This is a genomic window from Corallococcus sp. AB038B (genome assembly GCF_003668955.1).
Classification (GTDB): domain Bacteria; phylum Myxococcota; class Myxococcia; order Myxococcales; family Myxococcaceae; genus Corallococcus; species Corallococcus exiguus.
Map to the genome: position 1 here is coordinate 56,731 of NZ_RAWO01000014.1, position 114,184 is coordinate 170,914.

General features: G+C 70.3%; 95 protein-coding genes and 1 pseudogene (2 of these 96 running past the window's edge). 41 read left to right on the forward strand and 55 right to left on the reverse strand.

Annotated features, from left to right (window positions below):
• The 7 genes from D7Y04_RS35860 to D7Y04_RS35890 all read right to left on the reverse strand — a co-directional run.
• Positions 1 to 1,862, reverse strand: the 5' portion of a protein-coding gene (locus D7Y04_RS35860; RefSeq protein ID WP_158627646.1) for a sodium:proton antiporter. Its footprint begins 43 nt before the window's first position; the window shows 1,862 of its 1,905 coding nt (coding positions 1-1,862); it begins with the start codon at positions 1,860 to 1,862; its stop codon lies beyond the left edge, outside the window.
• A gap of 124 nt (positions 1,863 to 1,986) precedes the next feature.
• Complete coding sequence (locus tag D7Y04_RS35865; RefSeq protein WP_121762244.1) at positions 1,987 to 3,990, reverse strand: PAS domain-containing hybrid sensor histidine kinase/response regulator; 2,004 nt, start codon at positions 3,988 to 3,990, stop codon at positions 1,987 to 1,989.
• Positions 3,991 to 3,999: 9 nt separating this feature from the next.
• Positions 4,000 to 4,794: an alpha/beta fold hydrolase gene (locus tag D7Y04_RS35870; RefSeq protein ID WP_121762245.1), complete on the reverse strand. Its 795-nt coding sequence runs from the start codon at positions 4,792 to 4,794 to the stop codon at positions 4,000 to 4,002.
• A gap of 164 nt (positions 4,795 to 4,958) precedes the next feature.
• The gene (locus tag D7Y04_RS35875) at positions 4,959 to 6,335 is read right to left on the reverse strand and encodes a bifunctional lysylphosphatidylglycerol flippase/synthetase MprF (protein ID WP_171812738.1); all 1,377 of its coding nucleotides are present in this window, start codon (positions 6,333 to 6,335) and stop codon (positions 4,959 to 4,961) included.
• A 263-nt stretch (positions 6,336 to 6,598) separates the two neighbouring features.
• Positions 6,599 to 7,381, reverse strand: a complete 783-nt coding sequence (locus D7Y04_RS35880) for a biosynthetic peptidoglycan transglycosylase (RefSeq protein ID WP_199749788.1) — start codon at positions 7,379 to 7,381, stop codon at positions 6,599 to 6,601.
• A 121-nt stretch (positions 7,382 to 7,502) separates the two neighbouring features.
• A complete protein-coding gene (locus D7Y04_RS35885; RefSeq protein WP_147477269.1) occupies positions 7,503 to 8,213 on the reverse strand; it encodes a CHAP domain-containing protein in 711 nt (236 codons plus the stop codon).
• 131 nt (positions 8,214 to 8,344) lie between these two features.
• Complete coding sequence (locus D7Y04_RS35890; protein ID WP_121762247.1) at positions 8,345 to 9,433, reverse strand: hypothetical protein; 1,089 nt, start codon at positions 9,431 to 9,433, stop codon at positions 8,345 to 8,347.
• 137 nt (positions 9,434 to 9,570) lie between these two features.
• Here D7Y04_RS35890 and D7Y04_RS35895 point away from each other — a divergent pair, with 137 nt between their 5' ends.
• The 3 genes from D7Y04_RS35895 to D7Y04_RS35910 all read left to right on the forward strand — a co-directional run bounded on the left by D7Y04_RS35895 (position 9,571) and on the right by D7Y04_RS35910 (position 14,783).
• On the forward strand, positions 9,571 to 10,134 hold the full coding sequence (locus D7Y04_RS35895; protein ID WP_121762248.1) for a hypothetical protein: 564 nt from the start codon (positions 9,571 to 9,573) through the stop codon (positions 10,132 to 10,134).
• A gap of 12 nt (positions 10,135 to 10,146) precedes the next feature.
• Positions 10,147 to 12,702 carry a M1 family metallopeptidase gene (locus tag D7Y04_RS35900; protein ID WP_120598129.1) on the forward strand — a complete coding sequence of 852 codons (2,556 nt, stop codon included), beginning with the start codon at positions 10,147 to 10,149 and terminating at the stop codon, positions 12,700 to 12,702.
• A 728-nt stretch (positions 12,703 to 13,430) separates the two neighbouring features.
• Entirely contained in the window at positions 13,431 to 14,783 is a 1,353-nt protein-coding gene (locus D7Y04_RS35910; RefSeq protein WP_121762249.1) for a phosphoenolpyruvate kinase, read from the forward strand.
• On the opposite strand, the gene D7Y04_RS35915 is transcribed toward D7Y04_RS35910, so the two are convergent.
• From D7Y04_RS35915 to D7Y04_RS35935, 5 genes are all read right to left on the reverse strand, one after another.
• On the reverse strand, positions 14,775 to 15,839 hold the full coding sequence (locus D7Y04_RS35915) for a zinc ribbon domain-containing protein (RefSeq protein WP_147477270.1): 1,065 nt from the start codon (positions 15,837 to 15,839) through the stop codon (positions 14,775 to 14,777). The two genes, D7Y04_RS35910 and D7Y04_RS35915, sit on opposite strands and share 9 nt — an antisense overlap.
• A gap of 117 nt (positions 15,840 to 15,956) precedes the next feature.
• Positions 15,957 to 17,030, reverse strand: a complete 1,074-nt coding sequence (locus D7Y04_RS35920; protein ID WP_120578491.1) for a DUF2804 domain-containing protein — start codon at positions 17,028 to 17,030, stop codon at positions 15,957 to 15,959.
• Between the two features lie 94 nt (positions 17,031 to 17,124).
• Entirely contained in the window at positions 17,125 to 18,297 is a 1,173-nt protein-coding gene (locus tag D7Y04_RS35925) for an ABC transporter permease (RefSeq protein WP_121762251.1), read from the reverse strand.
• The gene (locus D7Y04_RS35930; RefSeq protein ID WP_120578489.1) at positions 18,294 to 19,028 is read right to left on the reverse strand and encodes an ATP-binding cassette domain-containing protein; all 735 of its coding nucleotides are present in this window, start codon (positions 19,026 to 19,028) and stop codon (positions 18,294 to 18,296) included. Before D7Y04_RS35930 ends, D7Y04_RS35925 begins: the two co-directional genes overlap by 4 nt.
• Positions 19,029 to 19,041: 13 nt before the next feature.
• Complete coding sequence (locus D7Y04_RS35935; protein WP_233601737.1) at positions 19,042 to 20,574, reverse strand: alpha/beta hydrolase; 1,533 nt, start codon at positions 20,572 to 20,574, stop codon at positions 19,042 to 19,044.
• An 85-nt stretch (positions 20,575 to 20,659) separates the two neighbouring features.
• On the opposite strand from D7Y04_RS35935, the gene D7Y04_RS35940 reads away from it, so the two are divergent.
• The 5 genes from D7Y04_RS35940 (at position 20,660) to D7Y04_RS35960 (ending at position 23,920) form a co-directional block, all read left to right on the forward strand.
• The gene (locus D7Y04_RS35940) at positions 20,660 to 21,502 is read left to right on the forward strand and encodes an LEA type 2 family protein (protein WP_120578487.1); all 843 of its coding nucleotides are present in this window, start codon (positions 20,660 to 20,662) and stop codon (positions 21,500 to 21,502) included.
• A 101-nt stretch (positions 21,503 to 21,603) separates the two neighbouring features.
• A complete protein-coding gene (gene panD / locus D7Y04_RS35945; RefSeq protein ID WP_120578486.1) occupies positions 21,604 to 21,996 on the forward strand; it encodes an aspartate 1-decarboxylase in 393 nt (130 codons plus the stop codon).
• Between the two features lie 118 nt (positions 21,997 to 22,114).
• On the forward strand, positions 22,115 to 22,555 hold the full coding sequence (locus D7Y04_RS35950) for a hypothetical protein (protein WP_120598122.1): 441 nt from the start codon (positions 22,115 to 22,117) through the stop codon (positions 22,553 to 22,555).
• Between the two features lie 39 nt (positions 22,556 to 22,594).
• Positions 22,595 to 23,230: an EcsC family protein gene (locus tag D7Y04_RS35955; RefSeq protein WP_121762253.1), complete on the forward strand. Its 636-nt coding sequence runs from the start codon at positions 22,595 to 22,597 to the stop codon at positions 23,228 to 23,230.
• Positions 23,231 to 23,380: 150 nt separating this feature from the next.
• On the forward strand, positions 23,381 to 23,920 hold the full coding sequence (locus D7Y04_RS35960; protein ID WP_121762254.1) for a MarR family transcriptional regulator: 540 nt from the start codon (positions 23,381 to 23,383) through the stop codon (positions 23,918 to 23,920).
• Positions 23,921 to 23,925: 5 nt separating this feature from the next.
• Here the strand turns inward: D7Y04_RS35960 and D7Y04_RS35965 are convergent, their stop codons facing one another.
• Both D7Y04_RS35965 and D7Y04_RS35970 read right to left on the reverse strand, forming a co-directional pair.
• Positions 23,926 to 25,632: a carboxypeptidase regulatory-like domain-containing protein gene (locus D7Y04_RS35965; protein WP_233601738.1), complete on the reverse strand. Its 1,707-nt coding sequence runs from the start codon at positions 25,630 to 25,632 to the stop codon at positions 23,926 to 23,928.
• 5 nt (positions 25,633 to 25,637) lie between these two features.
• Positions 25,638 to 26,501, reverse strand: a complete 864-nt coding sequence (locus tag D7Y04_RS35970) for a deoxyribonuclease I (RefSeq protein ID WP_120598118.1) — start codon at positions 26,499 to 26,501, stop codon at positions 25,638 to 25,640.
• Between the two features lie 237 nt (positions 26,502 to 26,738).
• On the opposite strand from D7Y04_RS35970, the gene D7Y04_RS35975 reads away from it, so the two are divergent.
• From D7Y04_RS35975 to D7Y04_RS36000, 6 genes are all read left to right on the forward strand, one after another.
• Positions 26,739 to 27,434 carry a hypothetical protein gene (locus D7Y04_RS35975; RefSeq protein WP_121762255.1) on the forward strand — a complete coding sequence of 232 codons (696 nt, stop codon included), beginning with the start codon at positions 26,739 to 26,741 and terminating at the stop codon, positions 27,432 to 27,434.
• A gap of 44 nt (positions 27,435 to 27,478) precedes the next feature.
• Positions 27,479 to 28,069: a hypothetical protein gene (locus D7Y04_RS35980; RefSeq protein WP_121762256.1), complete on the forward strand. Its 591-nt coding sequence runs from the start codon at positions 27,479 to 27,481 to the stop codon at positions 28,067 to 28,069.
• A 113-nt stretch (positions 28,070 to 28,182) separates the two neighbouring features.
• Positions 28,183 to 28,824, forward strand: coding sequence for a hypothetical protein (locus D7Y04_RS35985; RefSeq protein ID WP_121762257.1), 642 nt, complete (start codon positions 28,183 to 28,185; stop codon positions 28,822 to 28,824).
• Between the two features lie 129 nt (positions 28,825 to 28,953).
• Positions 28,954 to 29,703, forward strand: coding sequence for a putative metal-binding motif-containing protein (locus tag D7Y04_RS35990; protein WP_121762258.1), 750 nt, complete (start codon positions 28,954 to 28,956; stop codon positions 29,701 to 29,703).
• Positions 29,704 to 29,815: 112 nt separating this feature from the next.
• Positions 29,816 to 30,784, forward strand: coding sequence for an Ig-like domain-containing protein (locus D7Y04_RS35995; RefSeq protein ID WP_121762259.1), 969 nt, complete (start codon positions 29,816 to 29,818; stop codon positions 30,782 to 30,784).
• 128 nt (positions 30,785 to 30,912) lie between these two features.
• Positions 30,913 to 31,449 carry a Uma2 family endonuclease gene (locus tag D7Y04_RS36000; protein ID WP_120580398.1) on the forward strand — a complete coding sequence of 179 codons (537 nt, stop codon included), beginning with the start codon at positions 30,913 to 30,915 and terminating at the stop codon, positions 31,447 to 31,449.
• Between the two features lies 1 nt (position 31,450).
• Here the strand turns inward: D7Y04_RS36000 and D7Y04_RS36005 are convergent, their stop codons facing one another.
• Together D7Y04_RS36005 and D7Y04_RS36010 are read right to left on the reverse strand one after the other, a co-directional pair.
• Entirely contained in the window at positions 31,451 to 32,263 is an 813-nt protein-coding gene (locus tag D7Y04_RS36005) for a hypothetical protein (protein WP_121762260.1), read from the reverse strand.
• Positions 32,260 to 34,719, reverse strand: a complete 2,460-nt coding sequence (locus D7Y04_RS36010; RefSeq protein ID WP_199749789.1) for a TonB-dependent receptor domain-containing protein — start codon at positions 34,717 to 34,719, stop codon at positions 32,260 to 32,262. The genes D7Y04_RS36005 and D7Y04_RS36010 overlap by 4 nt, the downstream gene beginning before the upstream one ends.
• 117 nt (positions 34,720 to 34,836) lie before the next feature.
• Here D7Y04_RS36010 and D7Y04_RS36015 point away from each other — a divergent pair, with 117 nt between their 5' ends.
• Positions 34,837 to 35,724: a hypothetical protein gene (locus D7Y04_RS36015; RefSeq protein WP_120595920.1), complete on the forward strand. Its 888-nt coding sequence runs from the start codon at positions 34,837 to 34,839 to the stop codon at positions 35,722 to 35,724.
• Between the two features lie 36 nt (positions 35,725 to 35,760).
• On the opposite strand, the gene trxA is transcribed toward D7Y04_RS36015, so the two are convergent.
• The 5 genes from trxA to D7Y04_RS36040 form a co-directional block, all read right to left on the reverse strand.
• Positions 35,761 to 36,144, reverse strand: a complete 384-nt coding sequence (trxA, locus tag D7Y04_RS36020) for a thioredoxin (RefSeq protein WP_120595921.1) — start codon at positions 36,142 to 36,144, stop codon at positions 35,761 to 35,763.
• 9 nt (positions 36,145 to 36,153) lie between these two features.
• The gene (locus D7Y04_RS36025; protein ID WP_120595922.1) at positions 36,154 to 36,477 is read right to left on the reverse strand and encodes an FKBP-type peptidyl-prolyl cis-trans isomerase; all 324 of its coding nucleotides are present in this window, start codon (positions 36,475 to 36,477) and stop codon (positions 36,154 to 36,156) included.
• Between the two features lie 167 nt (positions 36,478 to 36,644).
• Entirely contained in the window at positions 36,645 to 37,778 is a 1,134-nt protein-coding gene (locus tag D7Y04_RS36030) for a hypothetical protein (RefSeq protein ID WP_171813166.1), read from the reverse strand.
• Between the two features lie 201 nt (positions 37,779 to 37,979).
• Positions 37,980 to 39,872: an NAD(+) synthase gene (gene nadE, locus D7Y04_RS36035; protein ID WP_120595924.1), complete on the reverse strand. Its 1,893-nt coding sequence runs from the start codon at positions 39,870 to 39,872 to the stop codon at positions 37,980 to 37,982.
• A gap of 126 nt (positions 39,873 to 39,998) precedes the next feature.
• Positions 39,999 to 40,655 carry an LON peptidase substrate-binding domain-containing protein gene (locus tag D7Y04_RS36040; protein WP_120595925.1) on the reverse strand — a complete coding sequence of 219 codons (657 nt, stop codon included), beginning with the start codon at positions 40,653 to 40,655 and terminating at the stop codon, positions 39,999 to 40,001.
• A gap of 117 nt (positions 40,656 to 40,772) precedes the next feature.
• On the opposite strand from D7Y04_RS36040, the gene D7Y04_RS36045 reads away from it, so the two are divergent.
• The gene (locus D7Y04_RS36045; protein WP_121762262.1) at positions 40,773 to 41,363 is read left to right on the forward strand and encodes a YqaA family protein; all 591 of its coding nucleotides are present in this window, start codon (positions 40,773 to 40,775) and stop codon (positions 41,361 to 41,363) included.
• A 6-nt stretch (positions 41,364 to 41,369) separates the two neighbouring features.
• On the opposite strand, the gene D7Y04_RS36050 is transcribed toward D7Y04_RS36045, so the two are convergent.
• Complete coding sequence (locus D7Y04_RS36050; RefSeq protein ID WP_368666431.1) at positions 41,370 to 43,838, reverse strand: ATP-binding protein; 2,469 nt, start codon at positions 43,836 to 43,838, stop codon at positions 41,370 to 41,372.
• 211 nt (positions 43,839 to 44,049) lie between these two features.
• Between D7Y04_RS36050 and D7Y04_RS36055 the strand changes: the two genes are divergently transcribed.
• Complete coding sequence (locus D7Y04_RS36055) at positions 44,050 to 44,271, forward strand: hypothetical protein (protein WP_120560975.1); 222 nt, start codon at positions 44,050 to 44,052, stop codon at positions 44,269 to 44,271.
• Between the two features lie 129 nt (positions 44,272 to 44,400).
• On the opposite strand, the gene D7Y04_RS36060 is transcribed toward D7Y04_RS36055, so the two are convergent.
• Positions 44,401 to 44,592 carry a hypothetical protein gene (locus D7Y04_RS36060; RefSeq protein WP_120595928.1) on the reverse strand — a complete coding sequence of 64 codons (192 nt, stop codon included), beginning with the start codon at positions 44,590 to 44,592 and terminating at the stop codon, positions 44,401 to 44,403.
• Between the two features lie 92 nt (positions 44,593 to 44,684).
• Positions 44,685 to 44,891 (reverse strand): cold-shock protein, encoded by a 207-nt coding sequence (locus D7Y04_RS36065; protein WP_120547587.1) that lies wholly within the window; start codon positions 44,889 to 44,891, stop codon positions 44,685 to 44,687.
• 357 nt (positions 44,892 to 45,248) lie between these two features.
• Between D7Y04_RS36065 and D7Y04_RS36070 the strand changes: the two genes are divergently transcribed.
• Positions 45,249 to 46,382, forward strand: a complete 1,134-nt coding sequence (locus D7Y04_RS36070) for an acyl-CoA desaturase (protein ID WP_120595929.1) — start codon at positions 45,249 to 45,251, stop codon at positions 46,380 to 46,382.
• A gap of 70 nt (positions 46,383 to 46,452) precedes the next feature.
• Here D7Y04_RS36070 and D7Y04_RS36075 read toward each other — a convergent pair whose 3' ends face one another.
• The 4 genes from D7Y04_RS36075 to D7Y04_RS36090 form a co-directional block, all read right to left on the reverse strand.
• Positions 46,453 to 47,112 (reverse strand): HAD family hydrolase, encoded by a 660-nt coding sequence (locus D7Y04_RS36075; RefSeq protein ID WP_120595930.1) that lies wholly within the window; start codon positions 47,110 to 47,112, stop codon positions 46,453 to 46,455.
• Positions 47,113 to 47,225: 113 nt separating this feature from the next.
• Positions 47,226 to 47,804: a biopolymer transporter ExbD gene (locus D7Y04_RS36080; protein ID WP_120574843.1), complete on the reverse strand. Its 579-nt coding sequence runs from the start codon at positions 47,802 to 47,804 to the stop codon at positions 47,226 to 47,228.
• An 18-nt stretch (positions 47,805 to 47,822) separates the two neighbouring features.
• Positions 47,823 to 48,311, reverse strand: coding sequence for a biopolymer transporter ExbD (locus tag D7Y04_RS36085; RefSeq protein ID WP_120574842.1), 489 nt, complete (start codon positions 48,309 to 48,311; stop codon positions 47,823 to 47,825).
• 154 nt (positions 48,312 to 48,465) lie between these two features.
• Positions 48,466 to 49,209: a MotA/TolQ/ExbB proton channel family protein gene (locus D7Y04_RS36090; protein WP_120574841.1), complete on the reverse strand. Its 744-nt coding sequence runs from the start codon at positions 49,207 to 49,209 to the stop codon at positions 48,466 to 48,468.
• A 314-nt stretch (positions 49,210 to 49,523) separates the two neighbouring features.
• On the opposite strand from D7Y04_RS36090, the gene D7Y04_RS36095 reads away from it, so the two are divergent.
• On the forward strand, positions 49,524 to 50,378 hold the full coding sequence (locus D7Y04_RS36095) for a general secretion pathway protein GspE (RefSeq protein WP_121762264.1): 855 nt from the start codon (positions 49,524 to 49,526) through the stop codon (positions 50,376 to 50,378).
• Between the two features lie 21 nt (positions 50,379 to 50,399).
• Here the strand turns inward: D7Y04_RS36095 and D7Y04_RS36100 are convergent, their stop codons facing one another.
• From D7Y04_RS36100 to D7Y04_RS36120, 5 genes are all read right to left on the reverse strand, one after another.
• Complete coding sequence (locus D7Y04_RS36100) at positions 50,400 to 52,322, reverse strand: ATP-binding protein (RefSeq protein WP_120595932.1); 1,923 nt, start codon at positions 52,320 to 52,322, stop codon at positions 50,400 to 50,402.
• The gene (locus D7Y04_RS36105; RefSeq protein WP_171807013.1) at positions 52,312 to 54,270 is read right to left on the reverse strand and encodes a PAS domain S-box protein; all 1,959 of its coding nucleotides are present in this window, start codon (positions 54,268 to 54,270) and stop codon (positions 52,312 to 52,314) included. The genes D7Y04_RS36100 and D7Y04_RS36105 overlap by 11 nt, the downstream gene beginning before the upstream one ends.
• Before the next feature lie 52 nt (positions 54,271 to 54,322).
• Positions 54,323 to 56,005, reverse strand: coding sequence for a nitrous oxide reductase family maturation protein NosD (locus D7Y04_RS36110; protein ID WP_121762265.1), 1,683 nt, complete (start codon positions 56,003 to 56,005; stop codon positions 54,323 to 54,325).
• Positions 56,006 to 56,380: 375 nt separating this feature from the next.
• Positions 56,381 to 56,659 (reverse strand): glutaredoxin 3, encoded by a 279-nt coding sequence (grxC, locus tag D7Y04_RS36115; protein ID WP_120574855.1) that lies wholly within the window; start codon positions 56,657 to 56,659, stop codon positions 56,381 to 56,383.
• A gap of 84 nt (positions 56,660 to 56,743) precedes the next feature.
• Positions 56,744 to 57,889 (reverse strand): heparan-alpha-glucosaminide N-acetyltransferase domain-containing protein, encoded by a 1,146-nt coding sequence (locus tag D7Y04_RS36120; protein WP_158620655.1) that lies wholly within the window; start codon positions 57,887 to 57,889, stop codon positions 56,744 to 56,746.
• Positions 57,890 to 58,174: 285 nt separating this feature from the next.
• Here D7Y04_RS36120 and D7Y04_RS36125 point away from each other — a divergent pair, with 285 nt between their 5' ends.
• The gene (locus D7Y04_RS36125; RefSeq protein WP_121762266.1) at positions 58,175 to 60,784 is read left to right on the forward strand and encodes a U32 family peptidase; all 2,610 of its coding nucleotides are present in this window, start codon (positions 58,175 to 58,177) and stop codon (positions 60,782 to 60,784) included.
• A gap of 49 nt (positions 60,785 to 60,833) precedes the next feature.
• Here the strand turns inward: D7Y04_RS36125 and D7Y04_RS44190 are convergent, their stop codons facing one another.
• The 5 genes from D7Y04_RS44190 to D7Y04_RS36145 form a co-directional block, all read right to left on the reverse strand.
• A complete protein-coding gene (locus D7Y04_RS44190; RefSeq protein WP_147477271.1) occupies positions 60,834 to 61,250 on the reverse strand; it encodes a hypothetical protein in 417 nt (138 codons plus the stop codon).
• 83 nt (positions 61,251 to 61,333) lie between these two features.
• Complete coding sequence (locus tag D7Y04_RS36130) at positions 61,334 to 62,080, reverse strand: queuosine precursor transporter (protein WP_121762267.1); 747 nt, start codon at positions 62,078 to 62,080, stop codon at positions 61,334 to 61,336.
• Positions 62,081 to 62,157: 77 nt separating this feature from the next.
• Positions 62,158 to 62,949: a dihydroneopterin aldolase gene (locus tag D7Y04_RS36135; RefSeq protein WP_233601739.1), complete on the reverse strand. Its 792-nt coding sequence runs from the start codon at positions 62,947 to 62,949 to the stop codon at positions 62,158 to 62,160.
• Entirely contained in the window at positions 62,946 to 63,671 is a 726-nt protein-coding gene (locus D7Y04_RS36140) for an SDR family oxidoreductase (RefSeq protein ID WP_121762269.1), read from the reverse strand. The genes D7Y04_RS36135 and D7Y04_RS36140 overlap by 4 nt, the downstream gene beginning before the upstream one ends.
• Before the next feature lie 139 nt (positions 63,672 to 63,810).
• Entirely contained in the window at positions 63,811 to 64,302 is a 492-nt protein-coding gene (locus D7Y04_RS36145; protein WP_167548269.1) for a hypothetical protein, read from the reverse strand.
• Positions 64,303 to 64,428: 126 nt separating this feature from the next.
• Between D7Y04_RS36145 and D7Y04_RS36150 the strand changes: the two genes are divergently transcribed.
• On the forward strand, positions 64,429 to 65,145 hold the full coding sequence (locus tag D7Y04_RS36150; protein WP_121762270.1) for a class I SAM-dependent methyltransferase: 717 nt from the start codon (positions 64,429 to 64,431) through the stop codon (positions 65,143 to 65,145).
• 1 nt (position 65,146) lies between these two features.
• Here D7Y04_RS36150 and D7Y04_RS36155 read toward each other — a convergent pair whose 3' ends face one another.
• Positions 65,147 to 65,668 (reverse strand): GreA/GreB family elongation factor, encoded by a 522-nt coding sequence (locus D7Y04_RS36155; protein WP_121762271.1) that lies wholly within the window; start codon positions 65,666 to 65,668, stop codon positions 65,147 to 65,149.
• A 127-nt stretch (positions 65,669 to 65,795) separates the two neighbouring features.
• On the opposite strand from D7Y04_RS36155, the gene D7Y04_RS36160 reads away from it, so the two are divergent.
• Complete coding sequence (locus D7Y04_RS36160) at positions 65,796 to 66,131, forward strand: PilZ domain-containing protein (protein WP_139919482.1); 336 nt, start codon at positions 65,796 to 65,798, stop codon at positions 66,129 to 66,131.
• A 10-nt stretch (positions 66,132 to 66,141) separates the two neighbouring features.
• Here D7Y04_RS36160 and D7Y04_RS36165 read toward each other — a convergent pair whose 3' ends face one another.
• From D7Y04_RS36165 to D7Y04_RS36185, 5 genes are all read right to left on the reverse strand, one after another.
• Positions 66,142 to 66,621, reverse strand: a complete 480-nt coding sequence (locus tag D7Y04_RS36165; RefSeq protein WP_120574829.1) for a hypothetical protein — start codon at positions 66,619 to 66,621, stop codon at positions 66,142 to 66,144.
• A 746-nt stretch (positions 66,622 to 67,367) separates the two neighbouring features.
• Positions 67,368 to 70,253: a DUF4105 domain-containing protein gene (locus tag D7Y04_RS36170; RefSeq protein WP_121762272.1), complete on the reverse strand. Its 2,886-nt coding sequence runs from the start codon at positions 70,251 to 70,253 to the stop codon at positions 67,368 to 67,370.
• On the reverse strand, positions 70,250 to 71,215 hold the full coding sequence (locus tag D7Y04_RS46005) for a hypothetical protein (RefSeq protein WP_233601740.1): 966 nt from the start codon (positions 71,213 to 71,215) through the stop codon (positions 70,250 to 70,252). Before D7Y04_RS46005 ends, D7Y04_RS36170 begins: the two co-directional genes overlap by 4 nt.
• A gap of 159 nt (positions 71,216 to 71,374) precedes the next feature.
• Positions 71,375 to 72,736: a D-arabinono-1,4-lactone oxidase gene (locus D7Y04_RS36180; protein ID WP_120597391.1), complete on the reverse strand. Its 1,362-nt coding sequence runs from the start codon at positions 72,734 to 72,736 to the stop codon at positions 71,375 to 71,377.
• A gap of 4 nt (positions 72,737 to 72,740) precedes the next feature.
• Complete coding sequence (locus D7Y04_RS36185) at positions 72,741 to 73,916, reverse strand: amino acid deaminase/aldolase (protein ID WP_121762273.1); 1,176 nt, start codon at positions 73,914 to 73,916, stop codon at positions 72,741 to 72,743.
• 375 nt (positions 73,917 to 74,291) lie between these two features.
• Here D7Y04_RS36185 and D7Y04_RS36190 point away from each other — a divergent pair, with 375 nt between their 5' ends.
• Together D7Y04_RS36190 and D7Y04_RS36195 are read left to right on the forward strand one after the other, a co-directional pair.
• A complete protein-coding gene (locus tag D7Y04_RS36190; RefSeq protein ID WP_120597393.1) occupies positions 74,292 to 75,419 on the forward strand; it encodes a LuxR family transcriptional regulator in 1,128 nt (375 codons plus the stop codon).
• Between the two features lie 42 nt (positions 75,420 to 75,461).
• Entirely contained in the window at positions 75,462 to 76,610 is a 1,149-nt protein-coding gene (locus D7Y04_RS36195; protein WP_121762274.1) for a metallophosphoesterase, read from the forward strand.
• A 152-nt stretch (positions 76,611 to 76,762) separates the two neighbouring features.
• Here the strand turns inward: D7Y04_RS36195 and D7Y04_RS36200 are convergent, their stop codons facing one another.
• Positions 76,763 to 78,142, reverse strand: coding sequence for a thioredoxin family protein (locus tag D7Y04_RS36200; RefSeq protein ID WP_120597395.1), 1,380 nt, complete (start codon positions 78,140 to 78,142; stop codon positions 76,763 to 76,765).
• 110 nt (positions 78,143 to 78,252) lie between these two features.
• On the opposite strand from D7Y04_RS36200, the gene D7Y04_RS36205 reads away from it, so the two are divergent.
• The 4 genes from D7Y04_RS36205 (at position 78,253) to traB (ending at position 85,028) form a co-directional block, all read left to right on the forward strand.
• The gene (locus D7Y04_RS36205; protein ID WP_121762326.1) at positions 78,253 to 79,998 is read left to right on the forward strand and encodes a GTPase; all 1,746 of its coding nucleotides are present in this window, start codon (positions 78,253 to 78,255) and stop codon (positions 79,996 to 79,998) included.
• A gap of 87 nt (positions 79,999 to 80,085) precedes the next feature.
• Entirely contained in the window at positions 80,086 to 81,150 is a 1,065-nt protein-coding gene (locus D7Y04_RS36210) for a hypothetical protein (protein ID WP_121762275.1), read from the forward strand.
• Between the two features lie 219 nt (positions 81,151 to 81,369).
• The gene (traA, locus tag D7Y04_RS36215) at positions 81,370 to 83,403 is read left to right on the forward strand and encodes an outer membrane exchange protein TraA (RefSeq protein ID WP_233601741.1); all 2,034 of its coding nucleotides are present in this window, start codon (positions 81,370 to 81,372) and stop codon (positions 83,401 to 83,403) included.
• Positions 83,400 to 85,028 carry an outer membrane exchange protein TraB gene (gene traB, locus D7Y04_RS36220; protein ID WP_121762276.1) on the forward strand — a complete coding sequence of 543 codons (1,629 nt, stop codon included), beginning with the start codon at positions 83,400 to 83,402 and terminating at the stop codon, positions 85,026 to 85,028. Before traA ends, traB begins: the two co-directional genes overlap by 4 nt.
• A 60-nt stretch (positions 85,029 to 85,088) precedes the next feature.
• Here traB and D7Y04_RS36225 read toward each other — a convergent pair whose 3' ends face one another.
• The 3 genes from D7Y04_RS36225 to D7Y04_RS36235 form a co-directional block, all read right to left on the reverse strand.
• Positions 85,089 to 85,928 carry an Ig-like domain-containing protein gene (locus tag D7Y04_RS36225; protein ID WP_121762328.1) on the reverse strand — a complete coding sequence of 280 codons (840 nt, stop codon included), beginning with the start codon at positions 85,926 to 85,928 and terminating at the stop codon, positions 85,089 to 85,091.
• Between the two features lie 116 nt (positions 85,929 to 86,044).
• A complete protein-coding gene (locus tag D7Y04_RS36230) occupies positions 86,045 to 90,025 on the reverse strand; it encodes a protein kinase (protein WP_304988649.1) in 3,981 nt (1,326 codons plus the stop codon).
• A gap of 109 nt (positions 90,026 to 90,134) precedes the next feature.
• A complete protein-coding gene (locus D7Y04_RS36235) occupies positions 90,135 to 92,006 on the reverse strand; it encodes a lipase maturation factor family protein (RefSeq protein WP_121762278.1) in 1,872 nt (623 codons plus the stop codon).
• Positions 92,007 to 92,127: 121 nt separating this feature from the next.
• Here D7Y04_RS36235 and D7Y04_RS36240 point away from each other — a divergent pair, with 121 nt between their 5' ends.
• On the forward strand, positions 92,128 to 92,799 hold the full coding sequence (locus tag D7Y04_RS36240) for an MBL fold metallo-hydrolase (protein WP_121762329.1): 672 nt from the start codon (positions 92,128 to 92,130) through the stop codon (positions 92,797 to 92,799).
• 3 nt (positions 92,800 to 92,802) lie between these two features.
• On the opposite strand, the gene D7Y04_RS36245 is transcribed toward D7Y04_RS36240, so the two are convergent.
• Positions 92,803 to 93,597, reverse strand: a complete 795-nt coding sequence (locus D7Y04_RS36245; protein ID WP_121762279.1) for a hypothetical protein — start codon at positions 93,595 to 93,597, stop codon at positions 92,803 to 92,805.
• A complete protein-coding gene (locus tag D7Y04_RS36250; protein WP_233601742.1) occupies positions 93,587 to 94,489 on the reverse strand; it encodes a dimethylarginine dimethylaminohydrolase family protein in 903 nt (300 codons plus the stop codon). Before D7Y04_RS36250 ends, D7Y04_RS36245 begins: the two co-directional genes overlap by 11 nt.
• A 182-nt stretch (positions 94,490 to 94,671) precedes the next feature.
• On the opposite strand from D7Y04_RS36250, the gene D7Y04_RS36255 reads away from it, so the two are divergent.
• Positions 94,672 to 96,282 carry a Na+/H+ antiporter gene (locus tag D7Y04_RS36255; RefSeq protein WP_120599024.1) on the forward strand — a complete coding sequence of 537 codons (1,611 nt, stop codon included), beginning with the start codon at positions 94,672 to 94,674 and terminating at the stop codon, positions 96,280 to 96,282.
• A 22-nt stretch (positions 96,283 to 96,304) separates the two neighbouring features.
• On the opposite strand, the gene D7Y04_RS36260 is transcribed toward D7Y04_RS36255, so the two are convergent.
• On the reverse strand, positions 96,305 to 96,967 hold the full coding sequence (locus D7Y04_RS36260; protein ID WP_120599023.1) for an SRPBCC domain-containing protein: 663 nt from the start codon (positions 96,965 to 96,967) through the stop codon (positions 96,305 to 96,307).
• Positions 96,964 to 97,614 carry a 2OG-Fe(II) oxygenase gene (locus D7Y04_RS36265; RefSeq protein ID WP_121762281.1) on the reverse strand — a complete coding sequence of 217 codons (651 nt, stop codon included), beginning with the start codon at positions 97,612 to 97,614 and terminating at the stop codon, positions 96,964 to 96,966. Before D7Y04_RS36265 ends, D7Y04_RS36260 begins: the two co-directional genes overlap by 4 nt.
• Positions 97,615 to 97,902: 288 nt before the next feature.
• Here D7Y04_RS36265 and D7Y04_RS36270 point away from each other — a divergent pair, with 288 nt between their 5' ends.
• Positions 97,903 to 100,173 carry a di-heme oxidoredictase family protein gene (locus tag D7Y04_RS36270; protein ID WP_121762282.1) on the forward strand — a complete coding sequence of 757 codons (2,271 nt, stop codon included), beginning with the start codon at positions 97,903 to 97,905 and terminating at the stop codon, positions 100,171 to 100,173.
• A 77-nt stretch (positions 100,174 to 100,250) separates the two neighbouring features.
• Here the strand turns inward: D7Y04_RS36270 and D7Y04_RS44650 are convergent, their stop codons facing one another.
• Positions 100,251 to 101,012 carry an energy transducer TonB gene (locus tag D7Y04_RS44650; protein WP_158627647.1) on the reverse strand — a complete coding sequence of 254 codons (762 nt, stop codon included), beginning with the start codon at positions 101,010 to 101,012 and terminating at the stop codon, positions 100,251 to 100,253.
• Between the two features lie 195 nt (positions 101,013 to 101,207).
• On the opposite strand from D7Y04_RS44650, the gene D7Y04_RS44655 reads away from it, so the two are divergent.
• Positions 101,208 to 101,915: a hypothetical protein gene (locus D7Y04_RS44655; RefSeq protein ID WP_158627648.1), complete on the forward strand. Its 708-nt coding sequence runs from the start codon at positions 101,208 to 101,210 to the stop codon at positions 101,913 to 101,915.
• On the opposite strand, the gene D7Y04_RS36285 is transcribed toward D7Y04_RS44655, so the two are convergent.
• Positions 101,912 to 104,869 (reverse strand): hypothetical protein, encoded by a 2,958-nt coding sequence (locus tag D7Y04_RS36285; protein WP_147477273.1) that lies wholly within the window; start codon positions 104,867 to 104,869, stop codon positions 101,912 to 101,914. The genes D7Y04_RS44655 and D7Y04_RS36285 overlap by 4 nt on opposite strands.
• A 145-nt stretch (positions 104,870 to 105,014) precedes the next feature.
• Between D7Y04_RS36285 and D7Y04_RS36290 the strand changes: the two genes are divergently transcribed.
• Positions 105,015 to 106,724 carry a GTPase gene (locus D7Y04_RS36290; RefSeq protein ID WP_121762330.1) on the forward strand — a complete coding sequence of 570 codons (1,710 nt, stop codon included), beginning with the start codon at positions 105,015 to 105,017 and terminating at the stop codon, positions 106,722 to 106,724.
• 222 nt (positions 106,725 to 106,946) lie between these two features.
• Here the strand turns inward: D7Y04_RS36290 and D7Y04_RS46460 are convergent.
• Positions 106,947 to 107,351 (reverse strand): annotated as a pseudogene (locus tag D7Y04_RS46460) (M23 family metallopeptidase); the annotation flags it as partial.
• A gap of 380 nt (positions 107,352 to 107,731) precedes the next feature.
• On the opposite strand from D7Y04_RS46460, the gene D7Y04_RS36300 reads away from it, so the two are divergent.
• From D7Y04_RS36300 to D7Y04_RS36335, 8 genes are all read left to right on the forward strand, one after another.
• Positions 107,732 to 108,370 (forward strand): TetR/AcrR family transcriptional regulator, encoded by a 639-nt coding sequence (locus tag D7Y04_RS36300; RefSeq protein ID WP_120598327.1) that lies wholly within the window; start codon positions 107,732 to 107,734, stop codon positions 108,368 to 108,370.
• A gap of 20 nt (positions 108,371 to 108,390) precedes the next feature.
• Positions 108,391 to 109,290, forward strand: coding sequence for a sterol desaturase family protein (locus tag D7Y04_RS36305; RefSeq protein ID WP_121762286.1), 900 nt, complete (start codon positions 108,391 to 108,393; stop codon positions 109,288 to 109,290).
• A 181-nt stretch (positions 109,291 to 109,471) separates the two neighbouring features.
• Positions 109,472 to 111,061, forward strand: coding sequence for a glucose-6-phosphate isomerase (locus D7Y04_RS36310; protein WP_121762287.1), 1,590 nt, complete (start codon positions 109,472 to 109,474; stop codon positions 111,059 to 111,061).
• A 61-nt stretch (positions 111,062 to 111,122) separates the two neighbouring features.
• Complete coding sequence (locus D7Y04_RS36315; RefSeq protein WP_121762288.1) at positions 111,123 to 111,344, forward strand: hypothetical protein; 222 nt, start codon at positions 111,123 to 111,125, stop codon at positions 111,342 to 111,344.
• Entirely contained in the window at positions 111,341 to 112,237 is an 897-nt protein-coding gene (locus tag D7Y04_RS36320) for a hypothetical protein (protein WP_120598323.1), read from the forward strand. The genes D7Y04_RS36315 and D7Y04_RS36320 overlap by 4 nt, the downstream gene beginning before the upstream one ends.
• A 120-nt stretch (positions 112,238 to 112,357) precedes the next feature.
• Entirely contained in the window at positions 112,358 to 112,939 is a 582-nt protein-coding gene (locus D7Y04_RS36325) for an SAM-dependent methyltransferase (RefSeq protein WP_120598322.1), read from the forward strand.
• A 57-nt stretch (positions 112,940 to 112,996) separates the two neighbouring features.
• On the forward strand, positions 112,997 to 113,767 hold the full coding sequence (locus D7Y04_RS36330; protein WP_120598321.1) for an SDR family NAD(P)-dependent oxidoreductase: 771 nt from the start codon (positions 112,997 to 112,999) through the stop codon (positions 113,765 to 113,767).
• 42 nt (positions 113,768 to 113,809) lie between these two features.
• Positions 113,810 to 114,184: the 5' portion of a hypothetical protein gene (locus D7Y04_RS36335; protein ID WP_169820748.1), read on the forward strand. 153 nt of this gene lie beyond the right edge of the window; only the first 375 of its 528 coding nucleotides appear in the window; it begins with the start codon at positions 113,810 to 113,812; the stop codon falls past the right edge of the window.

A 114,184-nucleotide genomic window follows, 5' to 3' on the forward strand; every position in this document is an offset into this window, starting at 1 on the left:
GGAACGTCAGACGTCACGGGCCGCCAGCCATGGGAGGAAAGCCACGCGTGGGCTTCATCTTTCCGTCCGTGCGCGACAAGGAAGTCCACGCGGTCACCGGCGACGGGGACGGCGGACTCGTCGAAGAGGACGGTGCCCGTGGGACGCTCCAGCACGAGCGGGACAAGCGCCTCCTCCAGGGTGCCGGTGGCGGGAGGCAGGATGGCCGCCACCTGTGGGGCCTCCAGGCGCCAGGACTCACGGGACACGGAGTTCTGTTCACAGCGGGCCACCCAGGCATCCAGGTCGCGCTCCGCGCCGAAGAGGATGTGGCCGCCCGTGGCGCTCACGGTGTCCGTAGACACGCCGACGTGGCCCCGGTGCAGGGCCGTATAGCTGCGAGCGGTGCGCAGGAGGGCACGCACGCGCTCGGCGAAGAGCAGGTTGACGCCCTCGTTGTGGGTGAGCCCCACGAAGCCCTGGCGGCCTTCGGGCTCCGAGCGCAGGAGCGTGCGTTCGTCCAGCCCGTTGCCGAAGAGGACACGGAAGCCCTCCTGCTGCGCGCGCTTCAGCGTGGCGTCACTGGAGTCCACGAGCAGCACGGCCTCCTCCCTCGCCTGGAGTGCGTGCGCCACCTGCCGCGCGAGCGCGTTGGCGCCCAGGAGGACGTAGCCCCGGGGCACCACGCGGCGCACGCCCAGCAGCCCCGCCACGAGCCCGCCGGACAGACCCTGCACCACCACGGTCACGCCGATGACCAGGAACACCAGCGCGCGCAGGGCCTGGCCCTCCTGCACGCCCTGGGCGCCCAGGCGCGTGGCGAACAGCGACGCCACGGCGGCGGCGACGATGCCTCGCGGGCCCAGCCACGCGATGAAGGCCTTCTCGTTGCGGGACAGGCCGGAGCCGGCGGTGGACACGGCGACGGCCACGGGCCGCACCACCAGCATCAGCACGAGCACGGTGCAGAGGCCCCGCCAGCCCAGCGCCGTCACCTGGGACAGCCGCATGTCCGCGGCCAGCAGGATGAAGAGCATGCCCAGGAGCATCAGGGTCAGCTGCTCCTTGAAGGCGAGCACCTCGCGGCGGGCGGGCACCTTGCCGTTGCCCACGACGAGGCCCGCGGCGATGGCGGCCAGCACGCCGCTCTCCGGCGAGAGCGCGTTGCTCACCTGGAAGGCGCCCAGCACCAGGGCCAGTGCGAAGACGTTGGTCATGTCCTCCGGCACCCAGGAGGACTTGCGCAGGCCCACCGTGATGAGGAGGCCCGTGACGCCGCCCACCGCGAGCCCCACGCCCCAGCGCGAACCCAGCGCGCTCACCAGGAGCCACGGCCCCTCTTCCGCGTGCAGCGCCATGTCCAGCGCGACCACGGCGATGATGGCGCCCACGGCGTCCACGAAGATGCCCTCGGCCTCCAGCACGGTGGCGACGCGGTGGGTGACGCGCACGCGGCGCAGCAGGGGGGTGATGACCGTGGGGCCGGTCACCATGACCAGGGTGCCGAAGAGGGCGGACACCTTCCAGTCCCAGCCCATGAGGGCGCGGGCGGCCAGCGTGCCGCCCACGGCGGTGACGCCAGCGCCGAGCGTGACGAGCCTCTGGATGGAGCGGGCCTCGCGGCGCAGCTTGCGCACGTCCAGGCTCATCGCGCCCTCGAAGAGGATGACGGACACGGAGAAGCCCACCACGGCCTGGAGCGCGGGGCCCAGGGACGCCGGGTGGATGAGCCCCACGCCTTCCGGCCCCAGGAGCACGCCCGCGGACAGCAGCACGACGATGCCGGGCACGCTCAGGTGCCGGGCCAACAGCTGCGCAAGGATGCCGGCCACCAGGGACAGGCCGAGCGTCAGGGAGGGATTGGCGAGGGACGGAGAGGCCATGGATGCGGCGGCGCACCGTAGCCGCTCGTCCATGGCGCGCGATGCCGTCTCCCAGGCGAGGGTTGGCCGGGAGACGGAGCCACGGAGCTTCCATGTGCCAGCCGGGCGCTCCTGCTCCGGCGGATCAGGCGCCGGCTTCGCTCGCGATGGCGACGAGTGCTCCGGCGAGGTTCTCCACCTCCCAGTCGATGGCGAACACCGCGGCCTGCATCCGCGTGGAGTCCGGGGCGTTGCCGGTGAGCAATGCCCGGGCACGGCGGAGGGCTGCCGCGAGCCCGTGCGCTTCGAGGAGGTGCAGGGTCCCCGTGATGCCCTCGCACGCGCGCTCGTACTCGTCGCGGGCGCCCTGCTTGAGCGCCGCCGTGAGCGCCGGCCGGGCCTGCTCCAGCGTCTGGATGGAGGAGCGGGCCAGCGCCGCGCTCGCCTGAGCATCTCCCGCCGCCCACTGCCGGAGCTTCGTGAAGCTGAAGTCAGGCGCCAGGACCAGGGAGTCCGCGGCGGCCCCGGGGGCGCGGGGGGCCGCTTCCGGCGGCTGCGCGGGCGCCGCTGGAGCCTCGCGCGAAGTGCACCGCGCCATCTTGCTGAACAGGACGCCCTCGTCGAATGGCTTGCCGATGAAGTCCGTGAACCCCGAGGCCAGGACCTTGCTCTCCTGCCAGGCTCGCGTGGAGGCCGAGATGGCGATGATGGGAATCTGGCGGAGCCGTTCGTCCGGGAGCTGCCGGATGACCTTCAACGCGTCGTAGCCATCCAGCACCGGCATGTGCAGGTCCATGAGGACGAGCTCGTAGCCCCCCTGGTGGAGGCGCTCCACCGCCTCGCGCCCGTTCTTGACGGCGTCGAACGAAATCCCCCAGTGCTCGAACCAACGGGCAAGCACGTAGGTGTTGACCTCGTTGTCCTCCACCACGAGCACCTTCAGGCCCCGCAGGGCCCGCGGAGACGACTCGCTGCTGGGAGCCGCGCCGGCGGCGGTCCCCCCCGCCCCGGACTTCAAGCGCAGGTCGAAGGAGAAGCATGTTCCCCTTCCCACCTCGCTCTCCACGACCATCTTGCTGCCGTGCAACGCCACCAGCTTCCGGCTGATGGAGAGGCCCAGCCCCGTCCCGCCGTACTTCATCCCGATGTCGTAGTTCGCCTGGGCGTATTCCTCGAAGATGACGGACAGGCGGTCCGGTGGAATGCCGATCCCCGTATCGCTCACCTGGAAGGACAGGTCACACGCATCGCCGTCCCGGGAACGGAGGGCCACGCTGACCTTGACCCCACCCTTCTCCGTGAACTTGAGGGCGTTGCTCACCAGGTTCGTGAGGATCTGCCCGAGCTTGACGGGGTCCCCCAGCAGACGGGCCGGGAGCCGCTCGTCGATCTCCATCTGGAGCAGCAGCCGCTTCTCCTCGGCCCGGGCGGCCTGGCCGTTCAGGATGTCGCCGAGCAGTTCGCGCAGGGAGAACTCGCGCTGCTCCAGCGAGAGCTTGCCTGCCTCGATCTTGCTCCAGTCCAGGATGTCGTTGACCAGCGCGAGCAGGTTTCCGGACGCGGAGCCGAGGATGCGCAGGTACTTCGACTGCTTGTCGGAGAGCGGCGTCATCCCCAGCAGCCGCGTGGCGGCGGTGATGGCGTTGAGGGGGTTGCGGATCTCATGGCTGAGGGTCGCGAGCAGCGCCGCCTTGGCCTGGGCCAGCTGTTCCGCCTTCCGGCGGGACAGCAGCAGCTCGCGCTCATAGCGCTTGCGATCCGTCATGTTGAAGAGCGTCGTCCGGACGGAGCGGGGCCTTCCGGACGCATCTCTCTTCTGCACGGAGTTGATCAACGCAGGCAGCTGCCGGCCGTCTGCGCAGACGAGGTCCAGCGAGAGCTCATGGATGAAGCCCTGCATCTGGAGCAGGGGGGCGTAGTGGGTTTCGTGGAAGATGCGGCCCGCGACCGTGAGCAGCTCCCAGAACCGCTTGCCTCCGAGCAAAGCCTCCCTGGAGTAGCCCGTCCAGGTCAGGAAGGTCTGGTTGACCTTGATGATGCGCCCCTCCGGGCTCGTGGAGAGGTAGCCACATGGAGCGTTCTCGTAGAGTTCCTCCGCCGAGTCCTCGGAAGCCTCCTTCCCCTGCTCCGTGTCAGCGCTCCCTTGCATCGTCCCCTTTCAGTAGCCCAGGAAGGGCTTCATCGCAGCGACCGTTTCTTCTGGGGCACTCAGGTTCGGGCAGTGTCCGGTCGCCTTGAGGTTGACCAGCTGTCCACGAGGCAGCTGCCGGCACACGTACTCGCCCACTGCTTCCGCCGCGATGACGTCGTTCGAGCACTGGAGCACGAGGGAAGGCGTCTTGACCTTCGGAAGCTCCGCCCTGTGGTCGGAAAGGAAGGTCACCTTCGCGAACTGCTTCGCGATGTCGGGATCCATGCGGCAGAAGCTGTTGGTGAGCTCCGTGCCAAGCTCGGGCCGGTCCGGGTTGCCCATGATGACGGGCGCCATCGTGCTGGACCAGCCCAGGTAGTTGTCGTCGAGCGACTCCAACAACTGCAGGATGTCCTCGCGCGAGAAGCCTCCGACATACTCGCCGTCGTTGATGTAGCAGGGCGAGGGACCGATGAGCACGAGCTTGTCGAAGCGCTCCGGCTCCTTGATGGCCGCCAGCACGCCCACCATCGCGCTCACCGAGTGACCGACGAAGACCGCCCGCTCGAGACGCAGTTCGTGGCAAATCTCCAGGACGTCATCGGCGTATCCCTGCAACGTCGCGTACCGGTTGCGGTCATAGGCCGCGATATCCGAGCCGCCAGCCCCTACGTGGTCGAAGAGCACGGTGCGGGAGTTCCGCTCGAACGCGGGCGCGACGAACCGCCACATGTTCTGGTCGCAGCCGAAGCCATGGGAGAACACCATGGCCTGCGCGCCCTGCCCCTTCACCTTCACGTTGTTCCTGGTGAGAACGCCCATGGGTTGCTCCGATGAAGAAGGAAGACTCCAGGACAGCCCTGGGTTCACGGGAGCGGGCCGTCCACCCCAGGTAAGAGTGAAGGAGTCCCCATGCTCCGGATCAATTTCCTTCCTCAAGGAAGAGTCCATCCCTGACAGCATCCATCACCAGGGCCAGGAGCGCCTCAAGGCTCGGGGACGCGCAGGTCGCGTGAGCGCAGCAGCATGGCGGACGCCGTGGCAGGGGCGAGCACCGACGCGATGATGATGCTCCAGTCCCACGGCCCCCTCGCCCGGGCGGCGTTGAAAGCCAACGCCTGCACCAATGTCAGACAGGCATCCGCGGTGGTGAGCCGCCCCAGCAGCGTGGCCAGCCCGTCACGCCAGCGGCGCAGGAGCAGCAGCAGTCCCGCGATGAGCCCCACGTCGAACACCACCCAGCCGTGCTGCACCCACTGCGAGGGGAACCAGTGCGCGCTCATGGGCAGCGCGAGCAGCACCGTCCACGGCACCAGCAGCGCCGTCAGCGCACGCACGAAGAAGCGTGGCCGGCGCAGCAGCGTGACGAGCCCGAACTTCACCAGGCTTCCCCGCGCGAAGGCCCGGAGCGCGTCGTAGATGGCCCACGGCGCTGGCTCGTCCTTCGGGTGGGACAGATAGAGCGTCACCCACGCGTCGGGGCGGAACTTCGCCTTGAAGGAACGCAGGCCCTCGAAGTCGAACAGCGGGCGCCCGGCGCTGCGCGCGAACCGCAGCCACGGCCGCACCGGCCCCGCGAGCGGCGCCAGGCCCAGCGTCACGTACTGACGCCCGTTCAATGCGGCGGCGCGCATCGCGGCGTCCACCAGCGTCTCCGCCGTGCCGTTGGGCGCGGTGGGCTCGCGCAGCAGGTCCTGGAGGAACCAGCCGTCGCGCGCGTACACGGGCGTCACCGACAGGAAGCCCACCACGCGGCCCTCCACCTCCGCCACGAAGGCGCGGCGCTCCCGGGCGAAGGCTCCGGGGGCCAGCCCCACCAGGAAGCCCATGGTCGCCATGCGGCGCGACGCGAGCCAGTGCTCGGCCAGCACCTCCACCGCCGCTCGCAGCGGGTGGCCTTCCGTCTCCATCACCTCCGCGGGCACCTCGCGCACGCGCACGCCGTGGGAGCGCGCGCGGCGGAGCTGTTCGCGCAGGCTGCGGCTGCCCTTCACCACCGCCTCCCATTTCGTCGGGTCCCACACCGGCTGCTCGCCGATGGGCAGCTCCTCGAATGGGACGAGCCGGGAGAAGCGCGACTCCGTGGCGAAGAAGCTCACGCGCTTGCCCGCGCTCCGGGCCGCCTGGTGGAAGGCCTCCACCACGTCGTGCACGCGCTCATGCGAGGCGATGGGACCGCCTCCCGCCACCCACGCGCCGCCCGTGTCCACGTAGGCGATGCACCCGTCCCCCTCCGGAGAGAACCAGTACTGGAAGCCCGGCTGCAGCACCTGGAAGGACGTCGCGTTCCAGCCGTGGTGCTTGAGCAGCGCCAGCACCCGCTCGCGCGGGTCGCCTGCGGGGTCCTGGTGGGGGTCGGCCATGGTGTTTGCGTTCAAACTACGTCCCAGGGGGCACCCCCGCCAGCCAAAGCCGCCCGAGGAGACAGGGTCCCTCCTGGAGGGACGGGCCGTGAGGAAGTGCACCGCCCCCGGGTGGAAGTGCACGGGGAATGGATCCAAACCGGCCGCTCCCACGCACTACAGGAGGACGTCCTTGACGGGGAAATCAGGGCCGGAGCCGGGCCCCCATGGGGCGGCCCTCCCATGGAGGGGCCCGGCTGTAGTACCGCGGCGACGGTCCCTCCTCAGGAACCGTCATCCTCCGCGTCGTCCCCGCCGCTGTCCGCGGGAGCCCGGCCGAGCAACTGGTCCACCTCCGCGTGCGCGCTCTCCGCCTGCGCCGCGCTGATGCGCTTGTAGGTCTTGAGCGCGTCCACCACGTGGTGCGCGTGCTTCCACAGCGCTCGGGAACCACTGGCCGGCGAGCGCTTGCGCGGGGACGGCAGCATCGCGGCCAGCACCGCTCCCTGCGCCACGGAGAGTTGGGACGCGGACACGCCGAAGTGCTCCCGCGCCCCTGCCTCAATTCCATACACGCCGTTCCCCCACTCCACCACGTTGAGGTACAGCGTCAGGATGCGCTGCTTCGTCAGCGCGTCCTCCAATCGGTGCGCGAGCACCAGCTCCTTCAGCTTGCGCACCAGGCTGCGGTCCGTGGACAGCCAGAGGTTCTTCGCCAGTTGCTGCGTGAGCGTGGACGCCCCCCGCCCCAGCTCCCCCTTCTCCACCGCCTGCCCCACCGCGCGCGCCAGCTCCACCGTGTCCACGCCGTCGTGCAGGTAGAAGCTCGCGTCCTCGGAGATGAGCACCGCGTCCACCGCGGGCTTGGACACCGCCGACAACGGCACCCACTGCTGCCTCCGGCGCGGCTTGCGTCCGGCCTCGCGCGCCTCGCCCGCCCGCTGCTCGATGAGCGCCGTCGTCTTCGGATTCTCCTTCGCCAGGGGACTCGCGTCCGGCAGTCCTGCGAACGTGAGCGCCGCGGTCCCCGCGCCCAGCACCAACACGCCCACGAGTATCCAGCGCACCCAGCGCCTCTTTCGCGGCGGCGCGGGCTGCACCTCCGGCGGTGTCGGCGGGATGGGGCCGGCGGGTTCGGGGCTCGGGGACTCGGATGGACCTTCGACGGTGGACATCTTCCGGCCGTGTCTAGCGCCGTGCCGTCCGGGCGTCACCCTTCACGGTGAGCTTCGCGGAGGCCAGGCGCGGCTGCTCGGGCGAACGCCAGCGCTCGTCCACCGACGCGAAGCCCGCGACCAGCTCTCCCGCCAGGTAGCCGCGCGTCTTCTTCCCCTGGCGGCGCAGCCAGTCGTTGATGACGTGCCCCTTCGCGTCCTTGCGCGCCTCCGGCTGCGCGAGGTTGAAGCGCGAGCGCTTCACCAGCCCGCCGGACTTGTGCACGAACGTCACCGTGCCGTCCGTCCCCACCCGCTCCACGATGCCGATGTGCGTGAGGCCGTCGTTGATGAGGCCGTCGCGGTTGCGGTCGAACGTGTTCTTGAAGAACACCAGCGCACCCGGCTTCGGCGTCTCACTCAGCATCCCCAGCGCGCGCGCCTTGCGGTGGATGGCCGTGACGCCGTTCTCCTCCGGCAGCACATCGTCTGGCAGCAAATCCAACCGCCGCTGCTGGAACGCCAGACGCGTCATGCCCGAGCAGTCATCGCTCACCGTCGAGCTCATCTTCACCAGCGTCGTCATCCCCACCCAGGACTTCGCCCGCCACAGCGCCCGGTCCGACAACTCGACCACCGGCCGGGCCTTCTTCGCCGCCGTGGCCTTGTCCGATGCCTGAGCCGCCCCGCCCCACACCAGCGCGCTCACCAACGCGCCCACCCACACGCCTCGTCCCATGCGCACGCGACAGAGCAACCGCCGTGCCCGGTCTTCGTGGCATTGCGCATGTCCACCTCACGACGGAGCGCGCTCACCCTTCGGCATGCACTGGGCAAGGAAGTTCCCACCCATGGCAACCGCGCACCCTGAATCCCTCAGGGCGCGACGCTGTTCGAGCTGCGTCCGGTCGCGCCCGCGGGCAGCGGCGCGTCACCCGACGCGGGGTTGTTCCACCGGCGCGTGGGCGACGGCATCCGCTTCTGCTCCTCGCGGAACAACGTGCGCAGGTGCTCGTCATGGAGGACGGGCGCCGGACGGGGCCTGGGTTCAGTGACGATCCCTGCGGCAGGAGGCGGCGACGTGGGGAGACCCACGTTCCTACAGACGATGCCCACGCATCCGGGGCTGAGGACCTCGCCGGGCGTGCCAGGCCGCTCGGTTCCCCAGGTCCGCGCGGGCCTGGGCTGAATCAGGGTCGGGGACTCAAGGGGCGGAAACTCCAGCGGCGCCGGGCTCTTCTCCCGGGCCTCCAGCGCGACCATCAGCGGCAGCGCCAGCCCCAGCACCGCGAACTGCCCCAGGGCGCCGGGCATCCGCGAACCGGCCGCGGGCAGCACCTGGGTGCGCAGGCTCGACAGGATGAACGCACCGCCAATGGCCGTGCACAACGCGAGCGCCCCCCACGTCATGGCCTGGGCCGTGATGACAATGGAGGACAGGCGCCAGGTCGCGCCCACGTCCACCGCCGCCCTCCAGGCGTTGTCCCTCCAGTCCGCCGCCGGCCCGGCCATGCCGTAGCCCACCGCGCACGCCGCCATCCATACGGCGGCGCCATGCACCTCGCGACGCAGGAGCCAGCCCTGCGTGAGGCCCACCGCCACCCCCATCCCGATGAACGCCGTCCCGGGCGACAGCCCCAGCGCCACGGCCAGGGCCCGCGAGCCCACCAGGCCCACCGCCACCGCCATCGCCGTCAACCCCGCCCAGCCAGCCACCTGGAGCCCCGCCCGGCGCAGCGCGAACGCCTGCGCGTTCCCGAGCATCGCCCCCGCGACCGCGAAGACACCCAGCTCCGCGAGCCGGTGCACCACGCCCTGCTCCACCGTGGACAGCCGCCAGATGGCCGCCGAGCCCAGCACCGTCTCCAGCAGGCGGGCCCAGTCGTCCGCCTGCGCCCACGGGAGGAGCAGCCCCAGCACGGTGACCACGGAGATGAGGAGGACGTGGACGAGACGAGAGCCCATGGCCCGGCAGTCTGCGCGAGTCCCCCGCTCCAATGCCATGCACCGAGGCACCTTCCTGCCCGACGGCCAACGAAGGTGTCGCCCGGTGGAGGTGGATGTACGGCGCGACAGGACCTCACGGGTTAGACTGAACCCCGGTGCGTTTCGCCTACTACCAGCGCCTGTCGCCCGCCGAGCAGCGCATCTACCGGCAGAGCGACGCCGCCACGGAGGTGCCCCTGCGGACGCCCGCGACGCTGCGGTCCCGGGTGGACGCGGTGCGCGAGGCGCTGCTCCAGGAGGACCGGACGGCGATCCAGGCCGCGACGCAGTCCCTGGCCCGCGCGTTGACGGAGCGGCTGGAGGTGGCCGGGGTGGAGGTGGAGGTGCTGGAGACGCGGCCCTCGAATGACGAGGGCGAGTTGCATGGGCTCTACACGTGGGCGCCCGGACAGCGTCCCCGCATCCAGGTGTGGATGCGCACCGCGAAGCGCGGCCGGGTCGTGGCCTTCCGCACGTACCTTCGCACCTTCCTGCACGAGCTCTGTCACCACCTGGACTTCCTCTGGCTGGAGCTCGGCGCCTCCTTCCACACGGAGGGCTTCTTCCAGCGCGAGTCGAGCCTCTTCGGGCAGTTGGTGCCCCCGTCAGCGGGGTTGGAACGCCGTGAAGCGGCGGACACTGGGAAATGGAGCACGAGCACAAGGCGCGGCCGGCGCTAGATTGCCGCCCCTATGGCGCATCCCACCGACGACAAGAACTTCCGCCTGCCCACCACCCTCCGCCCGCGCCGCCATCAGGCGACGGTGACCCTGGACCTGGAGGGGCGCACCTTCGCGGGTGAGCAGCACGTGGAGCTGGAGCTGTCCCAGCCCACGACGGAGATCATCCTCCACGCCAACGCACTGGAGCTGGGCGAGGTCACCTTCCGCGCCGGCAACGACGTGCGCAAGCCCTCGTCCAAGCGCGTGGCTCCGGTGAGCGAGACGGTGGTGCTCACGTTCGATGCGCCCCTGCCCGCGGGCAGCGCCACGCTGGACGTGCTGTGGACGGGGCACTTCAGCGACGGTCTGCGAGGCCTGTACGCGGCGGGCAAGGTGGCCGCGACGCAGTTCGAGGCCGCGGACGCGCGCCGGCTGTTCCCCTGCTTCGACGAGCCGGCCTTCAAGGCGCGCTGGGCGCTCACGGTGCGCGTGCCAGAGGGCCACGCGGTGCTGGGCAACGGCCGCGTGGTGAAGGACGAGAAGGACGGGGCGCTGCGCAAGGTGACGTTCGAGGAGACGGAGCTGCTCAGCTCGTACCTCATCGCGCTGGTGGTGGGCCCGCTGGTGGGCACGCCGGAGGAGAAGGCGGAGGGCATCCCGGTGCGCACGTGGGCGCTGCCGGAGAAGGCGCACCTGGCGAAGTTCGGGCAGGACGCGGCGCTGCAAGTGCTGCCCCGGCTGCAGGACTACTTCGGGCTGCCGTATGCCTTTGGCAAGGTGGACCAGGTGGGCATCCCGGACTTCGAGGCGGGCGCGATGGAGAACGCCGGCCTCATCACCTACCGGGAGGTGGCGCTGCTGTTGGACCCTGCCACCGCGCCGCTGTCCGTGCAGAAGCGCGTGGCGGAGGTGGTGACGCACGAGCTGGCGCACCAGTGGTTCGGCAACTGGGTGACGATGGTGTGGTGGGACGACCTCTGGCTCAACGAGGCGTTCGCGACGTGGATGGCTTTCAAGATTGTCGACCAGTGGCGGCCGGACTGGCGCATGTGGCTGGACTTCGACGCGCACCGGGCGAGCGCGCTGGCGCTGGACGCGCTCAAGTCCACGCACCCCATCCACGGGGAGGTGCGCAACGCGGGCGAGGCCGGTGAGAGCTTCGACGCGATTACGTATGAGAAGGGCGGCGCGGTGCTGCGGATGATTGAAGGGTTCCTGGGAGAGGGGCCCTTCCGCGAAGGCATCCGGCTGTACATGCGCAAGCACGCGCGCGCGAACGCGGTGAAGGAAGACCTGTGGAACGCGCTGGGTGAAGCGGCGAAGCAGCCGGTGAACGAGCTGGCGACGAAGTGGATTGGCCAGAGCGGCTTCCCGCTGGTGTCGGTGAAGGTGGAGGGGCGGAAGGTGACGCTGTCGCAGCAGCGCCTCTATTCGGAGCCGGGGGTGAAGAGCTCGGAGACGTGGCCGGTGCCCATGGTGCTGCGCTTCGAGGACGCAAGCGGCGTGAAGGAGCAGCGGGTGCTCTTCCGCGACGCGGAGACGACGGTGACGCTGGAGGGCGGCTCGGGCGACGTGAAGTGGCTGTGCGCCAACGGCGGCTCCACGGGCTTCTACCGGGTGGCGTACGAGAAGCAGGCGATGGACGCGCTGGCGGCGAACCTGGGGACGCTGGCGCCGTCGGAGCGCATCTCGTTGCTGGCGGACACGTGGGCGCTGGTGCGCTCGGCGCAGGCGCCGGTGGCGGACCTGCTGGACCTGGCGGCGCGCTTCGGGGACGAGGAGGACGAGGCGGTGCTGGACGAGCTCGTCGGGCGGCTCGGGTACATCGAGAACCGGCTGACGGAGGGCGAGGACCAGGAGCGCTTCCGCCGCTGGGTGGAGCAGCTGTTGGGCGGCGGCCTGAAGAAGCTGGGCTGGCAGGCGGCGCAGGGCGAGCCGGACCGGGTGCGGCTGCGTCGCGCGGCGCTGGTGCGCGCGGTGGGCGGCCTGGCGCGCAGTCCGCAGGTGCTGGCGGAGGCGCGTCCGCTGGTGGCGCGGATGCTCCAGGGAGACAAGTCCGCGCTGGACGCGAACCTGCTGGACACGGCGGTGGGCATGGTGGCGCGCGCGGGCGACGCGGCGCTGTTCGATGATTTGTTGCAGCGGATGCCGAAGGAGCCGGACCCCGCGACGCAGCGGCGCTACCTGATGGCGCTCACGTCCTTCGAGGACGCGAAGCTGGCGGAGCGGGCGCAGGGCCTGTTGTTCACGGAGACGGTGAAGACGCAGGACGTGGCGAGCTTCGCGACGGGCCTGTTGGGCAACCGCACCGGGCGCGACGCGTGGTGGGCGCAGTTGCAGAAGCGCTGGAAGGACCTGGTGGGACGCACGGGAGCGGCGCCCATGCTGCTGCGCCGGGTGGTGGAAGGCCTGGGCCTGCTGCGCACGCGCGAGCAATTGGAGCAGATGAAGGCCCTGCTCCAGGCGAATCCCATTCCGGAGGCCCAGCAGGCCACGGCGCAGACCCTGGAGCGGCTGACCCAGGACGTGGCCCTGCGCGAGCGCGTGCCCCCGGAGGTGTCCGCGTGGCTGAAGCGCCGGCCGTGAAGTGAGCGCCAGCCGGGAGGGGTGATGTGGAGGTCACTTCTGTTCTGCATGACCTGGGGGCTCGGGTGCGCGGCATCCAGCCCCCGGGGCAGGCAGAACGGCAGTAGGGGCCGCATCCTCATGCGCAAGCGCACACTCTTCATCGTGTCCGGATTGATGCTCGGTGGCTGCATGAAGGCCCATCGGCCCTCGCTGGCGGAGTCAGAGCCTTCACTCGTCTTTCCCTCCTTCTCCAGCCCTGGGGAGGCCGTGGGAAGCCCTGGAAGAACGTATGCGTTGGACGGTTCCGTTCTGCGCGCGCTCTCCCTCGCGGTCGCGGACTTCCTTCCGCCCCCGACGCCGTCAACGCCGTGCTGGGACCGGCCCGAGTCACATCGCTACAGAATCCTCCGTGAGTCAGGGGTCATCTTCATCCGGATCGAAGAGGAACCTGCCGCCTGCGGGCAGCAGGTTCCCGCCCTGCACTCCGGTGCGCGATACGCCTTCAGCGACGACGGCCGGCTCCTGCGACGCCTCATCGATGGAGAGCCGGAGCAGGTTCCGAACGGGATGTCCTCCCCGGACGATGCGGGCGAGGATGCTGCCCCCGGTACGCCTCCACCTCCGGGCCTCCAGACGGGAGGCCCTCCCCCTCGTTTCTCCCATGCCCCGGACGGCGGGACTCGCGCCATGATGTCAGCGCCTCCATTGGAGCCGAGCCTTCCTCCCGATGGCGGCCCCGGAAACCCATGAAGACCACGCTCACGCCCGAAGCCTCCGCCGCCTCCCGTGAAGCCCTGCGCCGCGCCAACGTGGCGTTCACCCACGCGTATCCGGGCGAGTCCTCCCGGCGCCAACCCGTGCACACCGTGTACGGCGGCGCCCACCTCTTCCGCGCAGGCACCGCGCGGAAGATGGGGGACCTGGCGCTCGCGGCGCTGAGCGACTACGCCGCCGATGGCTCCCAGCTCGCCCACGGCCTGGGCCTGCCCCAGCGCGGCGGCTTCGCCCAGCGCGTCCATGACCGCGTCGTGGACAAACTCCAGCGTGAACCCGTGGAGGACTTCCGCATCGACTTCGAGGACGGCTATGGCCACCGTCCCGACTCGGAGGAGGACGCCCACGCTGTTGCCGCCGCCACGGAGGTGGCCCGGGGCCTGGAGCAGGGCTCGCTCCCTCCGTTCATCGGCATCCGCGTGAAGTCCTTCACGGAAGAGCTCTACACCCGCGCCTCGCGCACCCTGGACCTCTTCGTCACCACGCTGCTGGAGCAATCCGGTGGCAGGTTGCCTCAGTCCTTCGTTGTCACCCTGCCCAAGGTCACCGTGCCTGAACAGGTGACCGCCCTGGCGAAGCTGCTGTCGGAGCTGGAGTCCGCCCACCGCCTGTCCCCCGGCGCGCTCTCCCTGGAGCTGATGGTGGAGACGCCCCAGGCCCTCTTCGACTCGCGCGGCCGGCCGCACCTGCGCTCGCTCGTGGAGGCCGGCGAGGGCCGCTGCTCCCACGTGCACCTGGGCGTCTACGACTACACCGCCGCCCTGGATGTCAGCGCGCACATGCAGCACATGCTCCACCCTGCTTGCGATTACCTGCGCGACACCGTGCAGGTGCTCCTCGCGGGCAGCGGCGTGCACCTGTCCGACGGCGCCACCAACGTCATGCCCGTGGGCCCCCACCGCAAGCAGGGCGACACCCCGCTCCTCCCCATGCAGCGGCGCGAGAACACCGACACCGTGCACCGCGCGTGGCAGCTGGCGTACCGGCACACGCGCCACTCGCTGGAGCGCGGCTACTACCAGGGCTGGGACCTGCACCCCGCCCAGCTCCCCGTGCGCTACGCCGCCGTCTACGCCTTCTTCCAGGAGGGCCTGGAACCCGCGTCCCAGCGCCTCAAGGCCTTCGTGGACAAGGCCGCCCAGGCCACCCTGCTGGGCGACGTGTTCGATGACGCCGCCACCGGACAGGGCCTGCTCAACTTCTTCCTGCGCGGACTCGCCTGCGGCGCCCTCACGGAAGAGGAGGCCCGCGCCACCGGCCTCTCGCTGGAGGAGCTGCGCAGCCGCTCCTTCCGCGCCATCGTGCAGGGCCGCGCGTCACGCTGACGCGGGCGGCTCCGTGGGGGGCACCGCGCTCCGGGGCCCCAGCCACTCGCGCGCGACGGCCACGTCCACCGCGAGGATGCCCAGCAGGAACAGCCACGGCCCCGGCTTCGACGCCAGGCCCGTCAGCGCCCAGACGGTGATGAGCCCCGCGAGCACCGCCGGCACCACCGAGGGCAGTGCCTCCCTCGCGCGCCGCACCGACCCCAGCACGCCCAGCGCCAGCAGCCCCAGCACCACGCCCGTCGCGCCCAGCCGGCCGCGCCCCGTCCCCGCGCCCTGCCCCGACGGGAGCACCAGCGTGTTGAACTTCCACGTGTCGTTGTCCTGGATGTCCCAGGCGAAGTTGTTGTCGATGGTGATGTTGCGCTCGCGCTGCAGGTGGGCCGTGGGCACCAGCGACCACGCCGAACTCCACGGCAGGAGCAGCCCCACCGCGCACGCCGCCACGCCCGCGAACACCCACCGCTTCAGCCGCACGTCCGCCGGCCGATTCGTGAGCGACGGCTCCGCCAGCGACGACGCCTTGAACGTCCGCCACTGCACGGAGCCCAGTACCACCGCCGCCAGCACCCAGAGCAGCGGCGCCACGCCCAACCCCAGCGACAGGAACGCCTGCGTCACCGTGAGCGCGGTGAACATGGGCAGGAACGCCGGATGCGCGGCCCACTTCACCACCGGCACCAGCGCGTCCGGCAGCTTCCGGCCCGCGGCCACCCACTCGCGCGCGCCCAGCATGCCGGCGCCCACCAGCATCAACACCGACCAGGGCAGCCCCAGCCCGCCACCAATGAAGGGCAGCACCGGCGCCACCACCGCCGCCGCCACCAATCCGGAACCGAGCAGCGGCAGCGAGCCTCCGGGCAGCCGCTCGCGCAGCCTCGGGTCGTCCAGCACGTCCTGAACCGCGCGGCCCGCCGAGTCCGCCGCGCGCTGCGCCTGGTCCGCCACCTCGTCCATCACCGGCGACTTGGGCGCGTTCACGTCCCCGCCGCAGTGGGGACACGTCCGCGACGACTGGCCTTCAGGGAGCGGCTGACCACAATGCGGGCAGGACATGGCGCGAGGTCCTCCTCAGGCGAAACGGGCGCGAGGAGCCTATACCGCGCCCCCGCCGCATCCTCCATGAACGCGCACCGAGCCCTCGGGACTTCGCACCCTTCGCATGCCCGGCTGCTACCAGAGCATGTCCTGGTCCTCGGTGACGCCGGGGACGTTGGACAGCTTGAGCTCCTGGCCGCCTACGCGCAGGGTGCCCTCGAAGAAGCCCACGGGCTGGGCGAAGTGGCTCACCACGAGCCGCAGGTTGCGCTCCTCGCGGTGCACGTAGATGGGCTTGAAGCGCAGGTCCACCGCGCCGTCCGCCGTCGTCAGGCGCCACGGGTCCAAGAGCTCCTTCGCGTCGTACTCGAAGTGCGCGCGGCCCACCGGGTAGAGCCGGTCGCCCAGCCAGACGGCGTTCTCGTTGGCCTCGGTGGCGCCCTCGTTGAAGCCCTCCACCAGGTTGAGGCCCACGGGCGTGCCGTCCGGCAGCCGCCCGGCCGCGAAGGCCCAGCGCCAGGCGGTGTGCCGCGCCAGGTAGCCTTGCGTGTAGTCCATGCCGCCCACGCCGCCGTCCAAACGGAAGCGCCGGCCCCCTGCCTCCAGGCTCCCGAAGGCCAGGAGGCCACTGCGCTTCTGGGTGACGTTGACCAGCCCGTCGCCCTGCACCGGCGCGATGACGGTGAGGGCCGGCGGACCGCCCGCGACCAGCAGCTCGCCGTTCCACTGGAACGACTGGAGCGACTGCGTGCGCATGCGGCTGACGTCCACCTCCACCTGGTAGCGCTCGTCGGACTCGCCGCGCTTCACGGACATGCGCCCGCCCAGCGTGCGGAAGGCCGCCACGAGCCCCGCGCCCGGCTTGTCACTCACCTCCGCGAGCGGCCCGGGCACGCCCAGGAAGCTGACGTCACAGAGTGGCTTCTTCTCCTGGAGGTCCACCGCCACCGCGAAGGCGTTGGCCGTGTAGCCCAGATCCACCACCGCGAAGAGGGCCGCCACCTCCTGCGTGGCGACGAAGGTGTAGTGCCAGCGCTTGCGCTTGAGCAGCCGCGTCGCGCGCCCCGGAGCCCACTTCCCCAACAGCCGGGGCAGGTCCACCTCCGGCAGCTCTCCCTGATACGTCCCGAACCGCGGTTCCCCTTCCGTGGAGGCCACCGAATTCGGGGCGAAGGGCAGCAAGGCTTCTCGTTCACGCTCAAGCGTCATCGCGAAACATTGGACGGCACTTCGCCGCCCCTGTCACGTGAACACAGCGTCCAAGCGGCGCCCCGAAGACACTCGGGGCCGGCGAGCCTGCTCGCTAGCTCCTGCCGAAGATGATGCGCTCCTGCGTCAACAGACGCGTGGTGAAACGCAACGCCACCAGTGACACCGCCACACAGGACAGGAACGCGAGCAGGAAGGGCACCGGCCCCAGCGTCTCGCCACGCATCACCTCGCCCGCGAGCATCTCCTGCCCCAGCACCGGCACCGCGAACATCCACGTCTGCGTCTGGATGGGGGACAGAGCCAGCAGCATCCCGGGCAGCGTGGGCAGCACCATCAGGAGCGACAGGTACGTCTGAGCCTCCTTGAACGACCGTGCATAGGTGGACACCCACATCTGCACGGCGGACGCGGCCAGCACCAGCGGCAGCACCGCGGCCAGCATGCCCAGCGCGGCCGGCGCGTCGAAGCGGGCGCGCACGCCCAGGTCCTCCAGCGGCACGCGCTTCACCACCAGGAAGTAACCCACCAGACACAAGAGCACGCCCGTGCCCGCCATGGCGCAGGTGGCCAGCCACTTGCCCGCCACCACCGCGCCGCGAGGAGCCGGGTTGAGCAACAAGGGCTCCAGCGAACCGCGCTCGCGCTCGCCCGCCATGGTGTCGCTGGCCAGCTGCATGCCGCCCGCGAACGCCGCCATCACCAGGAACAGCGGGATGGTGGTGAGCACCGTGGCCGCGGTCCGCTCGGGGGTGGACAAATCCAGTTCGTCCACGCGCACGGGCACCGCCAGCTCCGGCGAAACACCGCGCGCGAACAGGCGCTGGCTGCCGGTCTGCTGCGAATACACCGCCAACATCCGCTGCGCACGCTGCACGGACTGGCGGGCCTTGTTGCGCGAGCTGTCCACCACCAGCCGCACCGCGGCGGTGTGCCCGTCCGCGAAGTCCTTCGAGTAGTCGTCCGTCACCACCAGCACCAGGTCCAGCTTCCCGGCCTGCACCAGCGACTCGTAGTCCTGAGGGGCCTCTGACAGCTTCGCGCCGTAGCGCTCCAGGAAGGCCATCAGGCTGGGCGCGTGCTCGCGGCCCACCACCGGCATCTCCAGCGGCCGGTCCTGCCGGTACCAGGAGGCCATCACGTTGAACATCACCAGGAACACCAGCGGGCCCAACAGCGGCCACATCAGCGCGGTGCCCAGCGTGCGCTTGTCCCGCAGGTGGTCCAGCACTTCCTTGCGCAGCACCGTCCCGATGAGGCCCTTCATTCGCGCAACCCCTGCTCGCTGCCAATCACGCTCACGAAGGCTTCCTCCAGGCTGTCCTTGCCGGTGCTCGCACGCAGCGCGTCCGCCGTCCCGTCCGCCACCACCCGCCCGCGCGCCACCACCACGATGCGGTCACACAGCGCGGCCACCTCCTGCATCACGTGGCTGGAGAACACCACGCAGCAGCCCTGCGCCTTCAGCTTGCGCAAGAGCGTGCGCACGGAGCGCGTGGCCATCACGTCCAGGCCGTTGGTGGGCTCGTCCAGCAGCACGTTGCGAGGCCCGTGCACCAGCGCGCGCGCCAGCGCCACCTTCACACGCTCGCCCTGGCTGAAGCCCTCCGTGCGCCGGTCCGCGATGTCCTTCATGTCCAGCAGCTCCACCAGCTCCTCCACGCGCGCGTCCAGCGCGGCGCCGGACAGGCCGTGCAGCTCGCCGAAGTACCGCGCGTGCTCGCGCGCGGTGAGGCGCGGGTAGAGGCCTCGCGCGTCGGGCAGCACGCCCAGCGCGCGACGGGCCACCTCCGGCTGCTTCGCCACGTCCACGCCGTCCACGGTGGCGGTGCCGCCATCCGGGCGCACCAGCGTGTAGAGCATGCGCATCGTGGTCGTCTTGCCCGCGCCGTTGGGGCCCAGCAGGCCCGTGATGACGCCGTCCTCCGCGGTGAAGGTCACGTCATGCACGGCCGTCACGGAGCCGAAGCGCTTGTGCAGGTTCCTGGCTTCAATCATGGGCGCTTGAGTCCTACGGAACAGGGCCAGCGAAGGAGGTGAAGAAGGGCGGCCGCTTGAGGCCCGCGCCACAGTCGGGCGTCAGGCCCTCCACGCTGCCGCGCGTGAGCACCTCCGCCATCAACGTGCGCGCGCAGTCCGCGCCCACCGTGTTGTGTCCCAGCCCCGGCACCACCACGTGCAGGCTGTGCGTGAGCGTCCGCTTCGCCTCCTCGCCCCAGGGCGGCGGCGTCACGGGGTCCAGCTCGCCGGACAACAGCAGCGTGGGGATGTCCGACTTCACGGGCTCGCGGAAGCTCGCGGGCACGTTCGCCTGCGGCCACTTCGCGCACCCGCGCTTCACGTCCAGCGCCATGCGCGAGCCGAACCAGGTGCCCTTCGCTTCACGCTCGGCGTCCTCCTCCGTGAAGAAGGGCGCGTCCTCCGCGCACACCACCGCGAGGAACATGCCGCGGCTGGTGGTGCGCGCCACCTCGTCGGTGAGCCCCAGCGACAGCGCGACGAAGGGCGTCCAGTCGTCCTTCGCGGCGCGGTCCAGCATCAGCGGCACCAGCGACGCGACGTCCGGGCTGTAGAGCAGCGAGAACAGCTCCGACAGGAAGACGCGCCGGGTGAGCGTGAAGTCCTCCGGCACTCCCGTGCGCGGGTGCGCCAGGTGCACCTTCGCGGGGGCGGCCTCCAGCTTCGCGAGCAGCGCTTCCGTGCGGGCGCGCAGGTCCGGATACGCCTTCGCGCAGACGCCGTCCTTCGCGCACGCGTCCATGAGCAGGTCCAGGGCGCGCTGGCCGTCGCGCGCGGCGTACAGCGGCAGGTACTGCCCCATGGGGGCCACGCCATCCAGGATGGCGGTGCGCACGCGGTCCGGGTGCTGGCGCATGTACACCAGCGCCGCGCGCGTCCCGTAGGAGATGCCCCACAGGTTCACCTGCCGGTAGCCCAGCGCCGCGCGCACATCGTCCAGGTCATCCATGGCGATGGACGTGGTGTAGAGCCGCTCGTCCGCGTCCCAGCCCTTGCGGCACTGGGGAATCACGTCCGCGTCCTCGCGGTCCTCGAAGCGCTCCGCCAGCGACGTGCGCGAGGGGTTCAACGCCTCGCAGTCCAGCGGGTGCGAGTCCCCCGTGCCGCGCTGGTCCACGAACACGATGTCGCGCTGACGCCGGATGCGATCCAGCGCGGGCAGGATGCGCGTGCGGGAGGCCGCCTGGCCGGGGCCGCCCGCGAGGAAGAACAACGGGTCTTCCTTCGGCTGCGACGCGAGCGCGGGCACCACCACCACGCGCAGGGAGATTTTGCGCCCCTTCGCCGCGGCCCGGTCCTCGAAGACCTCCAGCGTGCCGCAGAGCGTCTGCGCGGCCACTCCGTCCAGCCGGCACGGCTTCAGGTCCATCCGCCGCGCGGAGGCGGTCTCCGCGTTGGAGGACCGGGAGCAGCCCGTGAGCGACAGCGCGGCCAGCACCGCCAGCGCGGCGAGGGGGTGAGACAAGATGCCACCTGTCACGGCGGGCCAACCTCCAGCACGGGGGAGTCCCCTGGCGCATACCATTGGAGTGCCGAAGGTGCACCCGTCGAGGCCCCGACACGCGCGGCGATTGAATCCGCGCGAACGTGGTGCGTCCTCTGCTACGCCCATGCCCATGAAGAAACGCGCGTTCCTGGTCCTCTTCGCCCTGTCGCTCACCACGCTCTCCGGCTGCGCAGCGCTGCAGAGCCTGCTCAACGGTGCCTTCAAGAAGCCCACGCTGAAGTTCAAGACAGCCCGGCTGGCGAACGCCTCCCTGTCCGACGCCACGGTGGACCTGGTGTACGAGTTGGACAACCCCAACAGCCTGGGCCTGAAGCTGGCGTCGGTGGACTACGCCTTCTTCGTGGAGGGCAAGCAGCTGGTGGCCGGCAAGCCGAAGGAGGGCTTGAACCTCAAGTCCAACGGCAAGAGCCAGATTGTCTTCCCCGCCAATGTGAAGTTCGCGGACATCGCGCCGGTCGTGACCACGTTCCTGGACAAGGACGTGGCGGCCTTCAAGGCGCAGGGTTCGCTGGGCATCCAGACGCCGCTGGGCGTGCTGAAGTTCCCCCTGGAGAAGGAAGGCACGTTCCCCGTCCCCAAGATTCCCCAAGTGCAGTTCCAGGCGCCGCGCATCACCAACGTCACGCTGAGCGGGGCCACGGTGGAGTTCCCCCTGGCCATCACCAACCGCAACGCCTTCCCCCTGCCGGTGGCGGGCATCACGGGCGCGCTCAAGGTGGCGGGCGCCAACGTGGGCAACCTGTCCACGGGCAACCTGGGCATGCTGGACGGAAGTGGGACGAAGCAGGTGACCCTGCCACTCACCATCAACTTCGCGAGCGCCGCTTCCGCGGCCATGGCGCTGCGCTCGGGTGGTAACGCGCAGGTGAGCCTGACGGGCAACCTGACGTCGGACGCGCAGTCCGTGCCCCTGAACCTGAGTCAGCTCGTGAATTTCACGAAGTAAACAGCAGGGCGTGCAGGGAGGCAGGCGGTGCGTGGGACACCGGGGATGTTGTCCCCGGGCAGGGGAGCCGTTACGGTTGCGCCGCTTCCCGAGGGCCCCCCATGCGCCGCATCCTCTTCAAGTCCAAGATCCACCGCGCGACGGTGACCCAGGCCGACCTCGACTACGAGGGTTCGGTGACCATCGACCGAGATTTGCTGAAGGCGGCGGACATCCTCCCCTTCGAGAAGGTCGCGGTGTGGAACGTCACGCGCGGCACCCGGCTGGAGACGTACGCCCTGGAGGGCGAGTCCGGCAGCGGTGTCATCTGCATCAACGGCGCGGCCGCGCACCTGAACCAGCCGGGCGACCTGGTCATCCTGGCCACCTTCGCGGAGGTCGAGGAGGCGGAGGCCGCCCACTGGAAGCCCACGGTCGTCTTCGTGGACGGAAAGAACCGGGCGGTTCCCGGCGTCACCGAGGAAATCCCCGGGCCCGCGCGCCGTATCGCGTAGAGACGCCCACGGGTCCTTCCGGCACCTTTTGCCGCACCTGGCCCTGTCTGCCATGCTTCCCGCCCTTTCCTTGTTGGCGCGGAGGCGCGGCGACGCGCGTCCCGGAGGCAATGACGCGATGAAGTGGACGTGGGCGGGCCTGACGGTCCTGGTGGCGGTGGCGGGGTGCAAGCAGGTGGGCCCGTATCAGCGCGACCCCAACGAGGAGGACGCGTTCATCTCCAACGTGCCGGTCATCCGAGCGCCCGCGCAGGACCGCTGCGCGGCGTTGGGGAAGTCCTCCGTGCGCGGCGGCTGTGACGACGCCCTCTACCTGGCCCAGGAGTACGCCCGGCGCCTGTCGGTGGGGGACGAGGTGTGCCTGGAGGGTGGCTTCGGCGAGGAGCCGGGCGCGGCGTGCAAGGCGCGCGCGGCGGTCATCGACACGGGGCCCAACCGGGTGAAGCTGGAGGTGCGCTCGGCGCGTCCGGATTCGCGGTGGTTCAAGTCGGAGATGCGACACGGCTGGTACGAAGAAGGCGCGTTGGTGGACCTGTACCTGGCCGAGCGGGGTTACTAGAGACGACCGGCCGCGTGCATCGCGGCCAAGGAGGAGGACATGGCCTTCTACGACGGCGTGACAGAGCGGCTGGGCTTCATGAAGAAGCTGACCCCCGCGGAGCTGAAGAAGCTGGGGTCGCTGCGTCTGTCGGACCTCATCCAGGGTGAGATTGGCCGCGCGCGCGTGCGCGTGGCGGCGCTGGAGAAGCGCTACCCGTCCGCGACGACCAAGGAACTGGCGCAGCGGCTGGTGGACGAGAAGAAGAGCCTCGCGAGCATGGTCGGCGGAGTGAGCGGCGTGTTCGGGCTCATCTCGCTGCCGGCGGACCTGACGTTCATGGCCTACCTGCAGCTCGTCCTGCTCACGGACGTGGCCACGCTCTACAAGGCGAACCTCAAGACGGAGCGGGCGCGCGGTGAGATGTTGGACCTGTTCGGCTACGCCAACGGGCTGGGGCCGCTGCACCGCTCCGGGCCGAAGGTGCTGGGGAAGCTGGCGGCACTGCTGCTCGCGAAGGGCGGCATGACGACGCTGGGCCGCGCGATGCCGCTCGTCGCCGCGCCCATCACCGCGTACCTCAACAACCAGCACATCCAGATGGTGGGTGAGCAGGCCGTGCGCTTCTACGAGGGATTCGACAAGGCGCACGCGAAGGCGCGAAGCGCGAAGCGCAAGGCGGCGGGCGCGGAGTAGAGCGCCCCGCGGAAAATCCGGTCAGAAACCAGATCGATATGTCCGTCACGTATTTCCGTTGATGACTTCGCGGTCCCAGGGGGCCGCGGGATGCCGGATGCGTCGCACGCGGGGCCGGACGCGGCGCTTGCTCATGGCAGGGAGGGGTGCATGACGGAACTCTCGGCGGAGGTGCGCGTGCAGGTGGCGCGTTGGCGGAATCTCCTCGTGGACGCGGCCCGCTGCGGCGCGCTGGAGAGTCCCCTGGACGTCCTGAGCCATCCCCACTGGGAGCCTCGGGAACTCCAGGCGATCTGGTGGCTGCGCTCGGAGAGCCTGCTGCCCGTGGGAGTGCTCGCCATGCGCCTGGGGGGACTGGCCATGCCGCGCCTGAGCCGCCTGGTGGACCGGCTGGAGGACGGCGGCCTCGTGCGGCGGGAGCGCTCGGTGCGGCATGATCGCCGGCGCGTGCGCGTGCGACTCACCGACGCGGGCCGCGCGCTCGCGGATCAGCTGGATGCGCAGGTGCAGGGGCGCATGGCGCAGCGGCTGGCCCCGCTCCAGGGCGAGACGCGCAGCGCGCTGATGGATGTCCTGGAGCTGTGGGTGCAGGCCCTGACCGTCCAGGCCCGCTCCGCCGAGGAAGTCGCCGAGGAGAACGCCGAGCTGGCCAGCGCCCCCGACGAGCTTCTAACGGCGTCGGCCGCCTGACGAATCTACAGCCGCACCTCCACGACGCCCGAGCGGAGGCAGGCTTCCGCTCCGTCGCCCTCCCATTCATTCCCGGCGCCCTGCACGAACATCGGCAGCACGTCCGAGGTCACGGCGCCCAACCGCCAGTGCCCCGTGCTGTCCGTCTCTCCGCGCATGGGAGGCATTGAGCGGTACTTCCCGCCCACCATCACCAGGGCTCCCGCCACGGGACGTCCTTGATGGGTGACGTGAACCTCACAGGAGAGGCCGGCGGAAGGCGCTGGCGACAGCCGCACGTCCACGCTCGTGTCGTCCGCGCCCATCTGCGCCACGCTGCTGGGCCGTGACGCATAGGGCGCTGACGCGACCTGGACGCGGTAGGTCCCGGGCTCCAGCAGGGACACCGCCATGCCGTCCTCCTCCGGAACAAACTCCCGCGAAGGCACCGCGCTCCACAGGCCCTGCGCGTCGCGACGCTCCAGCAGGTACACCGGATAGGGCGGCACCACGCGCTCCTTCAACTGCGCTCGCGTGAAGCCATCCATCCGAACGACCAACCACCGGTACAACGGCACGCGCCACTCGACGTCCACCACGCCCTGCATCTCCTCCGTTGGCGTGAAGTCGAAGTCCCACATCGAAGGCGCCGCCGGACGGCCTTCCTCCTTCAGTCCCCGATAGACGTTGAAGCGCGTCGCTCGCCATGCCGGCACGTCGGGGATCGTGAAGCGCCCGTCCGCGTCCACCGGCTCCTCTCCGCCCGGCCAGCTCACCATCCGCCCACCGGACCGGGACGTGTTCCCCAGCAGGACCCGTCCGCGAAGGGTCACCGCGCGACTCAGGCCTTCGGGGAACAGCCGCGCCACGTCCAGCGTCACCGGGGTCACAGTGCCTTCACGCAGGCGCACCTCGACCGGGCCACCCTCCCGCCCCGAGGGCGCGCGCAACCACAGCCTCACCCCGCGGTCCGGAGGCAGCGGCGCCAGGCGCGTGTCCGCGTCCGGGCTCAGTGGCACCGGCGAGCGATTCACGAGTGCCCATCCCAGGTCCGGATTCACCAGCGCCAGCATGGGCTGAAGGGCGCTGGCCTGCTCGGCGTCGTGGGGATCCACGTCGCGTTCGATGCGCACGGAGAACGCCCCCTCCATGTTCCGCGCACCGTCCAGCCGGATGCTCACGCCCGTGGGCCGGTTCGCTCGCAGCACGCCCGCGTTCAACGTGCCCGTCTTCGGCAACGCGCCCGGCACGAAGTCCGCCCACCAGAAGGTCCCATCCGGTTCGAACGCGACCACCTGGTAGCGCGGCGCGGGCGGCACGGCGACGGGCCCCACCACGCCTCCCTGCGACGAAGCGGTGGCCGGCGCAGTCATCCACTCGCGCACGTTGGCCAGGTCCTCCAGACTCGAAGGGCCCACGAGGCTGATTGCCTTCTGCCGCTTCTCCTCCTCCCACCACCCCTCATCCCCTTCAACGATGAACGCCGCGCCCACGCGCGCCTCTCCATCGAACGGACGCGCCCCCTCCAACGTCGCCGTCAGCCACAGGCCCGCGTCCGAGGCCGCCGCGGCCTCGACTGGATGAGCCGCCTCTAGCACACCGGCGTCCTCGACCCACGTGGACACAGGAGCTGATGGCGGCGCCAGCGGTGACGCGGACTCGGGACGCAACAGCATCCACAAGCCCACGCCCACGAGCACCGCCACCAACATCCCGCCCAGGACCCGCTTCACGTGCATCAGTCCGTGTCGCTGTTGGAGTACAGGGACAGCCACACCGGTGCGTGGTCCGACAGTCGGGTGACGTAGTCCAGCGGGTTCGCGATGTAGTCGCGGCCCGTGCTGGAGAACTCCGTCACGTAGGTGTCCTGCATCCAGAAGTGGTCGTACGCGTTGGCGTAGCCCCCGGACGTGTTCATCGTGGTGGCCACGTCCAGCTTGCACGTCACCGCGGGCGACAGGCCCTTCAGCTGGCTCCAGGACGCGTGGGTGCAGGCCATGTTGTGGTCGCCCACGAGGATGACGTCCTGGTCCGAGGTGCTGGCCGACTGCACGGACGCGAACACGCCGTCGATGGCCTGCGCCTCCAGCGTGCGGTCCGCCGCCGTGCCCCACACCGCGTGCCAGTTGAGGAAAGTGTAGTCCGCGCCCGTGGGCACGTGGCGCACCTTCACCACCTGCGGCTCGCGCTCGAACAGGTCCCCCGTGTCCGTCCACACCGTGGAGGACAGCAGAGACACCGTGTCCGTCCGGTACAGCACCGCGTAGTGCTCTTTGTAGGACGACCGGCCGATGAGCGGCGTCACCACCGCCGTCCACGACACCCCGGAGACCTGCGTCAGGTTCGTCGCGATGGCCGTCGCCGCGGACGCGTCCATCACCTCCTGGAGGAACACCAGGTCACAGCCATTGTTCGAGTTGCTGTTCGCACCGAACTGGTTCCACAGCTGCTTCGCGTCATCCAGGTAGGTCTGCTCGGCCGCCCATCCCTCGTGGCGGAGGTTCCAGCTCACCACCCGGAGATACGAGCCCGCCTGCGCCAACGCGGGGAGCACCAGCACGGACAACACCAGGACGCGCGACAAGAAGGACGGCCCTCTCATTTCACGGCACCTCCAGCCCTGCGGGAGAAAAGCGCCCCATCTTCGGCATGCCAGCGCCCCAGGACCAGCCCTCCTTCGTGGAATCGAGGTGACAGCCCGCCCCGCACGACACTCCCCGGGCACCACTCATTAAATGCAACTTGATTACATTTGACTCCAAGTGGCATCTATTGCGGATCTCTCGCGGGAAGGCGGGACGGCGCGCGCACCGCCACAGGTGCGTCCTGAGGGGAACCCATGAACCGCATCGTCTGGAGTGTCGGAGGCACGGGAGTCGTGTTGTCGTGTCTCGCGGTGGCCTGGCTTCACCGGCCGCTGGAGACCCCTGTCGGGCCCGTCCCCGCCCCGCCCACCGTGTCCCAGCGGGCGCCCGTCCCTCCCCCGAGGGCCGAAGCCCCGACCCCTCCCGCCGCGCCAGCTCAGGCGTCCGCGCCCCCTGTACAGGAACCTGAGACCCACCTGTCGCCAGAGGTGTTCCTCGACGAGGTGCTGAAGACGAAGGGGCCCGTTCAGCCGGAGCTCCGCGGCCGTGAGCGCCGGGTACTGCCCGAAACGCGCGTGCGTCTGGTGAAGGCCCTCCGCGCGGACCACCCCACCCCGCAGGCCCGCCGTGACGCCGTGCTCGCGGAGCTCACCGCGTCTGGCGACAGCGCGGAGCCGTGGACGCAGGACGCTCGCGCCGCGTTGGACACGTGGCACGCGCGCATCGGACAGGACGTGCGGCCCGTCCAGGCGGAGCCGCCCCACTGCTACGCCGCGGGCTGCGTGACGCGCGTCACCTTCCCGGACGAGGCGTCCTTCCGCGACGCCTGGGAACGCACGTCCCGCCTGTCCCCCAGCGCCCAGGGCGCCCACCTCCAGCTCCCGCCCGAGCGCCTTGCCTCGGGCGAGGTGCGCGTCCCGTGGCTCGTCCTGCGCCCGGACCGCTCCTAGCCCCCGCCCTCACCCGCCGCACCCACACACCCAAGGAGTCCCCCATGTTGAAGCATGCCCTGCTCGCCGCTGGCGCCGTCGTCCTGCTCGCCGGCTGCGGTACCGAAGAAGCTCCCGCCCCGGAGTCGCAAGCCCCCGTCACCCAAGAGTCGGAGCTGCTCGCCGCCTGCGAGGACACGGAGGAGCTGGCGGAGGTCGCCGAGCACTCCTGCATCCATGCCGAATACGGTCCCTTCGAGTCCGTCACCGCCGCGCCCCATGGCGGCCCGTCCTTCGTGGACGTGAGCGTGGGGCACACCGCGTACAACGTCACCCTGCCGGCCATCAGCTACCGGAAGTGGACGCTGGGCTACGCGGGCTCCGTCATCTTCACCCCGGAAGAGTCCACCGAGTACGCCTTCCTCACCTCCGGCTACCGCGCCGTCCGCGTCTTCAACACGGCCACGAATGAGGAGGTCGGCCTCGAGTGCCGCTACCACGTCCCGCAAGAGGTCTGCGGCAACCTGCGCACCGCCGTCACGGCCGACCTGGAGGGCGGCGTGGACTACCGCCTGGACTTCGCGGCCGTCGTTCCCCAGCCCGCCACGCTCCTCCTCGTCGTCGAGGAGACGGGCCACGACCACCACGAAGAGTAGGCCCGCGTGAGTGAAGGCCCGTGGACACCTCCAAGGCCCACGGGCCTTCCCAACATCCAAAAACTTCTGTATCTCAATTGCATCTACATCACGGATTCCGATGAGGCAGCCCCATGCGCACCCCGTTTCCAGCCCTCCTCCTGGCCGGCGGCCTCGCGGTCCTGACCGCCTGCGGCGACGACGCCTCGCCCGGCCCGGACGACACGCCCCAGGAGCAGGGCGACCCATGCGCCCCCAACGGCCACATCCACCGCGAGCCTGAGGGCGACTGGTGCCACTGCAACCGGGGCTACCTGGCCAGCGAAGAAGGCCTGTCGTGCGTGACGGACCCGGACTACGTGCCGCGCACGGACTTCGACTTCGGGGACAACGGCGAGCACGCCTGCTGGCACGTCACCCACGGCCCCTTCGCCACCGTCACCGCGTCGCCGGAGCGGCAGCCGCGCGTGGATGACTTCCACACGCACTACACCGTCCAGCTGCGCCCGGAGAACGGACAGTCCGTGGGCACCTTCAGCTTCAAGGCCTGGGCGAGCGGTGACTTCATCCTCTACCTGAGCACGCCCGACGTGGCCGTCACCGTGAAGGAAGGCGAGCGCGTCGTGGAGCCCATGGGCACCCAGGCCACGGGCGGCTTCTGCGACGGCCTGAAGCAGATGGTCGGCTACGAGCTGACGGACAAGGTCCAGTACACAGTCACCTTCGGCCCCACCGCGCTCACGAATCTCGGGCTCGTCATCGAACACCTCCAGTGACGGGCTGAATCGCACCAGGCATTATTGCAACCAAGTTGCGTTTACGGCATGAGTGAGTCGCCGGACGCACCGGCGGCTTCCTGGCCGCCTGGCACCCCGCAGCGCCCGGCATCCCGAAAGGAAACACCCATGTTGAAGATGAAGCGCATCGCGCTGGGCGCGTTGTTGTCGCTCGGCCTGACGGCCTGCGGACCGATGGAGGAGGCGCCGGAGGCCTCCTTCGAGGCGCAGGATTCGCAGGAGTTGGAGGCCGGTTGCACGTCGCTGGGCACGGGCATCACCACGCACGCGTGCACCCACTCCGGCAACCCCACGGACCACGTGCCCGTCACGGCGAGCGCCACGCGCGTCACCAGCGCGCCCGCCATCAGCACGAAGCACAAGGCCTATGACCTGGCGCTGCCGTCCGGCGCCGAGGGCTCCGTGACGTACGTGCCGGCCACCACCGGCTCATACGCGTTCTACCGGACGCAGAACGTGGCCTTCACCGTCGTCAACGGCGCCACCAGCGCCACGGTGGCCTCCGCGCTGACGCACAGCGTGTCGTCCTCGGGGTGCTCGCTCACGCACGTGTCCGTCTATGACCTGACGGCGGGCACGACGTACATCCTCGCGGCGGGGCCGGCGTCCGGCAACGCGCTCACCGTGGTGCCGGAGTTCCTCAACGACACGCGCACGCGCTACTACCAGGACGCGGACGGTGACGGGTACGGCAACAACGCCACGTCCGTCCTCACCGCGTGCACGCCGCCCTCCGGCTACACGACGCAGCGCTTCGACTGCAACGACACGCCGGGCTCCGGCGCCAGCATCAACCCGGGCGCCACTGAAATCTGTGGCAACGGCATCGATGACAACTGCGACGGGTCGCAGTGCTGACCGCCGTCCCCTGACGCGGGCCTGAGCGGGTCCGCTCCCGCGCCGGAGCATCTCACCTCGGAACGGTGCTCCGGCGCGGGCCTTTCCCTGCATGCATGAAGGATTCCCCTCGATGCGTCTCTCCTCCGCGACCTTCTTGTTCGCCACCTGTGCCGCCCTCGCGCTGAGCGGCTGCGATGACGACGCCCCCATCGTCACGCCAGACGCCGGCCTCCCGACGGACGCGGGCTCCGATGCGGGCACCGGCACCGACGCGGGCACGACCGCGTCCACCGCTACCGTCACCACGTCCCATCCTTCCGAGGGCGAGACGGATGTCTACCCACTGGAGATGTACCTGGACGCGTCCGGACAGACGCCGGTCATCGCCTTCCGCAAGGTGCTGACGCTCACCTTCAGCGAGCCCATGGACCCGTCCGCCGCCCAGGTCACGCTGCACGACCGCACGGACACCACCGCCCCGGCCCGCGTCCTCACCGGCACCTGGTCCGAGGACGCGCGCACGCTCACCGTCACCGTGCCGCGCACCGAGGAGAGCACCCGGCCGCTGGAGGTCTCCACGCACCACGCCCTGGCGCTGGACGCGCTGAAGGACGCGGCCGGACGCGCGCTGTCACCAGCCACCGTGGGGCTGGGCGGCGACACCGCGCTGGACTTCACCACTGGCGAGCGGGACCCGGAGCTGGAGCACGCTTGCACGCACACGCTCGTCAACACGCCGGAGGCGGTCACCGCGGGCCGCACGCCCTTCGACTTCCCGCCTGACACGCACACCGGCCACGCGCGCTACGACGTCACCCTGCGCCCGGGTGAATCGGGCTTCGGTGGCTACACGGGCTTCATCTCCGACCCGGAGAACGCCGAGCACGTCACGCTCTACCTGAACCAGCAGGTCTCCACGAAGGTCACCAACGACACGTCGGGGACGGACGTGGTGTCGGTGCTCGCCCCCGCGCGGTTCATCTGCGCCGGCATCACGCACACGGTGACGTTCACGTCGGAGCCGGGGGATCAGATCCACCTGTTCCAGTTCGGTCCCGTGGCCACGGAGCACATCCAGTTCGTGCTGGAGCGCGAATAGCAATCCCCCTCAGCCCGAGGGGAGGGCGTGCGTCCACCAGGACAAGGTGGGCCACCCCGCCGGTCCAATGCCGCGTGAAGGTCTGCCCGCTACGGTGACGGTATCTCTCGGACCCGGAGGCCTACCGCATGCGCCACGCCGCTCCCCGAAGGACGCTCGCCCCTCACGAGGAAGTGCAGACGTTGCCCCACTACCTGGTGGGCGAAGCACTGGATGGCATCCTCTACGTCTCGTCGCCGCCCATCACGCGCAAGCAGGGCATGACGCCGCTCATGGGACGCGCGCCGGAGGGCTGGTGGTGGACCTCCGAGCCCCGGCTGCTGTTGGGCGAGGACGTGCTCGTCCCGGACCTGGCGGGCTGGATGAGCGGACGGCCGCCGACCCTGCCGGATGGCTCGTTCATCGACCGCGTGCCGGACTGGGTCTGCGAGGTGCTCTCGCCCGCCACCGCGAAGCTGGACCTGACCATCAAGCTGCCGCGCTACGCCCGCGCGGGCATCCGACACGCGTGGATCATCAACCCCGTGCACCGCGTGGTGGAGGTGTTCCGCCAGGACCACGAGCGCTGGGTGCTGCTGAACACCTTCGTGAGCGAGGACCGCGTGCGCGCCGACCCCTTCGGCAAGGCGGACCTGGTGCTCGCGCCGTTCTGGACGCAGGTGTGAATCACACCGCGGGCTCCCACGCGCCCGTGAATGCGTCGAAGCGGCGCACGTTGACGCTCAGTGCCCGGTACACCTGCGTGTCCGTCCCCACTTCCACCGGCGTCCCATCCGCGGGCACCGTCAGCCGCTCGAAGCGCGCGCCGGTGAACCAGCGGTGCGGCTGCGGCTCCAGGACGAAGAGGCCCTCGTCATCCAGGTCCACCTCGATGGGCACGAAGTCCACGCGCTGGAGTTCCACAGGCGGCGGGAAGTCCATCGCGGCGCGGAAGGGCACGCGTGCCGAGTCCTGGGTCGCGACGCCCTCCAGGAACAGGGAGCGCCCCTGCATCACGTCCGCCTCCGTTCCCAGGGCGCTCGATGGCGGCTGGAGCAGCAGCGACAGCGACCGCGCCATGCCCGCGATGCCAGGGGAGCGCCCCAACACGCGCGCCTGCCCTGCGTCCGCGAGCAGGTCGAAGACCACTTCCCTGTCCCACTCGCCCAGCACGCGGCCCCCGGAGAAGAAGTCCCCTTCGTGCGCGTGCGCGGTGGGCAGCAGCACGTCTCCCAGGCGGCGCAGCAGGGCCTGGGGCTGGAGGGGCGAGGCCTTCTCGAACAGATAGATGGGCCCCAGCACCAGGCGCGCGGTGGTGAGCGTCACGCGCCAGCCGGTGTCGGTCGTGAAGGCGCCGACGGTGGACTCACCGGACGCGAGCGCCGTGCGCAGCCCCATGCGGAAGGTGATGCTCCGACCTCCAGTTCCGGACAGGCCACAGCCCGCCGCGAGCGCTCCGCCCAACATCCACGTGAAGGCTCGACGCGAGTAGTGCTTCATGGCCGGTCCTCCTGGAGGTCCAGGTACACGGTGAGGGTGCCGCGCACGGTGCGAGGTGCACCGGCGGAGAAGTGGCGCGTGGCCAGCAGGGACGCGGGCGCGTCGGGGCCGCGGAAGTTGGACACGTAGTTGAACTCGGACTCCCGCCAGCGCGCGTCGAGCAGGTTCTCCACCGACAGGCCCAGCTCCACGGCGCGCCAGCGCGCTCGGGCCGCCACGTCGAAGAGGAAGATGGACTCGCTGTAGCGATCCAACGGCAGGGGCTTGGGCCCGATGGCGCTGTGCCCCAGCGCCACGCTCCACCCCACCGGCTGTCGGGCCACGGTAGCCGTGCCCCGCCAAGACGCATCCACGCGCCCCAGCAACTGCGGGATGTACGGCAACACCGCGCCGTCCCACAGCCTCCATGAGGGCGCCCCAGGCAACGGCTGCGTCGCGCGGGCCCACGCGAGGCTCGCCTGCACGTCCAGGTGTTGCTCCCACAGGAAGCGCGCGCTGCCGAACGCGCCCAGCCGCTGCGATGGGCCAATGGGCTGGTTGCGCCCCGTCGTCTCGCTGAACACCAGGTCCTGCGACACGCGCGTGGCGAACACCGCGCTCCGCAGCTCCAGCGAGGACGGACCGTCGCCCCACCGCCAGCCCAGGCCCGTCTCCCCGGATGTCACTCGCGCGTAGGGCGCGAACTCCGCGTCGGACAGGCCGGCCGCGTCGCTGGAGCGCGCTCCCAGGCCCGCGCTGGTCAGCCACGTGAGGCGCGGCGTCAGGCGCACCTCCGCGCTGGCGCGAGGGCTGGCGAAGAAGCCGTAGGCCTCCACGGACTCCTCCGGGATGCGAGCCCCCTGCCGGTCCTCCGCCGGCCGGTTCAGGTCCTCCACGCCGAACAGGAACGTGTCCACGCGCACGCCGCCGCGCAGCGTGAGCCACTCCAGCGGCGCGCCTCGCAGGGACAGGTACGCGCCCAGGTTCGTCACGCGCACCTGGTTGTCGAACACGGTGGCGTAGGGCGCGCCGCCCTTGTCGCGCAGGCGCCGCGCGCGGGTGTGCACGTTGTCGTAGCGGGCCACGTAGCCCAGCTCCACCGGCTGCGGCTGACCCCACCAGGTGAGGCCCGGCGTGTAGCGGCCGCGCAGGCCCACGGTGGTGCCCTGGTAGGACTGCTCCGTGTTGTCGCCGCGCTGGGCCTCGCCGATGGGAGGCGTGTCCTGGAGGAAGCCGGTGAAGTTCTCGCGGCTGCGCATCTGCCGGGCGATGGCGAAGGCCTGCTGCACGAAGCGGCCCCCACGCTCCAGCCGGGACGTCAGCTCCACGGAGGCGATGTGGCGCTGGCTCGCGCCGCCCTGGTTCGGGTCGTAGAGGCAGAAGAACTGCGAGTCCGCATCCGGCTCACACGGCAGCCGAGCGTCCACGACGTCCGTCTCCCGCACCACGCCCGCGGAGCCATAGCGCGCGCCGTAGCTCGCGCCGAACAGGCGCAGCTTCGTCTCCGGGCCCAGGCGCAGCTCCGTCTGGGCCATCAGGCCCGCGTTCGCGTATGCGCGGTTGGGACCGAAGCCGTGCCCCTGGCGCAGCAGCACGCCGACGAAGGTGGCGGCGGTGGACTCGGGCGGGCCCCACACCAGGGACAACCGGCGCGACGCGAAGCTGCCGTAGCTGGCGGACGCGGTGATGCCCCGCTGTTCCAGCCCCAGTTGGTACTCCACGGTGCCCGCCACACCGAAGTCGCCCTGGGACGGATCATACGGGCCCTCCGTCACGCGCAGCGACTGCACCAGCTCCGGAATGATGAAGTACGTGTCCGCGTAGCCGTGACCGTGGGCGTTGGAGACCTCGTTGAGGGGCACCCCGTCCAGGCGGATCTCCACGTCCTTGCCCTCGCCCGCGTCGAAGCCGCGCAGGTAGACGGTCTCCGCGTGCCCTTCCCCGCCGTGGTTGGCCAGCATCACCCCCGGCGCCAGCAGCATCAGGTCCGTGGCTGAATTGCGAGGCACGTCCGCCAGCTGCCCCACCGTGATGTGGAAGTCGCCCACCGCGACCGGAGGCGGAGCGGCGGACTGCCCCCGCACCGTGGTGGAGAACGCGGGCGGCTCCGGCTTCGGAGGGGGCGCGGGCTCCTCCACCTCCATCACAGGCGACAGGGCCACCGGCTCGAACATCACCGGCACGTCCACCCGCACCTCCAGCGGTTCTTCTCCCTGGCGCGCAGGCTCGAAGCGCCAGCGCAGGGCCGCCGCCATCGCGGCCCGGTCGAACGCGGTGCCCCCGGACTCCTGGACCTCCACCTGGGACACCTCTCCCCCGCTGTCGATGGTCAGCCGCAGCAGCACCCGCACGGCCTCCGTCAACGGTGGGACGTCCGCCGGCATCACGGGCGGCGGTGCCTCCACGGGAACGGGCGGCGTCACGGGCGCTTCGGGCGACGCGCTCAACAGCCAGAGCACCAGCGTCGGGATGAACACGGGCAACGACCTCGGCCTTCGGGGCCCACCCGGCACGGGCAGCCTCTCCAACGGCCGTCCGTGGATATCGCAACCCAGACTTGACTTGCAACATAGTTACAAATACCAACCGGATGCATGAACCGACGAAGCAAGTGGACCCGGGGCCTGCTGCCAGGCGCGCTGGCGCTCATGGCCTCCGGCTGCGGTGACGCCGTGGCGCGGGGCGACGTGCGGGTGTCTTTGAGCGGCGGGGACGGCACGCAGCGCGGCTACGCGGATCACCTCTTCCAGGACGGCTGGTCCGTGCAGTTCACCAAGTACCTGGTGTCCCTGGGCGACTTCACCCTCACCTCCGCGGCCGGCGACGTGCACGCGACGACGGAGCACCTGCTCGTGGACGTGCAGAAGGGGGACGTGCCCCTCACCGGCCTCACGGGCCTGGAGGCGGGGCGCTACGGCGTGGCCTTCCGCGTGAGCCCTCCAGAGGCCCGCACCGTGGCGGGCACGTCCGTGTCAGCGGACGACCTGACGATGATGCGCGAGCGCGGCTTCAGCTACTTCGTGGAGGGCCGCGCACAGAACCGCGACCCCACGCTGGGCCTCTACACCTTCCGCATGGGCTTCCCCGTCGACGCGCGGATGGTGGACTGCATCAACGGCGTGGACGGCACCCAGGGCATCGTCGTGCCGGAGAGCTCCGTGGCGGAGGCGGAGGTCACCATCCACGCCGAGCACATGTTCTACGACCGGCTGGGCACCCACCGCGGCGTGCAGCTGCGCTTCGAGGCCATCGCCGCCACCGCGGACGCGAACCACGCCATCACGCCGGAGGGACTGGCATCCCAGGACCTGCTCGACCTGCGCGGGTTGGGTGGCGGCGATCTGCGTGACACGCAGGGCCAGCCTGTCGTCTACCAGCCCGGCGCCTACGCCCTGCGCACGCTCCAGGAGTTCGTCACCCAGAGCATCGTGGATCAGGCGCACCTCAACGGCGGCGGCGTCTGCACCGTCGCCGCGCCGTAGGGCCTCCCCGTCACGCGGGAAGGCCCCGGCGGGACCTCAGGCCTTGGGCGCTTCCTTCGCGGCGCGCTGCGCTTCGACCTCGCGCTTCACGTCGTCCATGTTCAGCGCGCGGACCTGCCGCAAGAGGTCCTCCAGCGCCGCCGCCGGCATCGCGCCCGGCTGCTCGAACAGGAGGATGCCGTCCCGGAACACCATCAGCGTGGGGATGGAACGGATCTCGAAAGCACCAGACAGCTCCGGCTGCGCGTCGGTGTCGATCTTCCCGAACACCACGTCCGCGTGCTTGGTGGAGGTGCTCTCGAAGATGGGCGCGAACGCGCGGCAGGGACCACACCAGGTCGCCCACCAGTCCAGGATGACGATGCCGCTCTTGCCCACCGTCTCCTTGAAATTGTCCTTCGTGATTTCGAGCGTCGCCATGAAGTCCTCCTACCGAACGTCCAACAGCTCCACCTCGAACAAGAGGGTGGCGTTGGGGGGAATCACACCGGCCGCGCCGCGCGAGCCGTAGCCCAGCTCCGGCGGGATGGTGAGCTTGCGGACGCCGCCCACCTTCATGCCCGCGACGCCCTGGTCCCAGCCCTGGATGACCTGGCCCGCGCCCAGCCCGAAGGTGAAGCCCTGACCGCGGTCCCGGCTGCTGTCGAACTTCTTGCCGTCCGTGAGGGTGCCCACGTAGTGCACCGTCACCCGCTTGCCCGCGACCGCTTCCGTCCCGGTCCCGACCTTCACGTCTTCCACTCCCAAGCTCATGCCAGGCTCCTCAAGGCGGGAATCCGCCCTTGGAAAGATGGGCACTCTAATGCCGGGCGCAGCCTCCCGCCTCCCTGAATGCCCCGCCCCGGACCGGAATAAAAGTGACGGCGGGGCTCCGGATGATTCCGGACACCCCGCCGCCAGGTCCTGCCATGGACTTCAGGTCAGAACGTGCCACCCACGTTCAGCGTGGTCGTGTAGCTACCGCCGCCCGACGGGTCGCTGCCGCCCGGATCGATGTCCGGAGCGAACTGCTTGTCGAACAGGAAGTTGTAGTAGCCACGCAGGTCCGCGGTGAAGTGGCCGAAGTGGCCGCGCACGCCCACGCCCGCCGGGACGTTGCCCACGGTGTCGTCGCTGTAGCCGAGCGCCTCACCGCCGCGGAAGTGGTAGTTGCTGATGCCGATGCCGCCCAGCAGGTACGGCTGCACCGCCGTCGGCGTGATGGCGAGCGTCAGAGCCGCCTGGCCACCGTTGCGCACCAGGTCCGGACCGTCATCCGCGCCAAAGGAGCCGGCGTCCTTGATGTTGTTCAAGGCGCCGGAGTAGCCGACTTCGACACCCAGCACGGACGTCGGCCTGAGCGACGCCGTCACGGCCGCGGAGGGGCCGGGGGCAATCTGCGGAGCCAGGGCGCCGGTGTAGCCTTCCACACCGCCACCGATGAGGAGCGTCAGGCCCTTCTTGTCGCTCTTGCTCTTCTTCTCCACCTCCAGCGGCTGGATGTCCTCATTGGCTGACGCCGTGGGCGTGTAGCTGGGGGCCGGAGGCGGCGTGGTCACGCCGCTGCCGCCCGTGGCCTGCTCGCCGTACAGCGAGCTGTCCTGCTGGCTCATGCCGCCGCTGCTCGTGCCGGACGGAGGCGGAGGCGGAGCGGGAGGCTCCGCCGCGGGAGGCGGAGCGGGCGGTTCGCTCTGCGGCGTGGTGCCACTGGAGCCACTTCCGCCCACCCCTTGCGGGTTCACCGGCTCGCAGCGCATCGGCGTGTTCAGGTAGACCACGCCGCTGCCCCCCGTGCCGCTGGAGCCGCTCAAGTCCTTGCTGCTCTTCGAGGAGTCATCGATCGACCCGGACGAGCCGCTGCCGCCCGTGCCCTGAAGCGATTCATCCACTGGCGCCTCCTCGATAAGGAGGTCCTCCTCCTGGACCCCACCCTGAGAGGATTGCGCCGTCGTGTCCTTGTTCTGAGTGTCCTTGGGAACAGCGGCCTGCCCTGGAGGGCAATCCTTCTCCGCCGCACCCGCGCCCGTCCCATACATGAGCGCCGCGATGGCGCCCGCCAGAATCTTCGCTTTCATCCAACCCTCCATCGTCGACTGACTGACATGAAGGTTGTCTTGAGCGGGACATCCGGCAAGCCTTGCCCGGGCGGTCAAAGACAGCTGACCTGCACGCCTGCCCCCCAGGGGGGAAGGCGTGGTTTCAGAGCCACTTCACGGGGACGGAGGGCTCGGACGCCCCCCTATCCACCGTCAAAAACAGACGTCCAAGAACATCCGTCAGGCTTTGCGCAGCCAGGACGAACCGGTGACGACAGGCAATTGCAGCGCGCGCTCACGGTCCAGGTCCAGATTGCCGATGTGCAGCGACAGAGGCGCCTGCACCCACTTGTAGATGGACTGATGGAACAGACGCACGAAGCGGTCCACGTACCCGCCCAGCCGGTCCGCATCCACCTCCGGGAACATCGCGGTGAGCGCGGTGCGCATCTCCGACGGGGTGAGCTTCTCGCCCGCGTGCAGGTAGAAGCACGCGTCCAGGATGGGGAAGGGCATCAGCTCCTCCTCACCCACTTGATCATGCGCCAGCTCCGGACCGGCGGGCTTGGCGAGCACCTTGCGGATGCCCTCGTAGCCCGTGGTCTCCTGCAGGTAGTCCAGCAGGTACATCACCACCGTCTTGGGGACGTTGGCGATGACCGCGAGCGCGCCCATCAGGTCTCCGCCGATGGTGGTGTAGCCCACGGACTTCTCGCTCATGTTGCCCGTCTGAAGGAACAGGCCGCCGCAGGAGTTGCTCCAGTTCCACATGCGCTGGGCGCGGATGCGGGCCTGGATGTTCTGCTCGGTGATGGGGGTGAGCTTCGTCTCCCCCAGCATCGTCTGGGCGGCGGCCTTCTCCCGCTCGAAGGCCTCTTCGATGGAGACCACCTGGAAGGGCACGCCCAATTCGCGCGCGATGGTCTCCGCCGCGTCACGCGTCTGCTGACTGGAGTACGGGCTGGGCATGTAGAACGCCTGGATGAGCGAGCCCGGGTTGTCCGGCCGCGCGCGCTTCGCGTACCTGTGCGCGACGAGCAGCGTGAGCAGTGAGTCCCGTCCGCCCGACAGCGCGATGCCGAACAGCTTGAAGGCGCGCGTCTTCTCGAAGTAGTCGCCCACGCCCAGCGACAGCGCGTCCAGGATGTCCTCGCACAGCGCGACGCGCGCGGTGCGGCGGGTGTCCGGCGCGGGCAGGAAGAAGCTGCGGTGCGCGGGCACGGGATACGTCAGCTTCTGGCGCTGCGTCTTCACCGCCTGCGTGCAGTCCAGGGTGGGCACCTTCCTGCCACCGGCCGTGACCCAGTCCTCGCGGTCCACGCGCCAGGTGGTGTTCTCCGTGCGCAGGCGCAGCGTGCGGTCCAGGTCCACCACCGCGGAGCTGAAGCCCTGCTGGAAGCGCGGCGTCTCCAGCACGTGGCGGCCGTTCTGGTTGATGAAGCCGCCGCCGTCGAAGATGAGGCCGTCGTTGCTGCCCACCGCGTTCGCGTAGGCGATGGTGACCTGGTGGTCGGACGCGCGCGTGGCGATGAGCTCGCGGCGCGTCTCCCAGAAGCCCAGGCGGAAGGGGGACGCGGACAGGTTCACCACCAGCTCGCCGCCGGAGTACGCGCGCCGGCGCATGGGGCCGTCCGCGCTCCAGATGTCCTCGCACACCTCTGGCGCCACCGTGCCGAAGTCGAACTGGAAGAGGTAGTCACCCAGCGGCACGCCCCGGTGCGTCTCCGCCATGCCCGGCTGGCCGTGGCCGAAGGTGCGGCCCTCGTAGAAGACGTTGTACGTGGGCAGCTTCTCCTTCGGCACCAGGCCCAGCACCTTGCCGCCCGCCACCACCGCGGCGCAGTTGAGGCGCACGCCCTGGTGGGCCACGCCCACGCCCACGATGCTCACCAACGGCAGCGCCGCGGTCTCCCTCGCGAAGCGCTCCAGCTCTGGCCACTGGTGGTCGATGAAGCCCTGCCACTGGACCAGATCCTCCGCGGGGTAGCCGGCAATCACTTGTTCGGGGAAGACGCCCAGCGTGACGTCGTCCGCCGCCATCTTCCTCGCCAGGTCCAGCACCCGGTCGGTGTTCGCCTGGAAGGCGCCCACGGTGGTGTTGACGCTGGCGATGCCAATCTTCACGAGCCGCATGGTGCGTCGCTCTCCCTCAAGAAGGCGTGACGCCCCCGAGCAATGCGCGCATGGGGGGGCCAGGGCAAGCGGATGATGCGGCCCCGGGCCCCGGGGCGTTCAGTTCCCCCGCAGGGAGGGCCTTGGCTAGTTCAGCGGTCCGCTGGGGCGCACCGGCTGCAACTGACTCAAGAGGTCGCTCACGTCCACCAGCACCTGCTCCAGGCGGCGGCGCACGTCCAGTTCGCCCAGCAGCTCCTGGCGCCGTCCGGGCTCCGGCACCAGCGCGGACGCCACCACGTCCGCCAGCATGCCCCCACCGGCGCGGGCGGCCACCGGCAGCAGGCTCTCCGCGAACGAGGGCGGCACCCTGCCCGCCAGCTCGAAGACGGCCTGGCGCAGCTGCTCCTCCTCCGGCCCGGTGTAGAGCGGATCCGCCAGCACCTGGGCGCGCACCTGGCGGTAGAGCGTGTCCGGCGACAGCTCCTTCACCATCTGTACGCGGCTGACGCCCTGCAGGAGGATGTTGTAGCGCCCGTCCTCCACCTGTTCGTCCCAGACGATGACGCCCGCGCACATCAGGGGCTGCAGCGGCGGACGGCCCTCGTAGTTGCCCTCCCAGCCCGGCTCCAGCTGGCCCAGCGCCAGCACCCGGTCCGTGGCGAGGGCGTCCTTCACCAGCGCCCGGTAGCGCGGCTCGAAGATGTGCAGGGGAATCACGGTGTGCGGGAACAGGACCGCCGACGGCAGGGGAAACACCTTCAGCGCACCGACGGCGCGTTCCACGGTTTCTTGTGCGGTCATGGTCACCCTTCCCCGTGTGTAAGCCCCCGGGGCATGGGGCGCATTCCAATCAGGCAGGCGCCCGGGCCCGGGGTCCCGGTGGCAAGGGCCCCGGGTTCCGCTAGGGTGCGCCCCCGAATGTCCTCTACCGAGCCTTCCTCCCAGACCTCCCCGGCCACCCCGGCCGCTGACGCCCCGAAGCTGTCCTGGTACCGTCGGCTGTACCTGCGCGTGGAGGCCGCCTCCTCCACCCCGCATGCGCTCGCCACGATGATGGCGGTGTCGGTGGTGGATGGTTCCGTCTTCCCCATCCCGCCCTTCGCGGTGCTGGTCCCCATGGTACTGGCCCAGCCGAAGAAGTGGGTGCGCTACTGCCTGCTGGGCACCCTGGCGAGCCTCGTGGGCGGCCTCATCGGCTATGGCCTGGGGGCGTTCGTGGGCGAGGGCATCACACAGCTGCTGCACATCGACCTGAACGTGCGAGTGGACCGCTTCGGCGTGTCCGGCACGGTGGGCGAGCTGCTGGGCCAGAACTTCTGGGTGCTGGCGCTCCTGTGCTCCATCCTGCCCACGCCGTTCAAGATCGTCGCCATCGGCAGCGGCCTGGTGTCGGTGCCGCTGGAGCGCTTCCTGCTGGCGTCCATCATCGGCCGCTCGGTGCGCTTCTTCCTGGTGGGCGGCGTGGTGCGCTTCTTCGGCCCCACCGCCCGCAAGTGGCTGCGCGTCTGAGCTGACTCAGCGGGCCTGGCCGCGGCGCGTACCGCCCACCGCCAGCTTCGGGGCGCTGCCCTCCAGCACCGCCTCCACCGTGGACAGCAGCACGTCCGGGCGCACCGGCTTCTCCAGCACCCGGAGGGCCACCGTCTCCACGAACGCGCGCGCCTCCGGAGATGACGCACCTCCGGAGATGAACACCATCCGCGACGCCAGCGCCGGCGCCTCCTGCTGGAGCCACCGGTACACCGCGATGCCGTCCATGCCCGGCATCTGAAGGTCGCACAGCACCACGTCGAAGGACTCGCCCGCGGCCACCTTCGCCAGCGCGTCCTCGCCGCGCGTGACGGTGACGACCTCGTGGGTGGGCTCCAGGAGCAGGCGCATGGACTGCGCCAGCCGGGGCTCGTCGTCCACGATGAGCACCCGCCCACGCCGCCCGGAGGCCGCCGTCTCCGGCCCTGACAACTCCGGTGAAGCCTCCTCGCCGCTCGCCACCGCGTGCAGCGACGGCGGACTCCCCGCGCTCTGCACCGGCGCGGGCGGCAGGAGCAGCGTGAAGGTGGCGCCCTGGCCCGGCACGCTGTGCACGCTCAGTTCGCCCCCGTGCGTGCGGACAATCTGCTGACAGATGGCGAGCCCCAGGCCGGTACCCTCGTCGTTGCCCTTGGTGGTGAAGAACGGGTCGAAGATGCGCGGCAGTACGTCCGGCGGGATGCCGCCGCCCGTGTCCTCCACCTCCACGCGCGCATGGCCAGACGCGTCCGTGCGGGTGCGCACGCGCACCTCGTGGCGGCCGGGGTCCCCTTCCGGGATGGCCTGCAGGGCGTTCACCAGCAGGTTGAGCAGCACCTGCCCCAACCGCGCCTCGCTGCCCATCACGCGCGGCACCGGTCCGAAGTCCTCCACCAGCCGCGCGCGCGAGCGCAGGGCGTGAAGCACCACGCGCACCGCGGGCGGCACCAGCGCGTTCAGGTCCACCAGTCCGCGCTCCGGCGCGTCCTCGCGGCTGAACACCTGCAGGTCCCGGACGATGAGGCGGATGCGCTCCGCGCCCTCCTGGGCCCCGCGCACGCTGGAGAGCGCGTCGCGCACGCCTGACGGAGCCTGCGCCCCTTCCGCCGCGAGGTTCCTGCGAGCGGCCTCCAGGTTCAGCGCCAGGTAGGCCAGCGGGTTGTTGATTTCATGGCCCACGCCCGCGGCGAGCGTGCCCACGGCCGCCACGCGCTCGGCGGCCACCAGCCGCGCCTGCAGCTCCTTGGTCGCGGTGACGTCGCGGTGGGTCGCCACGAAGTGCGTCACGGCCTGGCCGTTGGCGCGCACCGGGGACAGCTGCATCTCGCTCCACACCCGCGTGCCGTCCGGCCGCGTCAGCACCACCTCCGCGCGCAGCGAACGCTCCTCGCGCAGCGCCTCCAACAGCCGCTGCCGGTCCCCGCCGTCCGCGGACGCCAGCAGCTCCCCGGGCGCCGCGCCGACGAGCTCCTCGCGCCGCCGGCCCACCAGCGAGCACAGGGCCTCGTTGACGAAGACGGTGTGAAGGCCGCCCGACTCGCGCACCTCGCAGATGAGCACGCCCTCGTGCACCGCGCGCACGGTGGTGGCCAACAACTCCAGCAACTCCACCGCCTGGCGGCGCTCCGCGCGCGCCGCCGCGAGCAGCAGGCCCGTCAGCGCGGTGATGCCGATGAAGAGCTGCAGCACCACCAGCCCCCGGTGCGGCAGGTCCACCGTGAAGAACGGGCCCAGCTCCCGCGCCGTGCCGGCGATGGCCGCCAGCGCGATGGAGAGCGAGGACAGCGCCGCCCCCCGCTGCCCGAAGCCCAGGGCCGCCCAGGCCATCAGCGGGAAGAGCAGGAACGTCATCGCGTGCGCCGCGCCGGAGCCCGGCCGAGGGAAGGCGAAGACGCCCACGCACACCATCACCGTCAGCGCCGTGAGCAGCAGCGCTTCCCACGAGCGCGCCATGCGCCGCGGCCTGCGCAGGAGCAGCACCGGCGTCACCAGCAGCATGCCCAGCAGGTCCGCCATCCACCACAGCCAGCCGGAAGCGCCCCACTGCGCGGCGGGCACTACCCCGCCCAGCACGAGCCCCAGCGTGCCCAGCCCGGCGCCCAGGAGCGCTCCCAGCCCCGCGCCCGCGCCCAGCCACACCACGTCGCGCACGCGGTGCAACTCCCGCGCGCCCCCCATCCGTTGGAACAGCAGCGCCGGCAGCACCGCCTCCAGCGTGGAGCCCAGCACGACGGACAGCCCCACCCCCGGAGTCACCCCCATGGCGTACGCCACCGCGCCCGCGCCCAGCGCCACCGCGGGCCAGCGCGACACGCCCAGGAGCAGCAGCCCACCCAGGGCCACGCCCGACGGCAACCACACGGGACAGATGTGGCTCTGCTCCGCGGCCAGCGACAGGGCCACTCTCGCGGCCACCAGATACACCGCCGCCAGCGCGAGGACCTCCACGAGGCCCCGGACCGGGAACGCCGCCACACGGGCTTGAGGACGACCTTGGATGATGAATCCCCCCGTCCCTTCCAGGCCGTGACACCAGGGCCGGAGGAACATGCGTCATGCTAGCGGGGACCGCAGTGCGTTGCACCCCATCCCCCAGTACGTCCGCCCGGCAGGCAGGCGGTGTCCGGCAGGGGATGCAATGGACACACTTGGGGACCGTAGGAACAGGCAAGGAGGAACGAAATCCATGTCGCGTCCCGGTCTTGCTGCGCTGCTGTCGTTCTTCATCCCCGGCGTGGGGCAGATCTACAACGGTGACATCCTGCGCGGGGTCTTCTGGCTCATCATCACCCCCGGCTTCTGGTTGGGCACGGGCGGCATCCTCGGCTGGGTGTGCCACGTCATCGCCGCGGCCACCGCGTACAACCGCGCCGAGGACAAGGAGCGGATGAGATACGGCATGGGCTAGTCACGCGGTTCCGGAGCCTGGGAGCCCGCGAGCTCGGAAGAGTCCGGACATGAAAAAGGGGCCCACCGGCCCCTCGCCCACCGCCGCCCCGGTGCCCACATGGGCCGGGGCGGTGTCGTTGCATCATGCTCAGGTGTTGAACGCGTCGGGCAGCGGCTGCGGGCCCGGAATGATGCCGGCAATGTCGGGATCCTCTTCGCCCGACCCGCGAGTCGGACGCTGGTCCTTCTCGGTCTTGCGTTCGGCCTTCTTGGCGTCCTTCTCGCGCTGCTTCTGCGCGCGCGCCATCTCCTTCTGCCGCTTCGTGGACCTTCCCTGCATGGAACCTCCTGGAAAACATTGACCGAAAAAGAGGCCCGGCCCCGTCAAGGCCGGACCTCGTGGATGAGTGAAGAGCAGCCGAGCCGGTAGGCTCAGCCGACCGGGCGGACGTTCTCCGCCTGGAGCCCCTTGGGGCCCTTCTTCACCTCGAACTCCACCTTCTGGCCCTCGGCCAGGGTGCGGAAGCCGTCCGACTGGATGGCCGTGTGGTGGCAGAACACGTCCGGACCACCGCTGTCCTGCGTGATGAAACCAAAGCCCTTCGCATCATTGAACCACTTCACCGTACCACTTGCCATGATCTGCTTCCTTGTCCCACTGGCAACCCTGCGAAATCGCCGGACTGCCCGCCGCCATATTTTGGGGCGAAGACCGCGCCTTAACCCTGAACAGGCATGAAGTCGAGCCGGGAACCACTCCCGGTCTCCCTCACGCCGACGAAGGTAACAACCTCGATCTCGGGGTGAAACGCCTTCTCGGGGCGGTACATTTCCCGCTGGCTGACGCTCCAGGCAACCAGGGGTGACAGGTTTCGGACCCGGCGGTGTTTTGGAATAGTTTCTACCCCCGAACACTTCCGCCTGGACGTGTCCTATCGTGGAGCCCGCCCGTACCGCTCCACCCTGCCGTCCCCCTCTCGTGAGGCGTCCCTCCCAGTGACAAACCCGACCCGTGTGACTTTTGGCCAGCGCGATGCCTCCTTCGCGGAGGACCTGAAGCGGCGCGTCTCCGAGTACTTCGAGACCCGGAACCTCTCGCAGCGGGCCAACAAGGCCATGTACGTGAAGGCCCTCTCCATCATGGGCTTCACGGCGGGCGTCTACGGCCTGCTGCTCAGCGGCCACTTCAACGCCTGGGGCATGCTGGGCCTGGCGGTGCTGATGGGCGTGGCCATCGCGGGCATCGGCTTCTGCATCGGCCATGACGGCGTGCACGGCTCCTACAGCGACGACGCGCGGGCGAACGCGGTGGTGGGCCTCGCGTTCGACGTCATCGGGGCGAACAGCTACATGTGGCGCATCACCCACAACGTCCTACACCACACCTACACCAACATCCAGGGCATGGACGAGGACCTGACGGTGAGCCCGCAGCTGCGGCTGTCGCCGCACAGCGAGTGGAAGGCGTACCACCGCTTCCAGCACCTGTACGCGTTCGTGGCCTACTCGCTGACCACCGTCTTCTGGGTGTTCGCCAAGGACTACAAGTACTTCTTCCAGAAGGACCTGGGCCCCTACAAGGACAAGAAGCACGCGCCGGCCGAGTGGGCCCGCCTGATTGCGATGAAGGCCGTGTACTACGGCTGGACGCTGGTGATTCCGTGGCTGGTGCTGGACGTGACCTGGTGGCAGTTCGTGGTGGGGCAGCTGGCCATGCACATGACGGCGGGCTTCATCCTGGGCATCGTCTTCCAGCTGGCCCACGTGGTGGAGGACGCGGAGTTCCCCCTGCCTGACACGGAGGGCAAGGTGGAGGACGCGTGGATGGTGCACCAGCTGCGCACCACCGCGAACTTCGCCCGCAAGAACCGCCTGCTGAGCTGGTACGTGGGCGGCCTCAACTTCCAGGTGGAGCACCACCTGTTCCCCAAGGTGTGCAGCATCCACTACCCGGCCCTGAGCGAAATCGTGCAGGCCACCGCCCACGAGCACGGCCTGCCCTACATCGAGGCGAAGACCTTCCGCAGCGCCGTGGCGTCGCACTACCGGATGCTCAAGATGCTGAGCCGTCAGCCCTCGGTGAACGCCGTCCCAGAGCAGCCCAAGCCGAAGCTCGCCGTGGCCGCCTGATCCACGAAGCCACGGTGCGGTAACCCAGGGGCCGCCCTCCTCGAACGAAGGAGGCGGCCCCTTCCGCTTTTCAGGGAGCCGCGGTCCGGAGCGCGGCCAGCAGCTCGCCCGCCGAGGAGACCACCGCTCGAGCCCCGTGCGCGTGCAGCTCCTCCGCGGTGCGGAAGCCCCAGGTGACGCCCACGCCGTACATGCCCGCGGCCTTCGCGGTGTCCATGTCCACGGAGGTGTCCCCCACGAAGCCGCACGCGTCCGGCGCCACGCCCAGCTCCGCCGCCAGGGCCAGCGCCGCGGTGGGGTCCGGCTTGCGAGGGATGCCCGGCCGCTCGCCGTACACGGCCGTGAACGTCACCCCCGGCAGGAGCCGCGCCGCCAGCCGCTTCACGAAGTCGTCGGACTTGTTGCTGAGCACGCCCAGCCGGATGCCTTCCGCCGCCAGCTCCGCGAGCGCGGCCTCCACGCCCGGGTAGGCACACGTCCGGTCGAACAGGTGGGTGTCGTAGTAGGCGTGGTAGGTGGCCAGCACCTGCCCCTGGAGCGCGGCCGGCGCGCTGGCCGTGGCCCGCTCCGCGAGCTTCGCGACGCCTTCTCCCACGAAGCGCAGGTAGGCGGCCTCGGGGTGCGGCGGCAGGCCATGCTGCTGAAGCGCGTGGTTCATCGCCGTGGCGATGTCCCCCAGCGAGTCCACCAGCGTCCCATCCAGGTCGAAGAGCACGGCGCGCAGGCGCATGACGGCGGAGAGCCTTTCTTTCAAAAACGCGAACGCCCCGACCCATGCAGGGTCAGGGCGTCTTTTGTAAAGCGCGGATCCCGGAACCGGCCGGGATCCGCCGCGAAGCTGGGTTACGGGGTGGCTGCGGCGGTCTTCTCACCGGCCGCGGCGCCACCGGCCTGGATGACGGCGAAGTTGATGTTGTTGTAGCCGGCCGTGGCGCAGCTGAACATCACCCGCTTGATGACCTTGAACTGAACGTCCTTGTTGGCCTGGATGTTGACGTCACCCTTGAAGGTTTCGCCACCGCCGGCCATGGAGTGCAGGTCCTCGAACTGCTTCTTCATGTCCCGCAGCTTCTCTTCCAGCGCGGGGATGTTGAGGTACTCGTCCTTGGTGAGGTCCTCGACCCGGCCCACGATGGTGCCCGACACGCTGACCTGGTCGTTGGACACCATCACCACCGGGTGCATCTCCACTTCCTTCACGTTGACTGCTTCGGGAAGGACGATGTCCTTGGTCATCATCAGCACCTCGCCCGTCGCGGAGAAGTTCGCGATGAGGAAGAGCACGATGATGACGAACATGTCGACGAGCGGGGTGATGAGCAGGTCCGCGTTGCCGTTCTTCTTGCCGTGACCGCCGTGGCCGAAGACCTTGGAGTGCTCCAGCCGCTTGCCGTACCGCTTACCGGGAACCTTGATGCCCATGGCTTGGGTGCTCTCCTGTTAGCCCATCGCCGCGGAGACCGACACCTGGGGCAACCCGGAGCCGATGCACTCGTCGATGATGCGGACCAGGTCCTCGTAGCGGACCAGGTCCTCGGTCTGAAGGGTGATGGCGGACTGGTCCGGCAGCTGCGCCTTCAACTCCTTGAAGCGCGCCACCAGCTTGGTCAGGTCCGGCCGGCCCTTGTCATCCCGGGTGAGGGGAATGGGGTCGAAGGAGCTCTGGTCGGCGGTGAGGCGCATCTCCGTGGCGGACACCAGGAGGGTGAGCTGGACCGTCTTGGTCTTCTCCTCCTCCTGCTGTTCATCCGTGGAGGCCCCGCCGGCCTGCGACACCTGGAGACGGCCAATCTGGGTCCAGACCGCCGTCATGATGAGGAAGCTGATGGTCACTGCCATCAGGTCGATGAAGGGCACCATGTTGATGGCGGTATCGAGCGGCTTCTTGCCACCCTTCCCACCTGTGCCCAGGTCCATTCCGCCGGCCATGGCGACTACCTCCCTGCTCTACCGCGCTCTTCGCGCACGAACGACGTTCAAGAAGACTCTGGGGACGGACGCGCCTGTCTGGGTCCACCACTTCGGGGCTACCAGACAGCGCGCCGGTACATCCGGTTCCAAACCGGCGCTGCCGTGAGGAGAACTACTCCTCGGCGTGCGCGTGGGCGGACGCGGGGATGTTCAGGTTCTTGAACTTGTCGCGGTTGGCCACGATGAGGTTCAGCACGGAGACGCTGGTCTCGTTGATGTCGTTGATGAGGCCCTGGGTGCGGCCCATCAGCACGGAGAAGGCGATCAGGGCCGGGATGGCGGTGAGCAGACCGAAGCCCGTGCAGTTCATGGCTTCAGAGATGCCGTTCGCCAGAATGGTCGCCTTGTCGGCCGGGTTCACGTTCGCCACGGCCTCGAAGCAGGTGATGAGACCGTTCACCGTACCCAGGAGGCCGGCGAGCATCGCCGCGTTTCCGAGCATCGCCAGGTAGCCCGTACGAGCCTCCAGGCGGGGCGTCTCACGCAGGCTGGCCTCGTCGAGCGCCGCCTGGACCTCGTCCTGGCCCTTCGGCACGTTCATCAGACCGGCCTTGATGACGTTGGTCAGCGGCGTGTTCTTCTGGCCGGCCACATAGTTGATGGCCTTGTCCAGGTCGCCCGCGTAGATGTGCTTCTTCAGGCCGCGCAGGAAGCCTTCCTTGTTGATGGAGGCCTTGCCGAACAGGACGATGCTGCGCTCGATGATGATGGAGAGCGCGACCACCAGGCAGACCGCGATGGGGTACATGCCGGCCTGACCGGATTCCCAGCGGCGCCCCAGCTCCTGCAGGAAGGTCTCATTGCTTCCGCCGGCGTTGGCGAGAACGGACAGATTGGCTACGAACCCCAGGTTCATCACGGAAAGCCTCCAGATGGGCGGCGCGGCGCGCGCTTGCGAGCCGTTCCGCACTGCTACCGGCCGGGTGGACATCCACCCAGGTCAGCAGCAGGAATTTTGGATCACGGTGGCGCCGAGTCTAGGAACCGCTCCCAGGCGTGTCAAGGCAGGCACCCTCAGCGTTAGTTACTGAAATCTCACAGGAATTTTGCGTTGGCTCGCGGCTTGCCAAGTCGCTCCACAGGGCAAGTACCAGGCCCTTTCCAGCGGCTTGCGCAACAGGCGTGCCAGCGATTTGGGCACCTTCGGGTGACGTGTTAGGCGGGGAAACCATGGCCAGGAAGCGCATTGGTGAGCTGCTCGTGGAGCGCGGTGCGATCACCCCCGAGCAGTTGGAGGCGGGGCTCGCGGCGCAGCGGCAGACGCGGCAGCGGTTGGGCGTGACGCTCATCGGGCAGGGCGCCATCACGGAGGCCACGCTCGCGCAGGCGCTGAGCGAGGCGCTGGGGATGCCGCAGGTGGACCTGGCGGCGATCACCCCGGACTGGGCGGCGGTGCACCTGCTGCGCGCGCGCTTCTGCGAACAGCACGACCTGTTCCCCTACGCGTTGGAGAACGTGGGCGGCAAGCGCCAGCTGGTGGTGGCCATGGCTGATCCGCTGAACATCACCGCCATTGAAGAGATTGAGTTCACCAGCGGACTGAAGGTCAGCGGCCGGGTAACGGCGCTGTCCGCGGTGCGCGGGGCCATCCTGCGCTACTACCACAAGGTCCCCGTGGCCACGGGCCCCCGCCCCGCTCCGGCGCGTCCGCCCGCGAGGGCCGCTCCCGCGCGGCCGATCGTGGTGGAGGACGACGAGGAGGTCATCGTCGGCGAGGAGCTGCCCGCGTCGGAGAAGACGCAGCGCACGTCTCTGGCGGACCTCATCCGCGAGCGCGAGGAGCAGGCGAAGCGCAAGCGCGGCGGCGCGGTGGACAAGGGCAAGCCGCGGGCTCCGGCATCCGGCGGGGGCGGCGTGCTGGACGACCTGGACTACCTCTTCGGCCAGGCGGCGCGCGAGGAGCCGGACCGGCTGGAGGAGCTGGAGCGCCGCTTCTGGGCGCTGATGCGCATCATGGCGCGCAAGGGCCTGCTCACGAACGAGGAGTTCCGGCGCGAGCTGGACGACGAGGGCGGCGAGGGCTGAAGCGCCCCGCGCCGCTCGCGCTCAATCCGCGGCCAGGGGCAGCCGCACCGTGAAGGTGGTGCCCTGCCCCAGCGTGCTCTCCACGGTGAGGCGCCCGCCGTGGTTCTCCACGATGCCCTGGCAGATGGACAGGCCCAGGCCGGTGCCGCGCCCTTCCGGCTTGGTGGTGAAGAAGGGCTCGAAGATGCGCGACAGGTTGCGCTGCTCGATGCCGGTGCCGGTGTCGCGCACGCGCACCACCGCCTCCGGGCCCTCCTGAATCGTGGTCAGGTACACCCCTCCGCCGGGCTGCATGGCGTGGCAGGCGTTGGTGATGAGGTTGACGAACACCTGCACCAGGTTGGCGCGCACGGCGGCCAGGGGCGGGACGTCGCTCGCGTACTCGCGCTGCACGCTGACGCGGGCCTGGGAGACGACGTGCTCGCAGAAGCCCACGGCCATGTCCACGACGGCGTTGAGTGACACGCGCTCCGGCCGGTCCTGCGCGGGCCGCGCGTAGCTCACCAGGTCGCGGGTGAAGCGCAGGATGCGGTGGCTGCTCTCCAGGATTTTCTTCAGCTTCTCCTGGTCCGCGGGGTTCGCGCCCGGCGTCATCCGCGAGCGCTGCAACAGTGCATCCGCGTAGGTGGCCACCGCCGTCATCGGGTTGTTGATTTCATGCACCACGCTGGCCGCGAGCTGCCCGATGGAGGCCAGCTTCTCCGCGTGGATGATGCGCTTCTCCAGCTCCTTCACCACCGTGACGTCCTGGCCAATGACGATGACGCCCTCCACCTCACCCGGCTGGGTTTGCATGGAGGAGGTGGCGAAGGATACGCGCACCTCGCCGCCGTCGCGGGTGAGCAGGCGCGTCTCGAAGTTGTTCACGGACTCGCCGCGCATGGCCGCCGCCAGCACGGGCGCCAGCCGCAGCTGCTCGCTGTCCGCCACCAGGGAGGACAAATCCCGCCCCAGCACCTGCTCCTTGGTGAGGCCGGTGAGCGCGCTCAGCGCCTGGTTGAAGACCACCACCTGCTTGTCCCGGTTCACCACCAGGATGAGGGCGTTGGCCTTCTCCAGCAGCTCCTCCAGGTACTTGCGCACGAACGTCAGCTCGTCGATGAGCTTCGCGTTCTTCACCGCCACGGCGACCTGGCTGGCCAGCTGGAGCAGCACGCGCTCGTCGTGCGCGGGGTCCGCGTCCAGGCCCTCCGGGTACTCCATGTTGATGGCGCCGAAGAGCTGGCCGCTCGCGACCAGCGGGGCGCTCACCGCGCGGATGCTGCCGTGGAAGAGCAGCGGCACCTCTTCGGAGATGGTCACCCGCCCCTGGGGCAGCGCCGTCGGCGTGAGGTTGGTCTTCTCCACCGAGCGCTGGAAGAGGACCAGCGGTTCGTGCGCGCCCTCCTTGAGGCGGCCTTCCGCGTAGAGCGACGTGAGGCCGCCGGTGCGCGCGTCCACGATGCGGATGCAGAAGGAACGGCCGGGGAAGAGCTCCTTCACGCCGCGCGCCACCGCGGCCACCAGCTCCTCTTCGCCGCCGGCTTCCGCCACGCTGCGGCCCAGGTCCAGGAGCACGCCTTCGGTGCGCGCCTGCTCCAGGAGGGCCCGCTCCGCCACCACGAGCCGGCCGCTGATGATTTCGGTGTCCACACGGGCGCGCACCGCCACGGTGTCCGCCCGGCGCGACAGGGTGAGCACCAGCGACGTGCCGCTCTGGAGCACGAGGTCGAACTCGTGGGACTGCCCGTCCTCCGGCGCGACGGCGCTCGCCAGGGCCTCGGCCACCACGTCCACGCTGATTTCATGCATGGCGCAGAAGCGGCGCAGCGCGGGGTTCACGGCCGCGATGCGCAGGGACACGTCGCAGACGGCGGCGGGCTCGTCCAGCGCGTCGAAGAAGGCCTGGAAGGCGTCGGGGGCCAGATTTCCGGACGGGCGCACGGCGAGGACCTCACTCTTCATGGGAGCTGGCCTTGTCGAGGTCGAGGATCTGCTGCGCCCCCACGTACGACTTCGTCTCGTAGCGGGTGATCTTCCCGATCTTCCGGACGATCTCCGCCATGCGCTCCGCCTCGCGGTAGATGATGTCCACCGGCCTCCAGGCGAAGTCCTCCTCCTTGAGCTTGCGCTTGAGCAGCTCCGCGTAGCCCATCACGGAAGTGAGGGGCTGGTTGAGTTCGTGGGCTGCCGTGCCGGCGAGCGCGACGATGACGGCGTTCTTCTCGCTCTCCTCCAGCCGCGTCTCCACGTCGGACAGCTTGCGCTCCAGCTGCACCCGGTCGCGAAGGTCCGTGAAGATGCCCACGGTGAAGGACTCGCGGCCGCCCTCGTAGACGATGGAGGCCGTCATGTTCACGGGCACGCGCTCACCGGAGCGGTGCATCAGCTCCTGGCGCGTGAGTGACAGCCGGCCCTTGCCGCCCATGTCGGGCCCGCGCAGCTGGGCCATGATTCGCTGGGCGACACCGGGCGGGTAGAGCTGGAGCGCGTTGAGCTTCTCCTGGGCCTCCTGCGGGGTGTAGCCGCACATGGCCTCCGCGCCCTTGTTGAAGAGGATGATGCGCCCCTTCAGGTCGGCCGCGATGATGGCGTCCACCGACGAGTCGATGAGCCGCTCCAGGAAGTCCTTCGTGTTGCGCAGCTCGTCCTCCAGCTTGCGCGCGTGCGTCACGTCGCGGAAGGACAGGATGGTGGCCGCGTCCTCGTCGCGCAGCGGCGCGGCGGACATGGACAGCGTGAGGCAGCGGCCCGCGGGCGTGCGCACCACCACGTCCACGCCCATGCGCGCCTCTCCACGCGACGCGGACGTCACCAGCTCCATCAGCACGCCGTCGTCCACCGGCTGGGTGATTTGATTCAGGTGCTTGCCACGGGCCTCACCGGCGGTGGTGTCCAGCATCTGCGCGCCCGCGGGGTTGAGCGACAGCACGGCGGCCTCGTCGTCGAGGATGGCCACGCCCTCGCTCACGTGGGCGAAGAAGAGCTGGTAGGGCTTGAAGGACGCGGCCTTCTCCTCCGCCGCCAGCCGCGCCGTCTGCACGGACTGGAGCACCGACGCGCTCCGCAGGGCCACCGCCGTCGCGTGGGCCACCGTGGTGAGGAAGTCGATTTCACGGGTGCTGAAGGCCCGCCTGCGCCCAGCCGCGCGGAGCAGCAGCACGCCGCGCACCTGGCCGCGGATGGGCAGGGGCAACGCGGCGATGGCGTGGATGCCTCGCGCGGCCACGGCCCGACGCTCCAGGTCGCCCAGCAGCGGGTGCGTGGCGGCCTCCTGCATGACCACGGGCTTGCCGGTGCGCACCACCTCGCGGATTTCCGGGTAGCGCGCCAGGTCGATGCGCAGGTCCTTCATGCCCGGGTCGTCGCTGGCGGCGACGATGACGCCCTCGTCCACGCCGCCGCCCACCATCACCAGCGTGGCGCGCGCGATGTCCAGCTGCTCCGCCAGACGCCGCGTCACGCCGTGCAGGAGCGCTTCCACGTCGGAGCTCTCCGCGTAGTCGGCGGTGAGTTCCAAGAGCAGCGCCAGGTCCGTCTGGCTGCGGGCCTGCTCCTCACGCTCGCGGTGGCGTTCCGCGGCGCGCTGCAGGCGCCAGGTGAGCTCGTGCGGAAGGCCCTGGTGGGTGACGATGTCCGCGGGGCGCAGCGTGTCCACGGCGGCGAAGCCACGCGGCTCCGGGGACACCACCGCGAGGAGCGTGAGGTGCGGCCCGTTGAGGGACGTGAGCAGCTCCACCACGGCGGGTCCGCAGCCGGGAGCGGTGAGGTCCACCAGCGCCAGGGCGGCGTCGTCCGGGTCGTCCACCACGCGCAGGCCCGCGCGCTCGGCGGCGGCGTTCAGGGGTTCTCGAGCCACCGACCCTGGGGGGACCAGGACGATGCCGAAGGCGGGTTCCGACGGGGCCGACACGGGGCGCTGGACTCCGGAGCGAGGGGCCCCGGAGTCTACACAACCCCCGGGGTCAGGGGCAGCCTGACTCGAAGGCACCCTGGTCCGGCGCCGCCCCGCAGAAGGGCAGGCCCAGGGACAGGCCCGCTTCGCGCGCGGGGGACTGCGCGGAGAGCTGGTAGTCGTCCGAGCCCGTGTTCACGAAGCCGGGCGCGCGCTCCTGGGAGCGCTTGTCCAGGCCAGCCTTCGTGCGCCAGTCCGCCAGGCCCAGGGTGGCGCCCTCCAGGTTGAACACCGCCGCGCCACTGCTCCGGAAGTACAGGTTGCCGTCCACCACCGCGCCGCTCCGGCCCGCGCCGCTCCGAGCGGCGATGCCACAGCCGGCGAAGATGTTGTTGCGCACATCCAGGCCCTGGCTCGCGCCATTGGAGCCCGTGCCAAAAATGAGACACGCGCCGCTCAGGTTCCACACGGTGTTGTGCTGCACCTTCACGTCCACGGACGCGTCGATGCGGATGCCGGTGCCTTCTTCTCCGTCCGCCTCGCCCAGGCCGTCGTGGATGAGGTTGCGGCGCAGGATGACGCGCGTGGGGGGCGCACCCTCGCGGTTGCCGCCAATCTGGATGGCGCGCGCGTTGGCGTAGAAGACGTTGTCCTCCAACGTGACGTCGGACGGGGACATGTGGACGATGACGCCCTCGCCCGCGGAGGTGGACACCTCGCGGTGGTTGTAGATGGTGTTGCCGCGCAGCGTGACGCGGGTGCACGTCTTGATGTCCGCGCCGTTCTCCCGGTTGTCGTGGAGCTGGTTGTCCTCCACGAGCAGGTTGTCGAACGGCGTGCCCGGATGGGTGGCGCCGCCCTCTGGCCCCAGACACTGCACGCCGTCGCCAGAGTTGTGGTGGATGTCATTGCCGCGCACCACCACGTTGCTCGCGGAGGTCTGCACACAGACGCCGTGGCTGTCCACGTCGCCCTTGTCGAAGTGGGAGATGTCGTTGTCCTCGATGAGGACGTCGTGCGCCTTCTCCGTCACGTAGACGCCCGCGCCTTCAGTGCCGTTCTTCAAGATGCTGTCCCGGAGCACGCCGTGGTGCGCACCCGCGCCGCGCCACATCACCGCGAAGGTGGACTCGCCGCCCACGTCCACCGTGAGCCCCTGGATGTTCCAGTACGCGCCGCTCACGTCCACCAGCGCCGTCTCGCCAATGGAGCCACCCTTGAGGATGGCCGTGGCGCCCGGTGCGGCCCTCAGCGTCAACGGCTTGTCCGCCGTGCCCTGCCGCTCCGTCAGCTGTACGTGTTCGCGCCACGTGCCGGACTTGAGGAACACCGCCTCGCCGGGCTTCACCAGGGACAGGGCTCGCGCCACCGTGCGCAGGGGCAGCGCTTCCGTACCGGCCGCGGAGTCATTGCCGCTGGGGGACACCCAGAGCACGCGCGTGTATTGCGGCTCGGCGGGCGGCGGCGGTTCGGGCTCCTGGGGCTCCTCCGTGGGCGGTGGATCCACTGGATCCGTTGGCGGGTCCGTAGGAGTGGTGCCGCCATCCGTGGCGACGCCTCCGTCCGCGCCAGGAGACGTGCCCGCGTCGGCCGGCGTCTGGGGCCGCCCGGGCGGAGTGATGATGGGTGGACCGGCTGTGCCCGGAGGTGTGGATGTCGCGGGCGCGGGCTCGACCTTGCCGGTACAGCCGACGGTGGCAGCGAGCATCCCGGCGGCGCAGACGATGGTCGTCAGGGTCTGGCGGAAGCGCATGTGGACTCCTCGTAGGGGTTCACGGCGCGGGGGTGCGCTCGCGGGGTCGGCGGGCAACGGGAACACGCGTGCCGGGCATTCCCCGTCAGCCGTGGGCATCACCGCCGCCCGGTCGCAGGGCAGACGAGCAGGAATGTGAATCCACGCGGTTGGGCCTGGCGACAGGGGCCCGCGGATGTGCCGGAGGGTGGGCACCGCGCGCAGGACGGGCTTCAAGGCTCCTACCGCGAGGCCCCGTCCCAAGAGCGCGACAAGTTCCGCCGCCGGTCCCGTCCCAGCCACTGCCCGGAGGGACGACGCGAGCGCCCGGGAAACACGCGGACCGTGTCCCCCGGCAGGAGGAACACGGCCCGAACGCGACGGCGGATGACGTCTTCAGGGTGAGGTGGAGTCCTGGGCCTTCCGGCCGAGGAGCGCGTCCAGTTCCCCGCGTGCCTCCAGGTCGTACAGGTCATCGCAGCCACCAACGTGGCGGCCCGCGATGAAGATCTGCGGCACCGTCTGACGGCCACAGCGCCGCAGCATCTCCTTGTGACGCTCTTCGTCCGCGGCGACGTCGACCTTCTGGAACTCGCAGCCCTTCTCGTTGAGCAGGTCCATGGCCTGCCGCGAATAGGGGCAGGTGCGCTTCATGTAGACGACGACCTCGAGCATTACGGCCTCCTGCGTCGAAGGGTGGGGACGCATCCCGCGACCCGCAACCCGGCGCGAGTGCGCTCGCTCTCCTGCCCGTCCCCCTTAGCGAGCACCGGACACGGGCACGGTCGCGGGCAGACGCGCACTGGCCTCCCGGGCCCGGCCGCGCAGGTCCCACGCGTACAGGGCGCACCACTGGAGCCCGGCGGTGAACACGAACAGCAGCGGCCACAGCGGCGTGTAGTGCAGCCGCAGGAGGTACAGGCCCGCGTAGTACACGTAGAACTGGAGCACGAACGCGAGCAACGAGTGTCGGCCGATGACGCTCGCCGCGCGCAGGAAGCGCGACAGGTATCCGGCCTGCTCAGCGTGCAGCAGGAGCCCCATCAGGGCGAGCGCCGTGCCGCCATACAGCGCGACGTAGGCGGGCCCTGGCGGGTACTTCTGCGACTGCGACGTGAGCGCCATCAGCGTGTCGAAGCCCGCGCCATGCCACAGGTGGTGCACCGCGATGTGGAGCACCACCAGCGCGGCGCCGCCCATGGCGATGCCCAGGCCCACGAGCTCGAAGCGACGCCCCACGCCCTTCACGTCCGCGCGGCCCCACGTCCCCAGCCACTCACCGAACATGCTGCCCACCAGGTACACGCCCAGCCACGGCACCACCGGGAAGCCGGAGAGCAGCACGGACAGCTCGCGCTGACCGAAGAAGACCTCCTTGAACGTGCGCGCCACGATCCACTCCGGCCACCAGCACAGGCTCACCGTCCAGCTCAGTGCGAACAACCCCAGGCCCAGCACCGCGCGCGCCCGTCCGTTGAGCCGCGTCACCACCCAGGGCCCCACGAGCAGCGCCACCGCGAGGGTGTCCGTCACCGGCAGGGTTCGCAGCAGGACCAGCGATTCGTCCGGCCAGAAGCGATACGTGGGCACGATGAGCAGGTGGCCCGCGGTGAGCAGGAACAGGCCCCGGCGCTGCAGCCGCGTGCGCAGCGGGCCAAAGTCGCGGCTGCGCGCGTACAGGAGCCCCAGCATCAGGCCGCTGATGACCATGAAGCCGGGCGTGGCCAGCCTTGTCAGCAGGTGGATCCGCTCGCGCAGATGCGCGGCCTCACCGCCCAGCGGATAGAGATACGCGTCCGCGAAATGCGAGAGGAACACGAGCAACATCACCGAGCCCCGCATGGCATCCACCGCTTCCAGCCGCCCCGAGGCGGACCTCGCCCCTGGCATCTGCTCGCGCTGCATGTGAAATCCTTTCGGAAGAAGGCGCGCGGTCTTTGATGGCATCCCCCACCCGCCATTCGCGGGTGCCTGCCCAGCGCGCCTCATGACAGGAATATCACCGCCGGCATCAAAGACAAACATTCGGCGGGCAACGCCTCGCCACTGGAATCCTTGTCGTGCCAAGCATCGACTCTGGATTGAGCGTTGGCAGGGATGGATGGGACGTTTGGGCAGTTGCCCGTCCGCCCGGGAGATGAACAGGCATCAAGAGGGGAGCGGCGGGAGCGGGCGTGCTAGGTAGGAGTCATGTCTGCCCGACGCCCCGAAATCCTCGCCCCCGCTGGTGACCTGGAGTCGTTGCGTGCCGCCCTGGCCAGTGGCGCGGACGCCGTCTACTTCGGGCTCGATGAAGGCTTCAACGCGCGAGCCCGTGCGGAGAACTTCTCGCTCGAGCGGTTGGCTGAGACGGTGGGGCTCATCCACCGGGCCGGCGCGCGCGCCTACGTGACGCTGAACACGCTGGTGTTCGAGCCGGAGCTGCCGGTGGTGGAGCACCTGCTGCGCGGCGTGGCGAAGGCAGGCGTGGACGCGCTCATCGTGCAGGACCCAGCGGTGGCGCTGCTGGCGCGCGCCATCTGCCCACAGCTGGAGCTGCACGCGTCCACGCAGATGACGCTGTCCAGCGCGGAAGGGGCGCGGTTCGCCACGGGTCTGGGCTTCACGCGCATGGTGGTACCGCGCGAGCTGTCGGTGGCGGAGATCCGCCGGCTGGCGTCGCAGACGGACATCGAGCTGGAGGTCTTCATCCACGGCGCGCTCTGCATGTCGTGGAGCGGCCAATGCCTCACGAGCGAAGCGTGGGGCGGCCGGTCCGCGAACCGGGGCCAGTGCGCGCAGTCCTGCCGGCTGCCGTACGACCTGGTGGTGGACGGCGAGACGCGCGACCTGGGCGAGGTGAAGTACCTGCTTAGCCCCAAGGACCTGGCGGGCGTGCGCGCGGTGCCGGAGCTGGCGGACATCGGCGTGCACAGCCTGAAGATTGAAGGCCGGCTCAAGGGGCCGGCATACGTCTCCAGCACGGTGCAGGGTTATCGCCGCTGGTTGGACGGCGTGATGGCGGGCAAGCCCGACAGCGCGCGGCTGGCGAAGGACCTGGCGGAGATGTCGCTGTCGTACAGCCGTGGGTTCTCTCACGGCTTCCTGGCGGGCTCCGACCACCAGACGCTGGTGGAGGGGCGCTTCCCGAAGCACCGCGGGCTGTACCTGGGCCGGGTGCATGCGGTGGCTGGCAAGGACGTGCTCGTGGTGCCGGACGACCGGCCGTGGACGGGCGCGCTGGGTCTGGGCGACGAGCGCCCGGAGGCCCCGGCGGGCAACGTGTCCGCGCCGCTCACGGGCGAGCCCGACCCCGCGGATGTGGATCCGCGTCCGGGCATGGGCGTGGTGTTCGACGCGGGCGCGCCGGAGGACAAGCACGAGCCGGGCGGCCCCATCTTCCGCGTGGAGCGCGAGGGCGACGCGTGGGTGCTGGGCTTCGGCCATCCGGGTCCAGACCTGGGCCGCGTGGCGCCGGGGCAGCGCGTGTGGCTGAACAGCGACCCGGCGCTCGCGCGGCGCACGGGAGACCTGCTCGCTGAGGGTGAGCCCGAGGGCCGCATCCCGCTGTCACTGGTGGTGTCCGGCTCGGAGGGCTCACCGCTGCGCGTGCGGATGAGCACCGGGCGGTTCACGCGTGAGGCTGTGGGTACGACGGTGCTCGCGCCGTCGAGGGGCGCGGGCGTGGACGCGGCGCTGCTCAAGGACAAGCTGGCCGCGCTGGGCGGGACGTCGTTCCACCTGGCGGAGCTGGATGCGTCTGGATTGGCGCCGGGGCTGCACCTGCCGGTGTCGGAGCTGAAGGCGCTGCGGCGGCAGCTGGTGGCGGAGCTGACGGCGGACGTCGAACGCGGCCCCGCGCGGACGGTGAGCACGGAGCCGGTGGAGGCCAGCGTGCGTCAGGCATTGCTGGCGAAAGTGGCTTCGCGGCTAGCGGAGGACGCACCCCGGTTGCTGCCGCTGTGCCGCAACGACGCGCAGCTGGAGGCGGTCATCGCCGCAGGCCTGGGCGAGGTGGAGCTGGATTGGATGGAGATGGTGGGGCTCCAGAAGGCAGTGGAGCGGGCGCGTGCGGCGGGGCTGCGCGTCACCATCGCCACGGTGCGCGTGCAGAAGCCCGGCGAGGAGGGCTACGACACGCGTCTGGACCGGCTGCGCCCGGACGCAGTGCTGGTGCGCCACTGGGGCGCGATGATGCACTTCCTGGAGCAGCCGGCGGGTGCATCGCGGCCGGTGCTGCACGGAGACTTCTCGCTGAACGTCACGAACTCGCTGACGGCGGCGCACCTGTTGAGCCTGGGGCTGGACACGCTGACGGTGTCGCACGACCTGGATTCGGAGCAGCTCTTCGCGCTGCTGGAGCAGGCACCGGCGCACCGGTTCGCGGTGGCGCTGCACCACCACATCGCGACGTTCCACACGGAGCACTGCGTGTATTCACACACGCTGTCCAACGGGCGTGACTACAAGACCTGCGGGAGACCGTGTGAGAAGCATGCCATCGCATTGAAGGACCGGTTGGGATTGGAGCACCCAGTCATCGTGGACGTGGGGTGCCGCAACACGGTGTTCAACGCGCAGGCACAGAGCGCGGCGTCACTGGTGCCCCGGCTGCTGGAGCGCGGCGTGCGACGCTTCCGCGTGGAGTTCGTGCGAGAGACGCGCGAGGAAGCCACGCGGGTGCTGGGCGCGTATCAGGAACTGCTCGCGGGTCGTCTGTCGCCCGCGGAGGCGGTGAAGCGCGCGGCGGTGCACGAGCAGTTCGGCGTCACTCGCGGCACGATGCAGGTGCTCAAGCACCCGGCCCCGAACGCGCGCTGAGACGCGGTGTGAGCAGGGCTCCTGCTTCGAGCCCTGCCCCTCTGTTCGTTCAGGCGATGTGGAGCACGTCCCCGTGGGACGAAGCACTCCGCAGCCACTTCATGCGCACGAGGACGAACAGCAGCGTCATCGCGGCGAACCACTTCCAGTGGGTGGGATCGATGCCATCCCCCGCCTGCGCCACATGCTCTACCAGCGTGTCCGCGCTGATGAGGATCTCCATACCGAGCAGCAGTGGTCCGATGAGAGCCACCGCCACGCAGCCCCACGTCAGGAGGTCACGGAAGGCCGAGACGGGGCGCCGGGACAACGGGGCCATCAGTCCCAGGACGTCATGGCCGTCGCGGGCTCCGCGCCGCAGCCATCGCAGCAGCAGGAACACCACCACTGGCGAGCACCAGAGCGCGTAGAAGAAACCCATCCCGGGCGGCGGTGGACCACAGACATCCGCGAGCGTGAACTGCATGGGGGCACCCTCCTGTCGCTGAAGCGGAACAGAACCAGGAGGCGGGTTCAAGCCGACCACGGTCCGCGGACCCTCTACCGCGTTCAGGCCGCGGCCGCGGACGGGGGCTCGGCCTTGGTGGTCACGAGGTTCACCGGCTCACCGTCCTCGCCCAGCACCACTGGCGCGATGCCCAGCTTGCGCTCCACCAGCGCGTGCCCCAGGTAGACGAGCGGCGTCAGACCGATGGCCACCAGCAGCTTCACCGCGTACGAGGTGAAGATGATCCGGAAGATGACCTCCCGCGGCAGCACGCCCGTCCAGGCGATGAACTGCACCACCACCGTGTCGATGAGCTGCGACACCACCGTGGAGCCCGTCGCGCGCAGCCACAGCATCCGGTTGTTCGTCACCCGCTTGAGCAGGTTGAACACCGAGATGTCCAGGAACTGCGCCACCAGGTACGCCACCATCGACGCCGCCAGGATGCGCTGCGAGCCGCCGAAGACGTTGTTGAACGAGGCAGCCACCGTCCCGCTGTAGTCCTTGGCCTCCGTCATCGGCGCCCACGGAATCTGGCCCGCCAGCGCGACAATCACGAACGTGAAGATGGCCATGACAAAGCCCACCCACGTCACGAACCGTGCGACCTTCTTGCCGTAGAACTCGTTGAGGATGTCCGTCAGCAGGAACGTCACCGGGAACGGCAACATCCCCACCGACATCACCGCCACCACCGGGCCCAGGTGAACCTCGAACAGCTTCACCCCGATGATGTCGCCCACCACCAGCGAGGTGATGAACAGCCCCGCGAGCACCACGAAAAGCTGAATCCGCCGGTCCAGGGTCATGCGATGCGTCCTTCAAGAGCAGTGGCGCCTCTACAGCTAGCACACCCTCCCGCCCCCGTCGCTTGGACGCCCGGGGCCTACTCGGGCAGGTAGTACAGCTTGCCCGCCCCTACCGGCGCGGCCTCCCCGGAAGCCCCTCCCTCGGAGAGCACCAGGCGCGGCCGGTACACCCCCAGCACCGTCTGCTCGGTCGCCGTCGGGTTGTCGTAGCCGTGCCCGAAGACATCCGGTCCGCTGAACGCCATCCCCCGCCCCACCGGCTGCCCCTGCAGCACCAAGCCCGCGCCCAGCACCAGCTCCATTCCCTCCGTGTGGCCGTCCGCGCGCGGGGGGATGCTCCTCCCCGGCTCCACCCGCAGCCGGTACACGCCGTAGGTCGCTCCTTCGTGGATGACGTCCACGTGGCCGAAGGGCTTCGCCTCCGTCCGGTACACCATCTCCCGGGCGGTGCGGTGCACCTGGAGCGACGGGATGGCCCAGCCCGTCAGCGCCTCCGGCTTGGTGACCCGCACCGTGGCCGCGTGCAGCAGCGCGTGCGGCGCGGCGTCCGTGGGCGGCGCCAGGAGATAGCGGCACACCGCCTCCGCCGCGGACTCCAACAACTCGAAGCGGCACGCATCCAGGAGGAAGCGCAGCTCTCCGGCCAGGCGCCCGTAGTGCACGGTGTTCGCCAGCTTCCCGCCCACCGCCGCCTGCCGTGCATCCAGGAAGAGCGCCACGTCCAGCCGCAGGGGCTGCGGCGTCACGCGCTCGCGGTTGTAGAGGCCCACGATGACGTCCACCGTGAGCCCGCGCAGCTCCATCACATCCAGCGGACGGCCCTGCGCGTCAGTGACCACGGGGTGCATCCACACGGGTTCATGGCTCACAGCTGCGCGCTCCTTCCGCCATCCACGGCGATGACCTGCCCGGTGAGGTACGGCGCCTCGCGCGCGAGGAACACCACCGTGCGCGCCACGTCCTCCACGCTGCCCTCGCGGCCCATGGGCACGCGGTCGAGCACTTCCTTCCGCGCCGCTTCGTCGAAGTGCTCCGGGAAGGCCACCACGCCCGGCGAGATGGCGTTGACGCGCACGTGCGGCGCCAGCTCCACCGCCAACGCTCGCGTCAGCATCACGAGCCCCGCCTTGCTCACCGAGTAGTGCGCGTAGTGGCTCACCGCCCGCTCCCCGCCGATGTCGGTGAGGTGCACCACCAGCGGGTCCTTCCCCGCGCGCAGCGACGGCAGCAGCGCCTGCGTGAGGAAGAAGGGCGCGTCCACGTTCACGGCGAGCATGAGGCGGTACTGCTCGCGCGTCACGGCCGCGAAGTCCACGCGTTCGTAGAGCCCCGCGTTGTGGACGACCACGTCCAGCGCGGGATGCGCCTCCCGGACTCGCGCGCCCAGCGCGTCCACGGCCTGTGCGTCGGAGAGGTCGCCGCTGTACAGCGTGACTCCGCGGCCCAGCTCCCGCAGCTCTTGCGCCAGTGCTTCCAGCGGCTCCATGGAGCGGTTCGCGTGAAGCGCCAGGTCGTAGCCGGCGCGGCCGAGCGCGCGCGCCACCGCGCTGCCGATGCGCACGCCCGCGCCCGTGATGAATGCGGTCCCCATATGCGGGCCCTGCCTAACAGGCCCGCCCGCGAAAAAACACCGCGGGGCGACACCTGGAGTCCCCACACCAGGTGCCGCCCCGCGTTGTTCCCCTGCTTCCCCTTTGCGTCGTCCGTCCCGTCTCGTCTCCTCGTGTTGGCTACGGGTAGTAGACCACCGTCTGCCAGCGGCGCCCGCCGTACGGCACCCAGACCCACTCCGTCACCGCCTGGTATCCGCCCGCCACATAGCGCTGGTCGTAGTAGCCCGGCGAGCAGCTCACGTGGCGGCCGCGGCGGCCACGGGACACGCACTGCTCGGGGACCCAGACCTGCTCGTAGCGCGCCGGCACCCAGCGCTCCACCGTCTGCAGCTCGTAGCGGCCGCGCGAGTCCACCGGGCGCGGCATGGGGCCGTAGTTGCCGCAGTTCGGGCCGCGGCAGCCCATGAAGCGGCGCGTCTTCGCGTCGTCATTGTCGTAGCGGAACGCCTGGCCCTGCGGAGCGGAATCCCAGCCGCCGTTGTACCGCTGCTGGCCGCCCCACTGCGCATCCGCCCGGGTCGGGCCGCGCCAGTCCGCCGCGAACGACGTGGAGGAACCGAGCAGCATTGCACCGAAGGCCAGGGTCGCGAGTCCGAGCTTGAAAGCCATGTCTTCCATCCTCCGTCCGAGTTGCTTGTCCTGACTGACGGGGCCCCCGCCGGAACATTCAAATCCCATCGAGTCCTTCTCCACCCCGGTGGCGGAGCCAGGGGGGATGTGGGTACACCTCGTCCCATGTTCCACCGCGACGGCCCCACCTTCCGCGAGCTTGCACGGCAGGCCCTCACCTCCGTCGAGCAGGGCTACGACCTGCTCGCGCCCAAGTTCGAGCACACGCCGTTCCGCACGCCGGATCCGGTGCTCAAGGCCGCGCTCGCGCACGTGGCCCCCGAAGGCAGCGTGGGCAGCGCGCTGGACGTGTGCTGCGGCACCGGCGCCGCGATGCGCGTGCTGCGCCCGCTGTGCCGCGAGCGCGTCGTCGGGTTCGACCTGAGCCAGGGCATGCTGGATGAAGCGCGGCGCAGGCTCGCGGATGCCCCGGGCAGCGCTGCGCTCGACTTCGTCCGGGGCGATGCGCTGGCGATGCCCTTCGACGCGACGTTCGACCTGATCACCAGCTTCGGCGCCTTCGGGCACATCCTGGAGGAGGACGAGCCGCGCCTCGTCGAAAGCATCACGCGGGCGCTGAAGCCCGGTGGCCGCTTCGTCTTCGTCACGGCGCAGCCGCCGTCCGCGCTCAACCCCGGCTACTGGGTGGCCAAGGGCTTCAACGCCGCCATGCGCGTGCGCAACGCGCTCTGGAAGCCGCCGTTCGTCATGTACTACCTGACGTTCCTCGTGCCCCGCGCCCGCACGCTGCTGGAGGCGGCGGGGTTCGACGTGGAGGTGCGCGAGGGCGACATGCCAGAGCCCTTTGGCCGGCTCGTCACCGTCGTCGCCACGAAGCGCTGAATCACGGCGCTGCCGCGGCGGCTTCGGACTCCGCGTACTCCACCGCGAGGATTTCGTACTCCACCGTGCCGCGCGGACGCTCCACCTGCACGGCCTCTCCGGCCTCCTTGCCCAGGAGCGCTCGCGCCAACGGGGACTCCACGCTCAGCCGCCCCGCCTTCACGTCCGCTTCATCCGGACCGACGATGCGATAGCGCATGCGCGCGCCGTCCTCGTCCTCCAGCACCACCCACGCGCCGAAGAAGACACGGCCCGCCTGCGATGGATCCGGCTCCACCACCCGCACGTCCTCCAGGATGGCGGTGAGTTCGCGCGCCCGTCGCTCCCGTTCGCGCTTGCGCACTCCCGCTTCCAGCTCCGGCCAGTCCTGGGGCGCGGGGCCCTGCAGCTCCAGCAGCTCCTCCTGGAGCGCGCGGTAGCCCTCCGCCGTGATGTAGCGCTGCTCCGCCGACGTCGACCGTGGGCGCGCGGGGGTGAGCCCCTCGTCGCCGCCCCCGTCTTCCTTGGTGAATGCCTTCGACATGGCCCGCTCCCTCCTCCCAGGAGATTTCTCAACGAATCCCAGGCTTTGCACGCCGGGTCCGCCTGCCCGCCCGCTCTCTATTGGCGCAATTTTACTACTGAAACGGAATCCGCCAGGATTCGAGGGCATGCACCTCCCCCGAGCCGTGCCTCGCTTCGAGCATCGCCTGGCCGTCCGTCTGCGCGGCATGCTGCCGCTCTACACGCGGGATGTGTCGGAGAGCGGCTTCTGCGCGGAGATGCTCCAGCCAATGAAGGCGGGCGATCTCGTCGAAGGCGCGTTGCTGCTGGGGGACGAAGAGGTCCCCTTTCAAGCCCAGGTGATGTGGTCCCGCCGTTCCGCCGGGGAGCGCACGCGGGGACGCTGCGGCGTGCGCTTCGTCACCATCGGCGAGGACTTCCAGCGGCGGCTGGGTGCGTTCAGGCGCTTGCAGGGCAGGCGCCTGATTCGCTGGTTCACCTGACGAACCGGACCTACTTCGCCGTTTCGGAGGCCGCCGGGGCCGCGGTCTCGGACGGAGCGCCGGGCGTCGCGGGCGTGGTGGACGGCTCCACGGCGGACTCGGCCGGGGGAGCGATGGGCGCGCCTTCGGGGGCCGGGGCCTGACCGGAGGGCACCACCTGGAGCTTGTAGCGGGCCACGCCCTTGGGCAGCACGACCTCCACGAGCGGGTTCTCCTTCACCAGGCCCGGGTCGAGCTGGAGGGAGAACTCGCCGTTCTCGTCGGTGGTCGCGTTGATGTGGTTGCGGTACTCGCCACCGAGAATCTTGGCGCCCTTCACCGGCTGGCCCGTCGCGGCGTCCGTCACGCGCAGCACTACGAGCTGGCCCGCCTGGAGTTCGGTGGCGCCGTTCGCCTGGATGACTTCGTTGTAGCGCGGGCGCAGCGCGCAGGCGGACAGCAGCGCGGAGGAGAGGACGGCGATGGTCAGCAGGTTGCGGCGAAGGCTCATGGAATCCATCCAGGCTGGGAAGCGGTACGGCGGAGGCGCGGCAGCATAGCCGCCAGCCACCGGACGCCAAGTCTCCGGTGCGTTACAGCCCCCGTGTGCGGCATCCGCCCCCACACCGGGTCGGGAAATTCCCGGCGGGCAGGCACGGCATGCGCCTTCCTCCCCGAGGACCGGTGGAGCCGTCAGCCCTTCCACCCGCCCGCTTCCAGCACCATCTCCCAAGGTGTCCGGGCACGTTCTTCCCCCGCCCGCACGGAGGACAAGCTCCATGGATGAGACCTATACGGAGGAATCCGGACGTGTCGCGCGTCCGGAGCGCCGTTTTGAGATGGAGAACGGGCGGGCCGAGTACTCACCCTTTCCGCCCGACACGCGCGTGGAGGAGAGCCGCGTCGTCTGGAAGCACAACCGGTTCGACGTGAGCGTGCTGACGATGGTGCTCATCAGCGCCGTCACGTTCTTCATTCCGTTGTTCAACGGCCTGCTGGCCGGCACGTTCGGCGGCTTCCACGCGGGACGTCCCCGCCGGGCGCTGGCCGCCGCGCTCGTCGCGTCGGTGGTGGTGCCCGCCGCGTTCTTCGTGGCCTTCAACGTCTTCAGCGTGGGCTCCGTGCGCGTCTTCTACGGCCTGGGCTGGACGAACTGGACGATGCTGCACGTCATCGGCCTGTTCATCGGAGCGCTCTGCGGCGCCGCCAGCCGTCCGGTGTTCACCGGTGAGGTCCCCGTCTTCCGCTCGCAGTACGTCAGCGGACCTCCACTCCTAGCGCAAGGCGATGTCGCGCCAGCCCTTCCGGAAGGCTCGCGAGACTTTTCCCGGGACCTGCCCACGACGCGAGTGTCCCCTCCCAGTGGACCTGTGCGCGGGGAGTGAGCAGCACGCTCCACCGGGAGATGCGCCCCAGGTACCACTCCACCTGGAGCGTCGCGTCCGCCTCGTGCACGAAGCCCGGCGTGATGCCCGTGCGCCATGACGGCACGTACGTGGCCTCCAGGCGCAGGGCGCTGTTGCCCGGGCCGGGCAGGCCCACGCGATGGGCCAATGACAGACGGGGGCCCACCGTGGGGACCGTCTCCCGGGGGCTCCAGGCCATCGTGGCCTGGGCGCCCAACCCCACCGCGAGGAAGGTGTCGAAGCGCTCCGAGGCCGCCACCACGCCCAGCGCCTCCGCCTCCACCGTCGCGCGGTAGGGCAGCGGACGGTCGATGTCCGTGGACATCTTCGCTTCCGCGCCCCAGCCCAATGAGTCGGAGAACGACCGTTGTTGCTGAGGCAGTTCGGGCATCAGCGTGCGGTAGCCCACCAGCGTCAGGCGCGAGCCGAGGATGCGAGGGACGCCCCAGCGCGGCTCCACCGACAGCTCTCCGTCCAGCACGCGCAGCTCGCTGCTGGACTGGAAGCCGTGCAGGCGCGCATCGCCCAGGGCCTCGTTCATCGCGGAGGTGCGCAGGCTCACCACCGGCCGAGCGGCGCCCACCTCCGGGAAGTCCACGCCGCCGCTGACCACCGTGCGGGCCGCGCCGGATTCGCGCAGCGCGCCCCGGGCCCAGGTGGTCTCGAGCTCCACCTTCTGTTCATGGTCCTTCGCGAGGAAGGCCCGCGGATCCACGTCCGCTAGCGGTCCATCGTTGAGCTCGCCCTGCGCTTCGGTGGCCGCGGCGAAGGAGGCTTCGGTGTGCTCCGCGCGGACCAGGGCCTTGAGCTCATCCGGCGTGGGCGGCCGCTTGATGGCCGTGTCCAGGGCCTGCTGGAGCAGGGCCGTGCGGTCGAGCACCGCGAGCTTGCGCTGCATGTCGTCCTCGCGCTCGAAGAGGAGTTGCCGGTCCTTGACGCCCTGGGCGGCGCCGCCCTGCCCCTTCAGCTCCAGGGCGACGAAGCGCTCACGTTCGATGGCGAGCTTCTCCCCTTCGGCCTGGTCCACCGCCGCGCGCTCCACCCGCACCGCGTGCGCCACGTAGGCGTGCAGGGCATCGCGGGCTTCGGCGCGCCCGGCTGGAGGAGCGGCGTCGAGCGCTGTCGTCACGGCGTGAGGCAGCAGCTCGTAGGCCTGCCTGCGCACGTCGGGTTCGGGGGACTGGAGGCGGCGGTGCACGTGGTGCAGCGGCGCGAGCGCGGTGGATGGAAGCAGGGAGGCCAGCTTCGTGAGCAGCCGCTCCTCTTCCACGAGCGCGCGCCGGGCGCGGTCTCCCGTGGATTCGAGTGCGTCCGGGACGTGCTCCAGCAGCGGCACAGTGAGTCCCTTCGCGTCCACGACGTTCGTCTTCGCCAGCGTGTCCAGCGTGGCCGTGGGCAGGACCCACAGCGTGCCGGGGGCGCTCACGTGACGGCCGTTCTCCAGCGAGCCATTGAGGAGGAAGAGCAGCGCGGCGGCGCAGTTGTCGGTGAAGAAGTAGTAGCCCAGGTAGCCGCGACGCTCGAGCTCCCAGATGCGCTCCAGCATGCGCTGGGACTCGCCGGGCGTGAGGTTCAACCGGAAGCGGCGGATGGTGCGCTGCTCCAACTCCAGCGACTCGTGGGTGATGTCGCCCAGGGTGCCCGTGAGGAAGACGGTGCTGTAGCCACCCGTCATGCCCTTCATCAGGTAGCCCAGGCCCTTCTCCTCCATGCCGGTGAGGGCCACGAGCTGCACGACGCGCTCGAAGCCGGGGCCCTGCACCGTGGCGCCTTCGCGCCAGACCGGGCGCAGGAGCAGGTGGCCGAAGAGGGACTGGGGCTGACGGCCCGTGGCCGCGACGAGCAGGACCTCCAGGTGGGAGAGCGCATCCGCTTCCGCCCACGTGTCGAAGGCCGGGCAGTCTCCTCGCGTGGGCAACGTGCCCAGGCGCGCCTCCGAGATGAACTCCGACAGGGCGCGCGTCTTGGACAACTCCTGACAGCGCACCTGATCATCCTCGGGCAATGCGTCCGGGCGCAGGGACTCCACGGGGACGAACAGCTCCTCCGCGAACGTGACGAGGTCCAGCGAGGCGCTGACCTGGCCCCGGGCTCGGCTGAAGGCGCCGGCGTAGGTGATGCTCGCGGTCTCCTTCCACGTGAGGGGGCGCTCGAAGGGGAGCAGCCATCCGTCCAGCCTGCGCCACCGGGGACGCTTGCTCCAACCGCGCGCGTCGTCCCAGCGCTGCATCACGGCGTGCACCACGGCACGGCGGCGCCACAGATGTTCGGCCTCCGTGTCGGTGAGCCGTGACAGGCGCAGCGTGGCGCGGCGCTCCTCGGAAGAGGTGTAGCGGTAGAGGTGGAACTGCTCACGCTGCTCCGACCAGTCCGGACGGGCCTTCGTGCCGTCACCCAGGCCCAGCGGCGCGGGCTCCGGATGCAGCACGAACTCCAACTTGCCTCCGGGGGGACGGCGCATCGCGGGTGGCAACGCGGCGAGCCCCGCCTCCACGTCCGAGACCAGCGAGGCATCCCGCGCCGCGGCACCGCGCAGGAGGATGCCCGATGTGGCCTCCAGTGCCGCGACCCGTTCGGCCAGGACGACCTCCGGGGACAGCCCCTTCAAGAACGCTGGCACCGCGAGGTGGCCCAGGGGTTCTTCGGCCGGTGTGTCCTGTAACTGCGCATGAGCCTGCGCGCTCACGGGCAACAGCAGCACCGTGAGCAACCCCATCCAGGCTGTGCGGGGCCTCACTGGAGGGCCTCGGCCGTTTGGGGCGCACCCTCCTGTTCCAGGATGAAGGCCTGACGGTCCTCTTCGAGCCGGGGTTCGGTGCGCGCCAGCTGGCCCACGCGCTCCAGCCAGGCGCGGGCACGCTCGGGCGTCAGCGTCTTCGCGTCCGCCATCATCAGCAGCTCCTTGCGGTGCGTGCGCAGCAGCTTGCCGAAGACATCCAGGTTCTCACGGCGGATGCGCGCCGCCTGCGCCAGGTCCTCCACCGTCGGGCCCGCGCCCAACGCCAGGTCCTCTCGCAGCTGGTGCGTGCGGGCTCGCAGGTACACCTGGGCCGCGTGCCCCACCTCCTTCGGTGAGGGGCGCTTGCCCTTGCGCCGCTCCGCGCGCGCGTACGACTGCCAGATGATGATGCCGAGGCCCATCACCGTCAGCGCCACCGTGGCCGTCGACAGGAGCTGATTCTCGCGGCCGTTGCTGCTCTCGCTGCGCGTGCGTGAGTCGTCGCCCTGATCCACCTGGTTCGACTCGCTGGTGCCCGCGTTGCTGTTCTCGCTGGAGCCGGAGTGGCTGGAGCCCCCTTCCCTGGAGCTGTGGTCGCTGGAACCCGAGGAGTCCCCCGAGTCCGACTTGCTCGAATCTCCCTGGCTGGAGTTGCCCGAGTCGGAGTCGCTGGACTCGCCCGAGCCCGACTCGCTGGAGCCCTCGTCGCTGGAGCCATTGGAACCCGACTTGCTCGAATCCCCACCGCTGGAGTTGCCCGAGTCGGACTTGCTGGACTCACCCTGGCTGGAGTCACCCTGGCTGGAGTTGCCCGAGTCCGACTGGCTGGAGTCACCCTGGCTGGAAGCGCCCGAGTCCGACGAGTTGCCCGAGTCCGACGCCCCCGCGGCCCTCAAGCCCACGGCGGGCGTGCGACACCCCACGGCGAGCATCAGCATCGACGCCGTCACCGCGCGCTTCCATGAAGACTTCGTCCGCATCCATCCCCCTCGAAAAGGCGCCACCGGGCCTGGCGCCAGCCAGTGCCCTAGCCAACCGCATGCCGGGCGCTGGATTGTGCATTATCGAGAGGTTGCTGGATCGTCTGACGCGATACGGCGCGAAAATCCCCTTCCAAGGTGCGTCACGCGCTTCGCGCCTTACGCGAGCCTCGCGCTTCCAATTTCACCCCGGGTCCGGTGGGAACCCTCCTCCAGGAAGAGACGTTTCAGATAGGGATTGAGGAAGCGTCCCTCCGGGTCCAGTTGCTCGCGCACGCGCTGGAAGTCATCCCAGCGGGGATACAGGTGTTTCAGTGTCTCCGCCGTCTGGGTGTGCAGCTTGCCCCAGTGCGGCCGACCGCCGTGGTTGCGGAAGATGGCCTCCGCGCCGGAGAAGTAGGGCTCCAGCGGCATGCCCCGGTATTGATGCACCGCGATGAACGCGCGGTCCCCTCCGTGCGCCGGGCTGAGGAAGACGTCGTCGCCGCGCACGAAGCGGTACTCCACCGGGAAGTGCACGGGCAGTTGCTCGCGCGTGATGTATTCGGACAGCTCGCGCAGGCAGTCAGGCCCTCGCTCCACCGGCACGGCGTATTCCATCTCCTGGAAGCGCACGAGCCGCGGCGTGGCGAACAACGTGTGGCTCTGCCCCGCCAGCACGCCTTCCGACGCCAGCTTCGCCGACAGCCGGCTCACCGGCGCGCACCACGCCGGCCGCATCCGGCATGCACGGCTCACCGCGCCGAAGACCGCGTTCTCCATCACCATCTCACTGAACCAGCGCCCCATGCCCACTCCGTGCGGGGTCTCGTCCGTGAGGTCCATCGCCTTCGTCATCACGCGGTCGGAGTGCGGGAACCAGAAGAACTCGTAGTGCCGGTGGCGCGCACGCGCTTCATCCAATCCCGCCAGGCACTCCTCCAGCCCCAGGTTCCGCCGCGTCAGCCGCAGCCGGTACTCCGGCAGCAAGCGCAGCCGCACCCGCGTCACCACGCCCAGCGCGCCCAGGGACACCCGCGCGGCCTGGAGCAACTCCGGTGACGTGTCCTCCGAGCACGTCACCTCGTCCCCGCTCGCCGTGACGAGCGTCATCTCCGCCGCCTGCGTGGAGAGGATGCCCAGTCCCACGCCCGTGCCGTGCGTGCCCGTGCCCAGCGCGCCGCCCAGCGACTGCTTGTTGATGTCGCCCAGGTTCTCCATCGCGAGCCGGTGCGACGCGAGCAGCGTCCCCAGTTCGCGCAGGCTCGTGCCCGCCCACACCACGGCCTCGCGCGTGCGGTCGTCCACGGACACCAGGCCCCGCAGCGCTTCGAGCGACACCATCGTCTCGTCCGTCGCGCACAACGGCGGGAACGAGTGGCCGCTGCCCACCACGCGCACGGTGCGCGATTGGGCACTGGCGTCGCGGAGCGCTGCCTTCAGGGCGTCCACGGAGTCCGGCTGGAGGAAGCCGGAGGGATGGGCCACCACCCCGCCGGACCAGTTGCGCCACGTCTTCGTCTTCGCCGCCTCGGTCGTCATGCCGTCACCCCCATTCGCCCCGGTAGGTCGGGACCTCTTCCACGACGCGGCCGCCGGAGATGAGCAGCAGCGTGCGGAAGTGCTCGCACACCTCGCCCGCCTTCGCGTGCCGGAAGAACACCGGCGCGCCCAGGGGCAGCGGCACCGGCCCCGCGTACGCGATGGGCGTCTGCACCTCGCCCGCGCCCTCCAGCGGGAGGAGCTTCGCGCCCTCGGGAAGGTAGGGCACGGGCAGTTTGTCCACGCCCGCCGAGCCGGAGGCCACGAAGCCGCCCCCCTGCAGCGTGAAGAGGCCCGGGCCGGGACGTCGCGTGACGGGGATGGCGAACGCCACCGCGGGCTGATGGTGGAAGCCGCGATAGCCGTCGAAGAGCGCGGGCGAGTACAGGCCGCTGCCCGCGGTGAGCTCCGTGACGCTCGCGTCCTCGCGCGTGGACTCCAGGCTGCCGGTGCCACCGCCATTCACGAAGCGCGGAGCGAACCCCGCTTCCTTCAGCGCGGCCACCACCGCCTGCCTGCGCGAGTGCACGCGGCCCACCGAGCCCCGCTTGAGCGCGCGGATGACCACGTTCTTCGGCCCCGCGTGCGGCGCGGCGTCCGGCACACCCGCGAGCTGCGCCTCGTAGCCCATGACGCCCGCGAGGAACACGGCGTCCCCTTCCGCCGCGATGCTCCGGGCCACCACCAGCGCGTCCTCCGGCGAGCGCACCGGCGAGCGGTGCACCCCGAAGCGCAGGCCCGGCAGGTCGACGGACAGGTCCACGTCCAGGCACAGCGGCGCTCGGGTCCCATGCCGGCGGGCCGCGCGGGCGGCGAGCGCCACGTGTTCGGCCGAGTCCACCATCAGCGTCACGGGCGCTGGCGGCCGGCATAGCTCCGCCAGGGCCTCGGCATCCACGACAGGGTAGCCCATGAGCAGGTCGGTAAAGCCGCGCTCACGCAGGTGCACGGCCTCGTCGGCGCTGAAGCACATGAGGCCCTGGAAGCCGGGATGCCCGTCGAGCACGCGCCGCAGCAGCGCGACGCACCGCACCGATTTCGTGGCCACCCGCACCGGCAACCCGCCCGCGCGCCGCACCAGCGCCGCCGCGTTTTCGTTCAGCAGGTCCAGGTCCGCGAAGGCCAGGGGCAGCCTCCGTCCCTCCAGCGCCTGGGCGTAGTAGGCGTAATCACGCGGCATGTCAGTGCCTCCGGGCGCGGACATCATCGCCGCGCCCCCTCGGGTCCAGAGCATGATGGCACCGGGCGCGTGGGGTGGTTGGACAGGCAGGGAGAGGAGCCGGAAAAGGGGCAGCGCGCCGGACATCCCTGGGGGAACGCCCGGCGCGCGCACACGCGGATACTTCGACTCCTAGGTCGGCCCACCCCCCCGGAAGGGCACGTGACGCCATGGTGCCGTCAGCCGAAAGTCATTTCTATTGAGGAAATCACGCGAGTCCTAAACGACTCGGGGGGCAGGAAATCACTTCCCACCTGGACAGGCGGAAGAAGCACTGATTCCACTCCCGACCTCCCAAGTCTTCCAATTGTCCCCAACGGCTATAGTAAGAAAATCGTGATTGATTTGATTTCCGAGGACCAACGTCTCTTGCAGGAGTTGGAGGGCCTGCTGGAGGGATTGGAGCCCGGCTCCGAGGCCCTGCCGACGGTCCTCGCCGCGCTCCGAAGCGCCCTGCGCGCGGAGCGGACGGCGGCCTATGGCGTGGACGTGGGCCCAGACCGCTATCACACGGCCTTCGTTCACGGCGTCGGCTTCCCGCAGCCGCCCTCCATCCTCTCGGAGGCCTTCGACGCGTCGCTGCCGCCGGCGGGGAGCCGCTTCGGCTACTTCGATCCCGCGCGTCCGCCGCTGGCCCAGCGCAACCGGGCGATGCGCTTCTCGCCCCTGGGAATCTCGGAGACGCTGCGGGCCCTGCCCATCACCGGCGAGGGCGAGGGCCCTCTGTGGGAGCGGCTGGGATTGAACGAGGCGGAGTGGGAGCACGCGCGGACGCAGCTGGCCGGGTATGCCTTCAATCTCTACCGGCAATTGGGATTGGAGCAGTTCGCGCAACTGCGGGTGCTGGTGTGTGAAGGCGACATGATGCTGGGTTGGGTGGGCGCCTTCCGGGCCGAGCCCTTCACGGAGCGGGAGCAGCGGCTGTTGCAGGCGCTGACGCCCGCCATCCAGCGGCGGATGGCCATGGACCGGCGGCTGCGCGAGGCGGGCCTCTTGGGGCCGGCCCTGGGCGCGGCGCTGGAGGTGCTGGGGCGGCCCGCGTGGGTCGTCACGTTCAGCGGCCGGGTGATGCACGCGAACAAGGCGGGGCAGGCGCGGTGGGAGCAGGACTCCCAGGCACTGGCGACGCAGGTGCGCGAGTGTCTGCGGAGCCCTCCGGGCGCAGGGCCCCTGTTCTCCTCCGGCCCGCTGCGCACGCAGGGGCTGCCGGACCACTACCTGGTGCTGGACCCCGGCCCGCCGATGGAGCCGACCTCGCGCCTGCCGGTGCTGACCCAGCGCTGGGGACTCACCGCGCGCGAGGCGCAGGTGCTGGAGCACGTGGTGCAGGGAGAGACGAACAAGGCCATCGCCCTGCACCTGGGCTGCGCCGAGCGCACGGTGGAGGTGCACGTCACGCACCTCCTGAACAAGGCACAGGTGGAGAGCCGCTCCGCGCTCATCTCGCGCTTCTTCCAGTCCTGATGGGCCGGTGGGCACGGCCCGGCCCATGACTAGGATGGAGGGATGGACGACGTGCTCTTGAGGAAGGCGCTGGCCCGCGCCGACGCGGCGGTGGCGAAGGGGCCACACGCGCTGGCGGCGGATGGCCAGCGCCGCACGCTGCACGTGGCGATGGGAGACCCGCAGGCGGACTTCGACCGGGTGCTGTCCATCCTGTCGCTGCATGGGCTGCTGGACGAAGAGGGAGGACTGCGGCCGCACGTGTGCCTGGTGTCCGTGGGCGACCACTTCGATTGGGGCCCCGCAGCGGACCGGGAGCGCGTGGCGCGGAGCGCGCTCCGGCTGGTGGCGTGGCTCGCGTCCCATCCAGCGGACCAGGCGGTGATGCTCCTGGGCAATCACGACCTGGGGCGCGTGGGAGAGCTGGCGGACTTCACCGCTGCAACGTTCCGCGCGGCGCAGGTGGAGGCGGACCGGGTCTACGCGGGGGATGACACCGACGCGGCGGCGGAGCGGGATTTCCTTCAGCGCTGGCCTGGATTGCCGACGGCGGAGCTGGCGGCGCGGGACTTCAGCACCTGGACCGAGGAGCAGCGCGCGTGGGTGGAGTATCTGCTGCGCGCACGGCGCTTCCGCGTAGCGCATGCGGCCGGGGACTCGCTGCTGGTGCTGCATGCGGGTGTCACTCGCGAGGACCTGGGCGTCGTGGGGCTTGAGCCCGAGCGGTGGGCGGATGCGCGCGCGGTGGCGGAGGCGCTCAACGGCGTGATGGACCGGGCGGTGGCCGAGTGGAAGGGCGGGCCGCTCGTGCTGCCGGGGCTGCACCATCCGGGCAACGCGAAGGATGGCGAGGGCGTGGGCATCTTCTACCAGCGGCCCAGCCTGGCCACGGAGGACGAGGAGCGCGTGCGGGGGACGCCTCGTCGCAGGTTTGATCCACGGCGGTTGCCGCTCGGGTTGACCCAGGTGGTGGGCCACACACGCGACAAGCGGGTGCGGGAGCTGGTGTCACCCGGGCCCGTGCGAGATGGAGTGCTGCGCCACCTGGTGACGGACGGGACGCGTGTGGACTACGCGCACGGCCCGCCGCCAGTGACGGGCCCAGCTGAGGCGGTGATGGTCTTCACCGACGGCGCCATGCGCGAGGGCCGCGCGGAGGACTTCGAGCTGTTCGACCTGGATGCGCGTCGCGCGGTGCCGCTGGCTCCGTGATGGGCCCGCACGACACGTTCACGGCTCGCGCGTGGGGAGGCCGAACAGCGTGAGCGTGCGCCGCATTCACGCACGTGCGGATCAGCACTGTTCGACGCGGCCATCCTTCGCGCATGCCACGTGCGGCGCATGCGCGAAGGCTCGTGCATCTGTTACGGCGCCGCGCCAGGCACAGCGGCCGGCGTCTTGAGCCCGGCGAGCTTCTTCTCCAGCGACTCCACCTGACGCGGGGACACCTGCGCGGCGGGCAGCGTCTTCGCGAAGGTCAGCGCCTCCTCCAGCGTCTTCACCGCGCCCGCGGTGTCCTTGCGCGCGACCTGGATGTCCGCGCGGCCGGAAAGCACGGACAGCCGCCGCGCTCCCTGAACTCGCGCCAGCGCCCGGTCGTTCGCTGCGAGCGCGTCGTCCAGCCGGCCCGACAGGCGATACAGCGTCGCGAGCCGCGCGGGCGGATTGTAGTCCTGCGGAAGGTCCTTCTCACTCTGCTCCAGCGCGGGGATGGCCCGCTGCGGCTGCTCCAGCGTCATCGCCGCGAGCATGCGGTGCGAGTCGAACACGCTGCGCGCCTCGGGGTTCGGCGCCTTCGCGGCCTCGCCCTCCAGGAACGTCAGCCACTCCTGGGCCACCTGCTTCGCGCCCGCGGTGTCCTTGTCCTGCTTGCGCGCCTCCACCAGCACTTCGTACAGACCGGAGCGGTCATCCGCCTCCATGTCGATGGCCGGCGGCGCGAGCACCTCACGCGCCTTCGCCTCCAGCGCGTGCCGCAGGTTCGCCGCCTCGGGCGTGCCGTCCGGGATGGCCAGCGCGCAGCTGAGACCATTGAGGACGCCGTTGGCCAGGCTGAGTGAGCGCGGCACCTTCGGCAGCTCCACCACCGCCTTCTGCGCGCAGGGCTCGTACTGCTTCGCCCCGTACTGCGCCATCAGCAGCGACTCCAGCGCGCGACCCCGGCGGGACCAGTCCGCGGGAGCCTCCGCGAGCGCGAGCGACAGGGCCTCGGCGGCCTCCGCGGGCTTGCGCTCTCCGTAGAGGGCATCACCGCGAGCGAGCAGCGCTTCCGCGCCGGTGGCACCGCCCTGGTAGGCGCGCTCGCCGTCCTCGAAGAGGCGCTCCAGCTGCGGCACCGTCGCGCTGCCGGCGAAGCGCAGCAGGGCCTTCTCCTCGCGCGGGTCGATGATGAAGAAGGTGGGCCAGAACTCGACCGGGTACTTCTCCTGGAACGTCGCGTTCTGGGTCAGGTCGGTGTTGAGCTCCAGCCACACGAAGCGGTCCGCGTGCTTCGCCAGCGCCTTGTCCGTGAAGACGTACGCGCGCATAGAGCGACACGTGTGGCACCACGGCGCCCAGGTGTCGACGAACAGGGGCACGCCCTTCGCCTTCGCGTCCGCGAGTGCGCGGGCGTAGTCATCCGGGATGAAGGGCAGCGGGCCTTCGGCATGGGCCTCGGCGGACGCGGACGCGGGTGCATTGGCGTTCGTGGCCGTGCAGGCGATGGACCCCGACAGGAGCAGGCAGGCGAGGAGGGAGCGCATGCGGCGCACCCTATCGCGCCTCTCCAGGGGTGTCCCCGGTGGACAGTGTACGCACACTGCGCTGGGCACCACGCCGCGTGCGTGCTGTCTTGCACATGGCCCCTATGCCCATGAAGGACCCTCGCGCCCTGCGCACCGCCCTCGCGTCCGCCCTGGACGCCCTGCCCGCCTCCGAGCGCTTCCCCGACAGCGGTGACGCCGACGTGGCCCGCCGCCTGGCTGAACGCCTGCGACGCGACCTGCTGCCCCGCCTGGGCTCCGGCGCCGATGATGCGCCGCTGCTCCTCGTGGCCATCGCCGGCCCCAACAACGTCGGGAAGTCCACCCTCTTCAACGCGCTGGCGAAGGCGTCCCTGTCTCCCGCGCGTCCCGAAGGCGGACTCACCAAGCAGTGCCTGGCCGCGGCGAATCAAGAGACGTGGACGGGCGCGCTGAAGGACGTGCTCACCCAGCGCTACGACATCATCCCGGTGGCCGACGGCACCGTGGCGCCCGTGGACGAGCCCGGACCTGCTGGCCGGCTGTACCTGGTGCTGTCGAATGCCGTACCGCGCGGACTGCTGGTGATGGACACGCCGGACTTCGACAGCGTGTACCGCGACAACCGCGAGCGGGCCGAAGCCCTGCTCGTCACGGTGGACGTGCTGGTGTTCGTGGTGAGCCGGCAGACCTATCAGAACGCGGCGCTGGTGGACTTCCTGCGCGCGGCGGTGGGCCACGGCAAGCCGTACCTGCTCGTCTACAACGAGGCCACGCGCGAGGAGGTGGCGCGCGGCCACCTGGACAAGCTGGCCCAGGACGTGGGCCACCCGCCCATCGCGCGCTACCTGGCGCCGCACCAACCGGATGTGGAGGCGGGGCTGAAGCCGCTGGCCACGGAGGCGCTGGATGGACGGCCACCGCTCGCCGCGCTGCTGGGACAGGCGGAACATGCTCGCGAGTTGAAGGCGCGGGCACTGGAGGCTTCGCTGTCGGATGCGCGCTCGGAGCTGGACGCGGTGGCGCGAGCGGCGACCCGCGCGGCCCGTGAGCCGGAGCGGCTGCGGCAACGGCTGCGGCACGACCTGCAAGGCATTGGCGCGCAGGCGGCGCTGAAGGCCGTGCCCGCGGACGTGCTCGTGGATGCTTTCCGCGACGAACTGGATGCGCGCAGCACCTTCCACCGGTTCGTGCGCCTGCCGTTCCGCGGACTGGCTACGGCGCTCACGTTCGTGAGCCGCAAGGTGCGCGACTCCTTCACCGGGCCCCGGCCGAATGAGGCGCTGCCCACGCAGGCGGTGGATGACTCGCTGAAGGACGGGCTGCGCAGGCTGGTGGACGCCTTCGCGCCGGAGGTGGCCGCGTGGCGCGGGGACGCGGAGACGCGGGAGAAGATGGAGCAGGCCTTCGGGCCCGCGATGCTCGGCCGGCTGGATGCGCCGCTGGACCTGGGCGCGCTGCACGCGCACGCGGCGGACCGGGCCACGCTGTATGACTTCTGCCGCCAGTTGGTGGGCAGCGAGCTGCAGGGCGGCATGCGCGAGGAGCTGCTCCAGGCGCTCACCACGCTGGTGTACTCGGTGCCGTCCGGCGCGGCGGCGGTGGTGACGGTGGCCACCGGCGGCCTGGGCCATGACGCGGTGGTGTGGGCGGGGACGCTCCTGTCCACGCCACTGCTGGAGCGCTTCGTGGATCTACTGGGCGCCCAGGTGCGCGCGACGGTGACGCGCAAGTGGGCGGACGCGCACGGGGCCACGCTGGCGCAGGCCATGGAGAAGCGCTTCTTCGCGGAGCTGTTGTCCCACCTGGACGCCCAGGCGGAAGGCTGGCTGCGCACCGCCTCCGCCCTGGAAACAGCACGGCGGGCGGCGGAGTAGGCGGCTGTCTCCTGACAGGGTCCCGCCTCCGCGATGGCGGCGAGACTTCGTGCCTCGTCGCCACCGATGCGTCATGCTGGGTCCGCCATGACCGGTCCGGGCCCGGAGGCGGGTTCTCCTCTCATCCTGTCGTTCCGTCACCTGCTGACCGAGTCCGTCAGTGCGTTCCTCGACGAGGCGGACATGACGTGTCCGCAGACGGCGGACGCGCTCAGCGAGCTGCTGGTGACGCTGTCGCGCTACCGCGAAGAGGGCGCGCTGCTGTTCCCCACCGCGTTCCTGGGTGACGACCTGGGAGCGATGCTGGAGATGCTGGGCGGGCACGATCCGATTCCCCTGGGCTCGGGGCCGCGCAACCGCGACACCATCCAGCGTGCGCTCAAGCAGTGCGCGCCGCTGGGACAGGGGCGCTGGTGGGCGCTGTACCTGCTGCGTGAGCCCTCGGGCCTCACGTACGGCATCTTCCGGACGGATCCGTTCCCCCTGGCGGAGACTCCGCTGGAGCGCCTGCGGCACGCGCCGGACCGGGGCGCACGGGTGGTGGGCGTGTTGCAGCTCGCGGACAACATCATCGAGCTGCGCGGAGGCGGCGGGCTGTGCCGGCACGTGTACCTGTCCGGCGCGCGCGTCGACCTGGAGCCCCCCTCCGTGGTGCTGGACACGCTGGCGAGCGCGGTGACCGAGCAGGTCCTGCCCTCCAGCCGCGAGTACGCGCGGGGCTTCTTCCGGCGGGTGCTGTTCGAGGTGATGCAGTCCTCGCACGGAACGCTGGTGGCGGTGCTGCCCCGCGAGCGCGCGGGTTCAGCGCTGTTCGTGGACGGCATCCTGTTGCCCCGGCCCATGGACGTGGTGGCGTTGCTGGACCGGCACCACGCGACCCAGGACGGCAGCGCGGCGTCAGCGGTGCGGGCGGCAGCGCAGCTCTTGCGCGGCATGATGGCCACCGACGGCATCACCGTGCTGCGCGCGGACGGGTGCATCCTCGGGTACAACGTCTTCGTGCGTCACCCGGAGACCCTGGCGCGGCAGCCGGGATTCTTCGGTGGAGCCCGGCGTCGGACGTTCGAGGTGCTGTGCGCGGCCCTGGGGAACGAACTCGCCGCGGCGTTCATCCGCTCGCAGGACGGGGATGTCGCGTGCCGTCGCGCTTAACGGTTTCCTGTTTTGCGCGCTGTCCGGATTGATTGCGGCCCTGAGGGACAGAGGACCCTGCAGGTCGCATTCGGGCACTGGGACTCGGGACGTGGGCGGAAGGTTGAGAACGTCAACTTAATCTGTAAGGCTGCGCGCGCTTTGCGCACAGCTCCCCTCCCCCTCCGCGCGTACGCCGCGCTGTCCTTGCTCGCCGTGTGCCTCGCGAGCGCGCCTGCCGTGGCACAGAAGCTGCCGGCCGTCGTGGTGACGGGGGCACCTGCGGCGCCCTCTCCGGTCAACGATGTCGGCACAGGGCTCTGCATGGCGTCCAACGTGTGGACGCGCACCGCGGCGGAGTATCCGCAAAGTCAGTCGCTCTATACGGACGTCCTGAATGCATACATGGAGGAGAACCGCGGGACGCGCATGACCTCCGTGCTGCGCTCCGCGTTCGACCTGTCGAACAACCTGAACGACGGTCGCATCCTGAGCTACGGCGACTTCGTCAACTACGTCTCGGGCTGCGCGCAGGGCGGTTGCCCCTTCCACTACAACGACCCGAACACGCGGTTCGTCTCTCGCTTTCGCGGCTACCTGAACGTCACCCCGGCCATGGTCGGGCGGGTCCTGCACTTCGGATTCTACGCCGACGACGCCATCAGCTTCGTTCTGTTCGACAAGGCCAGCACGCGCTACGACGTGGTCATCCGGCCACCGGAGCTCGGTGCAGCCACGCGACGCACCACCAACTCCGTCACCTTCACCCAGTCCGGCCTCTATCCCGTTGAGCTGCTCTACGTCGAAATCGTGGAGCACGCGGCGCTGGAGTTCGCGGTCTTCGATGGACCGTTCACGGACTTCGACCGTCCCGCGAACGTTCCCCCAGTCGTCCCGCTCAACTCCGCTGCCGCTCCATTCAACCTGGTCCAGCCCACGCAGCTGTTCCAGACCGAGACCGGCCGGCCGTCGTTCCCGGACAACCTGGACCAGTGCGTCCAGTGCAACCGCCAGTTCGCGAATCAGCCCGGCAATGGCAGTTGTGGTTCGTCCTACTACTGCAACTCCGCTGCGCTCTGCGCGCCCTGTGACACGAACCTCCTTTGCGGAAGCACGTGCACGCCGTGCGGACCAACCGCGCCCATCTGCGCCGAGGTCAACGGCCAGTTCACCTGCGTCGCTTGCACCCAGAACAGTGACTGCGCCACGGGCCGCTGCGACACCACCACCAACGTGTGCACCGGCTGCGTCCGCGACTCCGACTGCGGCTCCGGACAGGTCTGCGACGAGCCGAACTTCACCTGCGTCCAGTGCACCTCCGACGCGGAGTGCCCCGGCAGCCAGGTCTGCAACCTCACCGCGAACACCTGCGTCGAGTGCAACAAAGACACCCAATGCGACCGCGGTGAGAGCTGCTCCAACAACGTCTGCACGCCCTGCAACACCAACGACGCCTGCGCCGGCAACAGCTGCAACTGCTGCCCCAATGGCACCCAGTGCGCCGCGCCCACTCCCGGCGCCCCGCCCTCCTGCGTCGAGTGCACCACCGACAGCCAGTGCTCCAACGGCCAGCGCTGCGACACCTTGAACGGCGCCTGCGTCGACAGCGTCGCCGAGTGCAACACCTCCGACCGCTGCGGCCCCGGCTGCTCCAAGTGCCCCGGTGAGCGCCCCTACTGTCTCGACGGCGAGGTCTGCGTCCAGTGCCGCAACGACCTGGAATGCGGCGACGGCCAGACCTGCGTCAGCGGTGAATGCAGCTCCTGCACCACCGACAAGCGCTGCGGCCCGCGCTGCGACTCATGCGGCGAGGGCGCTCCGTTCTGCCTCTCCGACGGCACCGCGCAGAACAGCGTGTGCGTGGGCTGCGTCAACGACACCGATTGCGGCAGCGGCAAATGCGACCCCACCACCCGCACCTGCACCAACACCGGCGCCTGCGCCGTGACGTGCGAGCAGGGGCGCGTGTGCGACGGATCCACGTGCGTCGAGTGCTTCGCCGATGCCCACTGCCCCTGCGGCGGCACCTGCGACCTCACCTCCAACACCTGCCTCGAAACCTGCGCCGACAGCGGCGACTGCCTGGGCGTCGAGTTCTGCTCCGCTGAAACCCAGCAGTGCGAACGCGGCCGCCGCAAACCCGGCACTGAACCCCAGGGCGGCGCCTTCTGCTGCGGCACCACCGCCGAGGACACCCCCACCGGCAGCACCGCCATGCTGGTCACCCTCGCCCTGGGCTTCCTCTTCCTGCGCTCCACCCGCCGCGTCCGATGAAGCCCTCCCGCACGCCGCTCCTCCCGCTGCTGCTGGCCCTCGCGCTGTCCACCGCCGCCCACGCCGCGCCGGATCCGCGCTTCAACATCCAGGTCTTCCGCCCGTCCGGCGCGCCGCAGGACCTGGTGATGGTCACCCAGTCCCGGCCCCTGTCCCACCTGTCCGTCGCCGCCGGGCCCTACTTCAGCTACTCCCTCAACCCGCTCTCCCTCGTCCCCAAGGACGGAGACCTGGGCTCCATCAGCCTCGTGGGCAACCGGCTCCAGTTGGATGTCATGGCCACGGTGGGCCTCTTCGACTGGTTCGAAGTCGGCGTGGACATGCCGCTCGTGCTCCTGCAGGGCGGCCAGAACCTGGAGGTCATCGGCACCGAAGGGCCCGTGGAGAGCTTCGCCCTGGGCGACCTCCGCCTCATGGGCAAGGTGGCCATCCCCGGATTCCGCCGCTCCGCGGAGGGCCACGGCTGGGGCGCCTCGCTCACGCTCAACGTCAGCTTCCCCACCGGCGTGCAGGAGGCCTTCGCGGGTGACGGCGAGCTCACCTGGGCGCCGGGACTGGTGCTCGACTACCGCTTCGAGTCCGGCATCCTCCTCGCCTTCAACGGCGGCTTCTGGAAGCGGCCAGACATCATCTTCAGCGGCACGCAGCTGGGCGACATGGCGCCGTTCGGCCTGGGCACGGAGGTGCCCCTCTTGCGCGGCAGCGGCATCACCGCGCTCGGCATGGTGAACGGCGCATTCGGCCTCAAGAAGGCTCCGGGCCAGGAGCGGCAGATTCCCGCGGAGCTGCTCATCGGCCTGCGCTGGTACAGCTCGCTGGGCGTCACCTTCACCTTTGGCGGCGGCCTGGGCTGCGGCTGCTCGCTGGCGTCGCCGAACCTGAGCTTCTTCACGTCCATCATCTGGGTGCCCGCCAAGACGCGCGAGTGGGAGGCCATCGAGCGCTTCAAAGAGCCGCCCGAGCCGCCCCCGCCGCCCGTGGACCCTGACAACGACGGCGTCATCGGTGAGCGCGACCGCTGCCCCAACCTCGCGGGCCCGGTGGAGAACAGCGGCTGCCCGGACACCGACGCGGACTCCGACGGCGTGGTGGACCGCATCGACAAGTGCCCGGACGTCCCGCAGGGCAAGCGCGGCCGTGACGGCTGCCCGCTCGCGCGCACGTCGGGGAACAAGATCGTCATCCTGGAGCAGGTGAACTTCGCCACCGACCAGGACGTCATCCTCTCCGAGTCCTACCCGGTGCTGGAGGAGGTCGCGCGGGTGATGGAGGAGAACCCGAAGATGGACCGCATCCTCATCGAGGGTCACACCGACTCGCGCGCCAGCGACCAGTACAACCTGGAGCTGTCCAAGCGCCGTGCCGCCAGCGTGAAGCGCTTCCTCATCGAGACCGGGGTCGCCGCGGAGCGCGTGTGCTCCCAGGGCTACGGGCGCAGCATGCCCCTGGCCGACAACGCCACGGAGGAGGGCATGGCCCTCAACCGCCGCGTCGAGTTCACCATCCAGCCGCCTGCCGACGGTCCCCGCCCGCCCTGCCCGGATGACGCGGAGGCCGCGTCCAAGAAGAAGGGCGGCAAGCGCCCCGCACCGAAGTCCCCGGCGCCGACCAAGAAGCAGCCGTAGCGGCCGTCGCCTCGGGGTCCGCCGCTTCAGTGCGGCGGGCCCGGTGTCGAAACGGCGGAGCTACTCGACGATGAAGTCCGCGGCCGTGCGGCGGCGGCCGGCCACCACCGACACCACCGCGCGGCCCTTGCCCACGGCCGTCACGCGGCCCTCGGGCGACACCGTCACCACGGCGGCGTTCGAGCTGAACCACTCCAGCGGCACCTTCTCCAACGCCACGCCGTTGCGGTTGTACGCGCGCGCCTGGACCATCACCGACTGGCCCTTCTTCTTGAAGGTGTACGAGGTGAGGTTCAACCCCAGGCGGGCGAAGTCCGGCGGCACCACCTGCACGGCGATGGCGCGGTTCAGGTGCCCCAGCGTCGCGGTGACGGTGGCCACGCCGGCCGACGCGGCGATGAGCTCGCCTTTTTCCACGCGCGCCACGGCCTCGTTGCTGGAGCGGAAGGCAGGCTCTGCGTCCGCGATGACGTGGCCCGCTTCATTGCGCGCCACCACGCGCACCTTGAGGGTGCGCCCCACCTCCACGAAGTCCGCGCCCGGCGCGCGCACGTCCAGCGACGCGAGGATGGTGAGGTCCAGCGGCAGCGCCGCCTTCGCCCGGCCGCCCTGCACGCCGATGATTGTCTTTCCGGATTTGCGCGCCACCACCGTGCCGTCCTCCAGCACGGAGGCCACCTCCGGCGCGGAGCTGGTCCAGCGCAGGCGCGTGTCCATCATCTTGCGCCCATCCGCGTCCAACACCGTGTAGCTGAGCGGCAGGTTCTGCCCCTGCGTGCGCAGGTAGCGCAGCTCGGGCGGATCCAGGGTGATGGTCGTGGGCGACGGTCCGCACGCACCGAGGCCACCCAGCGCGAGGAAACCCAACAGGGAAAAGGAGATGGGGCGTGAGGTCTTCACGAAGGCAGGCACGGGGGCAGGTGGGGAATGGCCGAGTCTACCGGTGGACCACTCAAAGGGCGTGAAAACCGCGAGCGCTCGCGTCGAAGTCCGCGCGCCTGCACGCCTGCTGACGACTACTGCCCACTTCCACGGCGCGGGGTCCGGGCCTCCATCGCCCCCAACACCTGCGCGGCCAGGGTCTCCCCCTCCCGCCAGCCTGCTATCCGGGCGCGCTCCCTCGCCTGCTCCAGCCGCTCGCGCGCCTCTGGCGCCCGGCCTCCCGCCACCAGCAGGCGCCCGGCGTTGTAGTGGATGCGCGCCACCTCCTGGGCATCCCCACCCTGCTCGGCCAGGGCGAGCGCGCGCTCCAGGTCCGACAGCGCCTGGGCCGGCTCGCCCGCGAGGACCCGCAGGCCCGCGAGCTGCGACAGCGCCCGCGCCTGGCCCACCGCGCTGCCCACCGACCGCGCCTGCTCCGCCGCGCGCGTGAAGGCCACCCGCGCCCGGTCCAGCTGCCCCAGCCGCTGCTGCAGCCGGCCCAGGAGCAGGTAGTGCTCCCAGAAGAAGTCCGCCACGTGCGGGGTCCGGTTCCCCATGCGCTGGAAGGCGCGCGCCAGCAGCTCCACCGCGGCCGTCGTCTCGCCCTTGGCCTCGCGCACGCGCGCGAGCTCGCCCAGCACCAGGGCCTCGGCCTCCGGATCCGAGCCCGCCGGCCCCTGCGCCATGCTGAGGCGCACCTCCGCGTCGTCCACGCGCCCCAGCTTCAGCTCCGCGACGGCCAGGCGCCGCGCGGCCTCCGCCCACCGGCCGGGCGTCTGCATCACCGGCACGCGGTCCAGCCACGGCGTCACCAGCCCGTCCACCGCGGCGGGGTCCGTCTGCGTAAGACATCCCGCCGCGCGCGCGAGCACGTCCAGCTGCCAGCGCACCACCGCCGCCGTCGCGCCGGGCGCCCTGCCCAGGGCCCAGCGGAAGAACTCCACCGCCGAGCGCCACTCGCCTCGCGCCGCGAACCAGTCTCCCGCCCGCTCGCACGCAGCCGGCGCTCCAGAGGCATCCGCGCCCAGCAGGTGGTCCGCCACGCGCACTTCGCGGGCCGGCTCCTGCACGAACGCCTCGTTCTCCAGCGTCTCCGCCAGCTCCTGGTGCGCGCTGCGCAGCTGCGGGGGCGACAGGCGCTCGCGCAGCACCTGCCGGGCCTCCTCGCTCGTGAAGCGGAAGATGCCGGGCTGTCCGGGCACGGGCACCACCCACTCCGCGTCCTCCAGCACCCCGGCGCCGTCCGTGGTCGTCAGCGACGCGCGCACCAGCTCCGCGGAGAAGAGCGAGCCCTCCACCGCGGCCCGCTGGAGGAAGCGCAGCGACGCGGCGGGCAGCAGCTCCAGCCGCGCGCCCAGGGCCTGCCCCAGGCCTTGCGGCAGCGCCGCGGGGGACAGCGGGCCATTGGACTGGAAGCCGCCCTCCGTGCGCTGCAACACCCCCACCGACACCAGCAGCCGCACCAGCGCCAGCGCATGCGCGGGATTGCCGCGCACCCGGTCCGCCACCGCCCGCTCCAACGACGGCGACAGGGCCAGGCCCAGGCTCGCGGTGAGCAGCGCGTTCAGCTCCGACGGCGACAGCCCCTCCAGCACCGTCACGGGCAGCGACGCCAGGGACGTGGGCACCGCGTCCACGTCACCCGTGGCCACCAGCGACACGCCCAGCTCCTTCGCCGTGAGCAGCCCCGCGAGCATCTCCAGCGACGGGCCGTCCACGCGGTGCACGTCGTCCACCAGCAGCAACAGGCCGGTCGGCTTCGCCACGCGCTGGATGGCGTCCACCACCGCTCCGTCTCCCGCCGGCAGGAGTCCGCCACCCACGGGCGCGCCCCGCGCGAGCCTCCGCCAGAGCGCCGCGGCCTCCGGTTCGGAGAAGCCCAGCCCCGACAGCGGAGGCAGCGACGCGTCTCCGCCCGTGGCGGTCCGCGACAGCGCGGCGAGCACCGTGCGCCACAGTCCCAGCGCTCCCGCGGAACGAGGATCTCCACCCCACGCGTACACCACGCGCGGCGAGGCGCCCGCGGCCAGCTCCGCCACCGCCTCCAGGAAGCGGCTGCGGCCCACGCCCGAGGGCCCCACGAAGAGCCGCGCGCCGCCTTCGCCCTTGCACGCCGACTCCACCACCATCGCCGCCTGGGTCAGCGCCTCGTCGCGCCCCACCAGCGCGTCCACGCGGGTCGCGGGCGCGCCGGACTCCACCCGCCACGCCGTGCCGCCGGGCAGCTCGCGCGCCATGCCGATGCGCACCCCGCCCGCCTCCACCAGCAGCGCCTTCACCGAGGCGCCCACCAGCAGTTCTCCAGACACCGCCGCGTCCGCCAGCGCCTGCGCCCGCTCCAACCCCAGGCCGGACAGCCGGGGCGCCCCGGCCTCCGCGCTCGAGCGCACCACGCCGGACTCCAGGCCCCGCCTCACGTTCAGGCCCGCGCCGCCCAATTCCTCCGCGCACTTCAGCGCCCGCGTCGCGTCGTCCGCGCGAACCTGTGGCAGGCCGAAGGGCAGACACCAATGCGTGTCCGACAGCGCCATCGCCTCCACGTGGTGGCGCGCGGAGACCTGCGCCACCACCTCGCGCAACCGGGCCGCGTGGGCCGGCTCGCCCGCGACCACCAGCAGCGTGAGCCGGCGCATCTGCGCCTGCGCGTCCATCGCGCGGATCTTCACCGTGGGGCCCGGAGCCTCGTCTCCCAGGGCCGGAGGTCCGTCGTCGTCCCCGGTGGCGGACGGCGGCGCGGCCAGGGAGGAGGCCAGCGGCGCGGGCACCTCCATCGTCGGGTCGGTGGGCGGCTCGTGCACGGCGCCGTCGCCGCGACGCGCGGGCGCCTTGGCCGTCGGCGCGTCGGGGAGGTCCTCGTCGCCCAGGTGCACGGGCGGCTCGCGCAGCGCGGGCATCAGCGGGAGCCTGGGCGCGGCGCCTCCGGACGAGGGCGTGAGCGACTTCTGCGCGGCGTCCACGCCCATGGGCGTGAGCGAGTTGCCGCACGCGGGACAGAAGCGACTGGTCGCGCTGGTGGACTGGCCACAGCGCGGGCACGACACGTTGGAGGGCTCGCGGACCTGGGGCAGCCCGGGCTCGCCGCTGCCCGCGTCGCGCAGCCGCGCCAGCACCGTGTCGCCCACCAGCCGCGTCACCACCGCGGGGACGCTCTCCTCCGGCGGCTCCGGCGTTTCATCCAGATAGGACTGGAGCGCGCGGGCCACGTCGGCGCAGCGAGCGAAGCGCTGACCGGGGGCGCGGTGGAGCATGCGCAGGATGATCTGCTCCAGCAGCGGCGACAGCCCCTCCACGAACTGCGAGGGCCGGGGCACCGCCGCCAGCGCGATGCGCCGCATGGCCTCCGCGGGGTTGTCCGTGTCGATGAACGGCCGGCGCGTGCACAGCTCCCACAGCACCACGCCCAGCGCGAACTGGTCGCTGGTGCCGGAGACGGGCTCGTTGCGCACCTGCTCCGGCGACATGTATCGCAGCTTGCCCTTGAGCACGCCCGTGCGCGTGCGGCTGGCGCGGATGGTTGCCTTGGCCACGCCGAAGTCCACCACCTTCGTCAGGCCATCCAGGCGCACCATGATGTTCTGCGGGCTGATGTCCCGGTGCACCAACTCCAGCGACGCGCCCTGGCTGTCTCTCGCGTGGTGCGCGTGGTCCAGCCCCAGCGCCGCGTCGCGGATCATCTGCGCGCAGACGCGGTGGGGCAGCGGCGTGCCGGCCCGCTGCGACGCCTTCGCCAGACGGCCCAGGTTCTCGCCTTCGATGTACTCCATGGCGATGTAGAACGTGCCCTGCCACGCGCCGACCTCGTACAGCGAGACGACGTTCGGATGGTTCAGGTGCGCCGCGACGCGGGCCTCGTCGAGGAACATCTCCACCGAGCCGTCGTGCTCCAGCAGGTCCGGCAGCAGGCTCTTGAGGATGACGGGGCGCTCGAAGCCGCTGACGCCCACCTGACGTGCCAGGAAGATTTCTCCCATGCCCCCCACGGCCACGCGGCGCAGCACCGCATACCTGCCGAAGATGAGGGAAGACGGGGATGCACCGGACACCATCGCCCTTGAACCGTACCCAGCGATCCCCATCCCCCGCCAGTCCCCGGCCCTTCGCTTTCGCACGGGGAGCCATTAGCCGTTCCGCCCCCGTGTGGGGTCCTGGCGTACCGGGCATGAGTTACATGGACCCAGGCATGTTTCAGACGTGCCACGTCAGGCGCCCCGCCTGCTCGGACGCACCGGGCGCGAGGGTCAACGGCGACACATACAGCCCGCGCCGCTCCCGCTTCCACCAGGCCCCGGTGCGCTGGCGCTCCGTCCGGGACGTCATCCGGTAGTCGTGGAGCACCGCCCGCACGAGCCGGGGCGGACGGTCCGGGAAGGGGTTGGACGCGAACAGCCCCAGCACCTCCGGCGAGCCCTCCAGCAGCCGCTCCATCAGGGCCAGGAACCACGAGGGCGGCGACCCCAGCGCGGCGAACCACATCTGCCAGTCCAGCCGGGGCTGATGCGGGGCGACCTGTCGCGGTGGCCGGTCCACACCCGACGTCTTGTATCGGAACGGGTACTCCCGCCAGTGCACGCCGTCGTCCGAGCCCTCCACCGTGATTTCCGGCCGGTCCACCGTCATCACCGCGAACAGGCCGTAGGAGTTCACCGAGTGCAGCGGCACCACCCGGTCCTCCAGCCAGTCCACCGCCCGCACCAGGCGCTCCGGGCCGCGCGGCCACCACCCCATCCGGCGGAGCTGCTCCACGGTGCCCAGCGTGAGCAACGGCACCGCCGCGGCCACGGACAGCGCCATGCCCGGCACCGACGGCCGCCGCGCGGGCCCAGCGTCGCGCCACAGCGCCTCCGGCAGCACGCGCCGCAGGGCCGCGTCGTCCAGCAGCCACAGCCCCAGGGCCAGCGACTGGACGTTGAAGAAGCCGTAGTTGCCCGTGGTGATGATGGCCGCCTGCAACGCGGAGAGGATGCCGAAGGCGGCCTGCCGCACGCGCCGGGGACCGAAGGCGAGGAACGGCACCGCCGTCTCCGCCGCCAGCACCGCCGCCGTGCCCGCGTGGCGCACCTGACGCGGAAGCTGGTGCGCGGCCCAACCGCCGCGCGTGGGCAGGGGCGCGGTCTCGAAGTACACGTCGCACGCGCTCAACTCGCGCCACGTCCGGTCGCCCGAGTGGAACTTGCTGATGCCCGACCCGAAGTAGAGCCGGAACACGAGCATCCGGAAGAGGAACACCTCCAGCGCGGACACGTCCCGCTTCCCCAGCCCGGGCCTCACGCCGACCGGCGCGGTGAGCGCGCCCACCAGCCCCATCTCCAGCAGCAGCACGTCCCACTGGAACGACAGGAACTCGCGCCCCAGTGACACATACGACAGATACAGCGCCCACAGCGCGGCGGCGCTCGGGAGTGGGGCCACGTTGAGGAGCAGCGCCAGCGACAGGGCCTGTCCCACGCGGCAGCCGCGCACCAGCGTCACGTCCGATGCGTCCTTCCAGAACACGGAGGGACGGCGCCAACGGCCCTGCGCGGCCCAGCGCTCGGACTGGGCGACGTCGCGGATGGGACGGATGCCCTTCTCCCCGTAGAGCCCCAGCACCTGCTTCCCCAGCGACGTGAAGGCGATGAGGAACGTGCCGCCCAGCAGCCTCATGAAGGCCCAGCGCACCAGCCGATGCTCCGCGGGCTCCGTCACGCGGCTGAACAACCAACGGTCCCACCGCGACGCGCGCCGGCGGTGGTGCGCGATGACCGAATACACCGCGCCCGCCACGTGCCGGACGCCGGGCACCAATCCCAGCCGCGCGGCCAGACGCGTGCTCCAGCGGGGCGACCAGGCGAGCATGCGGAAGACGGCCTCAGCGCCGGACGAGCGGCGCCCCGACGGCTCCACCAGCTGCATCGCCCGCAGCATGTCTTTCTTGGAGATGCCCAGGAGCTTGAGCAGCCATCCGCTCCCGCGCGCGAAGCGCACCCGGCCACCGGTGTCCTGGCTCCAGCGAGCCACCCAGCGCTTGCAGAAGCCGCAGTCCCCATCGAACAGCACCAGCGGTTGCATCTCGCGCATCGGGTCGCTCCTTCCTCCGACGACAAAGGTGCGTGCGGAGAGCGGGATGCGAAGGGGACAAGAGGGCTCGCTGGAGGAGCAGGCGGGCAGCGGAGCGTGCACCCCTGTCATCCGGGGACAGGTGCCTAGCTTTGTCCGCATGAGCGAGCCCACGGCACAGGCGAAGAAGACGGTTGAAATCGTCCCCGGCGTGCACCACTGGACCGTCTCCGACGACCGGCTCGGCGGCATTCGCAGCGACGCCTACGCGGTGGTGGATGACGACGGCACCGTCACCCTCATCGACCCGCTGCCCATCGACGAGAAGCTCCTGCGCAAGCTGGGCGACATCGACGCCATCGTGCTCACCGCGGGCAACCACCAGCGCTCCGCGTGGCGCCTGCGCAAGGTGTTCGGCGTGCCCGTCTGGGCGCCCGAGGGCGCGCAGGGCCTGGAGGAGAAGCCGGACTTCGAATACGTGAACGGCACCACGCTGCCGGGCGGCCTCAACACCTTCCAGACGCCGGGGCCCACGGAGGCCATGTACACGCTGTGGCTCCAGAAGAGCCCACACGCCGTGGTGTTCATCTCCGACCTGCTGTCACACGAAGTCCGGCGCACGCCCACCTTCGTCCCCGGCGAGTACCAGGACGAACCGCTGCGCACGCGCAGCAGCATCCAGCGCATCCTGGACCACCTGCCCATCCAGACCGTCTGCTTCGCGCACGGCGCGCCCATCCTCAAGGACGGCGCCAGCGCCTTGCGCAAGGCCCTGGAAGAGGACGACGAGTTCCCGCACGCCCCCGCGCCCTGAGCCTCAGCCCTGAGGCACTTCGCGCACCAGCACGTGGCCCGCGTCCTGGCCCGGAGGCACCAGCTCCAGCCGTGCCCCGGCCTCCGCCCGGTCCAGCAGCGTGCCCAGCGACAGCAAGTCGGTGACGGGGATGCGCGTAGCGGGCGCGGGCGCATCGCCCCGGAGCATCGCCCGGGCCACACGGGCCTCGTCGGAGAGGTCCGTCTCGTAGACGAAGGTGCGCTCGTCGTAGTCGTGCCCACCGGGAACGCGCCCCACCAGCCGCATGGGTCCCAGCCGCGAGTGCACGCGCACGGCGGGGTTGTCCCACTGGGTGACGCCGCGCAGCCGCTTCGCTCGCACCATGCCCAGCGTGAGCAGCTTCACCCACGCGGACGCGCCCCGCCCCGGCAGGAAGCTGAACAGCGACACGCCCACGAACAGCCCCGGCGTCAGCGACGGCGCCACGTAGCAGGCCGCGCCGATGGCCGACTCTTCATCCGCGAGCAGCAGCCGCTCGCGCGCGGGCGCCTTGAGCAGCCGCGCGGGACAGCGCAAGAGCCCGATGGCGCCGGGCAGCAGGTACAAGTCGGACAGCACCCAACGCGGCACGCCGATGCCGCCGAACGCCAACTGATTGAGCGTGAGGTATTGCCGCGCGAGCTCCGCGTTGTGCTCCGCCAGCAGGTGCGTCACCGGGATGCCGTATGGCGCCAGGTCCAGTGACGGGACGTGCACGCCGGAGCCCAGCGCCTGCAACGACAGCTCCGGAGTCGCGGCGAAGAACGCCTGGGCCTGCGCCGCGAGCTCACCCGCCATCGGCTTCGATGTCCTTCGCCACGACGTCCAACCGGTACTCGGGCGGAAGCGAAACGCGCGAGTCATCCACCGACGCGCGCGACACGAGGCAGCGCGACGAACCGCCGCCCTTCTCCGTCAGCTCCGGCATCGGCATGGACACCACGCGCATGCCCAGGCGCTCGAAGGTCTCCACGATGTGCGCGGGCATCACCGTGGGCGCGAGCAGGTCCCTGCCCAGCGGCAGCCCGTTCGTCGCGTAGCGGCGGATGTCCGCTTCCGTCACCCGCACCAGCCGGTTCGCTCCAAAGCGCTGCTCCAGGAGCGCCACGGACTCCGGCGCCATCACGTCCGGGCACACCACCAGGCGGTCCACCGCCGGCAGGGGCAGCACCGCCATGTTCCCGTGGAACGCGGGCTCGCGCACCTGCAGGCGCAGCACCTCGCCGGGGAAGGACTTCTGCGCCGCCTCCAGCCCGTCGAGCGTCGTGCGCCCGCCCCAGAACAGCAGCGTCACGCCGTCGAACGTCGCCACGTCACCGTGCGCCTCCCAGATGCCCACGCCCGGATCCACGACCTCCAGGCCCAGGCGGCGGGCCAGCGGCGTCCAATGGTCACGCTCCGTGAAGCGATGCGCGCTCATCATCTTGGGCAGGAGGAACAGCGGGGCCTGGCCCTCGCGCGCCACCACCTGGCCGCACTCGGCCGCGTAGGGCATGCCCGTCAGCGCGTCCGACGGCGAGGGCAGCGCCACCACCGTGCCGCCTCGGGACTCGATGTGCCGGGCGAGCGTCAGCCACTCCCGCCGGGCGCCACGCGCATCCGCCGGAGCGGCCTCACGGCTGCGGAAGTTCGAACGGCCTCGCAGCGCCCAGCCCCGGCCCGGGGGTGACATCAGGAAGAGGTCCATCATTCCTCGCTTCTAGCCACCGCCCCGGAGCCTCACAACGCATCCGTCTCCAGGCTTGAGAAAACAGTCTGGCAAAATGCAACGCCCGCCTGTCCCCTCTCATTTCCCTCCGAAAGGGGGTTGCCCCACCGCCCCGCGTGCATGGCATCCTCGCGCTTTTTGAGCACAAACGGGGCTGGGGATTCATGCACTTCGAGTTGGCCTTCGTGCTGCTCTTCTCCATCGCGACAGCGGTGGCGATCGCGGCGCGCTACTTCAAGTTTCCGTACACGGTGGCGTTGGTGCTGGCGGGCCTGGGCCTGGGCATCGTTCAGGCCTTTGAACCGCCGCACCTGACGAAGGAGCTGCTGTTCGCGGTCATCCTGCCGGGCCTGCTGTTCGAGGCCGCGTTCCACGTGGACTTCCGCAAGTTCATGAAGAACAAGCTGGCCATCACCTCGCTGGCGATTCCGGGCCTGGTGGCGTCCATGGCGCTCACTGCGCTGCTCTTGTCTCCGGCGATGAGTGGGCTGAACGCGCTGGAGGGCTTCGGCCTCATCCACGCGATGGTGTTCGCGTCGCTCATCGTGTCCACGGACCCCATCGCGGTGGTGGGCCTGTTCAAGGCGCTGGGCGCGCCCAAGCGGCTGGCCATCCTGGTGGAGGGCGAGAGCCTGCTCAACGACGGCACCTCCGTGGTGCTCTTCACGCTGGTGGTGGGCGTGGCCGGAGGCCAGGCGTTCACCGCGGGCGGCGCGGTGATGGACTTCATCAAGGTGGCGGGCATGGGCGCCGTCATCGGCGCGGCGGTGGGCTTCGTGGTGGGCAAGGTCATCCTGCGCGTGGAGGACGCCATGGTGGAGATCACCTGCACGGTCATCGCCGCGTACGGGTCCTTCGTGGTGGCGGAGCACTTCCACTACTCGGGCGTCATCGCGGTGGTGGTGGCCGGCATGGTGTGCGGCAACTGGGCGGCCCAGGAGGGCATGGGTCCCACGGTGCGCATCGCGGTGGAGAGCTTCTGGGAGTACCTGGCGTTCGCGCTCAACTCGGTGGTGTTCCTGCTCATCGGCCTGGAGGTGAAGCTGTCGTCGCTGCTCGACTCGTGGCTGCCCATCCTGCTGGCGTACGCAGCGGTGCTGCTGGGCCGCGCGGTGGTCGTCTACGGCGTGTCCGGCCTGCTGCGGTTCACGTCGGAGAAGCTGCCCTGGAAGTGGAGCGCGGTGCTCACCTGGAGCGGCCTGCGCGGCGCGGTGTCCATGGTGCTGGTGCTCGGTCTTCCGAACGACTTCGCCCACCGCGAGCTGCTGGTGAACATGACGTTCGGCGTGGTGGTGCTGTCCATCATCGTCCAGGGACTCACCATGGCGCCGATGCTCAAGCTGATGGGCATCACCGGCATCAAGGACGTCTACCAGGAGCAATACGAGCTGGCCCGGGGCAAGCTGGGCGCCATCCACGCGGCGCTCGCGTCGTTGGAGACCATGCGCCGCGGCCGGGAGATTCCGGTGGACGTGCTGGAGCCCCTGGAGCGCGACTACCAGCAGAAGGCGCAGGCGGTGGAGCAGCAGCTCACCGCGCTCAAGCAGCAGTCCAACCGCTTCCATGACGAGGAGCAGCAGGAGGCCATCCGCCGCGTCCTCATCGTGGAGAAGGAAGCCCTCTTCAGCGCCTACCAGCAGGGCACGCTCAACAAGGAGGTCTTCGAGCACCTCACCGCGGAGCTGGACGAGCGCATCGCCAAGGCGAAGGACGCGGAGGCCCACGTCCCGGATGAGGCCCCCCCCGCATCCCCGCCGCAGGCCCTGGCCTCCTGAGCAGCCGGAGGAGGGCGGCCCCTCAGCTCGCGCCGCCCTCCACCCGCGACTGGAGCACCGCGCCCAGCACGTCCGCGGTGTCCTCGCGCAGCCGCGACAGGTGCGTGTAAAGCACGTCCTCCACCTGGGCCACCGCCTCCTTCGGCGCGCCCGCCTCGCGCAGCCCCGCCAGCACCGCGTAGGTGGCCACCGCCAGCGGCCCCACGTAGCCGCGCGACTCCTCCCAGAACTCCTCGAAGCACGGCACCGCCTCGCCCGTCACCACGCGCGCCAGCCGCCCCAGACACGCCTCCCAGTAGGCGCGGTGCGCGTCCCGGGCCGCGTCGTCCGCGAACGGGCCCTGGCGCAATTCCAGCCGCGTGCCGTCCTCCGCGAGGTGGAAGGTCAGCTCCGCCCGGGTGCGCCCCGGCGGCACCGGCCCGCCACCCTCCCAGTCCATCTCCAACGCCAGGAACCGCCCCGGCTCCACCTCCACGATGCAGCCCACCTGAGAGAACGCACGACCCGCCGAGTCCCTCAGGCCTATCCGGTAGGGCTGCCCCAACGCACCGGGGTCCGGCGCGTGCGTGCGGTAGCAGCCCGGCGGCGCTCCGAACCAGCGGCGGATGAGCGCGGGCTCGGACAAGGCGGGGAACACCGCGTCCGGCGGCGCGGGCAGCTTCCACTCCAGCGTCAGGTCGCTCACGCCCGCACCCCCGAGCGCGTGCGCAGCTCGAAGCGCGGCACGTTCGCCAGCTGCTCCGCGGGCGCGCGGTACTGCTCCACCACCAGGCTGATCCGCGACTCCTGCATCGACTCCGCGCCGGAGGTGATGGCCTCCACCTCATGCAGCAGGTCGCCCCGGAACATCACCAGCGCGTTCTGTTGCGGCGTCAGCTCCGCCACCCGACCTCCCCGGTGGTACAGCCGCAGCGCCCCGCCCCGGAGTTCCTTCGGAACCTGGACATAGAGCACGCTCACCGCCACCGGGCAGCCGATACTCGGGCCGTAGAATTCAAGACTCCGGTCGATGTGCGCCGCCACGTTCCGGTCCTTGCCCACCAGCAGCGGGTTGAGCAGGAACGCGTTGCACTCCGGCAGGAGCGTCTTCGCCAGGTACGGCGCGAACGCCGGGAAGCGCTCGTGGACGTCCGGCAGCGCGTCCCGGCGGAACGTCAGCGAGAAGCCGTACGTGCCGGAGAACTGCCCCGACAGGTTCGACTCTCCCAGGAGCGACGAACCCAGGATGGCCGAGCGGATGGAGGCCATCGTCTCCTCGGGGAGGACGTCCGGAGTGCGGTGGAAGAAGGTGTCGAGCCGGAAGGCTCCACCCCACGGTGGCTGGAAGCGCATGGCCCCGGAGTCTACCCACCCACGCCGCGCTGCCCCATCCCCCGCCGTCACTCGGGCGGAAGCCCTCCACGCCCCACGCGCAACACAACGCGTCAATCCCTGCCAACACGGCGCGTCAGGGATGATATCAATTTCGCTTATTTATCAGTTATCAGGCCTAAGTCGAATTCTCCGACATCCCACCTTGCGACTCCCAGGCGTTCAGACTTTCTTCGGACAAGCTACGAAGTCCCCTTCGCAGCGCTCGCCGTCCCACGCCCCATCCACCCCCACAATGGAGTTGCAACCATGAGCCGAAGCAGACTCACGGGAATCGCGCTCGCATTCCTGGCCGTCAGTTGTCTGGCGGTTCCCTCCGCAGAAGCCGCCACGTATGGCGTTACGCCATCGGGCTCATCCGCCCTCTTCTACGTCGACACGACGGACTGGGCGGACATCCACTACAAGCTCAACGACGGCTTGCAGCAGAACATCCGCATGGCGGTGACGGGAGGCCGCAACCAGTACACCGTCACGGGCCTGAGCAACGGGAACTACATCGACTATTTCTTTACGTACTGGGACGTGTCCTGCAACTGCGCGAAGGACTCGGCCTGGACGCGCTACACGCATACCGGCACGGGCGGTGGCACGGACGCGGGCACGGGCACGCCTGACTCCGGCACGGGCACGCCCGACTCTGGCCCTCCGCCCAACGGCGATGCGGGCCCGGTGGTTCCGCTGTTCACGAGCAGCACCGCGCTGGAGCCGGCCACGGTGGAGAACACCTCCGCGGCCATCATCACCCGCGTGGGCGACCGCGTTCGCGACCGCCACATGCGCGAGGACATGTACCAGGCGTACGACCACTACCTGAAGCTGTACTTCGAGAAGCGCACCCACTGGATCGAGATCGTCGACACGATCCCCAAGGGTGGCAACACCATCACGGTCAACCTCTACACCATCTATCCGTACGACTCGCCGGACTTCCGCGCGTTCTTCCGCGGCCTCAACACGGTGGCCGAGTACTTCCACAACGCGGACTTCGTGAAGGTGAACGACTACAAGTACACGTCGTCGGTGAACTTCAACGCCAAGGAAGGCCGCGCCATCCGCGTGGGTGACCGGATGGAGCTGGAGATTGGCGTGTTCCTCCAGGCGCCGGTGGAAGGCCGCTTCAACTACTACTCCACGGGCATGCTCTACATCGTGGGCCAGGGCGGCATCGTGCCCTTCGAGGGCCAGGGCGGCATCCGCGACTCCTTCCCGCTGCCGGACAAGGCCTGGGCGGGCGGCCGCACCACGCTGCACACGCCGTTCTCCAACGAGCCGGACAACCGCTTCCTGCAGATGGCCACCAACATGGCGCCGGTGAACGCGCAGCCCTTCGTGGAAGGTCGCCGCCTGCACCACACGAACTTCCGCGACGGCACCCACTCCGAGCCGGACAACCCCATCTTCACCGCGCACGCGAACAAGCTGGGCAACAACTACGTCAACGTGGCCTGCATCTCCTGCCACAAGCAGAACGGCCGCGGCCTTCCGCCCACCACCACGAACACCACGCTGGACAACTACGTGGTGAAGGTGGGCAAGGTGAATGGCAGCACCGTGACGGTGGACCCCGCGCTGGGCTTCCGCCTGCAGCCGCGCGCGGTCAGCGGCACGCCGGAGGCGGACGTGCGCATCGGCAGCTGGACGACGACGGCGAGCGGCACGCTGCCCGGCGGTACGGCGTACAGCCTGCGCAAGCCCAACTACAGCTTCCTCAACGTGACGCCGACGAACTTCTCCGCGCGCATCACGCCGCAGCTGGTGGGCATGGGCCTGCTGGAGGCGGTGCCGGAGACGCAGATTGCCGGCCTGGCGGATCCGAACGACGCGAACGGCGACGGAATCTCCGGCCGCATGCAGACGGTGAAGGACCCGGAGACGGGCGTCACCCGCATGGGCCGCTTCGGCTGGAAGGCCGGCACGGCGCGCGTGAAGCACCAGGTGGCCGAGGCGCTCAACAGCGACATGGGCGTGACGACGAACGTGTTCAAGACGCAGGACTGCGGCTCGGCGCAGCAGGGCTGCGCGGGCACGAGCACGGAGCTGGCCGACAGCGAGCTGGACAAGATGACCCGCTACATCGCCCTCCTGGGCGTCCCCGCGCGCCGCGACCACTCGGACGCGCAGGCGATGCAGGGTGAGACGGTGTTCACCAACGCGGGCTGCGCGAAGTGCCACGCGCCCACGCTGACCACCAGCCAGTACAGCGCGATGAACGAGTTCCGCAGCCAGACCATCCGTCCGTACACGGACCTGCTGCTGCACGACATGGGCGCGGGCCTGGCGGACAACCTGCCGGAAGGCCAGGCCTCCGGCGCCGAGTGGCGCACGGCTCCGCTCTGGGGCATTGGCCTGACGTCGGGCGTGTCCGGCGGTGAGGCGTACCTGCACGACGGCCGCGCGCGCAACGTCACCGAGGCCATCCTCTGGCACGGCGGCGAGGGCGAGGCCTCCAAGCAGGCCTTCGTGAACCTCAGCGCCGCGGACCGCAACGCGCTGCTGAAGTTCGTCAACTCGCTGTAAGGCGACGCGCCGGCTTCAAACACAGACGCCGGGCGGGAGGGGCCATCCGTGCCCCTCGCGTCCGGCGTCGTGCCGTTTCAGCGGGGGGCGCGGAGGTTGAAGTGGAACGTGTACCGCACGTCCACGAACTCGCCGTCGAGCTTCGCGGGGGCGTAGCGGCTGCCCCAGAGCGCTTCGAGGGCGGGCTGGACCATGAAGGGCAGGGGCTTCAGGGTGTGGCAGTGCGTGAGGTTCCCCCGGCGGGTGATGACGCAGCGGATGACCATCAAGCCCTGGACACGCTCCTGTAATGCCTCCCGCGTGTAGACGAGGTCCGTGCCCGACAGCTTCCAGGGCTGAATCAGGGCCTCGGAGAAGAGGGGGACGTTCGCGCCGCTCGCCTGGGCCGGCAGCGCCGCCTCCTCGGGCAGCCAGTAGACGAGCCGCCAGCCACCGGGCGTCTCCTGGAAGGTCGCCATGATGTCGCCGGGCGGCGCTTCCTCATCCGTCGTGGGCCGGAGCTTCACGGCCACGGTGGCGAAGTCCCCGAGGACGGACGGAGCCTGGACCTCGCAGAGCCCCGGCTGGGACGGTGGCTTCGTGACGGGGGGAGGCACCTCTGGATGCGCCTGGAGCCAGGCCAGGTCCTCGGGACGCACGTAGTCCTGGGGGGCCATGTCCGCCGGGAAACGGCTCAGGTCGGGCCACGCCAGCAGGTTGTGCTCGCACAGCCGCCGCGCCTTGTCGGTGATCTCCCCTGGCCCCCGGAGCCCCCGGGAGAGCGAAGCACAGCCAGTGCCAAGCCACGGAAGCAGCAGACCCAACGACAGACACAACCCACGGGATGACCATGCGCGCATGAAGGGGCGCACCGTACTACACGCCTGGACCACATCGCCGGATGCCACCTGACACCCGGGTGGGCCAGACGACTGCGCACGGGAGCACGCTCGGCGTCTGTGATGCGCAATGGCAGACATGTGCGGTGGAGTCCCCACTCCCGGCCTCATGAAGCGTTCCGACCTTTCCGGTGTCCCTTTTCCCGGAGAACGCCCATGGAGCATCGTCCCGCCCCTCCGCCGCCGCTTTCCGACAGTGAACTCCAGGTGGAAGCCGTGGCCTTCATGGATGCACGGGGACACTGGCTGACCGCCGTCGCGGCGCGGCGGGTGGCGGCGGTGCGCGAGTTCTTCCGGCAACACGCCCACCTGCGGCGCGACTTCCTCCGGGAGCGGGCGGAGGCAGAGCGCCAGGAAGGGCGGCTCGCGCTGGAGCTGTTCTCCCGCGCGGTCCAGCGCGTCCGGTGGCTGCTCACCACCGGCGAGGAGCCCATCACGCGCATCCATGGCGCGGAGGCCGGACGCGACCTGGGCCTGCTGTTCGCGGGCACGGACTCCGGACTGGATGGCCTGACGTCGGAGCGGGACCAGCGCTGGAACCTCAACCACCCGCACCCGCTCCCGCCCACCGGCTTTCGCACCAGCCGCATCAATCACGACGGCCCACGGGAGGACCAGACCCACCACCTGGCCTTCTACGCGATGTTCGGCGCCTCCAACGACAGCTTCCCGGAAGAGCAGCTGAACAAGCTGACGGGTGCGCTCAGCGACATGGGCCCTCCGGAGGATCAACACCTGGCCTGGGACGGCATCGACCTGGGACGCCAGCTGGGCGACCCGCGCTTCGACGTGAACGCCTGGCTCTGGAAGACCGTGGGGGACACGTGCCAGGTCCCACAGGCCGCCGAGGCCGTCGCCAGCTAAGGGCCTGGCGTCAGCGGCAGCAGCACGAGCTCCTTGGGGTATTTCTTCGGGTCGTCGGGTTTTCCCCAGGGGATCCGCACGTAGGACAGCCAGCGGCCATCGGGCGACGCCATGGGGGCGCGCACACCGTAGTCCTCGGACTCCACGGGCAGCTTCCAGCAAATCCACGGGCGCACCGCCGTGCACAGCCACGGCGAGCGTGCGTCCTTCGGGACGTGCAACAGGAACCTGCCCTCCCCCAGGGACGCGGAGCCTCCGCCGTTCCGCGCCGCGAGCGCCAGCTCCTCCACGGTGGGTGCACGCGTGCGCACAGGGCCCGCGTCCTCGGGGACTTCGATGACGTTGAACTCCGGAGCCAGCTCGCCGCGCGAGAGGTCCGCGATCAACGAGGCCCGCGACGACAGCGGCAGGACGTCGAGCATGTCCTCCGATAGGGGAACGGCGCGGCCGCCCATCGGGTAGCACGAGCCCGGTTGAGACATCGACTTCAGGAGCAGGTCCTCTCGCGGAAACGGGCGGCTGTACATCGCGACCGTGGGCCCCCACTCGCGCGCCGCCGGGTCGTAGCAGCGCACCTGTCCGCGCCCATCCTGCTGGACCAGGCACAGGGTGCCATCCCTCCAGTACAACCCGGGCGTGGGCCACGGGGGGGTGGTGGGAACGAGCTGCACCCGGCCGATGACCTCCGCCTTGTCCTTCACCGCCCCGACGTTCAGCGGAAGCGGAGGCGTGGCGGCCTTGAGCCGCTGCTGGAGGGCGTGCATGCCGTAGCGTTTGGCGCAGGCGCCGTCGGTCTTCAGTGAGCCATGCAGCTCCGGGTGGACCCCGTCCGCGAGCGCCCGCCGGGCGGAGATGGCCTCCAGCGCCGTGGAGAGACAGCCCATGCGGGAGATGCGCCCCTCCTCCTTGTTCATCCCGAACGAGCCGTCGCGCGCGTCGTCATTCATCTTCACCAGCCGCGCGAAGGCGGCCAGGGCCTCGCGGGCGGGGGCGTCGTCGCGGGCGAGCAGCGACTGGAGGCGGGCTTCGGTCTCCGGCGCCAGGTCCCAGCGCACCGCGCCGAACGCGCCCATGTTCGCGGCCAGCGTCAACGCCGGGGCGTCGGGCACGCCCGCAGTCCACAACGACAGACGTCCCGGCTGGCAGCGCATCTTCACCTCGCCTTCGGATGACTGACTGTCCCCGACGACGGCGACGCTGCTGCGGGAGAACTCCAAGCCTCCGGGCGCGGACAGCTTTTGATACATCCTCACCCCGTCGCCGCTGCAGGCGCCCTGATTGACTGGGCTGTAGTACGGCTCGACGATGCGCTGCGTCTCCAGTTCGACGGGGGTGCGCGGATCCTGGCCCAGGTCGCAGGAGATCCGCGCGCGAGTGAGCCGCTCGCCGTCTTGCCACTTCAGCGAGGGCCCGTCCCAGACCGGCTTCTCCATCACGACGTCCGTGCGCACGAGGCGCGGTTCCGTCGAAGGGAGCACGCGGGGCGCGACGTACGAACCGAGCTTCAAGGAGCGCACGACCAGCGTCCGGGTCTCGTCGTCCGAGTCCGCCTTGCTTGGACCGGGACCGCGCATATAGGCGACCCACCGGCCATCCGGGGACACGCGGGCCTCGTACAGCCTGTGGCTGCCCTCATCCTCATACGGACTGTCCCATTGGAGCGACCAGCACCCCAGGGGCCTGCGCACGGAGCAGAACTGCTTGTTGTCCTCGTCCAGGATGAACCGGCCTTCGGCGAAGAGCCGGGAGCCGGTGGACGCGAGCATCGCCTTCTTCAGCTCCTCCGCTTCCGGCGCGCGCAGGCGCGGTGGGCCATCCCCCTCAGGGACCTCCAAGACGACGGCCTCGTGGTCCCAGGTGCGCCAGAACAGGACGGCCCGAGGAGACAGGCGCAGGACCGGCTCCCCAGGAGGCCGGACGTTCCGGGTCCCCATGAGAATCCTCCCGTAGCAACCCCCGAAAGAGCTCCAGGCGGACTGATCACCCCGGTCCAACGGGACGGCCTTGCCCCAGCTCCGCGCCACGGGGTCGTAGCAGCGCATCCGCTTGCCGGTGTCCTGCTGCGCCACGCACAACCGTCCCTGTCGCCAGAACAGGTCCGAGTCCACTGACGCGCCAGACTGGACCTGCCCCTTGGACGGCTGGACCTCGCCGATGGTTTCGGGATCGCCTGTCTTCAACGGCGGGCGGTCTCCCTCCAGGTCCGGAGCCAGGACATCGCGAGGAGGGGTGGTGGACCGTTCCGGGTCATCGCCCGAGGCCAGGGCGACGCGCTTCCGGGCGCGCTCGAGCGCGGCGGCCAGGCCCGCGACGCTGTCCGCCTCCAGGTTCGCGTCACGACCGTACAGCCGGGAAGGGATGTCTTTGATCAGGAGGCCCAGCTCCTCCAGCGCACGGCGGGCCCCGGCGTCGTCGCGGGCCAGCAGGGGCAGGATGCGGGCTTCGCTGGCCCGGGACACCCGAAACTTCACGGAGGCGGAGGCGGCGCCGATACCGATGGGCTCCAGCGTCAGCAGGGGTGCCTCGGGCACGCCTTCCACGGACAGCTCCAGCCGCCTCGCCTGGCAGCGGACGCGGATGCGGGGACGCGGTGGATAAGAGGCCAGTTGGGTGTCGGGAGCGTCATCCGCGATGTTGAACCGGCGCTCGACGCGCGAGCCATCTGGCAGGGACAGCGTCTGGGTGATGACTACCTCCGCGGGCAGACACGAGTTCGGGGAGGCCTGCGTCACGTCCACGGACTGGGAGACGGTGATGTCAGGGGTCTTCCCCAGACCCAGGTCGCAGGCAGCGGATCCGGTGAGCTTTTCAGGAAGCGCCTTCGCCTCCGCGAAGGTACGCGGCTCGGCGGCGAGGACCACGCCTTGCGACGGCGGTTCCGCTGCGAAGGCCAGGGTCGCTGACAGGGTCAGCAGGAGCCCCAGACACCACCCACGAACGGTACGAAAGTGCATGTGCCCCGGACCGTATCAGCAGGTCATCCCCCACCGTCCAGGGAGGGACCGGTGCGCGCGGGCAGCGGGGGGAATGCACGCTGGCGCACCGTCACCGCTCATCCTGGTAGCCAGCACGCGCGCACCGCGCCACGCTGGCCCTTCCGTGGACGACACCCGCCTTCCCGACCCCGAAGCCCTCCGCCCGCTGCTCACCGACGCGCTGACGCTGCCCGCGCTCCAGCCGCATGGCCCGCGCCTGGAGCGGCTGCTGGAGGACTACGCGCGGGGAGTGGCCCGGAAGGACGCGCCGCTCGTCGTCGCGCTCGTGGGCGCCACCGGCGCGGGCAAGTCCACCCTGCTCAACGCCCTCTCCGGACAGTCCCTGTCCCGTGAAGGTGTGGACCGCCCCACCAGCACCGTCTCCACCCTCTTCGCGCCGGAGGGCACGCCCACGGACGAGTTGGCCCGCACCGGCGCGCGCGTCGTGCGCTACACGCCCGGCCCGCAGGGCCTGTGGAGCGGCCAGGTCTTCATCGACACGCCGGACCTCAACAGCGTGGCCACGGCACACCGGGATGTCGCGCGCGCCGCGCTGGACAAGGCGGACGTGGCGCTCGTGGTCATGCACCGAGGCAGCGTCGCGGAGGCCACCCAGGTGGAGTTCCTCGCCGAGTTCGCCCGCCGCCGCGCGCTCGTCTTCATCCTCAACTTCGCGGACGAGCTGTCCGCCGAATCCCGCGACGCGCTGAAGTCCCAGGTCCGCCGCGTGGCCACGCAGCACTACGGCCTGGCCGCGGAGGATGTGCCCGTCTTCGCCATCAGCGCGCGTGCCGCGAAGGACGGCCAGGACGTCTCCGGCGAGTTCGGCCCGCTCCTCTTCCACCTGCGCGGGCTGGCCACCCAGGCCGTCGCCACGCGCGTGCGCCACACCAACGCCCTGGGCGCGCTGGAGGAGTTCGCCTCCACCGTCCAGACGGCACTCAACGACACGGACGCACTGCTCGCGAAGACGCGCACCGCGCTGGACGCGGGGCTCGCGCGCGCGGCGGAGTCGCTCCAGACGGACTTCGACGCACGGCTGTCCCTGGCCCATGGACACCTGGCGTCGGAGGTCCGCAGGCAGGCCGCGGGACGCTTCTGGGGCCCCGCCGCGTGGGGGCTGCGGCTGTCATTGTGGGGCGCGTCCGGGATGGGCGTGGGTGCGCTCGTCGCGCGCCGCAGCCTGCCCGCGGGGCTCGCGGTGGCGGCGGCCTCCACGGTGGTGGACGCGGTGAGGGACCGCACCCGCGCTCGCGCCGCGGAGGTGGCCGTGGTGGAGCCCTTCGAGGACGACTTCCTCGCGGAGTCCGCCGCGCGCACCGCCCTGGCGGAGGCGCGCAGCGTGGCGCGCACGCAGGGACTGGAGGCGGAGCGCCTGGGCGTGCCGGACGTGGAGGTGATGCTGGCGGAGCTGCGCGTGGCCCGCGCGGGCGCCTGGCGCTATACGGCCTCCACCGCCGTCGCGGAAGCCGTGGCCCGCTGGTGGCGCACGGCCCGGTGGCTGGTGTTGCCGCTCATCAACCTGCCCCTGCTGGCACTGCTGGGGCACGTGGGCTACCGCGTGGTGCGCGGATACGTCGAAGGCCCCCTGTTGCCGTTGGAGTACTTCCTCAACGCGGGGGCCTTCTTCGGGTTGCTCGCGGGCGCCGGAGCGCTGCTCGCGTCAGCGAGTCTCGTCGGAGCCGCTCGCCATGCGGGGAGAGCGGGCCGGGGGCGTTTTGTCGAGGCCCTCGCCGCCCTGGGCAGGAGGCTGGGAGAGGCCGTCGATGATGGCCTTGGCACCGGGCGGCAGGCCGCGCGACGCATCCTGGAGCGGATTCGCACTGTCGGGTGACATGGACATCACGGCCTGGCCGGGCAGGTGGACGCCACCGTTGGAGGCCATCATCGGCTGCGCGGAGTCCTTGCACAGCGGCGCCGACACCAGCGTCTCACGCACCGGATCGCCAAAGCCCGCGATGCGCGCGGGCACGGAGGGGTTGTTCCACCCGGCGCCCTGCTCCTTGGCGACCTTGAAGTGCAGGTGCGCGCCGCACGCCCAGCCCGTCGCGCCGGAGAAGCCGATGAGCTGGCCCTCCTTCACCTTCTCACCGGCCTTCACCACCACGGCGCTGAAGTGCAGGTACTGCGTCTCCAGCCCGTCGCCGTGCGAGATGACGACGTAGTTGGCCAGCGGCGCGAACTGCTCGCCGCACCCGCCCTGCTTGCTGTCACCCCGCGCCATGCGCACGACGCCGTCGTGCGACGCCACGATGGGAGTGCCTTCCGGCATGCGGAAGTCCCACGCGAACGTGTCGTTGTGCTGGTGACTGCCAGTCTCATGGCCCTGGCTCACCGTATAGATGCGACCACACGCGAAGGGCACGCCTACCTCAGGCATGTTCGCGGCCGCCTTGGCGGCGGGAGGGAGGGCAGGAGCCGAAGCGAGGAGGGAGCCGACGAGAAGAGCGGTAATGGTCATATCGGGGCGGGCGGACAACCGGCACAAGGGCTTGCGCTATTTCCTCGGGATTTTCGCTCAGTCCCGAACGGATCACTAGCAGCCGAGCCGCGCCCCGCTCCGTCCCAAGGGGGCGACCCTTGACCACATTCCAGAGGGGAAATGGCTCGAAAGCACAGGAGCGCCTGCCTCCCTGTCTGCTCTGTTGGCAGGCCTTGTGCCTCTCAACCCGTGCCGCTCCAATCCCTGTCAGCTGACCGGATGTAAAGACAGACGCCCGCCTGCTCGAACGCTCCACGGGCAGGCTTTGGACGGCCCCTGCCCCGCGATCACCCGTCGGCCCGCGGACAGCCCCAACAAAGTGACTGGTCACTTTTTAAGTGAACGGTTATCCTCCCGGTATGCCCCCGAAGTCCGCCCCCAGGAAGGTCGAGGCGCCAGTGCGCCGCACGCAGGCGGAGCGCCGCGAGTCGACGCGCCGCAAGCTGCTGGACGCCACCATCGAGGCGCTGGTGGAACAGGGCTATGCGCGGCTGACGACGGTGGAGGTGGCGAAGCGGGCGGGGGTGTCGCAGGGGGCGCTCTTCACGCACTTCGAAACGAAGGAGGAGCTGCTCGCGGTGGCGGTGGAGCACCTCTTCCCCCGCCTCATCCAGGACTTCCTCGCGGGCGTGGGAGCGCGTCCGTCCGGGAAGGACCGGGTGGGGGCGGCGGTGGACATGCTGTGGACCGCCTACCAGCGACCGGAGTTGCAGGCCGCCATCGAGCTGTACGTCGCCGCGCGCACCAGCCCGGAGCTGCAGAAGGCGCTGGCGGTGGTGGACGGTCCGCACCGCCAGAACATGCACCGCGTGGCGCGCGAGCTGTTCCCGGACGTGGCCGCCACGCACCCGGACTTCGACGGCGTGGTGGAGCTGGCGCTGGACGCGGTGCAGGGCGCGGCGGTGGGCGGCGCGGCGCGCCCGGAAGACCCTGCGCACCGCCGCATGTTGGACACGCTGGCGCGCTTCATGCGCGTCGCGTTCGCACCCAAGGATTGATTCGCAGGAGGTCAGCAGCCATGGACATGTCGCACATCCCCGACCTCATCACCCCGGCCATCCCGGTGTTCGTCATCACCGTCATCGCCGAGGCCCTCTGGGTGCGCAAGCTGCGGCAGGAGCGCGGCGAGAGCATCAAGGGCCACACGTGGAAGGACACGTTCGCCAGTCTCTCCATGGGCCTGGGCAACGTGGCGGTGAGCGTGTTCTGGAAGGGCGTGGCGTTCGCGGGCTACGCGGCGCTCTACCACCTGACGCCGCTGCGCATGGGCCACGGGCTGGTGGCGTGGGTGCTGCTCTTCTTCCTGGAAGACCTCTGCTACTACGCCTTCCACCGCGTCCACCACGAGAGCCGCCTCTTCTGGGCATCGCACGTGGTGCACCACTCCAGCCAGCACTACAACCTGTCCACGGCGCTGCGGCAGACGTGGACGCCGATGACGGGCTGGGTGTTCTGGGTGCCGCTGGCGCTGCTGGGCTTCTCTCCGGAGATGATCGTCACGCAGCAGGCCATCAGCTTGCTGTACCAGTACTGGATCCACACGGAGGCGATTGACCGCCTGCCGCGTCCGGTGGAGTGGCTGTTCAACACGCCGTCGCACCACCGCGCGCACCATGCGTCCAACGCGGCCTACATCGACGTGAACTACGCGGGCATCCTCATCATCTGGGACCGCCTCTTCGGCACGTTCGTCCCGGAGACCGAGCGCCCCATCTACGGGCTGACGAAGAACCTCACCACGCACAACCCGGTGCGCATCGCGTTCAACGAGTTCGCCGCCATCGCGAGGGACGCGGCCCGCCCGGGACCGTTGAGCCAGCGGCTGGGCTACATCTTCCGCAACCCGGCCTGGAAGCCCAAGGGGGCGCTGCCGCCGTCGGAGTCCCCGCCCGTGGAGGCCGCGCCCTCGGCACCGTAGGGCCCGAGCCCTTCCGGCTGGAGGACAGCTTGGGGGGTGGAAGCGACGTCCAGGCGACGTCCAGGCAACGGGGACCGCGACATCGTTGCGTCCGCGCCGTGCGGGCCTTGCTACGGTGCGCCGCGACGGTTCTGGCGGGCGCCGCGCATGAGGTCGGCGCCCCTTGCAAGGGAGTCGGGTCATGACGGAGCGCGAGTTGTGGGAGCGGTACCAGCGGCACCTGTGCGTCGTCCCCTCCGTGGGGCTCACGCTGGACATCTCCCGCATGAACTTCGGCGCGGACTTCCTGGACGGGATGCGCTCGCGCATGGACGCGGCGTTCCAGGCCATGGACGCGCTGGAGAAGGGCGCCGTCGCCAATCCGGATGAGAAGCGCCGCGTGGGCCACTACTGGCTGCGCGCCCCGGAGCTGGCGCCGGAGGCGGAGCTGAAGACGGCCATCACGGACATGCAGGCCCAGGTGGCCGCGTTCGCGAAGGACGTGCACGCGGGCAAGGTGAAGCCCGTGAAGGCGCAGAAGTTCACGCAGGTGCTGATTGTCGGCATCGGCGGTTCGGCGCTGGGTCCGCAGCTGGTGGCGGACGCGCTGGGCAGCGGCCAGGACGCCATGCAGGTGCACTTCCTGGACAACACGGACCCAGACGGGATGGACAGGGTGCTGAACGGCCTGGGCGAGCGGCTGGCGGAGACGCTCACCGTGGTCATCAGCAAGTCCGGCGGCACCAAGGAGACGCGCAACGGCATGCTGGAGGCGGAGGCCGCCTACAAGCAGCGCGGCCTGGACTTCGGCGCGCACGCGGTGGCGGTGACGGGCGACGGCAGCGAGCTGGACACCTACGCCAAGGGCCACAAGTGGCTGCGCACCTTCCCCATGTGGGACTGGGTTGGCGGGCGCACGTCGGTGATGTCGGCGGTGGGGCTGCTGCCGGCCTGGTTGCAGGGACTGGACGTGGACGGCTTCCTCGCGGGCGCGAAGGACATGGACGCGGCGACGCGCGTGCATGACGCGGCGGCGAACCCGGCGGCGCTGCTCGCGCTGATGTGGTTCCACGCGGGCGGCGGCAAGGGACAGAAGGACATGGTCATCCTGCCGTACAAGGACCGGCTGATGCTGATGTCCAAGTACCTCCAGCAGCTGGTGATGGAGTCCCTGGGCAAGGAGCTGTCGCTGGACGGCAAGGTCGTGAACCAGGGCATCGCCGTCTACGGCAACAAGGGCTCCACGGACCAACACGCCTACGTGCAGCAGCTGCGCGAGGGCGTGAACAACTTCTTCGTCACCTTCGTGGAGGTGCTGAAGGACCGGGACGGCAAGTCCCTGGCGGTGGAGGGCGAGAACACCAGCGGCGACTACCTGCTGGGGTTCCTGCTGGGCACGCGCCGGGCGCTGTTCGAGAAGGGCCGCGAGTCGATGACGCTCACCGTGCCGGACGTGAGCGCACGCACCGTGGGAGCGCTGATTGCGCTGTACGAGCGCGCGGTGGGCCTCTACGCGAGCCTGGTGAACATCAATGCCTATCACCAGCCGGGCGTGGAGGCGGGCAAGAAGGCCGCGGGGCGCGTGCTGGAGCTGCAGGGCAAGCTGCTCTCGAAGCTGAAGGCGGCGAAGGCGGAGGCGCGGTCCGCGGATCAGCTGGCGCAGGACATCGGCGCGGCGGATGAAGTGGAGACTGTGTTCAAGCTGCTGCAGCACCTGTCCGCGAACGGCGACCACGGCGTGAAGCGCTCGGGTGGCGAGCGTCCGGCGGAGGCTCGCTTCCAGTCCGTGTGACAAATCATTGCCCGCCAGGGCAATGCCTGACGGTTCCAGGCCACGGCTAGCCTGGACCGTCATGGGCCGAGCACACGCGGTGGGGCTGTGGCTGTGCGTCCTGGGCGGACTGGCGGCATGCCCGGAGGTGCACCGCCCGGGCGGCAAGCTGGACCGGGCGGCGCACAAGGACGCGATGGAGCGTATTCACGATAAGAGATGTGACGCGAACGACCTCAAGCTCCTCTGTCCCAGGGACACCGAGCCGAGCGAAGAGTGCATCGAGCTGTGTGGTGGACCATGACGCGGCCCTGGCACGTGTCCCTGAGCCTGGTGGCCTGCCTCGTCCTCCTGGCTCCCGCATTCTTCGTCCTCCAGCAGGTGCGGGAAGCCAATGCGACCCCCATGCCGGAACCGGAGGGTTTGGTTCCCATGCTGACCTACGACGAGCGGATGCGGCGGGTGACCTACCACTACACCTGCTCGAAGCAGACCGACTGTGAGGCCCCTCTCGTCTGCTACAGCGACGTCCGCTTCCGGCGCTATTGCACGGACAGCGCCTGCACGACCGACAGCCAGTGCCCCGAAGGGCAACGATGCACGAGCCTGCCGGTCTCCAGTGCGGGCGGAGTCCTGGTCAGGCTCTGCGCGCTCGTGGGCATTCGCCAGGAGGGGGAGCGCTGCTTGGAGACCGCTTTCGATGCGACCTCCGCATGCAGGGCCGAGTTCGAGTGCGTGGGGAGGGATGGCTACTGTGCCCGTGCCTGCACCCCTGGCCAACCCGGGGCGTGTTCGGAGGGATTCTTCTGCGCGGACGTGAAGCCGAAACCCTCGTGTCTCCCTACGTGTGAGGAGCACGGCTGCCCTCAGGGGGAACGCTGTATCCCCTTCAAGGAGGGCACCTCCATCTGCGCATCCATCTATGGTCCGAACTGCCTGGATACCCCCTGTCCCGAGGGCCGCAAATGCGAGGTGGTCTCGCACTCGGAGTTCCCGGGCAAGGTCTGGGCGGAATGCATCCAGCGTTGCTCCGCCACGAACCCGACGTGCGGCGAAGGCCAGGTCTGTGACCGCTATCACTGCATCCAGGCCTGCGACCCGAACGAGCCCAACCCCTGCGCCGAGGGCTTCCACTGCGACCGGCGGGGCGAGAAGCTCCCGTGGTCCTGTCAGCCAGACACCTGGCGCGGCGACTGATCACCTCCCGACGCTCGGACTGCCCCAGGGTCGACACCTTCACGGCCCCGGGCGCACGGGATGTGGAGGGCCCGGGTGGGTCCCATCGTGAGGATTCGACATCCTCCAGGACCCCTCTCGATGAAATCTTCACCCGCCTTCCTGCTGGCGCCTCCCCTCCCGACTCAAGAAGCCGAAGACCCGTGGCCCTTCGCCGCGCACGGCTGCGTGCGCAGCCGCGATGACGTCACGCTGGCCTCGCTTCCCCGCGCGCACTACCGCTCCGCCCTGGAGATTGGCGGCGCCATCGGCCTGCTCACGGAGAAGCTCCAGGCGCGCTGTGACGCCCTGCTCTCCGTGGAGACCTCCGACTCCGCCCAGGCCCGCGCCATCCACCGCTGCCGCCACCTGTCACACGTGCGCTTCCAGCGGATGAACGTGCCGGAGCGCTACCCCGAGCAGACCTTCGACCTCACCCTCGTGTCCGGGCGCGGCGCCTACTGGAGCCTCCCGGAGCTGGCCCTCGCGCAGCAGCGCATCCTCGAACACCTGGAGCCCGGCGGGCACCTGGTCCTCGTGCACTGGACCGGCCAGGCGCGCGACATGCGCTGCAGCGGCCACGAGGTCCACGACTCCTTCCGCCGGCTCACCCCCAGGCGCCTGCACCACCTGCGCGGCGAGCTGGAGGGCACCTGGCGCCTGGATGTCTTCGAACGGCTTTGAACGCCTCCGGTGAATCCCCTCCCCCACCCGGCCCGGCGCGGCGGTAGAAGGGACGGCATGGAACTCGGAATCACGGGAAAGTCGGCGCTCGTCACCGGCAGCAGCAAGGGCATCGGGCGGGCCATCGCCATGGTGCTGTCGCGCGAAGGCGCCCGGGTGTGCATCTGCGCGCGCCACCCGGAGGCGCTGGATGTCCTCGCGAAGGAGCTGCGCTCCGAGGGCGCCCAGGTGGCGACGGTGGTCACGGACGTGGCCACGCAGGAGGGCGCGTACCTGGCGGTGGACTCCGCGGTGCGCGCCTTCGGTTCAATGGACATCCTGGTGAACAACGTGGGCGGCAGCGGCGGCGCGGGCGCCTTCGACGCGGCCAGCACCCAGCAGTGGAACGACGTCTTCCAGCGCAACCTGATGTCCGCCGTCTGGTGCAGCCAGCGCGCGGTGCCGCTGATGCGCCAGCGCGGCGGCGGCAGCATCGTGCACATCAGCTCCATCTTCGGCCGCGAGTACGCCACGAGCGCGCCCTACAGCGCGGCCAAGGCGGGCCTCATCGCGCTCACCAAGGAGATGGCCGTGGACCTGGCGTCCCACCGCGTCCGCGTCAACTCCGTGGCCCCGGGCTCCATCTTCTTCCCCGGCGGCAGCTGGGACCGGCGCAATCAGCACGACCCGGAGGCGGTGTCCAAGATGGTGCGCGAGCAGATTCCCTGGGGCCGCTTCGGCACGCCCGAGGAGGTGGCGGACGTGGTCGCCTTCCTCTGCTCCGAGCGGGCGAAGTGGGTGACGGGCTCCACCGTCCCCGTGGACGGAGGCCAGGGCCGTGCCTACTGAACCGGGTTGCGGTATGGAGTCCGCGCGAATGAGGCCAACGCATTGCTGAAGCTCTACATGAAGGACGGCGACACCCTCCGCTACTGGGAAGCATGGGAGCACGAGGGTGTCGTCACGGTGCACTGGGGCACCGTCGGTGATGGAGGCGAGCAGAAGACCGTTCCCGTCCCCCCGGACGAGGACCCCGACATGGTCATCGCCCAAGAGGCCGAATCCCTGGTCGACGCCGGCTACGACGAGCCCGAACCGGACGCCATGGCCGTGCTGCTCGTCGAGTACGCCGTGCAGGGCAAGGGCACCGGCCACGACTTCGAGCAGCGCAGCGCCGTGGAGGAGCTGCTCACGGACGCGCTCGGCTGGACGGGCAACGGCGAGGTCGAGGGCGGCGAGACGGAAGAGGGCGTCATGCGCGTGCAC

Coding starts and splice junctions, on each gene's coding strand:
- D7Y04_RS35865 (WP_121762244.1), bottom strand. CDS start 3,990: ATGCAAGGGAGCGCTGACACGGAGCAGGGGAAGGAGGCTTCCGAGGAC.
- D7Y04_RS35870 (WP_121762245.1), bottom strand. CDS start 4,794: ATGGGCGTTCTCACCAGGAACAACGTGAAGGTGAAGGGGCAGGGCGCG.
- D7Y04_RS35875 (WP_171812738.1), bottom strand. CDS start 6,335: ATGGCCGACCCCCACCAGGACCCCGCAGGCGACCCGCGCGAGCGGGTG.
- D7Y04_RS35890 (WP_121762247.1), bottom strand. CDS start 9,433: ATGGGCTCTCGTCTCGTCCACGTCCTCCTCATCTCCGTGGTCACCGTG.
- D7Y04_RS35900 (WP_120598129.1), top strand. CDS start 10,147: ATGGCGCATCCCACCGACGACAAGAACTTCCGCCTGCCCACCACCCTC.
- D7Y04_RS35910 (WP_121762249.1), top strand. CDS start 13,431: ATGAAGACCACGCTCACGCCCGAAGCCTCCGCCGCCTCCCGTGAAGCC.
- D7Y04_RS35915 (WP_147477270.1), bottom strand. CDS start 15,839: ATGTCCTGCCCGCATTGTGGTCAGCCGCTCCCTGAAGGCCAGTCGTCG.
- D7Y04_RS35920 (WP_120578491.1), bottom strand. CDS start 17,030: ATGACGCTTGAGCGTGAACGAGAAGCCTTGCTGCCCTTCGCCCCGAAT.
- D7Y04_RS35925 (WP_121762251.1), bottom strand. CDS start 18,297: ATGAAGGGCCTCATCGGGACGGTGCTGCGCAAGGAAGTGCTGGACCAC.
- D7Y04_RS35930 (WP_120578489.1), bottom strand. CDS start 19,028: ATGATTGAAGCCAGGAACCTGCACAAGCGCTTCGGCTCCGTGACGGCC.
- D7Y04_RS35935 (WP_233601737.1), bottom strand. CDS start 20,574: ATGGTATGCGCCAGGGGACTCCCCCGTGCTGGAGGTTGGCCCGCCGTG.
- D7Y04_RS35940 (WP_120578487.1), top strand. CDS start 20,660: ATGCCCATGAAGAAACGCGCGTTCCTGGTCCTCTTCGCCCTGTCGCTC.
- panD (WP_120578486.1), top strand. CDS start 21,604: ATGCGCCGCATCCTCTTCAAGTCCAAGATCCACCGCGCGACGGTGACC.
- D7Y04_RS35950 (WP_120598122.1), top strand. CDS start 22,115: ATGAAGTGGACGTGGGCGGGCCTGACGGTCCTGGTGGCGGTGGCGGGG.
- D7Y04_RS35955 (WP_121762253.1), top strand. CDS start 22,595: ATGGCCTTCTACGACGGCGTGACAGAGCGGCTGGGCTTCATGAAGAAG.
- D7Y04_RS35960 (WP_121762254.1), top strand. CDS start 23,381: ATGACGGAACTCTCGGCGGAGGTGCGCGTGCAGGTGGCGCGTTGGCGG.
- D7Y04_RS35970 (WP_120598118.1), bottom strand. CDS start 26,501: ATGAGAGGGCCGTCCTTCTTGTCGCGCGTCCTGGTGTTGTCCGTGCTG.
- D7Y04_RS35975 (WP_121762255.1), top strand. CDS start 26,739: ATGAACCGCATCGTCTGGAGTGTCGGAGGCACGGGAGTCGTGTTGTCG.
- D7Y04_RS35980 (WP_121762256.1), top strand. CDS start 27,479: ATGTTGAAGCATGCCCTGCTCGCCGCTGGCGCCGTCGTCCTGCTCGCC.
- D7Y04_RS35985 (WP_121762257.1), top strand. CDS start 28,183: ATGCGCACCCCGTTTCCAGCCCTCCTCCTGGCCGGCGGCCTCGCGGTC.
- D7Y04_RS35990 (WP_121762258.1), top strand. CDS start 28,954: ATGTTGAAGATGAAGCGCATCGCGCTGGGCGCGTTGTTGTCGCTCGGC.
- D7Y04_RS35995 (WP_121762259.1), top strand. CDS start 29,816: ATGCGTCTCTCCTCCGCGACCTTCTTGTTCGCCACCTGTGCCGCCCTC.
- D7Y04_RS36000 (WP_120580398.1), top strand. CDS start 30,913: ATGCGCCACGCCGCTCCCCGAAGGACGCTCGCCCCTCACGAGGAAGTG.
- D7Y04_RS36005 (WP_121762260.1), bottom strand. CDS start 32,263: ATGAAGCACTACTCGCGTCGAGCCTTCACGTGGATGTTGGGCGGAGCG.
- D7Y04_RS36015 (WP_120595920.1), top strand. CDS start 34,837: ATGAACCGACGAAGCAAGTGGACCCGGGGCCTGCTGCCAGGCGCGCTG.
- trxA (WP_120595921.1), bottom strand. CDS start 36,144: ATGGCGACGCTCGAAATCACGAAGGACAATTTCAAGGAGACGGTGGGC.
- D7Y04_RS36025 (WP_120595922.1), bottom strand. CDS start 36,477: ATGAGCTTGGGAGTGGAAGACGTGAAGGTCGGGACCGGGACGGAAGCG.
- D7Y04_RS36030 (WP_171813166.1), bottom strand. CDS start 37,778: ATGAAAGCGAAGATTCTGGCGGGCGCCATCGCGGCGCTCATGTATGGG.
- nadE (WP_120595924.1), bottom strand. CDS start 39,872: ATGCGGCTCGTGAAGATTGGCATCGCCAGCGTCAACACCACCGTGGGC.
- D7Y04_RS36040 (WP_120595925.1), bottom strand. CDS start 40,655: ATGACCGCACAAGAAACCGTGGAACGCGCCGTCGGTGCGCTGAAGGTG.
- D7Y04_RS36045 (WP_121762262.1), top strand. CDS start 40,773: ATGTCCTCTACCGAGCCTTCCTCCCAGACCTCCCCGGCCACCCCGGCC.
- D7Y04_RS36055 (WP_120560975.1), top strand. CDS start 44,050: ATGTCGCGTCCCGGTCTTGCTGCGCTGCTGTCGTTCTTCATCCCCGGC.
- D7Y04_RS36060 (WP_120595928.1), bottom strand. CDS start 44,592: ATGCAGGGAAGGTCCACGAAGCGGCAGAAGGAGATGGCGCGCGCGCAG.
- D7Y04_RS36065 (WP_120547587.1), bottom strand. CDS start 44,891: ATGGCAAGTGGTACGGTGAAGTGGTTCAATGATGCGAAGGGCTTTGGT.
- D7Y04_RS36075 (WP_120595930.1), bottom strand. CDS start 47,112: ATGCGCCTGCGCGCCGTGCTCTTCGACCTGGATGGGACGCTGGTGGAC.
- D7Y04_RS36080 (WP_120574843.1), bottom strand. CDS start 47,804: ATGGGCATCAAGGTTCCCGGTAAGCGGTACGGCAAGCGGCTGGAGCAC.
- D7Y04_RS36085 (WP_120574842.1), bottom strand. CDS start 48,311: ATGGCCGGCGGAATGGACCTGGGCACAGGTGGGAAGGGTGGCAAGAAG.
- D7Y04_RS36090 (WP_120574841.1), bottom strand. CDS start 49,209: ATGAACCTGGGGTTCGTAGCCAATCTGTCCGTTCTCGCCAACGCCGGC.
- D7Y04_RS36095 (WP_121762264.1), top strand. CDS start 49,524: ATGGCCAGGAAGCGCATTGGTGAGCTGCTCGTGGAGCGCGGTGCGATC.
- D7Y04_RS36100 (WP_120595932.1), bottom strand. CDS start 52,322: ATGAAGAGTGAGGTCCTCGCCGTGCGCCCGTCCGGAAATCTGGCCCCC.
- D7Y04_RS36110 (WP_121762265.1), bottom strand. CDS start 56,005: ATGCGCTTCCGCCAGACCCTGACGACCATCGTCTGCGCCGCCGGGATG.
- grxC (WP_120574855.1), bottom strand. CDS start 56,659: ATGCTCGAGGTCGTCGTCTACATGAAGCGCACCTGCCCCTATTCGCGG.
- D7Y04_RS36120 (WP_158620655.1), bottom strand. CDS start 57,889: ATGCAGCGCGAGCAGATGCCAGGGGCGAGGTCCGCCTCGGGGCGGCTG.
- D7Y04_RS36125 (WP_121762266.1), top strand. CDS start 58,175: ATGTCTGCCCGACGCCCCGAAATCCTCGCCCCCGCTGGTGACCTGGAG.
- D7Y04_RS44190 (WP_147477271.1), bottom strand. CDS start 61,250: ATGCAGTTCACGCTCGCGGATGTCTGTGGTCCACCGCCGCCCGGGATG.
- D7Y04_RS36130 (WP_121762267.1), bottom strand. CDS start 62,080: ATGACCCTGGACCGGCGGATTCAGCTTTTCGTGGTGCTCGCGGGGCTG.
- D7Y04_RS36140 (WP_121762269.1), bottom strand. CDS start 63,671: ATGGGGACCGCATTCATCACGGGCGCGGGCGTGCGCATCGGCAGCGCG.
- D7Y04_RS36145 (WP_167548269.1), bottom strand. CDS start 64,302: ATGGCTTTCAAGCTCGGACTCGCGACCCTGGCCTTCGGTGCAATGCTG.
- D7Y04_RS36150 (WP_121762270.1), top strand. CDS start 64,429: ATGTTCCACCGCGACGGCCCCACCTTCCGCGAGCTTGCACGGCAGGCC.
- D7Y04_RS36155 (WP_121762271.1), bottom strand. CDS start 65,668: ATGTCGAAGGCATTCACCAAGGAAGACGGGGGCGGCGACGAGGGGCTC.
- D7Y04_RS36160 (WP_139919482.1), top strand. CDS start 65,796: ATGCACCTCCCCCGAGCCGTGCCTCGCTTCGAGCATCGCCTGGCCGTC.
- D7Y04_RS36165 (WP_120574829.1), bottom strand. CDS start 66,621: ATGAGCCTTCGCCGCAACCTGCTGACCATCGCCGTCCTCTCCTCCGCG.
- D7Y04_RS46005 (WP_233601740.1), bottom strand. CDS start 71,215: ATGCGGACGAAGTCTTCATGGAAGCGCGCGGTGACGGCGTCGATGCTG.
- D7Y04_RS36180 (WP_120597391.1), bottom strand. CDS start 72,736: ATGACGACCGAGGCGGCGAAGACGAAGACGTGGCGCAACTGGTCCGGC.
- D7Y04_RS36185 (WP_121762273.1), bottom strand. CDS start 73,916: ATGCCGCGTGATTACGCCTACTACGCCCAGGCGCTGGAGGGACGGAGG.
- D7Y04_RS36195 (WP_121762274.1), top strand. CDS start 75,462: ATGGACGACGTGCTCTTGAGGAAGGCGCTGGCCCGCGCCGACGCGGCG.
- D7Y04_RS36200 (WP_120597395.1), bottom strand. CDS start 78,142: ATGCGCTCCCTCCTCGCCTGCCTGCTCCTGTCGGGGTCCATCGCCTGC.
- D7Y04_RS36205 (WP_121762326.1), top strand. CDS start 78,253: ATGAAGGACCCTCGCGCCCTGCGCACCGCCCTCGCGTCCGCCCTGGAC.
- D7Y04_RS36210 (WP_121762275.1), top strand. CDS start 80,086: ATGACCGGTCCGGGCCCGGAGGCGGGTTCTCCTCTCATCCTGTCGTTC.
- traB (WP_121762276.1), top strand. CDS start 83,400: ATGAAGCCCTCCCGCACGCCGCTCCTCCCGCTGCTGCTGGCCCTCGCG.
- D7Y04_RS36230 (WP_304988649.1), bottom strand. CDS start 90,025: ATGGGGATCGCTGGGTACGGTTCAAGGGCGATGGTGTCCGGTGCATCC.
- D7Y04_RS36235 (WP_121762278.1), bottom strand. CDS start 92,006: ATGCGCGAGATGCAACCGCTGGTGCTGTTCGATGGGGACTGCGGCTTC.
- D7Y04_RS36245 (WP_121762279.1), bottom strand. CDS start 93,597: ATGGCGGGTGAGCTCGCGGCGCAGGCCCAGGCGTTCTTCGCCGCGACT.
- D7Y04_RS36250 (WP_233601742.1), bottom strand. CDS start 94,489: ATGATGGACCTCTTCCTGATGTCACCCCCGGGCCGGGGCTGGGCGCTG.
- D7Y04_RS36255 (WP_120599024.1), top strand. CDS start 94,672: ATGCACTTCGAGTTGGCCTTCGTGCTGCTCTTCTCCATCGCGACAGCG.
- D7Y04_RS36265 (WP_121762281.1), bottom strand. CDS start 97,614: ATGCGCTTCCAGCCACCGTGGGGTGGAGCCTTCCGGCTCGACACCTTC.
- D7Y04_RS36270 (WP_121762282.1), top strand. CDS start 97,903: ATGAGCCGAAGCAGACTCACGGGAATCGCGCTCGCATTCCTGGCCGTC.
- D7Y04_RS44650 (WP_158627647.1), bottom strand. CDS start 101,012: ATGCGCGCATGGTCATCCCGTGGGTTGTGTCTGTCGTTGGGTCTGCTG.
- D7Y04_RS44655 (WP_158627648.1), top strand. CDS start 101,208: ATGGAGCATCGTCCCGCCCCTCCGCCGCCGCTTTCCGACAGTGAACTC.
- D7Y04_RS36285 (WP_147477273.1), bottom strand. CDS start 104,869: ATGCACTTTCGTACCGTTCGTGGGTGGTGTCTGGGGCTCCTGCTGACC.
- D7Y04_RS36300 (WP_120598327.1), top strand. CDS start 107,732: ATGCCCCCGAAGTCCGCCCCCAGGAAGGTCGAGGCGCCAGTGCGCCGC.
- D7Y04_RS36305 (WP_121762286.1), top strand. CDS start 108,391: ATGGACATGTCGCACATCCCCGACCTCATCACCCCGGCCATCCCGGTG.
- D7Y04_RS36310 (WP_121762287.1), top strand. CDS start 109,472: ATGACGGAGCGCGAGTTGTGGGAGCGGTACCAGCGGCACCTGTGCGTC.
- D7Y04_RS36315 (WP_121762288.1), top strand. CDS start 111,123: ATGGGCCGAGCACACGCGGTGGGGCTGTGGCTGTGCGTCCTGGGCGGA.
- D7Y04_RS36320 (WP_120598323.1), top strand. CDS start 111,341: ATGACGCGGCCCTGGCACGTGTCCCTGAGCCTGGTGGCCTGCCTCGTC.
- D7Y04_RS36325 (WP_120598322.1), top strand. CDS start 112,358: ATGAAATCTTCACCCGCCTTCCTGCTGGCGCCTCCCCTCCCGACTCAA.
- D7Y04_RS36330 (WP_120598321.1), top strand. CDS start 112,997: ATGGAACTCGGAATCACGGGAAAGTCGGCGCTCGTCACCGGCAGCAGC.